Here is a 115,343-nt window from a genome sequence, read left to right on the forward strand (position 1 = left end):
CAGCTTCTTTATTTTTCATCTTATTCACAGTTAGCATGATTACAATTAAAATCACGATACATAAGATATTCTTAGAAAACAGCGGTAGTGCTGACATGTTTACAAGTATTCCGACACCAAGTGCAAGTACACCGTATACCGGAAACTTACCTGCAAATTGTGCGAGTACTGCGCCAAAGATTGCCGGCAGAACGAACGGAAATACTTCCTGAACACTTTCCGGAATAATTGTTAACAGCCACAGTCCGGCAAGGATAACCGGTATCAGTATAATTTTGTTGACCAGTGATGCTGCACTGATGCCAAGTGTTCCAATGATTTCACCTTCGTCAGTTCCCGCCTTGACTCCGACTGCTTCCTGGCATGATGCGACTGCAGGCAGGCACATGTTTGAGATGTTGCCGGTAAAAAATGCAACATATGTACCGGATACTCCGAGTACAGGGAAGTACATAATCGGTTCTAAAAACCAGACGATTGCAACAACTGCTGCATAAGCGAGAAAGCTGTTAAGAATTAATGAGAATCCGGGATGGAATCCCATAACAAACGAAATGTATAAAGGCATTGCAAATGATATTAATATTGCCAGTCCTAAAGTAATACGGCCCCATTTATGAGAGGCTGCTCTAAATTCCTGCATAAAAACCCCTCCGTTTTATATAAAGAAATAAACTGCAATCAGACTGATCAGTATTGAAAATCCTAGTGACCATTCTTTCAGCCAGTTAATTCCTTTTTTGTTTGCTATATAATTAAATGTAAGTGACGAAATTACAGCCACTATTGCCGTGAAAATATAAGGTGCGCCTTTTATCATTTCAGCGCCGGTTAACGATCCGAAAACTGCAATCATTGCACCGCTCGCAACTATGCCCATTAAGTATTCACCTTTTGGTTTAGCTGTTAATTTAGTCTGTATTTTACTTAAGTACGGTGTAGCGAAGAAGGTGAAAATCATCCAGCCGGCGCCGCCGATACACAAGGTCCAGACGACGAGGTTGAATATTTCAGGAGTAAAACCATCCCCCGCTAAAGCTGCTCCTGCAGATTGTGCCGACAGCTGTGCACCCATACTTTCAATCGGTGCAGATCCGATAACACCGATTCTCATCATAGTCAGCGGATTGCCGATTAAGGAAATCAGCGATACCGCTACGATGATAATACCGATTGATGGTCCAATCGCAGTAATACTGCCGGTTTTCACTGCACGTTTAATATCCGTTTCGCTGATGCCCACATCTCTTGCTGCTTTTTTTGATAATGATAAAAACTTTACTGCCTGAAAAATAACCAAGGCCACTATCGCGGAAGCAAATATCCAGACGACAGGGGAGTTGGCAAAATCCATACCTGACATGTAATCAAACCCCTTTATTTATCTTTCTGTTTTTAAATTACATTAACTTTCAAGGCGTCCTAAAACCACATCTCCTAAAGTTTTCGCACTGATTAAAAGCGAATCTTCATGAACTTCAAATTTAGGGTGATGGTTTGGATATGGATTTTCCACACCGTCAGGTTTCGATCCTACGTGGATGAAAGTTCCAGGTGTTTTTTGAGTGTAATATGCAAAGTCTTCAGATCCGCTGGAAGGTTTCGGATGTGTAATCTCAGTAATATAAGAACCGACACTTTCTGATAAAATATCTTCCACATATTGTGTCTCCTCAGGGTGGTTGTAGGCTACCGGATAGTCGTAAACATAATCCAGGTCGCATTCAACATCAAATGAGCTTTCAATACCGGCAGCAATTTTCTTCATCGCTTCGTATGCAGGCACCTTATTTTCTTCATTAAGATAACGAACAGTCCCGCGGAGGGTCACTTTGTCCTGGATAACGTTATAGCCGCCCGGTGCATCGAATGCAGTAACGGATACTACTACTGAGTCCATCGGATCCATGCGGCGGGAAACGATAGTCTGCGCTTCAGCAACAAAGTAAGCTCCCGCAACTAGAGCATCGTGTGTCGTATGCGGCATTGCACCGTGTCCGCCGGAACCTTGGATAGTTAAATCAAAATTAGAACGGCCTGCCATTGAATTGCCGGATATCAGACCGATCTCTCCAACATTGAGCATAGGGAAAATATGAATGCCGTATACTTCGTCAAGATCATCGAGTATGCCTGATTCGACAATGCTTTTCGCACCGCCTGGCGGCACTTCTTCAGCATGCTGATGAATGAGTTTTATCGTGCCGTTCCATTCATCTTTTAATTCAATCAGCGCTTCTCCGAGGTGGAGCAGGTAAGCGGTATGTACGTCGTGTCCGCAGGCGTGCATAACTCCGTCATTTTTAGACTTGAACGGAACATCTGCTTCTTCCTGAATCGGCAGTGCATCAAAGTCGGCGCGGAGACCGATGGTTTTGCCAGGTGACTTGCCGCTGATTTCAACGATAATGCCGTAACCGTTTCCAACATTTGCAGTAACTTTAACATCCTTATCTTTATAAAAGTCCTCGATAAACTTCGCTGTGTTTTCTTCTTTAAATGAAAGTTCCGGGTTGGCATGAAGATGCCTTCTCGTTTCAATCATCTGCTGTTCTTTCGACTCCAGTTTACTGAAAAGCTTTTCTTTTAAACTCATTGTGAATCCCCCTTTTTATATATGAACATAGTTTATCACTGGGGAAATATAATGACAAATTATTTTATGTATTCAGAAATTTAAAGAAAATATAAGTTGTGACGATTTTATGTCTTTATTTTTCCGTTTTCCGTTTATTCAGAAATTTTGAGGGAAAGTAAAAATTATAATGAACTATATACTTACTTTTAAGGAGTGGATATTTATCAGATATTTAATGCTGTTATTTGCAGGCTTCTTATTTTTAGCAGGCTGCGGAACCAGTGACACGGAAGAGCCCGCGGAAGAAAACACTGCACCAAGTGAGGGCACAGAAGAGGATGCCGAGGATAATTCTGTAGAAGACAAGGAAGGTACAGGCTCCGGTGAAGAAGCTGAAACTGATACAGAAGGCACCGATTCCGGCGAAGATACATCAGATGATGAATCAACGGATGAGACAGAAGATACAACTGGTGAAGACAGAGCAAGAGAAGACACTGACAGAGATGATGAAGCGGAAGATGAAGAGTCGAGTACTGAAACTGATGATTCAGAGAGCGACAGTGAAGATGGCATGGAGGAAGATGATTCATCTGAAAGCTCATCTTCGGTAGATAACGCTGCTAGTGACAGTGCTGAATCGGAATCAAGAGATATTAATTTTGATGTCTCTGAAGAATCTTTGACAGGACTTGATGGTACTGAAATGACTTCGATGTTTGAATTGAACTCAGGTATCGGCGAACAGCTGGCGAACGCATCCGAATCAGATGCAGCAATTGAAGAAGTGCTCATGCCAAAAGAAGATGTGGCGACTTACTATGCAGAAACATTTATGGTAATTAACGTTTTCGTCGGAAATTCTGACCTTCCTGCGGATAGTGATATGGTTGGTCTGACAGCGGAAATAGATGAAGGGGATGAATTTGAAGTATTCTCAGGCATGTTCGATCCTGCGACGAGTTCGATTGTTCCTTACGCTTATGCTGATCCTGACTCACTGTTTGTGTATGAAAACGGCATGTGGAATGATTACGGAGGACAGGCTGAAGCAGAAGAAATCTATTACGGTTCGTATTCCAACCTGCATGACGCCTTTATGGAAAGTGCTGATGTAATCAATATCTCAGAAGATGATGAGAATTATTATCTTCATAACATCGGATCTGAAAATGTCTTGCATGATACATTCGGCAGACTGTTCAGCGTAGAGTTTACCAATGCTGAATTATCGGAGCAGCAAAATGCTGTAGTCGGTATCGTGGATAAAGAAACGAATGAACTGTCACATGTTGCCTATGTTTCAACTGCACCAGGCTTAGTGGAAGGTGAGAAACTGCATATTGAAGTATCATCAGACCTCGAAGATTATGGTGAATATGATGATGAGGGTATCACAGTACCGGAAGGTATTTACGAGTAAAATATAAAAGCGTGTTAAGCGGAACTTCCGTAATCTATTCATTTAGATTACGGATTTTTTCTATTTCTGCGAAAATCATGCTTTTGTCAGTCAGTTTTCCATTAATAATCTGATTTCGGTGCAATCTTGAAAAAACTGTCCAGATATACATACAAATTTTAAATTTATGCGATTTTACAACAACTTAGCTGCAGCTTATATTGAGCTTATCACGAGCTGGAGGTTAAATATGTCTCTAATTATCATTGCGGGCGGCCTGGTCGCCTCTTTCCTTTACGCATTGACTCAGTCGGACAGTATTTCCTTTTTAACGAGAAGAAGCCGTTGTGATTCGTGTTTAAAAAATTTAAAAGTCACTGACTTGATTCCGGTTATCAGCTATTTAAAAAATCGCGGACGCTGCAGTCATTGCAGTAAACCTGTTGCCTTGAATTATTTAATAGTGGAAGTGCTGACGATTTTCCTGTTTGTAATGCCGCTTATCGTACCGCTCAGTTACGATAATATGCTGCTGTATTATCTGCTCGTCAGCATACTTATTCCTCTGTCAATTTACGATTTTGATACGCTCCTTATTCCCGTTCATATGCTGATGCTGCTTTTCGTTTCCGGCTTATATTTAACCGGTTTTGAATATATGGATGTACGGATTGATCTTTTAACCGTGGTGATCCTCCATATTTTCTATATGCTGTTTAAGGAAAAAATCGGCTACGGCGATATTCAGCTGCTTTCCGTACTGGCAGTAATAACACCCTTTGATTTTTTTATCTTCACCTTTTTATTCACATATATAATCGGCGGAATTTCGATTATCATTCTGGATTTGTTTCAGACTTCGCGTATTACTAAGGTGCCCTTAGTCCCCTTCATCGCTGCAAGCTTAATCACGACATTTTATCTGTACGCTGATTTTATCGATATATACTATGGAGGATTTTAATGACTGGAGAACTGCTTATAAGAGAAATGCATGATTCCGATAAACCCCGGGAACGTTTAATTAATTACGGCCCGGATAAATTAACGAATCAGGAACTGTTGGCCATATTAATCAACACAGGTAACCGGAATGAATCAAGCATCAGCTTAGCGAGTAAAATATTAAAGAATTTGCAGTCCATCAGAGAACTGAGAGATGTAACTTATGAAGAGCTGACTGCTATTAACGGCATCGGCAGGGCGAAAGCTGTTACTATACTTGCTTTTATAGAACTCGCTGTCAGAATGCATACCCATTCGAGGGAAGAAGATAAGTATATCCGGTCTCCGAAAGACGTGACGGATATATTGATGGAGAAAATCAGGTATTACAATCAGGAACATTTTATCGTGCTGTATTTAACGACCAAAAATATGGTCATAGAAGAAAAAACCTTGTTCATCGGTTCGCTGAACACAAGTATTGTGCATCCGCGGGAAATATTTCGGGAAGCTGTCAAACGCAGCGCTGCAGCTTTTGTCTGTGTCCATAATCATCCGAGCGGAGACCCGACACCGTCAGAAGAAGATATCGAAGTCACAAAAAGACTGCGTGAATGCGGTGATTTGATAGGAGTGGATTTTCTGGATCATATTATTATCGGTGACGGCAAGTATGTTTCTCTGAAAGAAATGAATTATATATAATGGGGGCTTAGTATGGGACTGGATATGTATTTACTGCTGGAAGATATTGAGACAGGAGAAATTATAGAGTACAGCTACTACAGAAAATTTAATGCGCTGCAGGGATACTTTGAACAAAATTATAATATTTCAAACCCGGGGAAAATTCTCTTAAAAGAAAATATTATTTCAGATTTATATCTCAGGCTGAATGAAATCCGCTATTCTCCTGAAAAAGCCAACTTGCTGCTGCCGTCATATCCGGGGCCATTTTTCGGCAGTTATGAGTATGACAGACTGTACCATTCTTATATCAATCAGGCAGCTATGGATTTCTATCATGCGAAGTTTATCGATTATAAAAAGTACAGCTTATATTATGCCTCGGACTGGTGAAAATATAATTTTATAAATAAGCATAAGGGAACTGGCAGTCAGTCTCCCTTATGCTTATTAGTAATTTCGCTGATAAATATGACAGTAGGCATAACGATGCCGAGAAAGCCTTCAAAGAGCGAGATGTAACGAATCGGGCCGATGGGATTCAAGTCTCCGTACCCAATAGACAGGAGAGTTACTCCGCTGTAGTAAATCATTTCAGCAAAGTTATGATCCTTCATCACAGACCCCTGATTGCTGTCAATTAGTATCGGCGAAGAAAATGACATAATATAGTAAATGACAGCAAAGATTAAAGTCAAGGAAATCATAACGGTAAAGATATAAAGGTAAAGCGGCCATTGCAGCGCAAAGTTATGAGTATCTTTCATCTCGCCTTTCTTCTTTGCGAAAACCCCGATTTGAAAAAGGAAAAACAAGATGAAAATGGTTAAAATCGCATGAGACATGAAAACCCTCCTGATAGATTTTATCAGTGTAAATATTCTTTATTTCCCTGTAGAGCAGATGATAAAACCTGTCAGCAATGTTCGGACTCATGATCAGAAGAAAATGAATAATTAATCGTATATAATATTTTTGCCCTGCTTAGCCAGTTCTTCCAGTGAAGACAGCATATGATTAATCTGTTCTTCTGTATGCCTCTCCCATGAACCCAGCTCTGCAACTATCTTAAGCGGAAAACGTGACCGGTAAGAACGGGTCGGGTTGCCGGGAAATCTTTTATCTGTCAAATTCGGATCATTTTCAAATTCACCTGTCGGTTCTACGATGTAAATTCTTTCTTTATGGTCAGATAACGCCAATTCAGCTCCCCATTTAGCAGCTTCTAATGTTGCAGTGAAATAAATATAATTAGATTTTTTGTTCTGGAAATTAGACCTGTAATCAGGTTCCAGAAACTCCCCAATATTTAATGCTGCTTTTGTACCGTGAAAAAATGGACCTTGATCTAAGATATCTTTATTATCCTTCATTGCTGCATGCACCTCTCATTATTTAATTGATAACTAACAGTATAACTGGCAGAACAGTGGAAATGCAGTCTGTTAAGTTCAAAAATATATATGTATAATAAAAACGAAGAGGATTTAAATTATATTTTAAAGCGGAGGAATTTATATGCAGTACGCAGAACTTAACAATGGTTTAAAAATGCCGATTGAAGGCTACGGTGTTTTCCAAGTTGACCCGAAAGAAACAGAACGCTGTGTGCTCGATGCACTTGAGACCGGTTACCGCAGCCTAGATACTGCAGCGACCTACGGTAATGAAGAAGGCGTTGGTAAGGCAATTAAAAAGAGCGGAGTAGTCCGTGAAGAAATTTTCCTGACTAGCAAGCTGTGGGTTGCCGACCAGGGATACGACAAAGCTAAAAAAGCATTTGAAAAAACTTTGGACAAGTTAGGAACAGACTACCTTGATTTGTATTTAATACATCAGCCGCTCGGAGATTATTACGGCTCATGGCGTGCTATGGAAGAACTTTATAAAGAAGGTAAAATTAAAGCAATCGGTGTGTCGAACTTTGATTCAACACGTCTCGTAGATTTAATAATTAATAATGAAGTCGTTCCGGCAGTAAATCAGATTGAGCTTCATCCTTTCCTGCAACAAAAAGAAGCTCAAAAAGTAATGCAAGAGTACGGAGTGAAAGTTGAATCATGGGGACCGCTCGCTGAAGCGAAACATGATATTCTAAAAGATGAAATGTTGAAGAAAATCGCGGATAAATATAATAAGACTGTTGCTCAGGTTATTTTAAGATGGCATCTTGAGCAGGGGATTATCATTATTCCAAAATCGGTTCGCAAAGAACGCATGGAAGAAAATCTTGATGTTCATGATTTTTCACTTGATAAAGCTGATATGGAAGAAATTGCAGCTCTTGACGGCAAATATCCGCGGATTGTCGATTATAATATTATGGACATTGTGACAGGCATGAATTCCTCGAAAACACCGGAATAATATCTGCCATTGAGCTTCTGTGTATTAAGTTACGATTGTTATAAATCAATTTACAGATAGGGGCGGTAGAATGATTAATTTAAAAACTGAAATCTGTGATGTTTTAAATATTAAATATCCAATTATCCAGGCGGGAATGGCTGGGGGAGCAACAACGCCGGAACTGATTGCGGAAGTGAGCAAGGCTGGCGGTCTCGGCACACTGGGAGCTGCATATATGAAGCCGGAAGATATCAGGCAGGCAATTAACGATATTAGAAAATTAACAGATAAACCGTTTGCTGTGAATTTATTTTGTGTGGACAATTCTGCAGACCTGGATGCTGAAAAGAAAGAAGCAGTGATGACTGAACTGCTTAAAATTGGCAAGGATCTTGATGTGAGCGAAGCGGATATTCAGTTTAATACAACTGATTATTTTAATGAGCAGTTTAGAATATTAATAGAAGAAAAAGTACCGGTAATCAGTACAGCTTTCGGTCTCCTCTCGGAAGATAAAGTAAAAGAAGCTAAAGACGCAGGCATGAAAATTACGGCGATGATAACGACAGTTGAAGAAGCTGTACTTGCCGAAAAGAGCGGTGCAGATATTATTGTTGCTCAGGGCTCAGATGCAGGCGGTCACAGAGGAACTTTTGATTTAACCCGTCATGAAAATGGAGCAGATATCGGGACATTTTCTTTAGTCCCTCAGGTCAGAGATAAAGTGAATATCCCCGTAGCTGCAGCAGGTGGAGTTAATGACAGCAGAAGCCTCGCAGCTGCACTTGTTCTCGGGGCTGCAGGTGTTCAGATAGGCACACGATTTTTATCGAGTGAAGAAGCGGGTATTCACAGAGCTTATAAAGAAAAAATATTCGAGAGCCGGGAAGAAGACACAGTGATTACAAGAGCATTTTCAGGGCGGCCTGCCCGCGGTATAATTAACAAATTTATAAAAAACTTTACTGCAGAGCCGCTGCCATATCCGTATCAGAACTCTGCAACGAAAAGTGTCAGAAGCGCCGCAGCTGTATATAGTGACAGCGAGTATATGTCACTCTGGGCAGGACAGAACCTGCGTCCCGTTGTAAAGGAGCAGCCGGCAGCTGAAATAGTAGAAGAAATTGTGGATGGTGCGGAGAAGATAATAGGGTAAGTACGTTGTTGAATTGACAAAGTACATGAAGCGACTTGTAAGTACGTTGTTAAATTGACAACGTCCGTAGGCTGCTCCAATCCTACTTTCTTTCAATCAACCAGCATATATAAAAAGCAGCCGCATAATATGCAGCTGCTTTGATTAATGTTTACAGTAATCCGATCAGCATTCCGCCGATAGCGCCGGTTACTACAATAACCCACGGCGGAAGTTTGAAGTAGACCAGCATCACGAAGAGGATTGCTGCCAATGCGAAGTGAACCGGCTCGAGTATAGAACTTGTCCAGATTGGTGTGTAAAGTGCCGAAATTAAAATTCCAATTACTGCAGCGTTAACGCCCATAACTGCGCCTTTAACTTTTTCGTTATTACGGAGCATATCCCAGAAGGGCAAGGCTCCTAATATTAAGAGGAAAGCGGGAAGGAAGATTGCCGCAGTTGCAACAAGTCCGCCAATCCAGCCGTTCATTACTGTTCCGAGATAAGCGGCGAAAGTGAATAATGGGCCAGGTACAGCCTGCGTTGCACCATAGCCTGCAAGAAATTCTTCTGCAGAAATCCATCCCATTGGAACGAGTTCCTGCTCTAAAAGCGGAAGTACAACATGTCCACCACCGAATACAAGCGAGCCTGACCGGTAGAAACTGTCTACTACTGCGATCCAGTAAGAGCCTGTCAGCTCACGGAAGGCCGGCAGCGCAAATAGCAGTACGAAAAATAGTGCTAAACAGACAGCGGAAAAACTTTTCCTGATAGGGAAAGTCGCCGCTTTTTTATTATCATCTGCTTCATGATTTTTAAAAAGAATAAAACCGATGACCCCTGCAATCAGAATGACACCGACTTGTGTAAACACCGATTGAAAGAGCAGAGTCGCGACCAGTGCAAAGAGTGCGATTACTTTTCTTTCTATATCCGGTGTGAGATTTTTACTCATTCCCAGAATGGCGTGGAGTACGATAACAACGGCAACAATTTTCAAACCGTGTATCCAGCCTGCTTCGCTGATATCGAAAGTTGTCATCAGGGAAGCAAAAATCATCAATACTATAACAGAGGGCAGGGTAAAACCGATAAATGATGTCAGCCCGCCGAGTACACCGCCTCGCATTACGCCGACACCGATACCGACCTGGCTCGATGCAGGTCCCGGCAGGAATTGTGAAAGTGCCACTAAATCCGCATAGCTTTTTTCACTCATCCACTTTTTTCTTTCAACATATTCAGCATGAAAATAACCGAGATGAGCTGTCGGACCGCCAAAGGATGTCAATCCGAGTCTAGTCGATACCAAAAATATTTCTAACAATATTCTGAGTTTGTTCATTAATTTCTCCTAGGTATGTAGTCTTATGTAAAAGATAACATGTATTTTAAACAGCTGCATTTATTTTTACAATCCTTAACATTATCCTGTGATATAATTATTCCTTGAAACTATAATGGAAATTCAACAGGAGTGTCGTTATGTCAGACCAGCAGATTTTAACTGTGATTTTCGGGTCCGTAGGACTTTTTATGATTTTAATATCACTGATAATTTATGTTTTCGGAGTCGCAGTAAAAAAACGAAAATGTACAGCAGAAACGACAGGGAAGGTTGTCGATAAAGTGCAGGGCAGCGATAATAACCTTTATCCGGTTATTGAATATGAAGCAGGCGGCGTCATTTACAGAAGAAAGAAAAATGTGACCGCTCACGGGTCGATTAACAATGGTTACCCGATAGGATATGAACTGATTGTCTTGTACGACCCGGAAAAACCAAAGCGCTGTTTAATCGGCGGCACAAAGATACAGACAGTAGCGGCGTCTATTCCCGCGATTATCGGTCTGGTCTTCTTCACAGTCGGCGTAGTAATATTTTTATTTTAATATAAGTTCAGGCAGGGATTTTAAATGAAAAAAAGAGAAAAGAGTGCAATGACTGCACAAAATATAAGCAGAAAATTAAGATGTCCGCTTTGTCATGAACCTGTGGAAGTGAGAGAGCTGAAAAGTCTGGTCTGCGTCAATAATCACACTTTTGATTTCGCCAAGCAGGGTTATGTAAATATTCTTAAAAAACCTGTGGATACTCAGTATGATGATGCATTATTTGAGGCACGTCAAAAAATAATCTGTGATGAAAAATTATATGAACCGGTACACGATAAAATTGCAGATATAATAATAAACCATTCAGCAGAAGATTCGCTGCTGTTTGATGCGGGTTCCGGCGAAGGGTCTCATTTGCAGACGATACTTGATAAAGTAAATACAGAAACATTGACGGGTATCGGCCTGGACATTTCAAAAGAGGGTATCTTAATGGCGGCGAAAAATTACGGAAATCCATTGTGGATTGTTGGAGATCTTGCGAACCCGCCGCTTAGTGACAAGTCCTGCAAATTTATACTGAATTTTTTATCGCCTGCAAATTACTCTGAATTTAAAAGAATTTTAGCTGCAGACGGTATAATTATAAAAGTAATCCCGGGCAGCGCTTATTTAAAAGAACTCCGCAGGGAATTGTTCAGCGGTACAGACGGGAAAGAATATGAAAACAATGATACACTTGAATTAATGAAGAAGAATGTTAAGCTTGTGAAAGAAGAACGGATAACTTATACGAAATTTCTTGACGCTGCTGCACTGAAAGATTTAATCTCCATGACACCGCTCGGCTGGCATGCAGATACAGCGCAGATAGAAAGATTTGCGGATAAGGGAAATAAAGAAATTACGGTGGATATGCATATTATCCTTGCAGCTGCCGAAAATTAAATTGAAACATTTCCGCATATATTTCAGTTAATAGTTTGCTATTTTAAAGATAATAGTCGATAATTACACTAAAGAGAGAAAATTATATGGAAATATTACTGTGTTTATTACAAACACGTTACAAAGTAAAAGAAATTCGCTCATGGGCTTGAAAAGTTCTGAACATTAAAATATAATGAGAATATATTAAGAAATACATAACAGAACGCACAAACAAAAGTTAAAGCTATACTCTTCATATCATTAACTAAGTCGTTCTTCGATAGTGCCTTTGGCCTAGATATCATATTATATTATTTATCTGTTAGGGAGACTTTTGATCTCCCTTTTTTTGTTGCCTTTTTTAAGGCTATTTAAACACTAAGAAGGTGAACATATTATGAACAGTGATGAATTGCACAGCTATGCCCGTAAATTTCTCGCTGAAAATTTCGGACTCACACTCGAAATTCCAATTAGAATATCAAAAAGAATGAAATCTAAGCTCGGCGCGTTTCAAATAAAATATCAGAAGCAGCAGGTTGTTTCGAAAGAAATTGTTATGTCCCACACTTTTCTCGTTAATAACTCCAGGGAAATCATTCTCGATGTGCTGTATCATGAATGCGTTCATTATGCACTCTACACATTAAAAAAACCTTACAGAGATTCGGATCGCGAATTTACGGAGACGCTGGAACACCTCGGCATTGCTAAAACCCGGAGCTATAAATACAAGGGACAGGCCTATTTATATGAGTGCAGAAAATGCAGCTACCAGTTTACGAAAAGGGTCAAAGGCTACAATAAAAGGTATATATGCAGACACTGCCGCGGCAGGTTTACATATAAAGGTACTGTTTCAGCAGGCTGATTAGAAATTATTAAAAATTGTTTGACAATTAATTCTGGTTAGACTAGTATGAAATACAATTAAATAAGAAATTATCCAGAGAGACGGAGGGATCAGGCCCTGTGAAGTCTCAGCAGCAGGCTTTTAAGTACTGTGCTAATTCCTGCAGGCAGAGGCTTGGAAGATAATCACACATCGCCATTTGTCTATTTAGATAAATGGCTTTTTTATTACATAGAGGAGGGAATACATGAGCATACAGCTGAATAACGTTTCAAAAACGTATCATTTAAAGGGTAGAAGTGTTGAGGCATTAAAACCGACATCCCTGAAGGTCGAAACCGGTGAAATTTACGGCTTAATCGGCTATTCCGGGGCCGGGAAAAGTACTCTTTTAAGACTGATTAATCTGCTTGAGAAACCTTCGGCAGGTTCTGTCATCGTTGGAGAAGACAATCTTACCGAACTGACACCAAAGGCTCTCAGGATTCGCCGGCAGAAAATCGGCATGATTTTCCAGCAGTTTAACTTAATCGAGTCAAAGACAGTGTATGAAAATATAGAATTTGTACTGAAAGCAAGCAAATACAGTAAAAAAGATGTGCCAGCAAGAATTGAAGAGTTACTGAAACTCGTTGGTTTAAACGATAAATCATCTATCAATGCATCAAATTTAAGCGGCGGGCAAAAACAGCGTGTCGGTATCGCTAGAGCACTTGCCAATAACCCGGATATTCTCTTATGTGACGAAGCGACGAGTGCGCTTGATCCGGATACGACGAAAAGTATTTTAAACCTGCTGAAAAATATTAACAAAACTCTCGGTATTACCATTGTGATTATTACTCACGAAATGGAAGTTATTAAAGAAATTGCAGACCGTGTAGGCGTAATGTCCGGCGGTGAAATTATTGAAAGCGGCGAAACATACAGCGTGTTCAGTCATCCTAAAGAAAAAATTACGAAAGATTTCGTTCAGGAGATATATAACTTTGAAACCCCGCCGCAAATTAAAGAAACGCCGGATAATCAAGTTATTACCATTCAATTTTTAAGTGAAAACGCCGAGGAGAATTATTTAAATCAGCTGTACAGGAATTTTGATTTGAATATAAGCATTCTCAACGGAAGAATTGAATATATTAAAGAAAAACCGCTCGGTTTTTTAATGTTCCAAGTATCCGGAAATGCTCAGGAAATAGAACGTCTTAAAACACATATCGATAAAACACCGGGAATCGAAAGGGTGGGTTACATTGGATAATTTCAGCCAGCTTTGGCCATTGCTGTACCGTGCTTTGCTCGAGACAGCGCTGATGGTTTCTATTTCAATATTTTTTGCAGTGTTAATCGGACTGCCGCTCGGTATTCTGCTTTACATTACGCAGCATCCGCTGCTGTTTAAAATTAAACCTTTAAACAGCGTGCTCGGATGGTTTGTGAATATTATCAGGTCGTTTCCTTTTATTATTCTGATTGTGGCGATTATGCCGTTTGCGACCTGGCTCGTTAATGCTTCACACGGTCCGGTTTTTGCAAGTGTTGCTCTGTCAATTGCAGCAGTGCCGCTGTTTGCACGTCTCGTTGAATCCAGTTTTAACAGTGTAAAAGACGGTGTGATCGAAGCGAGTATTGCAGGCGGTGCCCCGCTTTATTTAATCGTTACGGATGTGCTGCTGCCGGAAGCCAAGAAAAGCATCGCGCAGGCTATCACACTGACGATAATTTCAATTATCGCCTTCAGTGCAACTGCGGGTGTCGTAGGCGGAGGCGGGGTCGGTGACCTTGCAATCCGTTACGGCTATTACCGCTACGACACGCTGACGATGATTGTGACAGTAGTCGTCCTCGTTGTTATCGTGCAGATTGTCCAGTGGGCTGGAGACTTTATCTCTAACAGAACGGAGGAGAAATAATGCGCGGAATTATAATATTTTTAATTGGCACTTTAGCCGTTATTATAGGCACTAGCATTCTTCTGTATGAAGACGAGGGTGAAGTGATTACCATTGGTGCATCGAGCGGACCATTTGCAGATATGGCATCTTTTGCCTTAAAACCCGTCTTGGAAGAGAACAGTTATACGGTCGAAATCGTTGAATACAGCGATTATATTCAGCCGAATAACGCGCTTTCAAATGGCGACCTCGATGCCAATCTCTTTCAGAACGTCCTGTTCATGGACAGTTATAATGAAGAAAATGATGCTGATTTAAAAAATATCATTCAGGTGCCGACGGCACCTATGGGGCTTTACAGCAGTGAATTCAGTTCGCTGGAAGATATTGCTTCCGGCAGTGAAGTAGCATTGCCTTTAGATCCGGTCAACTCCAGCCGCGGTTTTTTAACACTGCAGGACGCGGGGCTGATTACCATCAGTGACGACGCAGATATGTTTGCTATCGATGAAGCAGACATTATAAATAATAAAAAAAATCTCGAGTTTATTTATCAGGACGCCGGCCAGCTGCCGAGAAGCGTTGACCAAATCGGCCTGTCGCTTGTCCCGGGCAACTTTGCGCTCGCAAGTGATATGAAGCTTTCCGATGCCCTTGCCCTTGAAAACATGAATGAATACTTTAGAAATCAAATTGTAATTAACGGCGATGATGCCGGAACGAAACTGGAAGAAGATTTAATCAAGGCTGTAGGGTCGGAGGAATTTAACGAAGTGATTGATGCTGACTTTAAAGGATTCGACAAACCGGAGGAGGATGAATAAATGGCAAGCGAACTTTTAAAATCATTAAGTCCCAGCTATTTCAGCAGTATGATGAATGCAGAGCTCGAAGTCGGCGATAAGCCGCTCTTAAATCTTGCAGTCGGTATTCCCGATGGACAGACGCCTGAAGTCATTACCGATGCAGTTAAAGAAGCTGTTGATAAAGTAGAAAATCAAAAATACGGCGCATTTCGCGGCAAGCCGGAACTAAAAGACAGCATAAAGCGATTTTATAAAAGAACTTACGATGTAGACCTTGAAGATGAAAATATAGCCATCTTGTTCGGCACGAAAAATGCACTGGTTAACTTTCCGCTCGCTCATATCAATCCCGGTGCAGGCGTGATGCTGCCGAATCCCGGTTACGCAGATTATATTACTGCTGTGGAACTCTCGCAGGCAAGGCTGATCGATATGCCGCTCCTTAGAGAAAACAATTATCTTCCTGACTTTGATTCGCTCGAAGCAGAACTTAAAGAAACGGACCTTATTTACTTAAACTATCCATCCAATCCGCTCGGGGCAGCCGCAGATAAATCATTTTTTGATGATGTGATTAAACGGTTCAAAGGCACAAAAACACAGATTGTTCATGATTTTGCATATGCTGCTTTCGGCTATGACGGTCTTCACCCGAGCATTTTACAAAGTGATCCGGACTTTGAAGTATCGATGGAAATTTATTCGCTGTCGAAAGGATTTAATATGTCCGGCTACAGAATCGGTTTTGCAGCCGGGAATAAAGAGATGATAGAAAGTATTAATAAGTTTCAGGATCATACGAATGCAGGGGTTTTCGGTGTTACTCAGGACGCGGCAACAGCGGCGCTCGACAATGCAGATACTTTGATTCCTGAACAGAATGAAATATTCAAAAAGCGTAAAAATTTTATTAATAAAGCGTTGCTGGATTTAAATATCCCAATAGAGCCGATTCAGGGCGGCATTTTCGGGTGGATAAAAGTCCCCTCAGGTTTTAACGGCGAAAGTTTTGTTCAGTACCTGCTGAAAGAACAGTCTATTCTTGCAACGCCGGGGAAACCTTTCGGGTCCCGAGCCGAAGATTATATCCGCATATCTTTGGCCGTTGCAGATGAAGACTTAAAAACATTTACAGAAAGACTCCGTGAGATTAAAGAACTCTATCAAGATTAGTTTATTGTCTGTCATCAAATGTGGTATTATTTACCCAGATATTAAATTTTGGGGGCGGCATGAGAGTGACTAAGTTTTTTAATCGAAACCGCATGTTAATCGTGCTGTTTGGCATAGTAGTATTAATTGCATTAATCGGTTTTTCTTTGTCGGACAGAGATTCCACAACGAAAGCGGAGCAGTTCACCGGTGATACGGCAGCCGCGACTCAAAAGGTTGTCGATGCGCCGTTCAGCTTTATAGGAAATATATTTTCAAACATTGCAGGAAGTTTCAGTGCACTTGAAGAAAACGAGGAACTGAAACAGCAGCTCGATATGCTGCCGCAGCTGCAGGCGGACAATGAACGTCTCAAGGCTGAAAACGAAGAGCTGCGAGAGTCTCTGGAAGTAAGTTCCAGTATGGCTTACGAGACTGTCAATGCCCGGGTTATTTCACGTGCACCTGACCAGTGGCTTGAATCCTTTACGATTGATAAGGGAGAAAAAGACGGCATTAAAGAAGGCATGGCAGTGTCGACATCGGAAGGACTGGTCGGGATTGTTAAACGCGTTAACGGTAAATCGAGTTTTATCGAGATGATTTCGACGAATGCATCACAAAATAACCTGTCGGTTGAAGTCAGACACAATGATGAAGCTGTTTACGGCAACATCCGCAACTTCGATACGGAAAATGATGTGCTGGTCGTGGAAAATATTAAAAGCCAGGTAAAACTTGAAAAAGGCGACGAAGTATTTACATCGGGGCTGACAGGTGCTTTCCCTGAAGGTATTGTTATCGGTAAAGTAGTGGAAGTTGAAAACGATGAGTACGGACTGAGCCAGAACGCTTACGTACAGATGAACAGTGACTTAAATGATGTGGATAATGTGTTTGTCTTAAAACGCGATCCTGAGTCACTGGAGGATTGACAAATATGCAGACGATAGTAATTTTTATTATAGGAATATTACTCATGTATACTGATATGGCTTTTACCGGCTTCAGTCCGATGATGGTTTTTGGAGTTGAAGTTTACTTTGTGCCGAAGCTTCTGTTTATGTATATTCTGCTTTTAACGATATACGCGGGGCCGGGAATCAGTATGTTTTTTGCTGCTGTGTTCGGTATTATGCTCGATGTGTACATCGGTTCGCTGTACGGTGTTCACATCTTTGGTTTTATCGCCTTCGTAGTCTTTATGCAGGCAGCTTTCAGAGTGTTCTACAGGGATTTTGTAGCCATGGCCTTTGTCGTGCTGCTGAACACCTTTCTTTTCGATTTATACCAGTACGCGATTTACCGGGTGCTCGATTTCATAGCGATGCCGTTTTTCGACTATATCGCGCTCCGGGCAATTCCGAGCGTACTGGTCAGTGCGCTGTTTTTCGTTATCCTTTATGTCCTTGCCATTCAGACGGCGAAGGTCAGAAAAGAATTGCGGAGAATCAATTGACACAGCCATTTATATTTTATATAATACAGTAGTTGATGAAACGTAAACGTCAACCGCACATGTATAGGTTTAAGCGGCAGAGCCCACCTATAGTGGCGTGTCTTAAATAATAGGAGGTGTAAGTATGTTTGCAATCATCGAAACAGGTGGTAAACAGGTAAAAGTTGAAGAAGGTCAATCAATCTTCGTTGAAAAATTAGAAGTTGAAGAAGGCGCTGAATTCACGTTTGACAAAGTACTTTTTGTTGGAGGCGACAACGCTAAAGTTGGAGTTCCTACAGTTGAAGGTGCTACTGTTACAGCTACAGTTGAAAAGCATGGACGCGGTAAAAAGATTAACGTTATCAAGTTCAAACGCAGAAAAAACTACAGCCGTAAACAAGGTCATCGTCAGCCTTATACTAAATTAACAATCGGCAAAATCAACGCGTAATGATTAATGTTATCGTTGCCCGTAACAGTGAGAAACATATTACCGGATTTACGATGGACGGACACGCGGACTTTGATGTTCACGGAAAAGATCTCGTATGTGCAGGTGCTTCGGCAGTTGTATTCGGCAGTGTGAACGCAGTATTTGCGCTGACTGATTACGAGCCGGCCATAGATATGGCCGACGAAGGTGGATATTTAAGTGTTAAGCTTGAAGATACATCTGATGACAGAGTTCAATTGATTTTGGAAACAATGATTGTGTCATTAAAAACTATTGAATCAGAATATAGCGAATTTATAAAAATTGAACATGAGTGAGGTGTATTGAATGTTAAAATTAAACTTACAGTTCTTCGCATCGAAAAAAGGGGTTGGGTCGACTAGAAACGGTCGTGACTCTGAATCAAAACGCCTTGGTGCCAAAAGACAAGATGGACAATTCGTAACAGGCGGATCTATTTTATTCCGTCAGCGCGGTACTAAAATTCACCCGGGTGAAAACGTAGGACGCGGCGGAGATGACACTCTATTCGCGAAAATCGACGGTGTTGTTAAATTCGAACGTGTCGGACGCGACAAAAAACGTGTTTCTGTATATCAGGAAGCAAAATAATAATTTTGTGGCATCAGCTTCTGCTGATGTCTTTTTTTATGAATGTTATAATTAAAAATAAAGAATCTTACATGGAGGTGAGTGTTATGTTTATAGATTACGTATCCGTCTACTTGAAAGCAGGTAACGGCGGTAACGGTCTGGTAGCATACCGCAGAGAGAAATATATTCCGATGGGCGGGCCATCCGGCGGAGACGGCGGTAACGGTGCAGATATTATTATGGAAGTAGATGAAGGATTAAGAACTTTAATGGACTTCAGATTCCAGCGTCACTTTAAAGCATCCCACGGAGAAAATGGAATGAATTCTAATATGCACGGTAAAAACAGTGCGCCATTAGTATTAAAAGTGCCGCCGGGCACCATAGTGAAAAACTCGGAGAATGGCGAAACGCTTGCCGATCTGATTGAACACGGCCAGCAGGCGGTAATCGCTAAAGGCGGACGCGGCGGACGCGGCAACTCCCGCTTTGCTACAAGCCGCAACCCCGCACCTGACTTTGCGGAAAACGGAGAGCCCGGTCATGAGCTCGAAGTCACAATGGAACTTAAAATGATGGCGGATGTCGGTATTGTCGGTTTTCCAAGTGTCGGTAAATCAACCCTGCTCGGCACTGTATCAAAGGCGAAACCGAAAGTCGGAGATTATCACTTCACTACGCTGCAGCCGAACCTCGGCGTAGCACAAACAAAAGACGGAAGAACCTTCGTCATGGCTGATATGCCGGGACTTATTGAAGGCGCATCAGGCGGTACAGGGCTCGGGCACCAGTTTCTCCGTCATATCGAAAGAACAAAAGTGCTCGTGCACGTAGTGGATATTTCTGAAACTGACGGCAGAGATGCGGTTGAAGATTATAAGACTATCCGCAGAGAAATGGCGATGTTTAACGAAGAACTCCTCGAGCGTCCGGAAGTTATCGCTTTAAATAAAGTGGAGTTAATCGATCACGATGAAGAAATAATTAATAACTTTATAGACGGCATTGACTCCGAGAGTGAAATTGTACAAATTTCAGCAGCAACGGGTGAAAATATCGATGCGCTTCTATATAAAGTGGCAGATCTGCTTGAAGAACAGCCGGTTGTTAAAGAAGAGATTGAGACGGAAAGCCGCGTTGTATACCGTCATGAAAAAGATCCTGATAAATTTGAAATTACACGTGATGATGACGGTGCCTATGTTGTATCGGGTGCAGCAATTGAACGTCTGTTCATGATGACAGACTTTAACCGCGAAGCCGCAGTACGCAGATTCGCGAGACAAATGCGCACGATGGGCATCGATGATGCACTTCGCGACCGGGGTATACAGGCTGGAAATATTGTGCGTATTTTAGGCGGAGAGTTTGAATTTGTAGAATAGGTGATTATAAATGTATCAGTATATAAAAGGTAAGCTGACGGAAGTCAAACCAGCCGGAGCGACTGTAGAGACAGGCGGTATCGGGTATTTGCTGCTCGTACCGAATCCGTTCCGGCTTGAAGGCTATATCAATACGGATGTAACGATTTTTACGGAGCTCATTGTAAGGGACGATGCACATACGCTGTACGGCTTTACCAGTGAGAGTGAAAAATCAATGTTTAAATCTCTCCTGAAAGTGACCGGAATTGGTCCTAAAAGTGCCTTGGCTATACTTGCTGCAGCAACGCCGAATGAAATAATCAATGCAATAGAACGGGAAGATAATGCTTTTATGCAGAAATTCCCGGGCATTGGGAAAAAGAGTGCCAGCCAGATTATTCTCGACTTAAAAGGCAAGCTGAAGCCGGATGAAACAGCGGATCCTGCTGAAACAGCGGCTGCTGCTGCGGATTCTGTTTACGTCGATGAGGCGCTGCTTGCGCTTGAAGTGCTCGGCTACTCGAAACGTGAGCTGACACGCATCGAGAAGAAACTTGCAAAAGAAAATATCAGTTCTGTTGATGAAGCAGTGAAGCTTGGACTTAAACTATTACTAAATTAAACGGGGTGAAGTAATGGATGAACGTATTTTGGATGAGCATGAGCACGATGATGAAGCGTCGCTCGAATTATCGCTCCGGCCGGCAAAATTGCAGCAGTACATCGGACAGGATGCGCTTAAAAATAATTTAAGCGTGTTTATCGAGGCGGCAAGAATGCGCGAAGAAGCGCTGGATCATGTAATTCTGCATGGCCCGCCGGGGCTCGGTAAAACGACGCTTGCCAATATTATCGCTGCTGAAATGAACGTTAATATTAAGACGACATCCGGGCCGGCGGTTGAACGAGCCGGTGACCTCGCTGCGATTTTATCCAGTTTAGAACCGGGTGATGTGCTCTTTATCGATGAAATTCACAGACTGCCGCGTTTCGTTGAAGAAATTTTATATTCCGCCATGGAAGATTTCTTTATCGATGTGGTCATCGGTCAGGGCGATGAAGCGAGAAGTATCAGAATTGATTTGCCGCCGTTTACTTTAGTCGGCGCAACGACCCGTTTCGGAAGTCTTTCAGCACCGCTCAGAGACCGTTTCGGGGTACAGCTCAGACTGCAGTATTACGACCTTGACAGTCTGAAGCTGATTATCGAGCGGACAGCGGATATTTTTGAAGTGGCGATTCCGGAAAACAGTTTGGAAGAGCTCGCGAGAAGATCACGCGGCACGCCGAGAATAGCAAACAGACTGCTCCGGCGCGTCAGAGACTTTTCAATGGTTAAAGGTGAAGAAGCAATTACACTAGATACTACGAATTATGCACTTAAAGTGCTGGAAGTCGATCCGGAAGGCCTTGAGCCGGTTGACCATAAAATTATGCGGACGATTATCGGTACATACGGAGGCGGTCCCGTCGGCCTCGAAACCGTTGCGGTATCCATCGGCGAAGAAGTCGTGACACTGAATGATGTATATGAACCGTATTTAATCCAGCGCGGATTTTTGGAACGGACACCAAGAGGGCGTAAAGCCACAGCGAAATCATTTGAATATTTTAAAAATATTGATTTGACTTAAGCTGGTTTAGGAGGAAACACATGAAGTTAGAAGAATTTGATTTTCATCTGCCTGAAAACTTAATTGCGCAGACACCGTTAAAAGAGCGTACGAATTCAAGGCTGCTTGCTGTTAATAAGACGACAGGCGACTTGACCGACAAACATTTTTACGATGTCGCGGATTATTTTACTCCGGGGGATGTACTCGTATTAAATGATACGAAAGTACTGCCTGCAAGACTGTTTGGCATCAAAGAAGAAACAGGCGCAAAAATTGAAATGCTGCTCTTAAAACCGCTTGACGGCGGATACGAAGTACTCATCCGTCCGGCGAAAAAAATCAGTATAGGTACAAGGATTACTTTCGGAGAAGGCAAGCTCGTTGCGGAATGCACAGCGAAATTCGAAGAAGGTATTCATCATATGAAGCTGATTTACGACGGCATTCTGGAACAGGTTCTGGATGAACTCGGTGAAATGCCGCTGCCGCCGTATATTAAAGAAAAACTCGATGATAAAGACCGCTACCAGACTGTCTTTGCACGGGAATCCGGTTCAGCTGCAGCACCGACAGCAGGGTTGCACTTTACCGAGACACTGCTGAAAGAGATTCAGGATAAAGGTGTTGAAATTGTTTATATTACGCTGCATGTCGGCCTCGGAACTTTCCGTCCAGTCGCAGCAGAAACGATTGAAGACCATAAAATGCACAGCGAATTCTATATGATGACAGCTGATGCGGCAGAAAAACTGAACCGGGCTAAAGATGCTGGCGGTAAAATTATCAGTGTCGGTACGACGAGTACCCGTACGCTCGAAACTATTATGCATGAACATGGCGAATTTAAAGAAGCCTCCGGATTTACAGATATTTTTATTTACCCGGGCTTTATTTACAAGGCGGTGGACGTCTTGATAACGAACTTCCATCTGCCTAAATCTTCGCTGGTCATGCTGGTCAGCGCGTTCAGTTCGAGAGAACATATTTTAAATGCATACGCCCATGCAGTCGACTCGGAATACCGTTTCTTCTCGTTCGGCGATGCGATGATTTTATATTAAAGAGGTGACTACTTTGGCAATTCGCTATGAACATATTAAAACGTGCAAACAGACGGGTGCGCGACTCGGCAAGCTCCATACACCGCATGGTGTTATCGATACGCCGATTTTCATGCCGGTCGGCACGCTCGCAACAGTCAAGACGATGTCTCCGGAAGAGCTTGCTGATATCGGTTCACAGATTATTTTATCGAACACATATCACTTATGGCTGCGGCCGGGAAATGACATTGTTAAAGAAGCCGGCGGCCTCCATAAGTTCATGAACTGGGACAAGCCGATTCTGACAGACTCGGGCGGTTTTCAGGTATTCAGCCTGAGCCATCGCCGTAAAATTACCGAAGAAGGCGTCCATTTCCGGAGCCATCTCGACGGCTCTAAATTATTTTTAGGTCCGGAAGGCGCGATGGATATTCAGCATGACCTCGGCTCAGATATTATGATGAGCTTTGACGAATGTGCAGCGATTCCTTCGACCCACGATTACGTTAAGCAGTCAGTTGAACGCACGACACGCTGGGCTGACCGCGGTCTCAATCACCATATTAAAAAAGGACACGATAAACACCAGGCGCTCTTTGGCATCGTCCAGGGCGGGGAGTATAAAGACCTCCGCGAACAGAGTGCGAAGGATTTAGTAGCAATGGACTTCCCGGGCTATTCCATCGGCGGCTTATCTGTCGGAGAACCGAAACCTGTAATGTACAGAGTGCTCGAAGAAACCGTGCACCTGCTGCCGGAAGATAAACCGAGATACTTAATGGGCATCGGTTCGCCGGATGCTCTGATCGAAGGTGTTATCCGCGGGGTCGACATGTTTGACTGTGTACTGCCGACGCGTATTGCACGAAACGGAACAACGATGACTTCCGAAGGACGTGTTGTCGTTAAAAATAAAAAATTCGAACGCGATTTTACACCGCTGGATCCGAATTGCGACTGCTACACTTGTAAGAACTACACACGTGCCTACCTCAGACATTTATTTAAAGCAAATGAGATACTCGGATTGAGACTTACTACTTATCATAATCTTTATTTTCTGTTAAACTTGATGGAAGATGTTCGAACTGCAATTTTAAATGATAATTTATTGGATTTTAAAGAAGCATTTTTCGAATCTTATGGATTGAATACTGAAAATCCGAAAAATTTCTAAGCAGGAGGAAATTGCGCAATGGAATTACTCGTAACTTTCGCACCGATAATCGTTTTAGTTTTAGTTATGTATTTCTTAATGATCCGCCCGGCTCAAAAAAGGCAAAAAGCGGTTCAGGAAATGCAGGCTGGACTGAAAAAAGGCGATGAAGTTATTACAATCGGCGGTTTGCACGGCACTGTAGAATCATTTGACCAGAAACATATGTACTTACGTACTGACGAGTCAGCTGTTCTTAAGTTTGACCGTGTTGCATTAAAAGAAGTTGTAAAATAAATACAAGAAACCTAAGTCGGCATTTGTCGGCTTTTTTTATTTATCTTTGTAATTTTTAACGTTATAATTAACTCATTGTAAAAACTAGAGGTGTCAACGTGAAAAAGAAATCCAGTAAATTAATTATTGCACTGATGATTGTTGTTGTACTGTTTACAACAATCGCCTTAACGCTTAAAGATGTATTAAATAACGTCAATCTCGGCCTGGATCTCCAGGGCGGTTTTGAAGTTCTTTATCAGGTCGAACCTCTTGAAGAAGGGGATACGATTGATGACAGCGCAGTCCGGAGTACAGCTTCAACTCTCGATTCAAGAGTTAACGTTCTCGGTGTGTCGGAACCGAATATACAAATTGAAGACAATAACAGAATCAGAGTGCAGCTTGCCGGTGTCGATGACCAGCAGGAAGCAAGGGAGCTTTTAAGCACCCAGGCTGAACTGACAATTCGCGACGTCGACGATAATGTACTGCTGTCCGGCAAAGACTTAGTCCAGGGCGGTGCGTCTCAGGATTATGATGAGATGAACAATGCAATGGTGTCTTTAGAACTGCGTGACAGCAATAAGTTTAAAGAAGTGACTGAAGAAATTTCACAGCGTCCTCCGGGTGAAAACCTGATGGTCATCTGGATGGATTTCACAGAAGGTGAAGATTCATTTCTAGAGGAAGTGCAGAAGGAAGATCCTAAATTTATTTCAGCTCCGACGGTGTCACAGCCGATTAACTCTACGGATGTAATGATCTCAGGCGGTTTTGAAGGGCAGGAAGGTGTCGAACGTGCACAGAATATTTCCTCCCTCCTTAATTCCGGATCACTGCCGGTTAAACTCGATGAAGTGTATTCGACTTCAGTCGGTGCGCAGTTCGGTGAACAGGCACTTGATGAAACAGTCACAGCCGGTCTGATTGGTGTCGGTCTCGTCTTCCTGTTCATGCTCGTGTTTTACAGACTGCCGGGGCTTGTGGCGGTTATTACACTGACTGTGTATATTTACCTGACGCTCGTCGGTTTTAACGCAATCAGCGGTATGCTGACACTGCCCGGGATTGCAGCTTTAATTTTAGGTGTCGGCATGGCTGTCGATGCAAACATTATCCTGTATGAACGGCTGAAAGACGAGCTCCGAATCGGCCGCAGCTTAAAACAGGCTTACAAGAGAGCAGCAGCGTCATCCTTATGGACTATTGTTGATGCTAACCTGACGACGCTCATTGCAGCAATCGTGCTGTTTATATTCGGTACGAGCAGTGTTAAAGGCTTCGCAACGATGCTTCTCTTATCCATTTTAATGAGTTTCGTTACTGCGGTATTCCTGACACGTGTCATCATGTCACTGATTGTCCAGTCGAATTACGCAAATGGTAAAACAGGCTGGTTTGGTGTCAGCAGAAAACATGTTCACAATATTTCAGAAGGAAAAGATATTGAAGATCTGACTTCTCCGTGGGACCGCTTTGATTTCGTTAAACATGCAAATAAATTCTTTGCTTTAAGCGGAATTATTGTGGCTCTGGGAATTGTCATTCTGTTTATTTTCAGGCTGAATCTCGGCATCGACTTTACAAGCGGTACGCGGGCTGATATTACGACGGATGGAAATGCTACGGTTGAACAAGTTGAAGACGAATTGACTTCACTCGGCATACCGCCTGAGAACCTGACGATGTCCGGAGAAGATACAATCGTCGCACGCTACGGTGTCGACTTGACTCAGGAAGAAGTCACCGCAATGCAGAATGAATTTAATGATATGTATGGACATGAGCCGATGATCAGTACAGTCAGTCCTGTTATCGGACAGGAGCTGGTGCAGAATGCAGTTATTGCGCTGATTATTGCATCGCTCGGTATAATTATCTATGCGTCCCTGCGTTTTGAGTGGCGTATGGCAGTGCCGGCAGTACTTGCCCTCCTGCACGATGTCTTTATTATTATTGCAGTATTTTCAATTCTGCGGATCGAAGTTGATATTACAATTATTGCAGCAGTACTGACGGTTGTCGGCTACTCTATTAACGATACAATTGTTACCATGGACAGAATACGTGAAAACAACCGCAAGATTAAGGTCATCAGAAGCGAAGAAGAAATCAATACGATTATTAACCGCTCCTTGAGACAGACAGCAACGCGTTCAATCAATACGATTCTGACTGTATTAATCGTCGTTGTCTTCCTCGTGCTGTTCGGTGCATCATCAATCTTTAACTTCTCGCTTGCGCTGTTAATCGGTCTGGTGAGCGGTGTATACTCATCGTTCTTCATTGCAATACAGCTGTGGGGTGTCTTAAAACGCAGACAGCTTAGAAAATCAGGCGGAGAAATTGTTGTCTATACTGAGAAAGCTAAAAATGATGATAAAGTGGTAGTATAATAATAGTAAATTCAAAACGTCCGGGTGCGCCTGGACGTTTTTTAAAAAGGTGATAATTATGTTTACATCAAAATATACATGGCAGGTGCGGGAACGCACTGAACAGTTAAGCGAGGATATTAAAAAAGAATATAAATTGAATCATCTGGAAGTAACCTTGCTTGAAAACCGGGGTTATAATACACAGGAGCAGGTGGATGAAATTCTCGCACCTTCTGAGTATAACTGGCAGTATATGCCGAATATTAATGAAGCGACAGCAATGATAAAAAAACATCTGGACGCGGAGTCCCGAATTTTAATTTACGGCGACTATGATGCGGACGGGATAACCAGCACCGCGATTTTATACGACGCGCTGAGAGCTGAAAATGAAAATGTTTTTTATTTTATCCCGAACAGAATGGAACACGGCTACGGTCCGAACTACGATTTCTTTGAATTCGAAGTCGTCGGGAATGCAGATCTTGTGATTACGGTTGACAACGGTGTCGCAGCAGCAAAGGAAATCGCACTGCTCCGTGAAAATAATATCGATACAGTGATTATAGATCACCACGCTTTTGCAGATGAAATTCCGGATGCAGTGATCGTTCATGCCGGTTATCCGGAAAGTAAATATCCTTTCCAGGAACTTGCGGGTGTCGGTGCTGCTTACAAGGTTATCCAGGCTCTTGGTCTCGCTAAAGATGAGTATCTCGGACTTGTCGCTATAGGCACAGTCGCAGATATCGTCTCGATGACGGATGAGAATAAATTTCTCGTAACAAGAGGACTCGCTGAACTGAATCAGAAGATGCCGCTCGGTTTATCAACATTATTAAAAATGAGCAATCATACAGGAACAATTGACGAAGAGACAATCGGTTTTACTATTGCACCGAGGTTAAATGCGACAGGGAGAATGGACGAAGCGTCAATTGGTGTGGAACTGTTACTGGCGGATGATGAGAACCGTGCATATGAAATTGCCTCCGGCATTGAAGAACTGAATACCGAGAGAAAAGCACTGGTTGAAACGATTTATAAAGAAGCGGCTGAACAGGTCGATGAAAGTAATGAAATTAATATTGTCGCGGGCGAAGACTGGCATCAGGGTGTACTCGGCATTGTGGCATCGAGACTCGTCGACAGGTTCGGCAAGCCTGCGATTGTTATGAGCAGTGATTTTGATGTGTATAAAGGTTCGGCACGTTCAATTGAAGGTATTGATCTCCTCGGTGTTCTGAAAAAATATCCCGATTATTTCAATACGCTTGGCGGTCATTCCCAGGCGCTCGGCTTATCGGTCTACGAAGACTCTCTTGATGAATTTAAAAAAACAATAACCGGATATTTTAATGAGCTGAATCTTAACTTAAAACCTGTTCAGTATATTGATTATAAGGTGACGGGTGACAATTTAACTCTGAAAGATTTTGAACGCATCAGAAGATTAAAACCTTTTGGCAAAGATTTTAATACACCGGTATTTATGATTGCGAATCAGACAGTTAAGAGTATCCGTCAGGTCGGCAAAGACTTATCGCATATTAAAATTACGCTGCAGGAGCTGGATATCGATATTATCGGCTTTAAATTCGGTTTTCTTCACAGCGAAGTGCAGAGCGGCGACAAAATCAGTTTAATAGGCAGGCTGAATATTAACGACTTTAATCATAAGCGCACACTGCAGATGGTCCTGATGGATGCGCGCATTGACGATTTGCAGATTATTGATATGCGTGCTAAAAACGAGCAGAATTTTTCACTTATTAAAAGCGATGATCTGTTCGTCACGAGCGAAGGTAATGACGGCAAAGAAAATTACTTTACGTACGGGGACCCGCTGCCGATTGCAGTGGATACTGTAGTGCTGCGGGATATTCCTTATGATCTTGAGGAGCTGAAGACAACACTGAAAGGGCTGCAGGCTTCTAAAATCATTGTAATCTTCAACGATAAAAATGAACTGTTTTTTGAAGGGCTGCCGTCGAAACAGCTGATTGAACAGACAGATGAAATTATTATGAATGCGAAGAACGGGGCAATAGATTTAACTGTCCATGCGCCACATCTTGCAAAAAGAATAGGCACTTCGATGAGAAATTTAAAAATTATTACCGATATTTTAGCAGATTTGTCACGAATCCGCCTCGAAAATGGTATAGTATATAAGGATGAAGTACAGAGCGGGATCAATATAGAAAACAGTCAATATTTAAAACGCTTAACTACTAAAATTGAAGCCGAGGCAAAACTGAAAATGTCTTCCGGCCAAAGTATGAAAGATTATTTACGTACATTAATTACAGCGTAAATTGGAGGAAATTATGGATTTAAAACAGTATGTATCAGAAGTTGAAAACTGGCCGAAAGAAGGTGTCAGTTTTAAAGACATCACTACGATAATGGATAACGGCCCCGCATATAAATATGCAACGGATCAGATTGTAGAGTACGCTGCAGCGAAGGATGTTGATATTGTTGTCGGACCTGAAGCACGCGGATTTATTATCGGCTGCCCAGTTGCTTACAGTATGGGTATCGGTTTTGCCCCGGTCCGTAAAAAAGGTAAATTGCCGCGCGAGGTACTGGAGTACGAATACGATCTCGAATATGGTACAAATGTGCTGACGATGCATAAGGATGCTATCAAGCCGGGACAGCGTGTCCTCATTACGGATGACCTGCTCGCTACCGGCGGTACGATTATGGCGACGATTAAACTGATTGAAGAGATGGGCGGCATTGTAGCCGGAATTGCTTTCCTGATCGAGCTTAAATATTTAAATGGAATGGAATTGCTCGATGGTTATGATACAATTTCATTAATCACTTATGAAAGTTAAGAAAAGCCTGTAAATACAGGCTTTTTTCTATAGGTCTTGTTTCTTTAGACATTTATTTGTAGTATTATTATTTTATATCTAAATTTTCGGAAGGGTGGCGTGACCATGAATAAGGAATACCCGTATGAAGCACAAGATGTTTTTAATATGTGTGGTGAATATCTTGATGACAGCGATTTGCAGATGATAAAAAAAGCATACGAGCTGGCACGTGAAGCACATGAGGGACAGTTCCGTAAAAATGGTCTGCCGTATATCGCACACCCTGTACAGGTTGCAGGAATTTTAGCAGAGCTGAAACTCGATGCACCGACTATTGTCGCAGGATTTCTGCATGATGTCGTTGAAGATACTCAGTATACATATGATGATTTAATCAGTATGTTTAATGAAGAAGTAGCAATTATTGTAGACGGTGTGACGAAACTTGAAAAAGTAAAATACCGTTCCCATCAGGAGCAGCAGGCTGAAAATCACCGCAAGCTGTTTATCGCTATAGCGAAAGATATCCGCGTAATATTAGTAAAACTGGCCGACCGCCTGCATAACATGCGGACACTGAAAGCAATGCCTGAAGAAAAACAGGTGCGTATCTCGCGGGAGACGCTGGAAATATATGCGCCGCTTGCCCATCGCCTCGGTATTTCAAGCATTAAGTGGGAACTTGAGGACACGGCACTAAGATACATAGAACCGGGACAGTATTTCCGTATTGTCAGTCTGATGAAAAAGAAACGCAGTGAACGGGAAAATGTTATTGATGAAGCAATCGAAAAAATAGATTCGGAACTTGACTCGAGTTCGGTGGAGCATAATTTATCCGGCCGCCCGAAACATATCTACAGTATTTATAAGAAAATGCAGAAGCAGTCGAAACAGTTTGAGCAGATATTTGATCTGCTTGCCATCCGCGTACTGGTCAATGATGTGCGGGATTGTTATGCGGCGCTCGGAATTATTCACACAATCTGGCGGCCGATGCCTGGCAGATTTAAAGATTATATCGCTATGCCGAAGCCGAATATGTACCAGTCGCTGCACACGACTGTTGTCGGACCGAACGGCGATCCGCTGGAAATTCAAATCCGCACCCATGAAATGCATGAGATTGCAGAACATGGTGTAGCTGCGCACTGGGCCTATAAAGAAGGTGTCGATGCGAACAAAGCATCGCTTGATGCAAGGCTTGACTGGTTTAAAGATATCGTCGGCAATGAAACCGATAATCCTGATGCAGAAGAATTTATGGCGGCGCTGAAAACAGACCTTCTCAGCGACAAGGTATATGTCTTTACACCGGATGGCGATGTTATTGAACTCCCTCAGGGAGCGATTCCGATTGATTTTGCCTACCAGGTTCACTCCGAAGTAGGGAATAAGATGGTCGGTGCCAAAGTGAATGGTAAAATCGTACCGATTGACCATGAGCTTGAAACTGGCGATATTCTCGAAATCAGAACGAGCAAGCAGTCATACGGACCGAGCATCGACTGGCTGAAAATGGTCAAAACATCCAGTGCCCGCAATAAAATCCGGTCCTTCTTCAAGAAGCAGGATCGCAAAGTAAACATTGAAAAAGGCCGGCAGGCTGTTGAGCTTGAAATAAAAGCGCGCGGTTATAATCCGGACAATGTAATCCAGGATGATAATGTATCAGGTGTGCTCGCACGCTATAATCTGCACGATGAAGATGATCTGTTTGCGATGATCGGTTTTGGCGGAGTTACAGCAAACCAGGTGACAAACCGTCTTCTTGAGAAAATTAAAGAAGCTGAACAAAAATCGAATCAGATTGAGGAAATCGACCGCACACATCATTATAAAGAAATAACAACTGAATCCGGCGTATATGTCGAAGGCATGGACAATATGCTGATTAACCTGTCTAAATGCTGCAATCCGATTCCAGGGGACGATATTATCGGTTATATAACGAAAGGACACGGTGTCAAAGTCCACGTCGTTACCTGTCCGAATATTATCCATGAAACCGAGCGTCTGATCGATGTCGAATGGGTCGGCAATAAAAATGTAGATAAGAGATATCAGGTGGATCTCGAAATTACAGGCTACGACCGCAACGGCCTTGTAAATGAAATTTTAAACTTAATTTCCAGCCTGAAAGTCCCGATTACACGTGTGAATGGCCTTGCTGATGAAACAAAACAGGCGAGAGTGAGTTTATCGATTATGGTTCCGAATAAGCACGAACTGTACCGTGCAGTCGACAGAATTAAACAACTAAAAGATATATACAGCGTTGAACGCGTATTTAAGTGAGGTATAAGAGATGAAAATCATTTTACAGAAAGTTTCCCACGCGCTGGTTGCCAACAACGAAATGTATAATGAGATTAACGACGGCTACTGCTTACTGGTCGGTGTCAGTAAAACATCTACAGAAGAAGATGCACGTGTCCTTGCAAGAAAGATTGCGAATGCCCGCATTTTTGAAGATCAGGAAGGCAAGATTAATTTATCGATTAAAGAAGTCGGCGGCGAAATTTTAAGTGTGTCCCAGTTTACTCTGTACGCATCCACCCTGAAAGGCAATCGTCCAAGTTTCACAGAAGCAGCTTCCGGTGAAGATGCAAGAGCACTCTACAAAGTCTTCAATGAAGCACTGCGCGAACACGACCTTGTTGTAAAAGAAGGATTTTTCGGGGAACATATGGACGTAAGGCTGATTAACGATGGACCGATTACTATTATTTACGAAGCCGAGGACGGTAAAATCATCTGATGGATTCAATTAAAGCAATCTTCAAAAAATCGGCTGATGCAATCGGCTATTTCCTGAAGTATAAAAAGCATCTGTATATTAAACCGCTCTTCTTTATCATTATTGCGCTCGGTATTGTCCTGCTGTCGGTTTATGTATATAAAAATGTTATACATGAACCGGAAGAATTAATTACGATGGACTTTTCAGAAGCTGATGATGAAGTGAGCTACGACTTCAGCGGCACGACAGTTGCCCTCGATCCCGGGCACGGCGGCGAAGACCCCGGTGCGCCGAGTAAATACGGCGAAAATGAAGACACAATTGTCTACTCAATTGCCTCCATGCTTGAGCAATCGCTCACAGAAGCAGGGGCGGAAGTAATTATGACCCGCGGAGCAGATGAAACCGTGAGTCTTGATGACCGTAAAGTCGAGGCGGATTTATTTATCAGCCTGCACAGCGACGCTTTTGATGACCCTGCGATTTCAGGCTTTACAACCTTTTATACCTACCCGAACCAGGAAGCCTTCGGTGAACATTTAAATGCAGCGCTCGATGAGCATTCACTGCTGTTTAACCGCGGCAACCAGGTCATGCAGTACCAGGTCGTCTGGCAGCTTGATTATCCCGGAGTTTTAATTGAACTCGGCTACCTGAGTAATGAGTTTGATGATTATATATTAAATCAGGAAGATTATCAGGACGAAATGGTCACAGCTATTATGGAAGGGATCGACAGTTATTTAAAGCGTTAGCTTGACAAAGATAAAAAATCTGACTATTATAAAGAGAATAATTCAACTTAATACTTTTAATTCATGGCGAAGAGAATATCTATAATGAGGCACAGAGAAATTCACCCAGGCTGAAAGTGAATGCTCCAAATGGTATTTGCCGACACTTTGCTAAAGAAGCTGTATATACAGCGGTCACAGCCGTTATCTGTTGAAAGAGCACTTTTGTGCTGAACCTAGGGTGGCACCACGACCATTTCGTCCCTTATACCGTTTCCCCGGTATAAGGGATTTTATTTTTTTATAAAAAATTCAGGAGTGATGATAATGATACAGGTACCGAGAGGAACACAGGATATATTACCGGAAGAATCTTATAAATGGCAGTATATTGAGAAAAAACTGCACGAGATTGCAAAGAATTATAATTATGAAGAAATCCGTACACCGATGTTTGAATCAACAGATCTTTTTGTCCGAGCAGTCGGCGGCTCTACAGACATTGTAAATAAGGAAATGTATACATTTAAAGATAAGGGCGACCGCAGTCTGACGCTGCGTCCGGAAGGGACGGCGCCTGTTGTGCGCAGTTATATTGAAAATAAAATGCAGCACAACGTTGAACAGCCGGTGAAGCTTTTTTATCTGGCGCCGATGTTCCGCTATGAACGCAAACAGAAAGGGCGCTACCGCCAGTTCGTTCAGTTCGGTGTTGAAGCCATCGGGGTTGAAGACCCGCTGATCGATGTGGAAGTCTTAAGTATGCTTATGAATATTTACCAGTCCTTTGGTCTTAAAAATCTGAAGCTTGTAATTAATTCAATCGGTGATATCGAGAGCCGCAACGAATACAATAAAGCGCTGGTTGAACACTTTTCACCGCGCATCGATGAATTCTGCAATGATTGCCAGACACGTATTAATACGAACCCGATGCGCATTCTCGACTGTAAGGTAGACCGAGATCACGAGCTCGTTAAAACAGCACCGCGCATGTATGATTATTTAAACGATGAGTCAAAAGCTTACTTTGAAACTGTTAAAGCGAAACTGGATGAACTTAATATTAATTATGAAGTGGATTATAATCTGGTGCGCGGCCTAGATTACTATACGCACACAGCTTTTGAACTGATGAGCGACGCCGAAGGTTTCGGTGCTATTACGACTCTATGCGGCGGCGGACGCTACAACGGACTGCTCGAGATGATGGACGGGCCGGATAAAACCGGAATCGGTTTTGCACTCAGCATCGAGCGCCTGCTGCTTGCCCTTGAAGCTGAAGGAATTGAAATTCCGAAAGATAAAGGCATCGATCTTTATATCTGCACTATGACTGATGAAGCACGGAATGCTGCAGGAACGCTGCTTCACAAACTGCGCAGCCGCAACATCAGTGCGGATATGGATTATGAAAACCGTAAACTGAAAGCACAGATGAAAGATGCTGACAGAAAGAACGCCCAGTATACTATTGTACTCGGTGAAAATGAGCTTGACAGCCGTCAGGCCGACTTGAAAAATATGGAGACGGGTGAAACCGTAAAATTATCGTTCGACGATATAATTAATACACTGGAGGAATTGTAGATGACAAGAATATATTCTAATGAAGTTACACTCGATACAGCAGGCGAAACAGTTCATCTGCAAGGCTGGGTGCAGAAGCGTCGCGACCTTGGCGGGCTGATTTTTATCGATTTAAGAGATAAAAACGGTCTGATTCAGGTCGTCTTTAACCCGGACGTTTCCAAGGAAGCACTGACGATTGCCGATAAAATCCGTACCGAGTATGTTGTGGATATTAAAGGTACAGTTAAAAAACGCGATGAAAAACAAGTAAATAAAAATATTGAATCCGGTGAAATTGAAGTTTATGCAGAAGAAATTGAAATTCTGGCTAAAGCAAAAACACCGCCTTTCCAAGTAAGCGATGACAATATCAATGAAGATACACGTCTGAAATACCGTTATATTGATTTGCGCCGTCCGAAACTGCAAAACATATTAAAAACGCGGTCTATAATTAATAAAGCGGTCAGAGACTTTTTAGCGGAAGAAGACTTTATGGATATTGAAACACCTGTCCTGTCAAAATCGACACCGGAAGGCGCGCGTGATTATTTAGTGCCGTCACGTGTCCACCCGGGCGAGTTTTACGCGCTGCCGCAGTCGCCGCAAATCTACAAGCAGCTGTTAATGCTTTCCGGCATGGAGCGCTACTATCAGATCGTTAAATGCTTCCGCGATGAAGACCTCCGTGCTGACAGACAGCCGGAATTCACACAGATAGATATTGAGAAATCATTTACCGACCAGGAAGATATTATCGATATGAACGAACGCCTGATTCAGTATGTAATGAAGACGGTAAAAGGGCTTGATATTCCAGCACCTTTCCCGCGTATTACCTATGAGGATGCAATGGCACGCTACGGTGTGGATAAGCCGGACACGCGCTTTGGTCTTGAACTGCAGAATTTAAACGAGTTCAGCAGCACTGCTGATTTTAAAGTATTTAAAGCAGCTGTTGAGGCCGGCGGTTCTGTGAAAGCCATCGTTGTGCCTGGCGCAGCACCGGATTATTCACGTAAGGATATCGATAAGCTGGAAGCATTCGTTAAGAACTACGGAGCTAAAGGGCTCGCCTGGATGAAAGTCAACGAAGAAGGCATGCAGGGGCCGATTGCGAAGTTCTTTGATGACAGCAAGAAGCAGGAATTAACGGAGACTTTATCGTTAAATACTGATGACCTCATCTTATTTGTTGCAGATAAAGATTCAGTTGTACATGCCGCTCTCGGCAATCTGCGCAACAAGCTCGGCAAGGACTTAGGTTTAGTCGACAAAGATCAGTTTAACTTTATCTGGGTGACCGATTGGCCGTTATTCGAATACGATGAAGACCTCGGCCGCTATTTTGCAGCGCACCATCCGTTTACTTCACCGAAGCGTGAAGATATTGATAAACTTGAAACTGCACCTCATGAAGTGAAAGCCAATGCTTACGATATCGTCTTGAATGGTTATGAACTCGGCGGCGGTTCAATCCGCATCAGCGATGCCGAGCTACAGGAGAGAATGTTCAGAGCGCTCGGCTTTACGGATGAAGAACGCGACAGCCAATTCGGCTTCTTGATTGAAGCCTTCCAGTACGGTGCGCCGCCCCATGGCGGGATTGCATACGGTCTTGACCGTTTTGTAATGCTTCTGACAGGTTCTGATAATATCCGCGACGTTATCGCGTTCCCTAAAACACAAAATGCGAGTGATTTAATGATGGATGCACCTTCGGTTGTATCAAGAGAACAGTTAAAAGAACTGCATATAGACGTAGAAGTTGAAAAAGACTAGAAGAATTGGTTAAACTGAGATTGTACAATCTCAGTTTATTTTTTTTATACAAGGAGGTTCATATGCAGTCATTTCTTGATCCTGAAGCACCATTGGTGCAAATCGGTGATCTTAATCATGTAATTTATCTGGCCGGCATCTTTATTATTTTGTTTATGCTGTTTAAGTTTCGTTATCAGATTAAAGAAAATCCGAAAACGGCAATGCTCGGTATACTGATTTTTGCTATTGTTCAGCGAATCATCAGCGGCAGCTATTACATTTTAGCTGATGAATTTACAGTGACAGATTCACTGCCGCTCCACATCTGCAGATTAGTGTGCTATTTAATCATTATTCAATATTTTGCTGAACGGAAGTGGCTGGATCAGATAATTTTCTATTTTGGCTTGTTTGCATATGCCTCTTTCATATACCCCGTCGGTATTTCACCGGCACTTCATATGCTGGGACTGTCATTTTTTATGCTGCACAGCCTGATAATTGTTTATCCTATTATCAGGTATTTCACATCTGGATTCGCACCTTCATTAAGAGGAGCATTTCAGTCAGCTATTTTATTCGCAGTATATTTAACCGGCATGCAGCTGTTGAATAATGCAATCGGCAGCAATTATTTTTATACTGAAGAACGGCCGTTTCTGCACGACTTAAGCGAGCCTGTTTACTTTTTATTGAATATGTTCGGTATTGGAATCGGTTTTGTTATCGTTGCCTTACTTATTCATCTGGTAATTAATTATGTTAAACATAAGACAGAAAAACCTAAAAATGAAAAAGAAAAAACACTGGTGTAGTCCAGTGTTTTTTCTTATATTTACCAGAGTTTAAAACCTTTGGCTCCCGGTATGTTTTCAGTAAACATTTGCGTAACAGGAACTGTATAAGCAATGAGAATCAGGAAGATTGTAATAATGATCAGCAATCTCCAGTTTTCTACCCATTTAACAACCGGCTCCTCCTGGTCCATGAACATTGCGACAGGAAATTCCTCCGGATCGTTTACTTTTGGCCCGGTAGTCAGTTTTAAGAACAGGAGTATTGCAATAATGATAGCGATAAACAGGAAGGAGCCGCCGACGGCCTGCATCACCTGGTAAGTTATCCATTCAGAAGCAATGTCAGCTCCGCCGTATTCTGAAAATGTAGAACGTCTCGGTGCGCCGCGAAGGCCTGCCCAGTGCATGGCAAGAGACATAATACCCATGCCGAGTGCCCATGTATAAGCAAGGAACAGTCCAAGTCTATTGGCGATTTTATCAATTTTTCTGCCTGTTATATGAGGCAGCAGGAACAGCATGGCAGCAAAGTAAGTCAGTATTACAGGAGCGCCGACAGTAATATGGAAGTGTCCGACAATCCATATTGTGTTATGCACCAGCTGATTCATTTGACCGGAAGCATTAATAATACCGCCGAGTCCGCCCGGAATGAAAAACAGCATGCCGATAAAAACCAGTACAAAACGTGCGTCGGTCCACGGCAGCTTTTTAAACCAGTCCAGCAGGCCGCGGGCGCCCTGTTTGCGTCCGTAGGTTTCAAAGACTGCAAACATGCTGAACGCTGTCATCAGTGACGGCACGATAACCATAAAGGTCAGAACAACCTGCAGACCTTTCCAGAATGCATCGATGCCGGGGTCCACAAGCTGGTGGTGAATACCGACCGGGATACTGAAGAATAAAAACAGTACGAAAGCTAAACGTGCCAGGTTATCAGAGAAACCTTTCGTTCCGAGCACTTTCGGTATCACGGCATACCAGACCATATAAGCAGGCAGGAGCCAGAAGTAAACGAGCGGATGACCGAAATACCAGAAAAGCGTACGGCTCAGCGAAATGTTAATCGTTTCAACCCAGCCGAGTGACCACGGAATAAACTGAAACAGCACCGTTGCAGCGACACCGATAGTACAAACAATCCACATGACATTGTTAATTGCTGTCATATAACTTAAGAGCGGTGTTTTCTGTCCTTTATTTTCTTTTCGCCATCTGAAGTATCTCATCAGCTGGCCGGCAACTGAAATCCATGTGCCGACGATGACGAGGGCAAGACCGATATAGTGGACAGCATGCGCCTGAAGCGGTGCATAGAATGTATACAGCACACTCGCTTCATTTAAAGCAATCATTGCCGCGGACATTAATGTTCCGGCTGTCATGACCCAGAAGCCCGTCCAGCCGAGTCTCAGTTCAGAAGTGCTGAATGAGCCGGCAGTTCTTGACAACGCTGCAATCTGGAAACCCATTATAAAGAAAAATGTCATAACAAGAGCAAGAATTACACCGTGCAGCGTGAGGAGCTGGTAATAGCCGATGCCAAAAGGCAATTCAAACTGCCCGGAACGGACGAGAGTCTGCAGAAGTCCGGCAGTCCCTCCGATTAATAGGGCAAATGAAACCCAAATCATGTTCGCGAGCACGAGTTTACTGTCTTTTTTATCTACTTTTGTTTTACTTGAAAAAATCTCCGAACCGGTATAGTTACTCATTAGCAATACCTCCATTTACAACTTTCAGTGTTGATGTCATATCGGTATGACCGATACCGCAATACTCATTGCAGACAATGAGATGTTCACCGGGCTCATCAAAGGTCATTTCATATGTAGAAATGAGCCCCGGTTCAGCGATCATATTAACGTTCGTTCCGACGACCTGGAAACCGTGAACGACATCTGGACTCGTCACGTGAATTTTTACAGTAGAACCTGCAGGGATTTCAACTTCTCCCGGTTCGTACATAAAAGCGCTGGCAAGAAAATATAAATCATAATCGTGATCGCCGTCTGTGGCCTCCTTAAGCCCCGGTTCACTGAAGCGGGCATCTTCCCGGACATGTTCGGGATTAATCGTCTCGATGCCGCTCGCAGCAGGTGTGTGTCCGCCGTGAACAGCTGAAATACCTAAAATAATTAAAAATACTGCAAGTGAAGCTGTTCCAAGTGAAATCCATATTTTTTCGTATTTATGCATTTAATAGCTTACATCCTTTCCATAAATAATATAAATGCGCCGAACCAGCTTAAAAGCATCAATCCGCCAATCGCCATTACCATCATAAAAGTGCCGCGCAAATCAAGCTTATGATGATTATCTTCATTGCGTTTTTCTTCTTTTTTAATTTTATCCCTTTCTTCAGACATGATTTCACCTTCTTTTCTCTCAGTTTTATATACATAAATTGTAGAATATATTTGTTTATAAAAAAGTGATAAATATCACACTTTGTGATAATATTTAATAAAATGAGGGAGGCGGAAAATGATTGATCAAGCCATTTTTTATCCGGAACATCTCATCAGTCTGATCGAAGAAAGCGGGAGCAGGATCACCTTTAAAAAAGGTGAGTTCATATATCATCCGGGCGACCCGACCGCTTACATTTATTTGGTTCAAAAAGGACAGGTTTTTATCAGCAGAATGCAGGAAGAAGGGGCGGAGCTTGCGACAAACCTACTGAGTGAAAAAGGAATATTTGGTGCGGTGACCTTATTTTGCGGTCCGAAGGCACATAATACATCAGCCAGAGCAAAGACAGATATTGCACTTTTCCGGCTGTCTCAAAAAGAGTTTGAAAAAATCATTATGGACAATGAAGATGTGAAGAGGGAGTGGATGCGCTGGATGGAAATAGACAGGCAGCGCGCGGTAACGAAAATTCGTGATAATTTAATGTACGGTAAACTCGGCGCGCTGTGTTCGAATTTAATCCGGCTGTCGAATTCGTTTGGCGAAACTGTGCCGGGCGGCATAAGGATTATGGTGAAAGTAACCAATCAGGAACTCGGTATCGTGTCCGGCACATCGAGAGAAGTTGTTAACCGTCTTCTCGGCGACTTGAAAAAACAGGAGATTATATCTGTGGAAAACAAAATTATTACAATTCACGACATCGATAAACTGCGGCATATGATTAACTGTGAAAATTGTCATATAGACGTCTGCCAAATATTTTAAAGCGCTTTCAAGCTTTTTGGTTTACATCTCAAAAATATGTGGTATTATTATATTAATAGAAATTCCTGAAGAGTTCGTGATGTGTTGACTTATATTTTGACCTAACACTTTTTTTATCGGGAGCCTAATTGGTTTTCCTTCAAAAAACAAGCCTATGTACTAAGTAGGACGTTTGGAGTTGGAAACAGGGCACCCACCTGCAAATAGCAGGCCAAAATAATCAACTATAACACACGGCTTACGTTGGGTATTTCGGTAGTCACCAAGTTTACTTGGTGGCTATTTTTTTTGTCTTTTTTAGACTTGGGAAGTCCTGCGCGCCACCGTGAGATTTCGGTGGCACAAGTCAGGTGTTTGCGCGCCGCCGTGGATTGTCGGTGGCACGAGTCAGGCGTTTGCGCGCCGCCGTGAATTGTCGGTGGCACAAGTCAGGTGTTTGCGCGCCGCCGAATCGGAGAGAATGCCGTTCTTTGACTGACTAAATCATTTACTCGATCAAAGAACCCCTTTTTTCCGCGTCCCTCACAGCCTGTTTATATAAAATCACCACAAGACAGCAAAAAGCCACCCGCACATTGCAAGTGGGGTGGCTGATTCAAGCTATTTTTTCCTGCCGTAATCGGTGTCTTTGTTCATTTTCTTCAAATTATGATAAGTCTCGTTGAGCGACGCTTCGTATTTGCTGATGCCGTCATCTTTATAGTAGCGCTGATTAACCAGCGTGTCAGGTAGGTACTGCTGGGCGACGACGTGATTTGGATAATTGTGCGGGTATTTGTAACCGACAGCATTTCCGAGTTCTTTCGCGCCCTTGTAGTGGCCGTCGCGCAGATGTCTCGGTATGGCACCGCCGCGGCCTTTACGTACGTCGGATAAGGCGCTGTCTATACTCGATATTGCTGTATTTGACTTCGGTGACAAAGCGAGTTCTATGACTGCCTGAGATAAAGGGATGCGCGCTTCCGGGAATCCTAATCGTTCTGCACTGATAATGGCATCGAGTGTACGCGAAGCGATGTTCGGATTCGCAAGCGAGACATCTTCATAGCTGATGACGAGCAGCCGGCGCGCAATTGTAACGAGATCTCCTGCTTCAATCAAACGTGCTAAGTAGTGGAGGGAAGCGTCAACATCGCTGCCGCGGATGGATTTCTGCAGTCCGCTCATCACGTCGTAATGCATATCGCCGTCCTTATCGTGCAGAAAGGCGGATTTCTGCATGCAGTCGAGCGCATCCTGCAGCGTAATTTTAATGACGCCGTCCTCATCGGCATCAGTGCTTAAGGCTGCGAGTTCCAGAGCATTTAAAGCGCTTCGGACATCGCCGTGTGCTGATGTGACAAAATGTTCAACAGCGTCGTCGTCGATTTCGATATTGTATTCGCCGAGTCCGCGGTCTTTATCTTCTAAAGCACGGTGCAAGGCTGTTTTAATGTCGTCGGTACTAAGCGGTTCCAGTTCAAAAATCTGGGTTCTCGAGCGGATGGCGGGGTTAATCGCGTGATATGGATTGGATGTCGTTGCCCCGATTAAAATAATCGTTCCTTTTTCAAGGTGAGGAAGGAGGAAGTCCTGCTTCGCCTTGTCGAGACGGTGGATTTCATCCAGGAGGAGGATGACACTGCCGCTCATTTTACCTTCTTCTGCGACAATCTGCATATCTTTCTTCGTATCCGTCACGGCATTCAAGGTACGGAACTTGTATTTAGTAGAACCTGCGATGGCACTGGCGATACTGGTCTTGCCGATGCCCGGGGGACCGTAAAGTATCATTGAAGACAGTCTTTTGGCATCGACCATGCGTCTGATAATACCGCCTTTAGCAACGAGATGCTCCTGACCGAGCACTTCGTCGATTGATTCCGGTCTCATGCGGTAGCTTAATGGTTGTTTATTCATAGTATTTCACCTTATTTTAAAAGATATGTTATATTTAATTATAATATAAAAACTAGATGAACTAAAATTATTGAGGTGTAAGAATGAAAATATCCACTCGCGGAAGATATGGTTTATATTTTATGCTGACGCTTGCGAAAGACTACGGCGTTAAAAAGCGCAGTGTAAAATCGGTCGCTACAGAACGCGATATCAGCGATTTGTATTTAGAGCAGATTGTTGCGAATTTAAAAAAAGATGGTCTCGTTAAAAGTACAAGAGGTGCCTACGGCGGCTATGAGCTGAACTATGCTCCTGATGAAATCACAGTCGGGCAGGTATTCAGCGCTGTTGAAGAAAATATTATGATTGTCGATGCCGACAGCCACGAAACTAAAAATGAAAGTTTCTTATGGAAACGTATCAGAGATGCGGTAAATGATGTGCTGGACCACACAACACTGCACGATATCGTTGACAATGATACCGATGAATTTGACGGCTATATGTTTTATATTTAACTTTAATTCCTTACTGAATTAAAAGATAAAAAATGCACCTGAATCTGATTGATTCAGGTGCATTTTTTTTGTTTAAAACCGCCCGGATTTAACAATTGACCAGAGCAGCCAGATAAACATGCCCATCGCAAATATCGCAGCGATTTCTATAATCGGAATTCTGAATATAATACTGCCTTCACCAAGTATCGCCGAACCGACGATTAAGCCGACCATGACAATACTGAAGGCGAGCAGGACGATACTGAACGACAGACGGTTAATCACTCTGTCGAGATGTTTTGAAAACTGCGAACGGCCCTTAACATCTATTTCAATCGGCAGGTTCTGATTCTTCAGCCCCTTCGAGAACTGATGTACATTTTCTGTGACTTCTCTTAACTCACTGCCGAGCTGCTGAATTTCATCTATTTGGAAATTCAGCAGATTTTTCGGATTGTAACGTTCGAGAAGCAAAGCTTTGCCGAATGGTTCCGCGACATCCATAATGCTGAAATCAGGATCCAGCTGACTGACGACACTTTCCAGTGTCAAAAGCGTTTTCGCAAGGATAGTAAAGTCCTGCGGCAGTTTGATTTTATACTTATTGGCAATACCGAACAGATCATTTACTGCATCGCTGAAATTAAGTTTTGAGAGCGGTACATCGTAATACTTATCGCGCATAATTTCAGCTTCGCGGTTTAAATCCCGCATGGATACATCGCTCGGCACGACACCCATTTTAACAATTGCTTTAACGACGCCGTCTGAATCTTTCCGCATCAGAGAAATGAGCAGGGAACCGAAATTATTTTTCAGGTCGCTGGTCAGCCGGCCGATCATACCGAAATCCAAAAAGACAAGCGTGCCGTCTCTGAGGACGCTCACGTTACCGGGATGCGGGTCGCCATGGAAGTATCCTTCTTCAAAAATCTGCTGGAAAATCGCTCTCGCGAGTGTCTCGGCAAGATCGCTTCTGTTGATATTCAGCTTATCCAGTTCGTCAAAATGATTCACGGGAATGCCTTTAATAAAGTCCATTACCATGACATTTTTTGTCGAATATTCCCAGTAGATTTCAGGAATTTTTATTTTATCGTCATTTTTGTGAGTCTTGCCGATGCGTTCGACATTGCGCGCTTCAATCGTATAATCGAGCTCATTAATCAGTGCATCGGAGAATTCTTCAATCATATCCGTAACCTGGTAGTTTCTCGCCCATTCAAGATTGGACTCCGCGAGCACCGCAAGATGACGGAGGATTTCAAGATCGGTACGGACCGTCTTTTCTATATTTGCGCGCTGAACCTTAACGGCGACATCTTCACCGGTATGCAGCATGGCTCGGTGAACCTGGCCGATTGAAGCAGAGCCGACAGGCGTATCATCAAAAATCATAAAGAGTTCATCAATCGGAGCCTCTAATGATTCTTCAATTAATTTCCGGGCTTCAGTTGCCGGGAACGGCGCCACGTGACTTTGGAGTTTCTCGAGTTCCTTGATCAGGTCAGGCGGAAGCAGATCCCCTCTCGTTGAGGCAATCTGGCCAAGTTTAATAAACGTCGTTCCCATCTCTTCGATAAAAATACGGATTCTTTCCGCATAAGTCTTTTCGAGAACTTCATCGTTCTGCTGGCGCAGCAAAATACGCTTAGGCAGGGATATCACACGGTCGATACCGATTTCTTCTATGAGAAAGCCAAGCCCGCTTTTGGAAAACTGCATAGCAATTTCCCGGTAGCGGTTAATATAATTTACCCGTGTCTGAAGACTCATAAGCCGGTCACTCCTAAAATTTAAATACTATGTCCATTATAGATGTGCGCGTATTTTAGTTAAAGGATAATCCCTCAGAAAAACTCTTTGAATAATGCTCTGATTGACGGTTCGTGATCTTTCGTTTGAATTGCGAACATCATACTGTACTCTGTAGACCCCTGATTCATCATCCGGATATTCACTTTTTCTTCAGCAAGAGCAGCGGTGACGCGGCTGACGATACCGATTTGACGGGCCATACCGAGTCCGACGATAAAGAGCAGGCTTAAATCTTCTTCGACTTCAATCCATTCAGGTTCAAGCTGGAGGTCGATTTCCTCGATGATTTTATCCAGTGAATTATTATTTTCGAACTGGTTTGAGCGCATAATAATAGAAATATCATCGATACCGGATGGCATATGTTCATAAGAAATCTGATAGTCTTCAAGTATTTGCAAAATACGGCGTGTAAAACCGATCTCTTTATTCAGTAAGTATTTGTGCAGTGAAATAGAAGTGAATCCTTCGTCACAGCTGAAGCCGATAACTGGAATGTCTGGATTAAGTTTACGTTCCGGCACAATTTTAGTGCCTTCAATATGCGGCTCATTAGTATTTCTGATCATCACAGGGATTTTTTCCTGATACAGCGGTTCGAGCGCCTCATCATGAAAAATACCGAAACCGGCATAAGCCAGTTCACGCATTTCGCGGTAGGTAATTTCTTCGATTTTGTAAGGCTCTTCGATAATACCCGGGTGGGCTGCGTAGATGTGTGATTCATCTGTGTAATTTTCATAAATATCCGCCCCTATGCCGCGTGCAATAATTGCTCCGGTTATATCGGAACCTCCGCGTGCAAATGTTACGATATTGCCGTTGTCTGCAATTCCGTAAAAGCCCGGAATAACGAGGACATCTTCAGGATAATCTTTTAACTTGTTAATTTCATCGTACGATGAAGGAAGAAGACGGGCATTGGCAGGCGTGTTTGTAACTCTAATGCCGGCTTCTTCAGGAGAAACGTATTTGGCACTGATGCCGAGTGAATTAAAATAGGCACTGATCAGCTGGGCATTAAAATCTTCGCCGCGTGACTTTAAGGCATCGAGCAAGTAATCGTTATCTTCAATCGTATTCAAATAATCTCTTAAAATACTTTCGAAATTATCGAGCAGAGATGAATCGATAGATAATTCCTCGACAATCGATTTGTAGCGCATCAGAATTTCAGTCAAAGCCTCTTCAGTATCGAGACCTGCAATTTTGTTTGTGCAGAGTGCAATCAGCATGTCGGTAACTTTAACATCGTCATCGCGGCGTTTGCCGGGTGCACTGACCACAATGGTTTTAATATCTTTATCACTCTGTACAATGGATGCGACTTTCTTGATTTGTGTTGCATTAGATAGGGAACTTCCACCAAATTTAGCTACTTTCATATTTAACACCTTTTTTTATATTAGTTTTAGGGTCTTATAATACATGAAAAGTTTAGAAAAGTGTAGAGTTTTCAGAATAATACCTTGAAATTTTTTCAGAAGCACTCTAATATGAGTATTCATACTATTTAATATTGGAGGTCACTATGGATAAAAAGATTGCTTTACTCGGCATGGGCACCGTCGGCAGCGGTGTCGTTAATTTATTGCGAGAAAACGAAGATTTGATACATTCATCGTCAGGGGTGCGCTTTACAATTACCCATATTCTGGTTTCAGATACGGTGAAAACGAGAACGGCTGATGTGTCAGGTATTCGGGTGACCGATGATATTACTGAAATTGAAAATGCAGATATCGATCTTGCTGTCGAAGTAATGGGCGGAATTGACAGTACGAAAGATATTATCAATAAATTTTTAAAGCGCGGTATTCCGGTAGTGACGGCGAACAAGGATATGCTCGCTGTTCATATCGATGAACTGGAGGAAACGGCATCAGAGAACTCTGCAGCCTTATATTACGAGGCGGCTGTCGCCGGCGGCATTCCGATTATTCATACGCTGCAGCACAGTTTAAATTCCAACAGGATTTCAAAAGTTATGGGTATATTAAACGGCACGACAAATTATATTTTATCGAAAATGACATTTGACGGCTGGGACTATAACGATGCCTTAAAAGACGCACAGGCCATCGGCTACGCCGAAGCAGATCCGACAGCGGACGTCGAAGGAATTGATGCAGCACGTAAAACACTGCTGCTCGCAAGGCTCGCTTTTAATAAAAAGTTCACGCTCGACCAGGTGAATTTAAACGGTATTACAAAGGTGGATATTAAAGATATAAAACTGGCTGAAAGTGCAGGATTAACATTAAAACTGCTCGGTGTTGCAGAAGATCTCGAAGATAAATACAATCTTTCGGTTGAACCGATTTTTGTCGATACAAAGCATCAGCTGGCGAATGTGCACTATGAGAAAAATGCAGTATTCGTCAATGGCAATATGATTGGTGAAGCGATGTTTTACGGACCGGGTGCAGGCGGCTATGAGACTGCATCAGCTGTAGTCAGCGATATGATTAACAGTGCGGTAATTACAGCGAAAGCGAAAAACATACCTGAAGAAAAGGGCGAACCGGCAACAGAGCTGCCGGACAGTGCTTATTATTTAAGATTTAATGGATCACTGCCTGAAGCGGAATCGTATTTAGCATCTCAGGATATCCAGTTTGAAATTCTCAGTACTGAAGATGCAGCGTTAAGAACTTTAAAAATGAGCGCACAAACATTGCAAAAAATTCAAGATACATTCGCCCCGGCTGCGGTGTATAAAATAAATGGAGCTGAATAATTATGACTTGGCAAGGTGTCTTAAAAGAATATAAAGAATATTTACCAGTAAATGAAAACACACCCGAATTGACTTTGTATGAAGGTAACACTCCATTAATTAAGTTAGAGAAACTGTCTAAAGAGCTCGGCATAGAACTGCATGCCAAGTTTGAAGGCTTAAATCCGACAGGGTCATTTAAAGACCGCGGCATGGTGCTGGCTGTTGCAAAAGCGAAGGAAGAAGGAGCGCATACGGTAATTTGTGCGTCTACAGGAAATACTTCCGCTGCGGCTTCTGCCTACGCTGCTCGCGCCGGTTTAAATTCAATCGTTGTGCTGCCTGAAGGGAAAGTGGCAGTAGGCAAAGTAACACAGGCTATGATGTCCGGCGCTAAAACAGTGACAATTGAAGGGAACTTTGATGATGCACTGAAAATTGTACGTAAGATATCCGAAGACAACGACGGTATTGAGCTCGTAAACTCATTGAATCCTTACCGCATCGAATGCCAGAAAACAGCATCCTTTGAAGTGATTGATGCCTTAGGCAAAGCGCCGGATTACTTATGTATTCCTGTCGGCAATGCAGCAAATATCGCAGCCTACTGGAAGGGTTTTAAAGAATATAATGAGAAAAAAGGGACGTCGCTTCCGAAAATGTACGGCTTCGAAGCTGAAGGCGCAGCGGCCATCGTTAAAAATAAAGTGATTGAAAATCCGGAAACGGTCGGCACTGCCATCCGTATCGGAAATCCTGCCAGCTGGGATAAGGCTGCGGCTGCCCGCGATGAATCCGACGGTAAAATTGATTCCGTCAGTGATGAAGAAATACTGTCTGCTTATAAACGTGTCGCGTCAACTGAAGGTGTCTTCTGTGAACCGGGATCTGCTGCATCACTTGCAGGTGTGCTTAAATCGGTTGAAAACGGCAGCATACAAAAAGGTTCCACAGTCGTAACTGTCTTAACAGGAAACGGTCTGAAAGACCCTGACACGGCGATGGAAGTCGCACTCGACCAGCCGAAAAAACTGCCGCTCGATGAAGAAAAAATAGTCGAATACATTGAAAGTTTAGAGCAGTAAGATGGCTGATTTATCGTTAAAAATACCAGCTTCCAGTGCCAATCTCGGCCTGGGATTTGACTCAATCGGCGTTGCAATTAACAAGTTTTTATATATAGAAGCGACACTTTCGGATTCCTTCAAAGTGTCGTTTAAAGACTTTGCACTGTCTGTACTGCCGTCAGATGAAACGAATTTAGTATTCACCACAGCGCGATCCATTGCAGAAAAATACAATAAAGAACTGCCGGCCCTGCATATTGAAATGCAAAGTGAAATTCCGCTGTCCCACGGACTCGGCTCGTCATCGAGTGCTATTGTCGCAGGAATTGAACTTGCTGATTATTTTCTGGAACTTAATTTAACCGACTATGATAAAGTACTGCTCGGCTGTGAAATAGAAGGGCACCCGGATAATGTCGGGCCGTGCATAACAGGCGGAGCATTCGTTGGTTTTTATCAGCAGGGAGAACTTTTTTACTATCATTTAAATCTGGATAATATCGGTTTGATTGTGAGTGTGCCTGAATATGAAATCAATACTGAAGAGGCGCGTGACGTCCTGCCGAATGCCTACACAAGAAGCGAAGCGGTCGCACAGAACGCGCTTGCCAATGTAATGATTCTCGCTTTGCATAATAAAGATTACAGATTGATGGGGGAGCTGATGATGAAAGACAGTTTCCACGAACCCTACCGTCAGCCGCTGATAAAAGAGTTTGATGATATTAAAACTGCAGCACTTGATGCGGGTGCACTTGCAACTGTTATCAGCGGTGCAGGTCCGACAGTGCTGACGCTGGCGGAGGAAGACGTGCTTGAAGCAGTGCTCAAAAAGCTGCAGGAAGTACAGGATGTGCACCACGAGATTGTGAGTGTGTATACTAAAGCGGGAGTTTAAGAACTGTTTAACAGGGAAAAGTGATATTAGTTAAATTTCTATGGAAAAGGACTGATATCATGGCTTGGAATATGCAGGATTATCCCGATTCACTGAAGAACTTCGATAAACTTGAACGAAAGAAAATTATCGATATAGCGAATGCGCTCTTAGACAGCGGTTACAGTGAAGAACGCGCGGTGCCGATTGCAACATCCGAAGGTAAACAATGGTATAAAAATGCATCTGAAAAAGAACTGAAAGAGTTTGAAAAAGAAGGTAATCCGTCGAAAAATGATTCACACGATACCGACAGCGCGAATCCCGATCTGCTTGATGAAGATGTTATCGTGAAATACGATGACGACGCTGAAGAATGGACGGTTAAATCTGTTAAAGCAAAACGTGCGGCTGGCACTTACAAATATAAAAATGAAGCAGTTGAGCGCGCAGAAGAAATCGCAGATAACAAAGGTTCGAAAGTCGTGAAGTATACAAAAGACGGAAAAAAAGAATAGGATTAATTTGATGAAGGGCTGATAATCAGCCCTTTTTTTGCGCCTCTGGAGGGGGGGGAGGAGGTCCGAGTACGACGGTGAATCTGTGTCGTACTTGAAGAGTTCCCCGAATACAACGGTGAATCCGTGTCGTACTTGAAGAGCTGCCCGAGTACGACGGTGAATCCGTGTCGTACTTGAAGAGCTGCCCGAATACGACGGTGAATCCGTGTTGTACTTAAGAGACTGCCCGAGTACGACGGTGAATCCGTGTCGTACTTAAGAGACTGCCCGAGTACGACGGTGAATCCGCGACGTACTTGAAGAGCTGCCCGGGTACGACAGCAAATCCGTGTCGTACTTAAAACTATTCCCATACTTCCGCACACACCTCTCAAAATACTAAATTAAAAAAGCAGAATGCCCTCAATAGGCAGTTCTGCTGGTAAATACAATCTTTATTCTATTTCTGCGTTATATTCCTTAACCGCTTCTTCAAATAAATCATAAGATTTCAGCAAAGCGTCCATATCGTAAATATAAGCCGCGGCGATAATTTCATCGACATCGAATTCCTGCTGGAAGTCTTTCAGCTGCTGAACTGCGTCTTCTTTAGTTCCGAAGAACTGCAGCGGAAACTGGGTATTAATTGCGTGTTCTTCACGCGGCGACCAGATGCCGTCCATAGAATCTACAGGCGGCTGCAGCAGCATGCGTGAACTCCTGAACATACCGAGGATATTCATATAGTGTGTTGTTGCTAAATATTCTGCCTGCGCTTTTGTATCAGCTAAAATCACATTGTTTGAAACCATTTTATAAGGTTCAGACAGCTGCTTGCTCGGTTTAAAGTTATTTTCATAAATAGAAAATGCTTCTTTCATCTGCGCTGGCGCAAAGTGTGCAGCAAATGCGTACGGCAGTCCGAGACTCGCCGCGATATGTGCTGAGTCCGTCGAGGAACCGAGTACATAAATCGGAATATACGTATTGTTCCCCGGATAAGCAACGAGGGAAGTGCCGGAATTCGATAAATATCTCTGCAGCTCTTCAATTTCATCTTTAAATGAAAACACACCATCGTGATTGTTGCGGCGGATAGCATTTGCCGTCAGCATATCAGTACCTGGTGCTCGCCCAAGTCCGAGATCCAGACGGTCTCCGAAAATTGCATGCAGTGTACCGAATTCTTCAGCGACAATATACGGTGAATGGTTTGGCAGCATTACTCCACCGCTGCCGACACGCAGGTGTTCCGTATTCTGAAGAATGTGCTGAATCAGCTGGCGTGTCGCACTGGAAGCGATGGATACCATATTATGATGCTCCGATATCCAGTAGCGCTGATAACTTGAACCGTCCACGTGCTTGGCTAGGGTGATCATATCTTCAAATGCACCGGTTGCATTTGAGCCTTCACGGACAGGTACTAAATTCAGTACTGAAATATTTATTTTTTTAGTCATCTTGAAACCTCCAGATAATTTATCTAACATCTAATATTCTCTTATAATCAAACAGAAAAGTATAAATATCTGCCTGAACATGGTAAAATCTATAAGAATTAAAAGTAGATGATGGGTAGGGATAACATGTCAATTTATGTGGATTATGCAGCCACGACTCCTATAGATGAAGAAATTTTAAAAAGTATGCTCAATTCGGCGGATAAATTCGGCAATCCGTCAAGTATTCACCGTATCGGCAAGGAAGCCAAAGCATTTTACGAAGCATCCCGTAAAAATATAGCGAAACGCCTCAATGCACATCCGGACGAAATAGTGTTTACCGGCAGTGCCACCGAAGCCAATAATATGGTAATTCGCGGGACAGCGGATTATTATGAGAGACCGCATATTATCACAACAGCTGTAGAACATGCTTCTGTTAAAGAAACATATCAGGATCTCGAGGATACGTGTGATGTTACTTATTTAAGCGTCGACAAAGATGGCCTGATCGATATCGATGAACTGAAAGATGCACTGACTGAAGAAACGAAACTCGTCTCAATTATTATGGTCAACAACGAAACAGGTACTGTTCAGCCGATGGCAGACATTGCGGAGGCTCTAAAAGATAGCAGAGCGCTGCTGCATATCGATGCAGTGCAGGCCTTTAAACAGCTGCCGGTCGATGTAGAAACATTAAACTGCGACTTCCTGACGCTGAGCGGTCATAAACTGCATGCGCCAAAAGGAATTGGAGTACTGTATGTGAGACGCAACACCCATCTGAAAAGATTGATTACGGGCGGTTCGCAGGAACGGGAACGCCGTGCGGGAACAGAAAATACTTTATATGCTTATGCGATGATGAAAGCAGTCGAAAAAGCAGATGAAAACCGCGAGGGAAATACAAAAGTGCTGTGTTCATTAAAAGAAACACTGCTTAAGGAACTGCAGCAGCAGGAAGTGCCGTTTGAAGTGAATGGTGATGTTACTACACAGACAAATCATATTGTTAATTTGTACTTTCCGTGGACCACTTCCGAATATCTGTTAACTGCGCTGGATATGGCGGGTATATACGCTTCCGGCGGATCGGCATGCAATGCAGGAACTGTTCAGCCGTCGCATGTCATTGAAGCAATGTACGATGAAGACCGTGCGAGAAGTTCTATCCGTTTCAGCTTCGGTGGAGAGCTGACTGAAGAAGATATGAAATATATCGCAGAAAAACTTAAAACTATATACACAAAACTCGGCAAGAACGGGTTTATATAATTATTTAGAGAAAAGAAAGGAAGTATTTTAATGTCGAATAAAGACACGACAGTTGTTGTTGGAATGAGCGGAGGCGTCGATTCTTCGGTAACGGCAAAACTGCTCCTCGAGGAAGGCTACAACGTCGTCGGAATTTTTATGAAAAACTGGGATGATACGGATGAGTTTGGAGTATGTACGGCGACGGATGATTATGAAGATGTAAGGCTCGTTGCAGAGGAAATCGGCATTCCGTATTACTCAGTTAACTTTGAGAAGGAGTATCATGACCGCGTATTCCAGTATTTTCTTGATGAATACAAAAAAGGCCGCACACCGAACCCGGATGTTATGTGCAACAAAGAAATTAAATTTAAAGCATTTTTAGACCATGCGATGAAGCTCGGGGCGGATTATGTTGCAACAGGCCACTATGCGCGTGTGATTCACGATGATAACGGGGTAACAATGCTCCGCGGTGTCGATAACAACAAGGATCAGACCTACTTTTTAAATCAGCTGACAACAGAGCAGCTGTCGAAAGTACTGTTCCCGCTCGGTCATCTGGAAAAACCGGAAGTACGTGAGCTCGCCCATAAATACGATCTTGCAACAAAAGATAAAAAGGATTCGACTGGAATCTGCTTTATCGGCGAAAGAGACTTTAAAGAGTTTTTAAGTAATTACCTGCCGGCGAACCCGGGACGCATGATTAACATGGATACCGGTGAGGACAAAGGCAAGCACGACGGCCTTATGTATTACACAATCGGTCAGCGTCAGGGACTCGGTATCGGCGGAGACGGCGGACCGTATTTCGTAGCAGGAAAAAATCTTGAAACTAACGAATTATATGTAGTGCAGGGAGATAATCATGAAGCTTTGATTTCCACAAGTCTTCTGGCAAGCGATGTGAACTTTATCAACCCTGCAGCAGATACTTTCGAATGTACTGCGAAATTCAGATACCGTCAAAAAGATGTGCCGGTCACTGTTAAAGTAATGGGCGATGATCAGATTGAAGTGTCATACGAGAGCGCAAGTGCAGTAACTCCGGGTCAGGCTGTTGTTTTATACGACGGAGACACAGTTATTGGCGGTGCGACAATCGATAAAGTATTCCGCAATGATGAAGCACTGGAGTACCTTGCGTAATGTTTGATTATCAAAAACATATTGAAGCAGGAGAATACGAGAAGGCACTGGAATTGATTTTTAAAACGATTGATGAAAACCCGCAAGACGAAACCCATTATATTAATGGAGCTGTAGTTCTCGGCGGTATTGGGAAAATAGAGGAAGCGGAACGCTTCCTGCAGCAGGCGTTGGTGCTGAAGCCGGACAGTTTCAGCGCGGGCTACACGCTTGGCAATCTGTACTTTAATGCCGAACGCTATAAAGAAGCACTCACCTTGTATTTAAGCGTCTATGATAAACATTATGAAGACGGCGACTTAAATTTTATGATTGCACGTTCCTATATGAATACAGATAATTTTGCAATGAGTATCCCGTTTTTTGAGGCTGCGTATAACAAAAAACCTGAAGATACAGATATCAATTTTGAATACGGCTTAACATTGTGCCAGCTGGAACAGTACGAACCGGCTGTAAAATTGCTGACCTCCGTGACAGAGGTACAGAATCACGCAGATGCGGAGTACAACCTCGGTCTCGCCGTTTATATGAAAGATGAAGATTCAAAAACGGCGCAAAAACACTTTAGACGTGCTGTTGAAATACAGCCTGACCATCATCTCGCGCAGCATGCTCTGCAAAAATTTAAAGAATTGGAGTAGATCATTATGACATCTGATGCACAGACATCTATCTATGATGAACTTTATATTGTCGGTGATGTGGACCGTGTAATCTTTATGAGTGCAGATACGCGGTTTCATGTTCTGCGTGTCAATGTCTCGAAGACGAACACCCAATTTAAAGATGATGCAATTGTTACCGGCCATTTTCATGATATCCAGGAAACAGAGAGTTATAAATTTACAGGCAAGGTGACGCAGCATGCCCGTTTCGGCGAGCAGTTCAGCGCTACTGAATTTAAAAAAGAAATCCCGAATACGAGCCACGGCCTGGTGCAGTATTTCTCGAGCGATAAATTTCCGGGTATCGGCGAGAAGACGGCTGAAAAAATTGTCGATGCACTGGGCCTCGATGCGCTCAGCAAAATTGTAAAAGATGATAATGCATTAAATGAAGTCAGAGGGCTGACAAAAGCTAAAAAACTGCAGATTACTGAAACTGTCCGCAGTTCAAATGTGGCAGATGAAGCTTATCTCCTGATGATTAAATTAAATATCGAACCGTCAAAACGTTCAAAAATTATCGATACATACAAGGAAGATACCTTAAATGTTCTCGAGAACCATCCGTATCAGCTCGTCAGTGATATATTCGGTATCGGCTTTAAAAAAGCTGACCAGATAGCGCTTAATGCAGGTATAGAACCGGATGACCCGGAACGTCTTGTTGCCGGTGTGATGCACACGCTGAATGATGAAATTACGAGCATCGGCCACACTTATATCATGCATGAAGAACTAAAGGAAAAAACGCTCGAGCGGCTGAATACATCCGGTATATATTTCAGGGGCGATGATGTAGCCGTTGCAGCAGAGCAGCTGGCACTGAATAAAAAGCTTGTTATTACAGAAGACAGAGTCACGCTGCCGAATATTTATTATTCAGAACATAAAGCTGCCGAGAAAGTAAGCAGTATTCTCGCGCATAATCCTGATGAGCTTGATTTAGAACATGCTAAAGATGTCATCAGCGGTATTGAGAAAACGCTGTCGATTGATTATAACGACAAGCAGCGCCATGCAATCTTAAATGCGCTGACAGAAAAAGTGTCGATTATTACCGGTGGGCCGGGAACCGGTAAAACTACGATAGTTAAAGGGATAATTACCTTGTATCAGGAGATCTTTGAATATGAGGATTACGATTCATATGAACCGAAAAACTATCCGGTCAAACTCGTCGCACCCACCGGCCGGGCATCTAAGCGGATGGCCGACACTTCCGGTATTGAGGCGAGTACGATTCACAGGCTGATCGGCTGGGGTCAGGATACGGCAGTCGACGATATTATCGACAACGAAATTGAAGCGGAATTGATTATCGTGGATGAAATGTCGATGGTGGATACCTGGCTGTTTTATCAGTTCATCCAGAACGTTATGCCTCATACAAAACTCGTCTTTGTCGGTGACAGTGCACAGTTGCCCTCGGTCGGTCCGGGAACTGTCTTTAAAGATTTAATCGGTTCCGGTACAATTAAAACGACTATACTCGATACTGTCTACCGCCAGGGTGAAGGATCATCAATTGTCAAACTGGCCTATGATATCGACAAAGGCGTACCGATGAATATAAACGATAAATTTAAAGACCGCCTTTTTATTCCAGCAGGAACAAATCAAATTGCCGATGTAGTCGATACAGTAGTATCCAAAGCGGTAAAAAAAGGATATGACATGCGGGATATTCAGGTGCTGGCACCGATCTACAGAGGGCCGGCAGGAATAAATATTTTAAATCAGCTTCTGCAGAAAATTTTAAACCCTGAGTCTGAGGACAAAACAGAACTCGAGTTCGGCGACAAAATTTTCCGGACGGGCGATAAAGTCATTCAGCTGATTAACCGGACAGAAGATAATATCTTTAACGGCGACTCCGGTATTATCGACGGCATCTACTTTAAAGATACGGATGATGTAGATAAAGATACGCTCGTCGTGGATTATGACAATACGAAAATTGCCTATGAACGCAGTGACTTGACGGAACTGTCGCACGCCTACTGTACGAGTATTCACAAAGCGCAGGGCAGTGAGTACCCGATTGTCATTATGCCGATCGTCTCGAGTTATTACCATATGCTGATGAAAAATATTATTTATACGGGAATTACGAGAGCGAAAGAATCATTAATACTGTGCGGCGACGCCAATGCTTTTTACAGCGCGATTAAACGCGAAGGTATTCCGAGAAATACGATGCTGCAGCAGTTCCTGCAGAAATACTGTAAAGTATATAAAGAAGACCCAGGGGAGCTGCCCGAATATTTAACAGAAGAAATGATTGAAAACATGACGGTTGATCCGATGATCGGCATGGAAAGTGTCACACCGTACGAATTTGTTTGACACTAAATGATTATAAAATTATAATTGGTATTAATAAAAGCTGAATTTCCGAATATGCGGGTATTACTTTTAGAGACATTGTGGCTGGTGAAAACAATGATAATCCGTATGTGTGCTGCCTTTCAGTCAGTTTAAGAAAAACTAAAGTGATGACTATGTCATAATTTGGGTGGTACCGCGGTAACAATCGTCCCTTTATTAAGGGACGGTTTTTTTGTATTCTTTTATAAAATTACAGGAGTGATAACTATGAAAAAATTAACAGGCAATGAAGTACGCCAAATGTTTTTAGATTACTTTAAAGCACACGATCATATGGTGGAACCAAGTGCACCGCTCGTGCCGATCGATGATGATTCTCTTTTATGGATTAACTCGGGCGTTGCAACTTTAAAGAAGTATTTTGACGGCCGTGTCGTGCCTGAAAATCCGCGCATCGTTAACGCGCAGAAAGCAATACGCACTAACGATATTGAAAATGTCGGCTTCACTGCGCGTCACCATACATTTTTTGAAATGCTCGGAAACTTTTCCATCGGCGACTATTTTAAAGAAGAAGCGATTGTCCGTGCCTGGGAGTTTTTAACGCACAGCGACTGGATCGGCTTTGATCCGGACCTCTTGTACGTTACAGTGCATCCGGAAGATACTGATGCTTTAAATATATGGAAAGATGTTATCGGTCTCGACGAATCGCGGATTATCCGTATTGAAGGAAATTTCTGGGATATCGGCGAAGGCCCGTGCGGACCAAACAGTGAAATCTTTTACGATCGGGGAGAACACTATGATACGTTAACACCGCCTGAAGAAATGTACCCCGGCGGAGAAAATGAACGTTATCTTGAAATTTGGAATCTTGTCTTCAGTGAATTCAATCATAATAAAGACGGCAGCTATACGCCGCTGCCTAAGCAGAATATTGATACAGGGATGGGTCTTGAACGTATCGCAAGTGTTATTCAGGATGCAAAAACAAACTTCGATACAGACCTGTTCACACCAATTATTCAAGAAATTGAAAAAGTCAGCGGACAGAAATATGGTGAATCGGAAGAACTGGATACAGCTTTTAAGGTGATTTCAGACCATATCAGAACAGTTACATTCGCTATTGCCGATGGTGCACTGCCTTCAAACGAAGGGCGCGGATACGTGCTCCGCAGATTGATCCGCCGGGCAGTACGTTTCAGTAAAGACCTGAAAATCGATAAAGCATTTATGTACAATCTGGTCGATGTCGTCGGAGATGTTATGGGCGAATTCTACCCGAATGTAAAAGAGAAAGCGTCATTCATTAAAGATGTTGTGAAGGGCGAGGAAGAACGCTTCCTTACAACGCTTGACGAGGGCATGCAGATTTACCAGGGTCTCCGTGACCGTGCACTCGCCGAAGATAAAGTCATTGCAGGTAAAGATGCATTTAAACTTTACGATACCTACGGTTTCCCGTATGAGCTGACAGTGGAATATGCAGCACTCGACGGTCTCGAAGTTGATGAAGCAGGCTTTACCGAAGAGATGACTGCTCAGAAACAGCGCGCAAGAGAGGCGCGTAAAAGCGGGGACTCAATGCAGGTTCAGTCGGAGACCTTCCACAGTATTACAGAACCGAGTGTGTTTACAGGCTACGAGACTACAAGCTCAGAAAGCAGCCTGCTTTATATAGTGGCAGAGGACAAAATCGTTAATGATTACAGCGGAGAAGACCAGGTTGAAGTCATTTTCGCTGAAACACCATTCTATGCTGAGAGCGGCGGCCAGATTGCTGACACAGGGATTATTTCAAATGAAGGCGGTACAGCTGAAGTGGATTACGTGTACAAAGCGCCTAACGGACAAAATGTTCATGTTATACGTGTCACTGAAGGCGCGTTAACAACAGGCGAAACGTATAAACTTGACGTAAACAGAGAAAAGCGCAGCTTTGTTATGAAAAACCATACGGCGACTCACTTAATGCACCAGGCCTTAAAAGATGTCATCGGAGAACATGCAAATCAGGCAGGTTCACTCGTCCAGGCCGAACGTCTCCGTTTCGATTTCTCTCACCTGGAATCCTTAAACAAAGAACAGCTGGCAGAAATTGAAAATATTGTAAACAAAAAAATCTATGCCGGCTTAAGTGTTTCAATCGAAGAGATGTCGATTTCAGAAGCGAAAGAAAAAGGCGCGATGGCACTATTTGGAGAGAAATACGGCGATGTAGTGCGTGTTGTAGATATTGACGAATACTCAGTCGAGCTGTGCGGCGGTATTCATGTCAGAAATACTGCAGATATTGGAGTATTTAAAATTGTCTCAGAAAGCGGAATCGGTGCAGGCATCAGACGCATTGAAGCAGTGACCAGCAAATACGCTGTCGAGCTTTACAAAGAATACGAGCAAACAGTCGAAAATGTAGCCGGCACGCTTAAAACAAAAGCAGGCAATGTTGAACACAGGCTTGAACAGCTGCTTGAAGAGAAAAAAGAGCAGCAGGATGCATATGACAAACTGAAAGCGGAACTTCAGCAGTCTAAATTAAATGATTTAGGTGATGCAACATCGGAAGTAAACGGCGTTTCAGTTATCAGAAAAGAAGTAGAAGCAGCCGATGCCAAAGATCTCCGCGCTCAAATGGACCTGATTAAATCGCAGAATCAGGATGCGATTATAGCACTGGCTGCAGTGACGGACGGTAAAGTATCACTCGTTGTTACTGTTCCAAAAGATTTAACATCGAAAGTCCGCGCCGGTGATATTATGAAGGGCATGGCCGGTATTGTCGACGGCAAAGGCGGCGGCAGACCGGATATGGCTCAGGGCGGCGGTACAGATGTTGCAAGTATAACAGCAGCATTACAGTTTGTTGACGAGTATATTAAAGATTTTATTTAGCACCTCTAAGATGATATAATCAACATTAAATACAGAAGTAAGAATAGGAGTGCTTTTTTGTGGACCAGTTCGATAAAACAATGAAATTCAGTGTTGATGAACGTAAAGAAGAAAACGTAAAAGCGGTACTCACTAACGTTTATAACACATTGGAAGAACGCGGCTATAATCCTATTAACCAAATTGTCGGTTACCTTCAAAGCGGAGATCCAGCCTATATTCCGCGCCATAATGAAGCCCGTAATCAGATTCGCCACGTTGAACGCGATGAAATAATGGAAGTTTTAGTTAAGAACTATGTTTCCAAAGAGATAAATGGTTAGAATTCTTGGGCTTGATGTAGGCACAAAAACAATCGGTGTAGCTTTAAGCGATGCACTGGGTTGGACAGCTCAAGGACTTACCACGCTTAAAATTAATACACCGGCCGGCGATTACGGCATAGCTCAGGTCGTTGAAATTGCAAAGACCAACGAAGTGGATACCATCGTTGTCGGCCTGCCGAAAAATATGAACAATACAATCGGTGAAAGTGGTGAAAGATCGCAGCACTTCGCCAAATTACTTGCGCTTGAACTCACAGATGTTAAAATAACTCTGTGGGACGAGCGGCTGAGTACAGTAGCGGCTGAAAGATCCCTGCTTGAAGCAGATTTATCACGCAAGAAAAGAAAAGCGGTTATCGATAAGATGGCGGCAGTATTTATATTACAGGGGTACTTGGATAACCCGCACAAAGGAGCATAATTATGAGCGAAGAAAACACTGAATTTAACAAAGAAGAAGAACTGCTTACACTTTATGATGAGGACGGTTCGGAAGTACTTTACCGCAAGATGCTGGAATTTTATCACCCAGATTTCGATAAAAACTACGTAATCTTAGCTGAAGAAGGTAATTTCAGCGATGAAGAGGAAGACATAGAACTTATTCCGATGATTAATGTACCGGACGAAGACGGTGACGGCGGTAAATTCCTGCCGGTTGAAACTGACGACGAATGGGATATGATCGAAGAAGTAGTTAACACGCAGATGGACGACTATGACGAGTAAAATGCTTTCAGCTTCCAATAATTTATTGGAAGCTATTTTTTCAGATAGGAGATACAGATGAGCAAATACGATGATGTTAAATTTTCTAAAAATGTTTCATCGTACCTGACTCTGTTCATCGTGCTGGCACTGCTTATTGTAATTATTATCGGTATCATATCCGCATTTTTATACATACGCGGAGGCCTGCAGCCAGTAGACGAGAATTCCACGGAAACGGTAGAACTCTCAATTGACGAAGGATATTCCGCCGGTGACATCGGAGATATTCTGGAAGAACAGGGCATCGTTAAAAATGGTACGATGTTTGAATTATATTTACGTTTAAACAGTATTTCGAGCTACCAGGCAGGAACTTATCAGATGTCTCCGGCCATGGATTTTGAGCAGATAGCAAGAACGCTTGAATCCGGCACGGTATATCAGGAAGTGCTATACCGTGTAACAGTGCCTGAAGGATACACTCTGGAGGAAATCAGCACGCAGCTGGAAAATAATCTGCCGGTGTCGGGCGACGATTTTATGGCACTGATGGAAGATGAAGAATTCATTCAGGAACTGATAGCAGAATACCCTGACATGTTGACTGATGAAATTCTAGCTGAAGATATTAAGTATCCTCTTGAAGGCTACTTATATCCTGCAACCTACGATATTACAACTGAAGAACCTGATTTAAAACAGCTTGTGAGAAATATGCTCGATGCTACTGAGCAGAACAGCTACAGTCTGTTTACGTCCGTACCGGATTATACTATAGAATATGAAGGCGAGCCTATGGAACTCACTTTCCATCAGTTCCTGACATTCTCTTCTCTTATCGAAGAAGAGGCGACGTCTCTTGCTGACCGTTCACGCATTGCGAGCGTCTTTTTAAACCGTATGTCTGTCAATCCGGCTATGCCGCTGCAGACTGATCCGACAGTGCTCTATGCTCTCGGAGAGCATCAGGAAGTTGTCTTGTACGAAGATCTCGAAGTGGATGATCCATATAATACTTATATAAATACAGGATTAACACCGGGGCCGATTGCGTCACCGGGCCAGGAGTCTCTGCAGAGCACGATGAATCCGTCCGATACTGATTATTTCTATTTCCTTGCTGACAGTGAAGGTAATAATCACTTTGCGGAAACTTATGATGAGCATCTGGCTAACAGAGAACAATATATAGATAACCAGTAATCAGCTCTTTTCAAAAAGAGTGAATTATGGTACTATCTTTTGTAATGGATTAACAACTGATAACTTATGTTATCAGTTGTATTTTTTGTATATGGTGATCAGATGGAACTTATAAATTATGTAAAAGATTTAAATACGAATGAAGAACTGTTCCCTGCTGTTCACCGGTACGCAGTGGAAAACCGCGTGCCGATTATAGACAGCGATGCACTGAATGTTGTAAAACAGTACATCGCAATTAAAGGTGCTAAAAATATTCTGGAAATCGGTACGGCGATCGGCTACAGCGCTCTGCATTTTGCAAGCGCGGGGCAAGGTGTTCATGTTACTACGATTGAAAAAGATGAAGCGAGCCATGAAACAGCCAGAGAGAATATCAGTGAAAGTGACTACAGCAGTAATATTAAAACGATTTTAGCTGATGCTAAAGAAGCTGATCTCGGCAATGCTCAATTTGACTTTCTTTTTATCGATGCGTCTAAAGGGAATAATCAGCTGTTCTTTGATAAATATAAAAAATATTTAACTGAGGATGCTTTAATTATCGTCGATAATATTTTTGTCCGCGGTCTTATTGCAGATGATGATGTAGAAAATAAAAATAAGCGCAAACTGAGGGACAAAGTCAGAGCGTTTAATCAGTCAATGAAAGACAGCGAGTATACGACTTCATTTTTAAATGTCGGCGACGGCTTGCTTGTAATTTACTAAGGGTGTGTAACAGAATGGACAAACCGACAATAATCGGTATAGCCGGAGGTTCCGGTTCAGGGAAAACATCAGTAACAAGAAAAATTATGGAATCCCTGCAGGGGCACAGTATTGTTTTAATCGAACAGGACTACTATTATAAGGATCAGAGTGACAAGACGATGGAAGAACGTCTGCAGACGAATTACGACCATCCCTTTGCCTTTGATAATGATCTGCTGATTGAACATATCAAGCAGCTGATCAACCGCGAAACAGTAGATATTCCGACTTACGATTATACCAATCATACGAGAAGCAGTGAAACGATAAGAGTGGAGCCGAAAGAAGTCATTATCATCGAAGGTATTTTCGCTCTTGAAAATGAAGAACTGCGCAATCTTATGGATGTAAAATTATACGTAGATACTGATTCTGATATTCGTATTTTACGCCGCTTGAGCAGGGATATTAAAGAACGCGGACGTTCGATGGATTCAGTCATTGAACAGTATTTATCAGTTGTGCGGCCGATGCACCTGCAGTTTATCGAACCGACAAAACGCTTCAGTGATATAATAATTCCGGAAGGCGGCGAGAACATGGTTGCGATAGATATTATTACAACTAAGATTCGCACGCTGGTAAACGAATAAAATATTAGAAGTAATTTAAATAACGGAGGATTTACGATGGAAAACAAAAAAGAATACCCAATGACACAGGCTGGATATGACCAGCTTCATGTAGATTTAGAAGAATTGAAAACGGTTAAAAGACCGGAAGTTGTAGAGAAAATCAAAGTTGCCCGCAGTTTCGGAGACTTGTCAGAGAACTCCGAGTACGATGCGGCGAAAGATGAGCAGGGGTTTGTCGAAAAAGAAATTACTAAAATTGAAGAAATGATCAGACATGCTGTAATTATTGAAGATACAGGAGATAATAATACTGTATCTCTCGGCAAAACAGTAACATTTAAAGAAGTTCCAGACGGTGATGAAGAGTCTTATCAGATTGTCGGAAGCGCGGAAGCTGATCCGTTTGAAGGTAAAATCTCCAACGAATCTCCGATGGCGCAGTCACTTCTTGGAGCAAAACTGAAAGAAGAAGTTAACGTTGCTTTACCGAACGGCAATGAAATGAAAGTCAAGATTGTTAAAATTGACTAATTATACAATTGGAATTATCGGTGCTATGGAGCCGGAAGTTGAACTGTTAAAAAATGCGATGCTCATAGAAAAAGAAGACAAGCTTGCACATACAACAGCTTATACAGGCACATTAAACGGTAAAAGTATAGTGCTCGTCCAGTCCGGTATCGGCAAGGTCAACGCGAGTATTATTACGGCGCTTATGCTTGAGTGTTACGATATAGATTATGTAATTAACACCGGAGTCGCAGGCGCCATGGGAGAAAATCTTAAAGTGACTGATATGGTGGTATCAACTTCGGTTGCCCACCATGACGTCGATGCAACTAATTTCGGCTACAGCTACGGCCAGGTTCCCGGCATGCCGGAAGTATATACAAGCGATGAAAATCTGATCAGACGAGCTCTCGATGCTCTATCTTTAAATGATGAGATTAATGGTGCGAGCGGTCTCGTTGTGAGCGGGGATTCCTTTATCGACAGCAATGCTGAAAAAGAACATATTTTTAAGCATTTTCCAGAGGCAATGTGTGTAGACATGGAGTCTTCAAGTATTGCGCAGACCTGCTGGCAGTTTAACACGCCGTTTGTCATTATCCGCTCCATGAGCGACTCTGCAAATGATGCAGCGGATATGAATTATGAAGAATTTCTCGCGAAAGCTTGTGTTCACTCGTCCGAAGTTGTAAAATCATTATTAAGAGAACTGTGATGTGGAGGTTACTATGTTATTTTTAATGATTCTTGCAATTGTAATAACGGTTATTATCGGTTTCGTTGTATTTACTGAAACTGACACAGAAGATCCTGAAATAATCGAGTAAGCGAAGCGCACCTTAATTTTAAGGTGCTTTTTTTGTGTTAATATGAATTTAATTTCCGGGGAGATATTATGAAAATTATAGAAGATAAGTTTCTGCCAAGTCATTTTGTCAGCCGGTATGAAGATATTACGCCGGAATTTTTAAAAGCGCATAATATTAAAGCTGTAATGACAGACCTTGATAATACACTGGTCGCTTTTGACGCGGCTGATGCTGATGATAATGTTTTAAAATGGATAAAAACACTTGAAGAGTCGAACATTAAACTGCTCATTTTGTCGAACGGTAATCATAAAAGAGTGGCGGGATTTGCAGAACCGCACGGTATTGAATATATTTCTGCAGCAAAAAAACCGATGCTTACCAATTTCCACAGGGGATTAAAAATACTCGGCACTAAAAAAGCGAATACCGTAATGGTCGGCGACCAGCTGATGACGGATATACTTGGGGCAAACCGGGTAAATATCAATAGTATTCTCGTCGTGCCCGTCAAAGAAAAAGATGGCTGGGCGACCTACTTAAACCGCAGAATAGAACGTGTTATAATGAAATACTTTAAAAGAAAAAACATGATTACATGGGAGGAATAATGTGACTGATATAAAATGTGTCGGATGCGGAAGCATTTTGCAGACAGAAGATAAGAATAAAGAGGGGTATATTCCGGCAAGCGGACTTCATAAAGAAGAACCGATCTGCCAGCGCTGCTACCGTTTAAGACATTATAATGAAGTACAGGAATTAAATGTGGATTCAGGCGACTTTTTAACAATGCTGAATTCGCTGTATGAAACGGACAGCCTGATTGTCAAAGTAATTGATGTGTTCGATTTTGAAGGCAGTATTATCCCGTCATTCAACCGTATTGTCGGAGACAAAAAAGTACTTGCTGTAGTGAATAAAATAGATTTGTTCCCTAAATCCACAAATACAAGCCGCCTTGTTGAGCGGGCTAAGAAAATGCTGAAAGACGCAGGTATAACTGCAAATGATACAGTTGCAATCAGCGCCTTAAAAGGACAGAACCTGGATGGACTGATGAAAAAAATCAGTGATATGGCAGATGGAAAAGATGTATACATTGTCGGCACGACAAATGTCGGCAAGTCGACATTAATTAATAAACTGCTTGAAGACAATACCGGCTTAAAGAATGTTATTACGACGAGCAACATTCCGGGTACGACACTCGGGATGATCGATATTCCGCTCGGTGATACCCAGACCCTGTACGATACTCCGGGAATTGTCGTCGATTCACAAATTTCACATTATGTGAAAGTAAACGATTTAAAATACGTTTCACCAGCTAAAGAAATCAAAGCAAAAACTTTTCAGTTAAACAGTGGTCAGACGCTCTTTATCGGCAACCTTGCCAGAGTGGATTACACATCAGGAGATGCCAACAGCTTTTCTGTCTACTGTAATCATCACTTAAATGTGCACCGTACGAAAACTGTCAATGCAGGAGAGTTTTACGATAAGCATTATAATGGTCTTCTGGCGCCCCCTGAACTTGAAGAAGCTTACTTAAGCACAAACTTCGACATTCATGAGCTCGAGCTAGATCAGGCCAGCGACATTTTAATCAGCGGACTGACTTTTGTATCGGTGGCAAAATCAGCGGCCGTCACAGTGACTGTACCGAAAGGCGTTAATGTGTCCATACGTTCGACTATTTTTAAAGGAGTGCAGTAAAGATGAATTATGCTGTAATCGGCTATCCTGTTAAACATACTTTGTCACCTGTTATTCACGATGCAAACTTTAAAGCACTGAATGTTGAAGCGGATTACATGGCGCTGGAAGTCACCCCTGAAGAACTGGCGGACATAAAAGCGCTCGTTAATGAATATAACTTGTCAGGCTTCAACGTTACCGTGCCTCATAAAGAGAAGATTATGCAGCATTTAGACTGGATTGCGCCTGCAGCAGAAAAAATTGGCGCGGTAAATACAGTCCATGTAAAAGATGGGCGATACTACGGTTATAATACCGATATTACAGGCTATATGAAGGCATTTAACGATGCCTTTGGAACAAAGTGCCGCCGTGTGCTTATTCTCGGTGCAGGCGGTGCGGCGAAGGCTGTCCATCGTGCACATGCCGATAACGGTGATGAAGTAACAGTGATCGCGCGGAGAAGAGAAAGTTTTGAATCGTTTAAAACTGCGGACTTTAACGGCGTGCTGAATACCGAATTCACAGGGGGAGCCTATGATGCGGTAATCAATGCAACCCCGCTCGGACTGAAGGGTGAAGATGTATTTGAAGCCTTCCAGCTGGACACTTCATTTATCACAGATGATACCGCAGGAATGGATTTAATTTACAATCCGGCGGTGACACCTTTTATGAATTACTTTAATAACAACGCGAATGGTCTCGGCATGCTGGTTAACCAGGCACTCGATGCCTTTGAAATATGGACTGGGAAACAGGGAAGCAATAAAGCGGTGCAGGCTGCACTGCAACAATACATGGAGGAAAGAAAATGACATTAACAGGTAAACAAAAACGCTATTTGCGTTCACTGGCACACCATGAGAAGCCGCTGTTTCAAGTAGGTAAAAATGGTGTTACAGAAAGTTTTGTTGAACAGTTCGAAGATGTTCTGGAAAAAAGAGAACTGGTTAAGGTATCAGTACTGCAAAATTGTATGGAAGATAAAGACAGCATCGTTGAATCACTCGTCCATGGCACAGGTGCGGAACTGGTACAGGTAATGGGCAATACGATTGTACTGTACAGAGAATCAAAGGAAAACAAAGAAATTAAACTGCCATGAAAATAGGTGTATTCGGCGGGACATTTGATCCGGTGCATAACGGACATATTAATGCTTTCGCGGAAACTTATATCGGCTTGGAACTGGATCAGGTGATTATCGTGCCGACCTTTATCTCTCCCTTAAAAAAACAGGCAGGTTCCAGTGACAGTCATCGTTTAAATATGCTGAAACTTGCAGTTGAAAATTATGATTTTGCAGAAATAGATACTTTTGAAATCGATCAGCAAGAGGTAACGTATACTTTTGACACATTGAAGTATTTGCGGAACAAATATCCTGACGATGACTTGTATTTTATAATCGGAACAGATCATTTTATTTCTTTTGATAAATGGAAGAATGCTGACAAGTTGCACAAACTTGCGAAATTTACTGTGCTCGATCGAAATGACGAGCTGTATAATATTAAACCTCCGTTTATAAAATTAAATACGAACATCGTTGAAGTTTCATCGACCCTTATCAGAGAGAGATTAAAAACAAATACTGAAGTCAGGCATTTAATGCCTGAAGAGGTCTACAGATATATTAAGGAGCAGCGATTATATGAAACGTAAAAAAGCATTGAAAGTTGCAGCAGAGAAATTGCCGAAGAAAAGATTTAAACACTCCGAACGGGTGGCGGAAACAGCAGTAAAAATGGCGGAAATATTTAACGCAGATAAGGAAAAATGTTTTCTCGCCGGTATACTGCATGATTATTCGAAATACGATGAATTAAGTAAAATGTACCAGACAGTGACGACTGAAAAACTTGATCCGGAACTGCTTCAGTATAAAACTGAAGTGCTGCACGGACCAATCGCAGCAGTTAAGATGAAAAATAAGTTTGATATTACTGACGAAGAAATATTAAACGCGATTGCGCATCACACGTCAGGAAGAAAGCAGATGGGGATTATCGAAAAGATTATTTTTGTCGCAGACTACATCGAACCTAAGCGCAGCCAGCCAGGCGTCGATGATATACGCGATATTGTCTTCGGGAAGAATAATCTGGATCTCGCGGTATATTCGATTACGAAAGCGAATATCAGACATCTGCTGAATAAAGATTCTACGATTTACCACAAGACATTAGAATGTCTTAATTATTATAATATGGCCAGGGAGTGACAGGATGCAAAGTAAAGAAGTATTGGAATTAATGGTGCAGGCATGTGACGATAAACGTGCTGCAGATATAAAAGTATATGATGTAAAAGAAACGAGCCCGGTGACAGACTACTTTGTTATATGTCACGGGAATTCAGAACGCCAAGCGCAGGCAATCAGCGACGAAGTGCGGGAAGTCGCTCATAAAAACGGCCTCGATATTAGTATTGAAGGACAGAAAGCCGGCAAATGGATTCTCTGTGACGTCGGTGATGTTATCGTTCATATATTCTTAAAAACAGAACGCGAATATTATAATTTAGAGCGTTTATTTAAAGATTCCGGTGATACTATTGGAGGCTAGCGAATACAAAACATTCGCCGAAGTATACGATATCCTGAATTATGATATGCCGTATAATTTGTGGCTTGACATAATTAATGAAGTTAAAGGTGATGCCGCCTCCATACTTGATATCGGCGCAGGCACCGGAGAGATTTTAAAAATGCTGCGGGCAAAAAGAAAGCTCGGCATTGATAACTCGGAGGAAATGATTAAAATTGCGAGAGAAAATGATCCGGTGAGCGAATACAGGGTGCAGGATATGGTTACGATGGAGCTGGATGAAACATTTGAGCTCATTACAGCTACAGCCGATGTGCTGAATTATGCACCTTCCAGAGAAGCTTTTGCTGCAGTTTTAAAAAATGTATATAATCATTTATCAGCAGGCGGCGTCTTTATTTTTGATGTCCATACTGAACATAAAATGCAGAATGATTTTAATTATGAATTATATTCCGACAGTACGGATGATATTTTTTACACGTGGCAGACAGTACCCGGTGAAGAAGAACTCAGTGTTTGGCATGAATTGACATTTTTCATTCGGAATTCCGGAGACTTATATAAAAAGTACGAAGAAACTCATTATCAGCAGACTTATAAACACAGTGAAATTTTAAAAATGATTAATGAAGCAGGCTTTATAATCGATAAATCATTCAGCGACTTTGATATTACTAATGTTATTACTGAAGTGGCTGAAAGAAATTTTTATATACTGAAGAAATAACTTTTAAAGTTTTACAGGTTTATAAATTAACTTGTACGAAAAAAAAATAAAGCGCCGTTTTTCCCTATATATAGTATGAGAGGTTATTTATATGGAGGGGAAAATGATGGATATCAAATCCTTTTTTGAACAGTACAAGTTTTACGCAGCGGGTATACTTATAGGACTCGCAATTATTGTTTACTTTGCAGTCACGAGCTTTGCAGCACCCGAGGAAACTTTTAGTTTTGAGCACTCAGCTGACGAAGAACCGACGGCAGAAGAGTCTAAAGAAGAAACAGCAGTACTTTCATCGACGCTGTTTGTTGAAGTAAAAGGTGCAGTTAAACTTCCAGGCGTGTACGAACTGCCTATCGATGCGAGGGTTAAAAATGTTCTTGATATTACCGGTCTTGCTGATAATGCAGATCTTGCGACGGTAAATCAGTCTGCCAAACTTGCCGATGAAATGGTAATCTACGTTCCCTTTGAAGGGGAAATAGAGGAGGCGACAGCAGATTTATTTACAGGAAGCGGAGTATCAGACACCGGGACTGAACTCGTTAATATTAATACTGCGGGCATTGCAGAACTTACAACCTTGAACGGCATCGGCGAGAAAAAAGCCCAGGCGATTATTACTTACCGGGAAGAACAGGGGCTGTTCAGTACTCTTGAGGACTTAAAAAATATACCCGGCATCGGCGACAAAACGTTCGAAAATCTAAAACCGTATATTACTATAAACTGAGGTGGCACTATGCGAATCAACTGGCATGAATATTTTATGGCGCAGGCAATGCTGCTGTCGCTCCGGTCGACATGTGAACGTCTCAGCGTCGGCGCGACCATCGTTAAAGATAACCGGATTATCGCAGGAGGCTACAACGGCTCTGTATCCGGCGAGGTGCATTGTGTGGATGAAGGATGCTACGTAGAGGACGGTCACTGCATCAGAACTATCCACGCAGAGATTAACGGACTGCTCCAATGTTCGAAGTTCGGTGTGTCGACAGAAGGCGCTTCGGTCTATGTCACTCACTTTCCGTGTGTGCATTGTACAAAATCACTGATTCAGGCAGGTATTAAAAATATATATTATCGGGCCGATTATAAAAATCATCCGTATGCGCTTGAATTGCTGGATAAAAATAATGTACACTATGAACTGGTCGAACTCGACAGTAAAAAAGTGAATATGTATTTCGAGTCAATATCATGACTTTATTTTATTTTTTGATATCGATTATTACTGGATGCACGATAATTATAAGCCCCTTGACGGGCTTATTTTTTTATGCGATTTTACTGTACAGCTGTTATTTAAAAGGGCGGAGTCTGTGGTTTAAAATCAGTTTATCTCTTAGCGCGGCAGCTGCTGCGTTTATTTATTCAGGAGAAGCTCCGGATTTCTCTACGAGTACGCTGTCCCATATTGTGATAGAAGATTATAAATATTACACTGACAGTCTGCATTACATCGTAACCAGTGATGACAGGACTTACGAGATGTATGACGAAGCGGGAAGTGCTGCGCTTCGAATAGGGGACATCTGCACAGGCAATCTGCCCGTATCACTGCCCGCGGAACAGCGTAACTTTATTAAAAATGACGGACAGCAGACATTGAGAATTAATGAACTCTCCGGCAGGATATATTTGAATGATGCAGCTACTTTAAAATGCGAATCCGGCAGTCTGACTTTCTCGCAAAAATTTTCTTTAATCCGCTACAAGTATATGTCAAAAGTGCTGGATTCTTCTTTACACGATTATAAATTCGACATACTGACACTTTCTGTCGGCAATAAAAACTATATCAGCCCGGAATTTTTTGATGCACTGCAGAAGCTCGGGATTTATCATCTGTATGTCATTTCCGGAACGCATGTCGCTTTTTTAAGTGCTGTAATCTTCGGGATTCTAAAGTTTTTCCGGCTGCCTGTAAATATGATTAAAGTCATTATTATAATTTCTCTGATCTTCTTTCTATTTTTGAATTTCTTCTCGCCGAGCGTGCTCCGTGCTGTATTTATGGGAGTCCTGCTTCTTGTCTGTTCATTTTTCAAACAAAAACCTTATCTTGCCATCATTTCATTAAGTGCTCTGATTCAGCTTATAATTAATCCCTATGTCATTTACCATGCCGGTTTTCAGCTGTCGTATGTCACCACTTATTTTATTCTGCTGGCCCGCCCCTTATTTATGAACTATGCCAATATAGTTCAGCTGATTCTTATTACAGTAATCAGCGAGCTGTCGACTTTGGTTATCGTTCTTATAAATTTTAATGAAATAAGCATCAGCGGCCTTATATTGAACTTATTTTTCGTGCCCTTGTTTTCATTTATAATTTTTCCGAGTGTGATAATTTATAACATTCTTTTGTTTTTTCATGTACCTCCTGCAATCGATACGCTGTACCACTTTCTTTACACCTTGATGAAAGACAGTATATATTATCTTGCCGGGGCGTTTAAACACCGGTTTCCGGTAAAAAATCTCCCGGATGTGAGTATTATTATAATGCTGTTTCTGACATATCGTCTGTCTGTGCATGTTCTTACATTCAAACTCAAAAAAATTATCAGCTGTATTTTGGTATTTCTGTTCGTTCTCTTTTTGAGCCAGCAGCATTTAAACAGGGATTTTACGCTGACCATGGTCGATGTCGGCCAGGGAGATGCTTTTGTGATCCGAGATCACAAAAATAAGAAAACGGTGCTGCTCGATACGGGCGGGACATATCAGCATGATGAGAACCGGATTAATTTAAGCGATAAAACACTCCTGCCTTATTTAAAAGAACAGGGTGTGGATTTTATCGATGTAATTATCATCAGCCATCTGGATCTCGATCACAGCGGGGAAGTTCTGAATATACTCAGCAAAAAGAATGTGGGGAATATAATAATGAATACAGAAGATGTTAAATTCGATGACTGGCTGAAAACTGTAAGTTATGAACACCGGGGGCTAATTAGAAACAGCGGGGATATGGAAAGCTTTTCTGTCGGAAATATTCATTTTAATCACCTGATTGTGCCGGGTGCTGCCCCTGATTCCAATGAACAGTCCGTCGTCTTAAAAGCACACTTGAACAGCTTCAGCATTTTGTTTACAGGTGATATCGGTCTTGTGACCGAAGCAGAACTCACAGCTCTCTATAATCTGGAAAGTGATATTTTAAAAGTAGGTCACCACGGCAGCGATACATCGAGCGGGAAGGAATTTATCAATGCTGTAGAACCGGAAATTGCTTTGATTTCAGCGGGGGTAAATAACCGTTACGGACATCCGCATGCGAGTGTCCTAGAAAATTTAGCCGCGAGCAGAATTATCAGTACGAAAGATAAGGGAATGGTGGAGTTTAGTATAAATCATGATATAATATGTATCCGTGCAAAATTTGGGGACAGTGAACAGTGCCTGAAAAAAGACACAAAAAAAGAGCCGGAAGGCCGGCCCGAATGAAAAAATCGATTATCCTGCAACGATAGCGAATACTTGTGGAATAACATAAATTACAGTAAGTGCCACAAATCCAACTATAAAAGCAAGACCAGCATCGATAACGTCATTGTTTTTTGACTGAACATTTTTCTCAAACTTATTCATGTAATTACCCCCTAAACACTTACTTACAGTATAGGCTAAATTTAATTAAAAAGCTATAATAGATTTATAAACTTTAAGGAGCATCATTTATGGAATTGCTGCAACTTCTGTATGGCACTAATATTATCCGCATAGAAGATAAAATCAAAAGTATTGCTAAAGAGTATGTCGGAGCTCTCGACGATTTTAACTATACAAAACTTAATTTTAAAGAAACACCGGTTGAACAAATTATAGAGGAGGCCCAGACACTTCCTTTTCTCGCTGACAGAAAAGTGATTGTCGTCGAAGAGGCGATTCTTTTTACCGCTCAGAAATCAGGCACCTCAGTGAGCCACAATATTGATCTTTTGATTGATTACCTTAAAAATAAAAGTGATGACACGCTCATTATATTTACAGTGCTTTCAGAAAAGCTGGATAAAAGAAAAAAGGTGACGAAATTAATCACTGAGCGCGGCAAACTGATTGAAATTAACGAAATGAATGAGAGTGAGCTTACGAACTATGTCCGCTCGGTTTTCGACCAGAACGGTCTCGAGATATCCACGGAAGCCTTGAATATGCTGCTTGAAAAAACAAGTTATAAATATGAAGCTGTACATAATGAAGTGACGAAACTGGTGCTGTATGCAGAAGGGAATATTACGACTGAGGATGTTGAAGAAGTTGTCAGTGTTTCACTGGAACAGAACGTTTTTCTGCTCACGGATTTTATTTTAAAAAATGAAAAACAGAAAGCTGTCAGACTCGCTAGAGAATTGATTCTGCAAAAGGAAGAACCTATGAAACTGCTCCATCTTGTTATCGGACAGTTCAGGCTGCTGTATCAGGTGAAAATTTTAAACGGGGAAGGGTATCAGGAAGATAATATAGCAAGAGCGCTGAAAGTCCATCCGTACCGTGTTAAACTTGCACTCAGACATACTAGAAAATATCCGCTAGATGCACTCTTAAAAAAAATGATTGTCTGCCGCGATATAGACTATAAGTTTAAATCGAGTTATTTGGACAGGAATGCACTGTTTGAGTTATTTATACTGGAAATATAAAGCTAAAAAGACAAAAATAAAAAAACCTTCATAAAGAAGGTTTTTTTATTAGTTAGCCATTAATTTTGATTTAAGACGGCTTGCTTTGTTAGCATGAATTTGATTGCGTTTAGAAGCTTTGTCAACAAGTTTGACAGCTTTAGAAACTAACTCAGCTTGATTCTCAGCATTTTCACTCTTAGCAGCTTCAGCTTGTTTAACTGCTGTACGCATAGCGTTTTTCTGAGCAATATTAAGATTCTGAGCAGATTCGTTAGTTCTAACACGTTTAATCGATGATTTAATATTAGGCATAATGTCACCTCCGACATAAAGTTGTACAACTTTTATTGCAACAACAGATATTTTATCAAATATAAGCTTATTATGCAATAATCAATCCGAAATGAATTGAAGTTAGTGCTCTGCATTGATATAATTATAACATTGTAAACATGAAGAGAGTTGGATTTTAAATGAACAATATGGAACGTTTGAAAAGGCAGGAAAATATAAGGAACTTCTCTATCATTGCTCATATAGATCACGGCAAGTCATCTTTGGCTGATAGGTTACTGGAAAACACGCGCTCGGTAGAAGGCCGCGATATGAAAGCGCAGCTTTTAGATTCGATGGATCTTGAAAGAGAACGCGGTATTACGATAAAGCTGAATGCTGTCCGTTTAAAGTACACAGCTGAAGACGGGGAAGAGTATACCTTCCACCTGATTGATACACCGGGGCACGTCGACTTCACTTATGAAGTATCGCGCTCGCTTGCAGCCTGTGAAGGGGCAATTCTAGTTGTCGATGCAGCCCAGGGTATTGAAGCTCAGACGCTGGCAAACGTTTACCTTGCCCTAGACAATGATTTGGAATTGATTCCGGTCGTTAATAAAATTGATTTGCCTGCTGCAGATCCGGACAGAGTCGCAGCAGAAATAGAAGATGTAGTAGGACTTCCCGCGGAAGATTCAATTTATGCTTCTGCAAAAGCAAATATCGGTATCGAAGAAATTCTCGAACGTATAGTAAAAGACGTTCCTGCACCGGATGGTGATCCGGAAGCACCCCTGAAAGCTCTGATTTTTGACTCTGTCTTTGATCCGTACCGCGGTGTTATTTCGTCGATTAGAATTGTTGACGGCACTGTTAAGGCGGGCGACAAAATCCGCATGATGTCTTCCGGCAAGGATTTTGAAGTGAACGAAGTCGGCATCAACACGCCGAAACAGCTCGCTGTAGATGAACTGACAGTAGGAGATGTAGGTTATATATCAGCATCGATTAAGAAAGTCGGCGATTCTATGGTCGGAGATACGATTACCGGAGCGGAAAATCCGGCGTCAGAACCGCTGCAGGGTTATAAGAAAATGAATCCGATGGTTTTCTGCGGAATGTATCCGATCGACTCTTCAAAATATAACGATTTGCGCGAAGCACTTGAAAAGCTTGAACTGAATGACTCTTCGCTGCAGTATGAACCGGAGACATCCCAGGCATTAGGTTTCGGTTTCCGTACAGGTTTCCTCGGACTGCTTCATATGGAAATTGTCCAGGAGCGTATCGAAAGAGAATTCGGGATTGATCTGATTGCGACAGCACCTTCTGTTATATACAGCGTCGAGTTAACCGACGGCACAACGGTCAGTGTTGACAACCCGGCGCAGATGCCGGATCCGCAAAAGACTGAACGCATCCAGGAACCTTACGTTAAAGCGCAGATTATGGTGCCGAACGATTACGTCGGTGCTGTTATGGAATTGTGCCAGAAAAAACGCGGCAACTTTTTAACGATGGATTACCTCGATGATGTGCGTGTGAATATCATCTATGAAATTCCTTTATCGGAAATTGTCTTCGATTTCTTCGATCAGCTTAAATCTCACACAAAAGGTTACGCATCCTTAGATTACGACTTTATCGGCTACAAGGAATCGAAACTGGTGAAGATGGATATTCTCTTGAACGCAGAAAAAGTGGATGCACTGAGTTTTATCGTGCACAGGGATTTTGCTTATGAGCGCGGCAAAGCAATCGTTGAAAAACTGAAAAATATCATCCCGAGACAGCAGTTCGAAGTACCTATTCAGGCAGCAATCGGACAAAAAATTGTGTCGAGAACAAACATTAAATCGATGGGTAAAAACGTACTGTCGAAATGTTACGGCGGAGATATATCGCGTAAGAAGAAATTATTAGAGAAACAAAAAGAAGGTAAGAAGAAGATGAAAGCGGTAGGGAACGTTGAAATACCGCAGGAAGCTTTCCTCGCCGTCTTAAAAATGGATGAAGATTAACAACACCAAGAGGAGAAATCATTTGATTTCTCCTCTAATTTTAGGAGGAATTTAATGGATAGCATGTATGTCCATATCCCATTCTGCAACCGAATCTGCACTTATTGCGACTTCAATAAGGTGCTGATTAAAAACCAGCCGGTAGATGAATATATTACGGCACTCATCAGCGAGCTCGGTTCTTACGAGAAACAGACGCTTAAAACGATATACGTCGGCGGCGGGACACCGACTGCGCTGACTGTCAGCCAGCTTGACCGTCTCTTAAAATTTATGACTGATCATTTTACTGTAACGGATGAATTTACTTTTGAGGCGAATCCCGACGAACTGACATCAGAAAAACTCGATGTCCTGCATAACTACGGAGTGAACCGGGTAAGCTTAGGCGTGCAGACATTTAATAACGATCTCTTAAAAGTTCTCGGCAGGACTCATAATTTCGATGATATCTTTAACAGTATTAATCACTTGGAGAAAATCGGTCTGACAAATTACTCGCTCGATCTGATGTATAATCTCCCGGGAGAAACGTTTGATGATATAGATATGAGCCTGAAATATATCAGCGAGCTGAAGCCGAAACATATTTCATGGTACTCGCTGATTATCGAGCCCCATACTGTTTTCTACAACAAGATTAACCAGGGAAAGATGAGTATTGCAGGAAGTCTTGAAGAAGGTGAGAAGTACGATAAAGTCATCGGAGGTCTTGATGCACTCGGCTATCCTCAGTATGAAATATCGAACTTTTCAAAGAGTGAATTCGAGTCGATGCATAATAAAACTTACTGGCTGAACGAGCCCTATATCGGTGCCGGCGCCGGCAGTCACGGCTACACAGGGGAATCCAGATACTACAATATAAAACCGGTGAATCATTATATTAATAATATGAACGAGCACGGTTCTGTCATTAAAGAACAGTTAAAACTGACTCAAAATGATAAGTTTGAAGAGGAAATGTTTTTGGGACTGCGTTTGAACAAGGGTGTCTCGGAAGCCCGCTTTAAAGAAAAATACGGCCTCCCAGTCGATGCGGTATACGGCAAAGTACTTGAGAATCTATTAGAACGCAAACTGCTGGACAGACGAAGCGGTTATATATCCTTAACCGAAGCGGGACGTATGATTGGCAACGATGTTTTCGCAGAATTTTTACTGTAAAAAAGAAAGCGGGTTTAATTGTTGACATTCTTTGACCTATTTGATAAATTAGAATTAGCACTTGGGACGAAAGAGTGCTAAAGAGGTGATTCTTTGCTGACAGAAAGGCAGGAAATCATTCTTACATTTATCGTAGATGATTTCTTAAATGTAATGACACCTATCAGTTCTAAATATTTACTGGACAAATATAATTTCGATGTTTCAAGCGCGACGATCAGAAATGAAATGGTTGCACTTGAAAAAGAAGGCTTTTTAATTAAGACGCATACGTCATCCGGACGTGTGCCGTCGAGAAAAGCACTGAAATTCTACATCGAAGAACTTAAACTGAATATTGAACAATCACCGGCAAAGTCCTTTGAGCTTTTTTCTGACACGGACAATCTGGAGAATTTAACCGATGAACTTGCACTGACAATCAGCGACAGGACGAAGTATTTAACTCAGGTGTCGCTCACAGCGGATAATGAAACTGTTAAAGGTCTTTATATAACTCCGCTCACCGATACTGCAAGCATTGCTATTATCGTATTAAACAGCGGAACAGTCAGGCAGATGCCTGTTAAAACGAGCCGTGATGTAACGATTGATGATTTCCAGAAACTGAGCAATATTTTTAACGAGCTGCTGCTCGATAAAAACCTTGGCGACACCCGTGTCATCTTAAAGAACAATCCTTACGTCCCGCCGGGTATAAAAGATCTGTACGACCAGGTGACTGCACAGATTATGGCATCAGTTGAAGTGCAGAAACGAACGATTGGTCATGCGGGTTTTAATTATTTACTGCAGGACATGAGAAACGAAGTAGAAACGCTCGAGCATTTATACGGCGATATCGAATCGGAAGCGCTGTATAAATCTGTTGAGCAGCTTGCATCAAACGATGTGAATATTTACTTCGGTGATGAACTGGATGAAAGTTATAAATCACTTTCAGTCATTACAACTAATTTTGACCACGCTGGACTGAGTGGTAATTTAATTGTTGTCGGCCCGGAACTGATGGGCTACAAACATGTTATTAAATTACTCCACTCATTTAAAAAAGGAGTGTAGGCATTGACTAACGAAGAAGAAAAAGAAAAAGTTGACGAAACTGCTGAAACTGCTGCTGAAGAAACAAAGAAGCAGGAAGAAACTGAAACAGAGAACACAAAAACAGAGGATACTGCAAAAGAAATATCAGCAGAGGAAACTTCTGAAGAAAACTCTGAACCATCAGCAGAAGACGAACTTCTTTCTATGAAAGAGCAGCTTGAGGAAAGCGAGAACAAGTATTTGAAACTCTATGCTGAGTTTGAAAACTTTAAACGCCGCAACCGCCAGGAAACTGAACTGAACAATAAGTACAAAGATCAGAAGTTTGCAGAAGACTTGCTGCCGGTAATCGATAACCTGGAACGTGCGCTCGCTATTAAAGGAACAGATGAAAGTTTCAACGCTCTCCACAAAGGGGTTGAAATGGTGTACAACAATCTTGTTGAAACACTTGAAAAACATGAGATTAAAGCAATTGAGGCTCTAAACCAGCCATTCGATCCGAACTTCCATCAGGCAGTGATGACCGAAGAGTCTGATACAGAGAGTGATATTGTGATTGAAGAATTCCAAAAAGGTTATATATTAAAAGACCGTGTCATCAGACCGACAATGGTCAAAGTAAGCGAATAATATTAAATTAATTGGAGGAATATATAAATGAGTAAAGTAATCGGTATAGACTTAGGAACAACTAACTCAGTAGTATCAATTTTAGAAGGCGGAGAACCTAAAGTAATTCAAAATGCTGAAGGTAACCGTACAACGCCTTCTGTAGTATCTTTTAAAAACGGTGAGCGCCAGGTCGGCGAAGTAGCTAAACGCCAGGCAATTACAAACCCGAACACGATTATGTCAGTTAAAAGACATATGGGTACAGACCATGTTGAAAAAGTAGAAGATAAAGAATATACACCGCAGGAAATTTCAGCGATGATTTTACAAAACTTAAAAGAAACTGCTGAAAGCTATTTAGGCGAAAAAGTAACGAAAGCTGTCGTTACAGTTCCGGCATACTTCAATGACTCAGAACGCCAGGCGACAAAAGACGCTGGCCGCATTGCAGGACTTGAAGTGGAACGTATTATTAACGAGCCGACTGCAGCAGCTCTTGCATACGGTCTCGATAAACAGGATAAAGAAGAAAACATTTTAGTATTTGACCTTGGCGGCGGTACGTTTGACGTTTCTATTTTGGAACTTGGCGACGGCGTATTCGATGTACTTGCAACTGCAGGTGACAACCGTCTCGGCGGTGACGACTTTGATGATTTAGTTATCGATTTCCTGGTCGACACTTTCAAAGCTGAAAACGGCATTGACTTATCCAAAGACAAAATGGCAATGCAGCGTCTGAAAGATGCAGCTGAAAAAGCTAAAAAAGATTTATCAGGTGTATCATCTACACAAATCTCATTACCATTCATCTCAGCGGGTGAAGCAGGACCATTGCATCTTGAAACTACTCTGTCACGTGCGAAGTTCGAAGAACTGACTCACGGACTTGTTGAAAGAACTATGGGACCTGTACGCCAGGCGCTTAAAGATGCTGGTGTCAGCAAATCTGACATTGATGAAATTATTTTAGTCGGCGGTTCAACTCGTATTCCTGCAGTTCAGGATGCAATTACGAAAGAACTAGGCAAAGAACCTAACCGCAGTGTGAACCCTGACGAAGTAGTAGCGATGGGTGCAGCAGTTCAGGGCGGTGTGCTCACAGGTGATGTTCAGGACGTAGTTCTTCTAGACGTTACACCATTATCACTAGGTATTGAAACGATGGGGAATGTATCTACAGTTCTTATCGAAAGAAATACGACAATTCCTACAAGCAAGTCACAAGTGTTCTCTACGGCAGCTGATAACCAGCCGGCAGTAGACATTCACGTTGTACAAGGTGAAAGACCGATGGCAAGCGACAACAAAACTTTAGGACGCTTCCAGTTAACGGATCTGCCGCCAGCACCAAAAGGTGTACCGCAAATCGAAGTTACTTTTGACATCGACAAAAACGGTATTGTAAACGTTACTGCTACTGATAAAGGTACAGGCAAAGAACAGAAGATTACTATCGAATCAAGCTCTAACCTGACTGATGATGATATCGACAGAATGGTTAAGGAAGCTGAAGAAAATGCCGATGCTGACAAAGCGAAAAAAGAAGAAGCTGAGCTCCGTAACGAAGCTGACCAGTTAATCTTCTCTGCTGACAAAGCTGTCGAAGATCTCGGCGACAAAGTTGAAGCATCAGAAAAAGAACAAATCGACAGTGCTAAAGAAGAACTGAAAACAGCTCTTGAAGGTACTGACTTAGATGAAATCAAAGCGAAAAAAGAAGCGCTTGAGCAGGCAGTTCAAGGAGTTACAACTAAACTTTATGAACAAATGGCCGAAGAGCAGCAAGGCGCAGCGGATGCAGGTGCAGAAGCAGATAATGCTGATGACGATGTAATCGATGCGGATTATAAAGAAGTAGATGACGAAGAAGATAAAAAATAAAATCTTCAACACTTAAGTCAAAGCCAAACGCATTGGCTTTGACTTTTTTAAATGGTATTATATTGACTGTTGGAGGGAAAAATTGTGGCTAAAAGAGACTTTTATGAAATACTCGGTTTAGATAAAAACGCAACACAAGATGAAATAAAGAAAGCATATCGTAAATTATCAAAGAAATATCACCCGGACATGAAAGACGGGTCTGATGAAAAATTTAAAGAAGTAGCTGAAGCGTATGAAGTGCTGTCTGACGACAATAAGCGTGCGCAGTACGACCGTTTCGGACATGAGGGTATGAATTCCCAGGGCGGCTTCGGCGGCGGTGGAGGATTCGGCGGTGCCGGCGGCTTTGGCGGTTTTGAAGATATCTTCAGTTCGTTTTTCGGCGGTGGCGGCCAGAGAGATCCGAATGCTCCTAGAAAAGGTGACGATCTCCAGTATACGATGACGGTTACTTTTGATGAGGCTGTCTTCGGCGCGACTAAAACAGTCACGATTAAAAAAGATGTAGTCTGCGACGTCTGTGACGGTGAAGGTACTAACCCCGGCACGTCAAAATCTACATGTAAAACATGTTCAGGTGCAGGTAACGTCTCAGTAGAACAAAATACACCATTCGGCCGTGTACAGACACAGCGCACATGTCCTACATGCGGAGGGACAGGCCAGGAAATCGAACACCCGTGTGATAAGTGTAAAGGTCACGGCACAGTTCAGAAAAATGTTGATATCGAAGTGAAAGTGCCTGAAGGTATTGACAACGGGCAGCAGATACGTCTGTCGGGTCAAGGTGAACCTGGTATTAACGGCGGACCTGCAGGAGATCTGTATATCGTATTCAGAGTTAAGCAGGATGCTAAATTTACTCGTGACGGCGATGATATCCATTATGAGCTTAAAATTTCATTCGCCCAGGCCGCTCTCGGTGATGAATTGAAAGTTCCGACAATCAATTCGTCAGTCATGCTGACCATACCTGCCGGCACGCAGTCCGGAAGACGCTTCAGACTGAAAGAAAAAGGTGTGAAAAACGTCCAGGGCTTCGGCTACGGCGACCAGTATGTAACAGTGACTGTTGTTACGCCTACACGACTGTCTGAACAGGAACGGGAAGTATTTAAGAAACTTGCAGATATAAACGGTGAGACTATCAGCGAGCAGCAGGAAAATATTTTTGATAAAACAAAACGATTCTTTAAAGGTGAGTAAACTATGAAATGGCATGAAGTCAGTATCAGCACTAAAGAAGAGAACGAAGAACAGTTTTCAATATTCTTAAATACAATCGCAAAAGGTGTTTCAATCGAACATTCCGTTGATATATTAAAAGCTAAAACTGAGGATTTTGATGAGAAATTCCGGCTGAATCCGAAAGACTATCCGGACAGCGACATACGTATACTCGTTTATTTTGATGAAACATATAATATCGATGAGCAGCTGGATAAAATCAAAAAATTTATCGAAGAAACTCCTTTAGCAGAAAAAGAAGAAATTGAAATTAATACCGGCATTATAGATGAGATGGACTGGGAAAATGAGTGGAAGAAATATTTTCATAATTTTAAAGTCGGCAGAAACTTCTTAATCGTTCCTTCGTGGGAGTATGCTGACGTCGACATTGCCGATAGTGACAAGGTGATCAAAATTGACCCCGGCATGGCATTCGGTACTGGCGATCATGCCACGACGAGTCTGTGCCTGACTTTTCTGGAAGATATAATTAAACCCGACGATAAAGTAATCGATGTCGGCACGGGTTCCGGGATTTTATCAATTGGTGCTTATTTACTCGGCGCGAGAGATATTAAAGCAACTGATATTGATGAATTGTCACTGCAGGTTTCAAAAGAGAACTTTGCTTTAAATGACTGCGGTAAAGACATTGCGGTCATGCCTGCCGATCTGTTAAAAGATGAAACCGAAAATTATGATGTTATCGTAGCAAATATTCTTGCTCATATTATAGATGATATGATTGATGATGCTTACAAACTGCTGAATAATAACGGACGTTTTATTGCGTCTGGCATTATCGTTGAAAAACGAGATGATATTATCGCGCATATGAAACAGGCAGGTTTCTCAATTACTGATGTTCTTGAAGAAGAAGGCTGGGTCGCAATATCGGCTCTGAAGGTGGCATAATGCAGCGGTATTTTATCAAAGGAACAGTCTCGCTTAATGAAACGTGTGTTATGGACGATGAGCATGTGCATCATATTAGAAATGTAATGCGCGCCAAAGCCGGAGATAAGTTTAATGTAGTCGACGGGGAGGGCAATGCTTATCTCGTCCGACTGACTGATCTTGAACCGGTATCATATGAAGCGATAGAAAAAATAGAGAATGAAGTTGAGCTTCCGGTAGATATTACACTGTATTCACCCTTCTTAAAGGGAGACAAGATGGATCTTGTGATTCAGAAGTCGACCGAGCTCGGGGTTCATGACTTTATCTTGTATAAAGCTGAACGCAGCGTCGTTAAACTGGATGCTAAAAAAGAAAAGAGCAGGCTTTTGCGCTATGAAAAGATTGCGAGAGAAGCTTCTGAACAAAGCAGACGCACTAAAATACCGAGCATTTCATTTGCTGGAGCACTGAAAACTATTGATTTCACGCAATATGATCTTGTTTTATTTGCTTATGAGGATAACAATCTTACCGGCAGTTCAATAAAAGATATTCTCACGCGCACCAGTGTAAAGACGATTGCTGTTGTTTTTGGGCCCGAAGGCGGTTTTACCGAAACAGAAGCTGATATTTTTAAAACTTATGAGAATATCGCACTCGGGCGCAGAATTTTAAGAGCGGAAACAGCGCCGCTCTATGCACTTTCTGTAATTGGAAGCTACTATGAATAACTCGTTTGTGGTATCATTACGAGGAATATAAATTATTGGGAGTGTCATTAAAATGAACGCAGCAAAGTATATCGACCATACATTATTAAAACCGGAAGTTACTGATAAAGAGATTTCAGTACTGTGTGACGAGGCGCATGAACATGGTTTCTTCAGCGTCTGCATCCAGCCGTCTTGGGTTAAAACTGCCGCAGAAAAGCTTGCTGAGAGCGAAGTTAAAGTATGCACAGTAATCGGTTTTCCTCACGGTGCAACTACATCAGAAGTTAAAGCATTTGAAACTAAAGATGCTATTTCAAACGGTGCAGATGAAGTGGATATGGTAATTAATATCGGCCAGCTTAAAGCAGGCAATCTCGATTACGTAAAAGAAGACATTAAAAGCGTCGTAGATGCTGCTAATAAAGAAGCGCTTGTTAAAGTTATTATTGAATCGTCACTGCTTACAGAAGATGAGGTTGTGACTGCTTCAAGATTAGCACAAGAAGCAGGTGCGGATTTCGTTAAAACATCTACCGGCTTTAATGGCGGCGGAGCCAGTGTGGAAGCTGTTGCGCTTATGCGCCTGACAGTAGGCGAAGACATGGGCGTTAAAGCAAGCGGCGGCGTACGCTCTTATGAGGATGCCAAAAAGATGATTGAAGTCGGAGCTACAAGAATCGGCGCTTCAAGCGGAATCGCAATTGTTAATGGAGAAGTTTCAGAGAGCGATTATTAAATTACAGTTGACTGAAACAAATGTAGTATATTATAATATTAAAGTACATAGTATAGTCTATGTGAATTAGCCTTTTGCATTATCGGAGGGAGGGAAAACAAATGTCAAAAACAGTTGTTAAGCAAAACGAACCAATTGAAGATGCTCTTCGTCGTTTCAAACGTACAGTATCTAAAAACGGTACGATTCAAGAAGCACGTAAAAGAGAGTTTTACGAAAAACCAAGCGTAAAACGCAAGAAGAAATCTGAAGCTGCGCGTAAGCGTAAGTTCAAGTAATATCACTCTTCCCTCTGATAAGTGATATATTATAAAAACAGCGTACATTTTGTACGCTGTTTTTTTGTATCTCCATTTCTCATTTACCCGCAGTTAATGTATAATCGGAATCAGGAGGGATGTACATGGGCGGTTCGTATTTATATATGATTAAAGACTCAATTCAATTTTATATAGATGTTGTAACTTCACCCGTTGTTGCATTTCTATTATTATCAATATTCTTCCTTGGTGTGGTGTATCAGCTCTTCTCGCAGAGAGTGAATATTATCGGCATTCTTGCTGTTCTGTCGATATTTATCTTTTTCTCGGGTCACCTTCTTACTGGCGGCGGCAATATGCTGACATTAATCCTGATTCTGCTCAGCGGTTTTCTTATTCTAATTGAATTTTTTGTTATTGGAACACTGCTCGGGCTTATCGGAATTATCGTATTTGGAGTAAGTATATTAACAGTCAGCGGCAATGCAGTTCTATACAGTATTTTCTTAGCCGTAATTTTAGTTATGGTGATAATAGAGTGGGTGATATTTGTGAAACATAAGAAACGTAAAATTCCTTTCCTGAATCGTTTGATTTTAAATGATGCAACGGACAAGGAATCGGGATATACATCATTTGATGACCGCTCGCATTTAGTCGGTGAAATCGCGGTGACACATACGGTTTTAAGACCCTCCGGGACAATCCGCCTCGGTGATGAAAGAATCGATGCTGTTGCCGAAGGATCGTATATTCCGAGTGATGTAAAGGTTAAAATTATTTTTGTGGAAGGTACGAGAATTGTTGTCAGACCAACGGAAGATTAAAAACAAGGAGAGTGGAGAATGAATTTAGCATTTATTACAGGCGGTGCACTCGTAACTTTACTGATTTTCGTAGTAATTATTATCGTTGCTGCATTTATCCTGTCATTTGTTCCAATCGGTTTATGGATTTCAGCAGTTGCTGCAGGTGTTAAAGTAGGAATCTTTACATTGGTGGGTATGCGTTTAAGACGTGTTAAGCCTAAACGTGTTATCGAGCCGATGATTAAAGCGCACAAAGCGGGTATTCAGCTGTCGACGAATCAGCTTGAATCTCACTTTTTAGCCGGCGGTAACGTCGACCGCGTTGTCGACGCCTTAATCGCTGCTCAGCGTGCGGATATTAACTTAACATTTGAACGCTGTGCTGCAATCGACCTTGCAGGCCGTGACGTGCTTGAAGCAGTACAGATGAGTGTAAACCCGAAAGTTATCGAAACACCATTCATCGCAGGTGTTGCTGTTGATGGTATCGAAGTTAAAGCTAAGGCAAGAATTACAGTGAGAGCAAACATCGAACGCCTTGTCGGTGGTGCCGGTGAAGAAACAATCATCGCCCGTGTCGGTGAAGGGGTAATCTCAACTATCGGTTCTTCCAACAAGCACGCGGAAGTGCTGGAAAATCCGGAACGTATTTCACAAACTGTTTTATCGAAAGGTTTAGATGCAGGTACTGCATTTGAAATTCTTTCAATCGATATTGCGGATGTGGATATCGGTAAAAACATTGGTGCGGATCTTCAGACTGAACAGGCTGTTGCAGATAAAAATATTGCACAAGCTAAAGCGGAAGAACGCCGTGCAATGGCTGTAGCGCAGGAACAGGAAATGAAAGCCCGCGTACAGGAAATGAGAGCGAAAGTAGTAGAAGCAGAATCCAGAGTACCTCTTGCATTTGCTAAAGCATTAGAAGACGGAAATATTTCAGCAACTGATTATTACGATCTGAAGAATGTTGAAGCAGATACCAGCATGAGAGATTCAATAAATAAAATGACAAACCCTACACAATTTAACGAAGAAGAATAGGGTGTGATATAGTATGGAACTTATTCCACTACTAATTATCGTCCTCGGTATAGTCTCTTCAATCATCGGCAGTAAAAACAACAAAGACAAAGAAGGCGACCGCAATATTGATACTTCTAAACTGGATAGAAGACAAAACACTGCGCCGCGCAGCAGGCAGCCTGACCGTGAGACGACAACAAATGAACAAAAAGGATTCTTCCAGACGCTGCAAGAGGCATTTGATGAAGAATTCAACAACTCGGAACAACAGACACGCACAGAATCTAAACCCTCGCCGAGAGAACCGTCCAGAAGCCGCGAAACGGCTCCAAACAGTCGTCCGGAAAGACAGGCTTCAGAACGGCCGGTGCGAGAAACAATTCAGACCGCGCGCGAACGCGCGAATTCATCGCAGAATATTTCTGACATTGAAAAACGTATTACAGACCGTTCGAAGCATGCAAAACGTGCTTCGGAAGCAAAAGAAAGTGTGTATACTAAAGGTTACGACAAGCGTGCTGAAAAAACAGCAGGCCTCGGACGTGATATTGCAGATGAAGTACGCTATTCATATGATGATGACGCCACTCAGATGCATAAACGCGGCAGGCAGAGTGCCTCCGATACTTCAATAACATCTGATGATCTATCCTTTGATTCAAAATCATTTGTTAACGGTATTATTATGTCGGAGATTCTCGGAAAACCGAAATCTAAACAGAAAACGAACAAGAAGCTTGGCTGATGATTATAAACACAGCGCTGACCGGATGGGGATTCCCCGTCCGGTTTTTAATTTTTACAGCTGATTTTCTTGGCGGCAGGAACTGTTTTGTATTTTGAGACTGCGGGTTGGCATGATTGGGTGTCATGCGTATCCGGGCGCTCTGGGATTGGTATGACAGGTTTTCATGTGTATCCGGGATCTTTGGGGTTGGCATGATAGAGTTTCATATGTATCCAAGCGCTCTGGGGTTGGCATGACAGAGTTTCATGTGTATCCCAGCGCTCTGGGGTTGATATGACAGGATTTCATATGTACCCGGGCTCTTTTGGGTTAGTATGACAGGATTTCATGTGTGTCCAAGCGCTCTAGGATTGGCATGACAGAGTTTCATATGTATCCCAGCTCCCGTCACTCATATGTGTCTGAAATAATTGCAGTCCGCTATTGATAGTGGTAAATTTAAATAGACAAGTTTATTATAAAGGGGTTTGTAAATGCCTAATATTATTAATATAGACAGCCTTGACGAAGCTCAGGCTTTAATAGGTGCAAATGATGCACACATCACCTACCTGGAGGAGGAATTCGATGTTAAAATTCATACGCTCGGCAATGAAATTACTGTCAGCGGCGATGATGAAGAGAATGTCGAACTCGCTGAAGATGTGCTGCTTCATTTATTAAAAATAATCCAGCGGGGTATGTCGATTTCTTTAAGAGATGTACAGTCTGCTGCGATGATGGCGAAGAATGATACCATCGAATATTTACAAGATCTTTATAACGAGGAAATTGCTAAAGATGTTAAAGGTAAAAGCATTAAAGCTAAAACAACAGGACAGCGCCAGTATGTCGACAGTATAAGAAAGCATGACTTAACTTTCGGTATCGGGCCCGCAGGTACAGGGAAAACTTTTTTAGCTGTTGTAATTGCCTGCCAGATGCTTCGTGAAAACCAGGTTAAGCGCATCGTGCTGACGCGTCCTGCAGTAGAAGCAGGCGAGAATCTCGGGTTTCTGCCGGGTGATTTAAAAGAAAAAGTGGATCCTTATCTGAGACCGCTGTACGATGGTCTTCACGCAGTTCTCGGTGTCGAAACGACTGACCGCTTAATTGAGCGCGGCGTAATAGAAGTTGCTCCGCTCGCCTATATGCGTGGACGTACGCTGAATGAAGCTTTTGTTATTCTCGATGAAGCGCAGAACACGACTGAAATGCAGATGAAAATGTTTTTAACCCGTCTCGGTTTCGGCTCGAAGATGATTGTTACCGGCGATGAAACACAGATTGATCTGCCGGGCTCCACGAAAAGCGGGCTGGTTGAATCTGTAAAACGGCTTGAGAATATTAAAGGAATCGCTATTAAACGCATGGATGAAACAGATGTTGTCAGACATCCGCTTGTTTCTAAAATAATTCTTGCGTATGAAAAGGATACACAGCTATGATTAATATAGATTTTATTAACGATGATAATTTTGTCAATGATGCTGAGCTTAAAGAAGTATCGGAATTGTTAACCTTCGCCTACGGCCATCTTGAAGAAGAAGGCGATGCAGAAGTATCTGTTTCTTTCGTTTCAAATGAAGAAATTCAAAATATCAACAGGGATTACCGGGATAAAGACAGCGTAACAGATGTAATTTCTTTTGCTCTTGAGGAAGATGACATGAATATTATTCATGCCGAGGCGCCTCGTACTCTCGGAGATATTGTAATCAGTACAGACCGTGCAAAAGAACAAGCGGAAGATTACGGTCACAGCTATCGCCGTGAACTTCTTTTCCTCGCACTACACGGGTTCCTGCACCTTTTAGGCTACGATCATATGGAGAGCGATGACGAAGCTGTAATGAACGGTAAACAAGAAGAAATACTAAATGCATTCGGTGTGACACGCGATTAATCCGGACCGGTTTAAGCATCCTCTCCAGGGACTTTTTCAGCTGTTTAAAAAGGATAGAAAGTTTTTACTGCATCTGATTTTTGCAGCTGCGGCCATTTGTATTTGTGCTGCAGTCAATATCACTGCAGTGGAATGGCTGTTTATAATAACTGCTGTTTTTTTAGTATTGATTACAGAAACAATAAACAGTGCAATTGAATACACGGTGGATTTAGTTACCGGCGATTACCATATACTTGCCCGCTATGCGAAAGATATTGCAGCAGCGGCAGTGCTGCTTGCCAGTGTATATGCTGTAATCGTCGGTATGGTTATCCTCATACCGTATTTTTATTAATAAGGAGGACGTCAGATGAATGACGGATTATTTAAAGAAGAATGGCTGGCTGAAGTGCAAAAAGCGCAATCGCGGGCATACACACCTTATTCTGAGTTTAACGTAGGTGCTCTTTTGATTACTGAAGATGATGAGTACATTTATGGAGCGAATATTGAAAATGCTGCGTATCCTGCCTCGATCTGTGCAGAACGCACTGCGCTTGTCAGCGCATATGCTAATAATAAGAGAAAGTTCAAAGCGATTGTAATCGTTACAGACGCACCTGAACCTGCGAGCCCTTGCGGTGTCTGCAGGCAGGTAATGAAAGAATTATGCCATGATGAGATGCCGGTTTACTTAACGAGCAAATCCGGTGAAGTAATAAAACGGACGGTAGATGATCTGCTGCCGCTCGGTTTTAGCGGGAAGGATATGGATTAATGGATTTTAACGGTTTTAAATCAGGTTTCGTCAGCATCATTGGACGGCCGAATGTAGGTAAATCTACATTTATGAACAAGGTTCTTGGTCAGAAGGTCGCAATTATGTCGGATAAACCGCAGACAACAAGAAATAAAATACAAGGGGTATATACGAAAGACAATGCCCAGATGATTTTTATCGATACACCGGGGATACACAAGCCGAAACACCAGCTCGGGGAGCATATGATGAAAGTCGCGCGGAATACACTTCGTGAAACAGAAGTTATCCTGTTTATAATTAACGCTGCTGAAGAAATCGGACGCGGCGATGAATTTATTATCGATATGCTTAAAAACACGAAGACACCGATTATCTTAGTGCTAAATAAAATCGATTTAATTCATCCGGATGATTTAATCAAACAGATTGAGGTCTACAAAGACAAGCTGGACTTCAGTGATGTTGTGCCGATTTCAGCGCTGCAGGGCAATAATATTGACCGTCTCTTGTCGGTTATCGAATCGCATCTTCCTGAAGGACCGATGTATTATCCGGAAGACCGGATCACTGACCATCCCGAGCATTTTATCGTGAGCGAACTGATTCGTGAAAAGGCTCTGCATAAGCTGAGCCAGGAACTGCCTCACGCAATTGGGGTTGAAGTGTTGAAAATGAAAGGCGACGATGAAGGCGGCAAAGTAAAAGTCGAAGCGCTCATTTACGTTGAACGCGAGTCGCAAAAAGGAATGGTTATCGGTAAAGGCGGCAAGATGCTGAAAGAAATCGGACGCGAAGCGCGTATGGATATCGAAAATCTGCTCGGCAGCAAAGTGTATCTCGAGCTTTGGGTAAAAGTACAGAAAGATTGGCGCAATAAACCGACCTTTATAAGATCTCTCGGGTATAAAGACGAAGAATATTAAAACTGGGTGAGATAATGATCTATCAACAGACTGGTATGATGATCCGGCAGACAAGCTACAGCGAGTCCAGCCGGATTATTACTATACTGACTGAAAGCGGAGAACAGGTTCCGCTGATGGCACGGGGCTTTAACAAACCTAAGAATCAGTTTATTACGCTGCGGCAGGGCTACCTTGAAGCGCTCTTTACCTATAACCGCTTTAAGGGCATGGGCACACTGAACGATGTCGATGTGACCGAGCGGTATAAGAATGTGAACGGTAATTTTGATCTATATACACACGCAAGTTATATACTGGAAGTAATTACGAGAGCGCTGGAAGACGACAGAGCAGAACCCGGTTTTTACAGGCTGCTGAAAAAAGGGTTCAAACTGCTGGATGACGACAATGAAAGCTTTGGAGTAACGTCTCTTGTGCTGATAAAAATGCTGCCTGCCTACGGCGGCCAGCTGAATTTAGACAGCTGTGCAGTATGCGGCAGAAGTGATTATAAAAAATACAGCCACTATTCTTTTAAATATCACAATGTTATCTGTCATGACTGTCTGACCGAAGAAACGCTGGAACGCGCCATACCTGTCAGCAATAGAGTGTTGTATTTTGCCCTGTATTTGAAATCGGTGAAACTCGATGATGTTAAAAGCATTCAAATATCTAAAGACATCGGCAGACAGCTGCTTAAGTTTATAGAAATGCTGTACGATGAATACAGCGGTGTATATTTCAGAAGCAGGAAATTAATAGATCCGCAGTAAAGATAAATACGTATACATGAGATTGACTCATGTATACGTATTTCTTTTTCAGTAGTTATGAAAGAGACTCATGTATATGAATAACAACTTGCGTAGTCATGACGAGGTCTCATGTATATGAATAGCAATTTGCGTAGTCATGACGAGGTCTCATGTATACGAATAGCAATTTGCGTAGTCATGACGAGGTCTCATGTATATGAATAGCAATTTGCGTAGTCATGACGAGGTCTCATGTATATGAATAGCAATTTGCGTAGTCATGACGAGGTCTCATGTATACGAATAGCAACTTGCATAGTCATGACGAGGTCTCATGTATACGCAAAATAAAAAGCACTTGAAAATCAAGTGCTTTTTTAAAATAAACTATTAATCTAAATTACCAGTCAACGTTTTAACATCTTCGACAATTTCTTCTGTCTCAAATGTATTATCTCCTGCATCAACGCCCGTGTAGTCTTTAATCAGCTTGCCGGTTTCATCGACTAAATATATTGCTGTCCCGTGTAATACCTGATTGGAGCCGTCCTGAGGCAGTTTTACAATCGATTTGAAATTGTTAAGGGCATAATCCCGCAGGTATTCAAAGTCATATCCTGTAAGCAGCTGCCACTCGATATTGTCAGCAGGATTATACCAGCTCATATATTCGCTCAGCACTTCCGGTGTATCCGTGTCAGGGTCTACGGAAAAACTGATGATGCCGACATCTTCAATATTTTCTTCAGCAAGTTCCTGTGTCAGTTCGGTCATATTTTGTGTCATCGGCGGGCACACTGTGACGCACTCGGTAAAAATAAGGTTGGCGAGCCAGATTTTCCCGTCCATATCTTCAGAAGTAAATGTTTCATTATTCTGGTTCACAGCTTCAAAATCCTCGAGCGTATTGCCATAGTAGGACATCGGCTCAACTTCATCGCTGCCGCATGCAGCAAGTATCAGCACCAGTGAAAGCAGCAGAGTAGTTCTGAACATAAGGATTCTCCTTTAAAATTTAATATATGTATAAAAGGGTGCCCCAATAAATTGAGGCACCGCATCAGTTAAAACTTGATTCTTGATGACAGGAAATCGTGAAGTTCGTCAATTGCAATACGCGACTGCTCCATCGTATCGCGGTCTCTTACAGTTACTTTTTTATCTTCAGCTGAGTCAAAGTCGAATGTAATACAGTACGGCGTACCGATTTCATCCTGACGGCGGTAGCGTTTACCGATTGACTGCGACTCGTCAAATTCAATATTAAAGTCTGCTGCCAGAAGACTGTAGACTTCCATAGCATCAGCGCTTAATTTTTTCGATAAAGGCAGGACTGCCGCTTTAAACGGTGCAAGAGCAGGGTGCAGACGCAATACTGTGCGTGAGTCGCCTGATTCAAGTTCTTCTTCATCATAAGCATCTGTAAGGAAGGCAAGCGTCATACGGTCAAGACCGAGTGACGGCTCAATGCAGTATGGAATATATTTCTCGTTAGTTTCAGGGTCGTGATATCTGAAATCTTCGTTCGAATGTTCCATGTGCTGGCGGAGATCATAATCTGTACGGCTCGCAATACCCCAGAGTTCACCCCAGCCGAATGGGAATTTATACTCAATATCAGTTGTTGCGTTGGAGTAGTGTGATAATTCATCTTCATCATGCTCTCTAAGACGCGTTCTTTCTTCGCTTAAGTTTAAATCTTTCAGCCAGTTAACAGCGAAATCTTTCCAGTAGCTCTGCCATTCCATTTCAGTTCCCGGTTTACAGAAGAACTCGAGTTCCATCTGGTCGAATTCACGTGTTCTGAACGTAAAGTTACCCGGTGTAATTTCGTTGCGGAATGATTTACCGATCTGGCCGATACCAAATGGCAGTTTTTTACGCATTGTGCGCTGAACATTTTTGTAGTTAACAAAAATACCCTGTGCAGTTTCAGGACGAAGGAATAATTCGTTAGTCGAACCTTCTGTTACACCCTGGAATGTTTTAAACATTAAGTTGAACTGACGGATATCAGTATAGTCGTGAGCGCCGCAAGTCGGGCAGTCGATGTTTTTATCATCGATGATTTCTTTCATTGCTTCAAATGATAAACCGTCCGCAACGAAAGTGTCATCTTCTTTCTGCATAACATCTTCAATCAGTTTGTCGGCACGGTGACGCGACTTACACTGTTTGCAGTCGATCATCGGGTCGTTAAAGTTATTTAAGTGACCTGAAGCTTCCCAGGTTTTCGGGTTCATTAAGATTGCAGCATCAAGTCCCACGTTGTAAGGTGACTCCTGGATGAATTTTTTCCACCATGCCGCTTTAACGTTGTTCTTCAGCTCAATACCAAGCGGACCGTAATCCCAAGTGTTGGCAAGACCGCCGTAAATTTCACTGCCCGGAAAAACAAAACCTCTTGTTTTTGCCAGGTTTACAATTGTGTCCATGTTCATTATTAATGCAGCTCCTTTTTTATTATTAATTTATATATAAAAAGTCCCTGGACAGCAGAAATATGCTATCCAGGGACGAGCGTTGCCCGCGGTTCCACCCAATTTAGTAAGAAAACTCGCTTTTATATATAAAATTAATTGTTTTTGTCAGTTAATGATTGCGCCATTTAAATTGTTAAGCTCACACCGTCCTTAACTCGCTTACGGCTATTATATAATCAGAACAGAATGAATGCAAGTACGATGATATTTCTTTATCCCGGCAAATATTATATAATATTATATGTTGGGAGTGAGAACGTGGAACTGAATGAACGCCAAGAAAAAATATTAAGCATAGTTAAACAGCACGGGCCGATTACGGGCAGTAAAATTGCAGCACAGCTCTCCCTGACCCGTGCAACTTTACGTCCGGATCTGGCTATATTGACGATGTCCGGATTTCTCGATGCAAGACCCCGTGTCGGATATTTTTATACCGGCAAAGAAACGAATGATGTTATCGCGCTTAAAGTAAATAATATATTAGTCCGCGATGTTCAGAGTCTGCCGATTTTAATTACGACCGGAACCAGTATTTATGATGCCATCGTCAAAATGTTCCTGGAAGATGTGGGCACGCTGTACGTGATCGATGATGAACAATCGCTTGCCGGTGTTATTTCAAGAAAAGATCTGTTAAAAGGGACGATGAGTTTCAAAGATACAGAAAACACGCCGGTCAGTGCAGTGATGACCCGGAGACCCAACATTACGATGTGTTATCCGGATGATCTTCTTTTATATGTGGCCAAACAAATTATCGACAGACAGATTGATTCTCTGCCCGTTGTTAAAGAAGTTAACGGCAGAATTGAAGTGATAGGCAGAATTACAAAAACCAATATTACAAAAGTATTTGTAAATTTAATGGAGTGAATAATCAATGTCGAATTTTAAAATAATTGTTGCATCAGACTCGGTCGGAGAAACAGGCGAACTCGTTACGAAAGCATCCCTGTCACAATTTAAAATCGACGCGCCCGATAATGTTATCGACCGTTATCCGTACGTAGACAGCCCGGACGACGTCGACGATGTAATAGATTTAGCAAAAAGCAAAAATGCTTTAGTCGTCTATACTTTAATTACACCTGACTTAAGAAAATATATGGCCGCGGAACTCGATAAAGAAAATATTTCCTATATCGATGTGATGGGCCCGCTGATGGATGAAATAGCGAAGGCTACAGGACTCGAGCCGTACAATGAGCCCGGCAGAGTGCACCGCCTCGACGAAGATTATTTCAAAAAAATCGAAGCGATAGAATTTGCTGTAAAATACGATGACGGCAAAGACACAAGCGGTCTTGACAAGGCGGATATCGTTCTGCTTGGTGTTTCGAGAACATCAAAAACACCGCTGTCGCAATTTTTAGCATTGAAAAAATACAAAGTAATGAATGTGCCGCTGGTACCGGAAGTAAAGCCGCCGGCTGAATTGTTCGATGTCGATCCAAAGAAATGTGTGGCACTCAGAATTAATCCGGAAACTTTATATAAAATCCGCAAAGAGCGCTTAAGCCAGCTCGGCTTAAAAGATACTGCGATGTATGCAAACAGCACACGCATTGAAGATGAACTGGTTTATTTCGATGAAATTATTGGCAAAATAGGCTGTCCGGTTATAGATGTTTCGGATAAGGCAATCGAGGAAACTGCGAATGCCATTATGAAATATGTGGACAGCGAGAGTAATATTAGAGGGTGATAATTTGAGAATACCCGAGGAAACCATAGCGAAAATAAAAGATGAGACCGACATTACCGAGTTAGTTGCAAGTTATATTAAACTTGAACGGCGAGGGCGCAACTATGTTGGTCTCTGTCCGTTCCACGATGAAAAAACACCGTCCTTTTCCGTCAGTCCGGACAAGCAGATTGCACATTGTTTCGGCTGTAAAAAAGGAGGGAACGTATTCCAGTTTCTGATGGAAATTGAGAATATGTCATTCGCTGAAGCGGCTGCAAAACTCGGAGAACCGCTGAATATAAAAATAGATACGGAAACGAGCAGCGTAAAAGAAAGCGACATGACGCTGATCCGTATGCATGACTATATGACAGATCTTTACCATCACCTGCTTATGAACACGAGCGAAGGTGAAAAACCGCTGCAGTATTTGCTCGACCGCGGCTTCAGCACGGAACTTATCCGCTCTGAAAAAATAGGGTTTGCGCCGAATATGTCATACTTTGCAAAAAATGCCCTGCTTGAACAGGGCTATAACGAAGAAACGGCATATCAGGCAGGCCTGCTGTCGAGAAACGAGGAAAGCTTTTCGTATTACGACCGTTTTGTCGGCCGGATTATGATTCCGATAAAGAACCATCAGGGTCACCGTGTCGGCTACACAGCGAGAAGCATCGACGGCAGTGAGCCAAAATATTTAAATACGCCTGAAACTGAAATATTTAAAAAAAGGGAACTGTTCTTTAACTTAAATGATGCAAGAAAACATATCAGGAAGCTCGATAATATCATTTTAATGGAAGGCCATCTCGATGTTCTGAAAGTTAAAATGACTAAAGTGCAGCACATTGTTGCGACTATGGGAACGGAGCTCAGCCAGGAAAATTTAAATCTGCTGGAACGGCTCTCCTCGAATGTCACAATTATGTTTGACGGCGATTCTGCGGGACAGAACGCCACTCTGAAAGTCGGCGACACGCTTCTCAAGCGGGGGATGAATGTTTACGTACAGAAAATTCCTAAGAAAATGGACCCTGATGAATATATAGAAACGTACGGAAAAGAAAAGTTTGAGCAGTTTATCGCAGATGAGCAGCAGCATTATCTGCATTTTAAAGCAGAAGTTCTGCGCCATGAAGCGAAAGAAAACGATATGAAATTTACGCAGAATTTAACTCTTCTGGCAAATGATATGAAATATATCACAGATTCTTTAACAGCAGAACGGCTGGTTGCAGCAATCAGCTCTATTTTCGGAGTGGATAAGCATGCGCTGTCCGGACAAATTCCGGCACCAGTCCGGCAAAAGTCCGATTACGCCGTACCCGGACCTGTAGAACAGCAATTATCGCTGCGCCAGAAAAAAGAGCGTTACGTCACGAGAATTATGATGACAAACCGCGAATTCCTGCTGGAATACAGGGAAACACTCGATGAGAATGTCTTAACTTACGGGCCTTATTATGATATAATAAGAGGACTTTGTGCTTATTTTGAGGTGCATACAGTTTTCGATCTTTCTCTTGCCCTTAATTATCTTGATCCTGCACTGACGGACACACTGATAGAACTCGACGGCATGTCGATTCATGAAGATGTCTCACATAGTGAAATAAATGATTATCTGGAAGATTTAAGTGGTATAAGAAATAGTGAAAACGAAAAGCAGGAATTAAACCGCAGGCTTGAAATTGCGGAACGGGAAAACGATATAGAACTGCAAATTAAGCTGACTCAGGAACTGATTGAGCTTAACCGGATTTACAAAATGTAGTTTTTTGATAACTAGGAGGCACAGTATGGCGAAGAAAAAAGCAATTACAGCTGACACTAAAGAAATTGATTTCACAACTGTCGAACAGGCAAAGGCATACCTGCTTGAAAAAGGTAAAAAAGATGGCCAGCTGTCCCATGAGGAAGTTGCCGATAAATTAGCGAACTTTGAATTGGATTCTGATACGATGGACGAATTTTTCGAAGAATTGAACGAAAATGAAATTCAGATGATTAATGAAAAAGATTCGGCTGATACAGATGAAAAACTCGACCTCTCAGATATGAGTGCACCGCCGGGTGTTAAAATTAACGACCCTGTCCGTATGTATCTTAAAGAGATTGGGCGCGTTGATTTACTGACAGCTGCTGAAGAGGTCGAACTGGCTAAACGCATCGAACAGGGCGATGACATCGCAAGAAGCCGTCTGGCAGAAGCGAACCTCCGTCTTGTTGTAAGTATTGCAAAACGTTATGTCGGGCGCGGTATGCTCTTCCTCGATTTAATTCAGGAAGGTAATATGGGTCTGATTAAAGCGGTAGAAAAATTCGACTTTACTAAAGGTTTTAAATTCTCGACTTACGCAACATGGTGGATTCGTCAGGCGATTACACGCGCTATTGCCGACCAGGCGAGAACAATCCGTATTCCTGTGCACATGGTCGAAACGATTAACAAACTGATTCGCATACAGCGTCAGCTGCTGCAGGACTTAGGCCGCGAACCGATTCCGGAAGAAATCGGCGAGGAAATGGATCTGCCTGCTGAAAAAGTACGTGAAATTCTTAAAATTGCCCAGGAGCCTGTATCACTTGAAACACCTATCGGTGAAGAAGATGACAGCCACCTCGGGGACTTTATCGAAGACCAGGAAGCACAGAGTCCGTCGGATCACGCAGCTTATGAGCTGTTAAAAGAACAGCTTGAAGATGTGCTCGATACTTTAACGGATCGTGAAGAAAATGTTCTCCGTCTCCGTTTTGGTCTCGACGACGGCCGTACACGCACACTGGAAGAAGTAGGGAAAGTATTCGGTGTTACCCGCGAACGCATCAGACAGATTGAAGCGAAAGCCCTTCGTAAACTGAGACATCCATCGAGAAGCAAGAAATTAAAAGACTTTATGGATTAACAGTGTAAAATTTTCTCAAAATTGTTTTGACTTTGACACAATTTGAGATACAATTATATATGAGATAACATGAATAACAGATGAGGGGGTAACATTATGAATAAAAATCCTATAGTTCCATTCTTACTGATTATTTTCTTAGGAATCGGACTTGTATTCTTACTTTCTGGATTAGGTTCAACTGATGATGGCGAGGAAGACGTTGCAACAGAAGAAGGATCTGAAGGTTCTGAGGAATCAGGCGGAGATGAAGCTTCAAGCGGTGACGTGGATGCAGAAGGTATCGCTCGTGATAACTGTGCTTCATGTCACGGTCAGGACTTCAGCGGCGGAATGGGACCTGCATTAGCTGGAACTAGTCTTGCTGAGGAAGACTTCACGACAACTGTACGTGAAGGTCAAGGTTCTATGCCTGCATTCTCAGCTGATCAGATTGCAGATGAAGAACTTACAGCTTTATACCAGTTTTTCTCTGAACAATAATTTTTTATAAAAAAGACTCTCAATGCTGGGGGTCTTTTTTTTAATACAGGAGTGAGTATATGTTAAATCGAAGACTTAAGACAGTATCGGATTATATCGTTGGAGATTCACTTGTTGATATCGGATCGGATCATGCATACTTACCGATATATGCTGTAAACGAAAAGATTATTAAGACAGCCATATGCGGAGAAATCGCGAGAGGACCTTATGATTCTTCTGTTAAAAATGTCCAGCAGAATCAATTATCCGATGTAATAAAAATACGCCTTGGAGATGGTTTATCTGTACTCCGCAGCATGGATGATGCAGATACCATTACAATTTGCGGCATGGGCGGGCCGTTAATAGCGAGTATAATTGAAACAGGGATGAAGTTCGTCCAGGGTACACCCCGCTTTATTGTGCAGGCAAATACTTATCCATACCCGATTCGAAAAATAATGGCTGAACATAATTATAAAATTACAGACGAGCTGCAATTAAAAGACGGTCCTCATTTTTACGATATTATTGTCTTTGATTATGCCGAAGAAACTGTTGAATACGGTGAAGCGGAATTGCGTTTTGGTCCTGTAAATATTGAAAAACGGGAACCGGTGTTTATCGCACAGCTGGAACGTGAAAAGAGTCATATAGAAAAAATATTAAATGGTATCAACGATAGGGAAAAGAATATAGATAAAGTTGTGAGACTTGAATCTAATCTTAAATATGTCGATGAGGTGCTGGAGAATGTTAAAGATAAGTGATCTTTTAAAAAAGCTGGATGAAATTGCCCCATTTTCAGATAGTGAAGACTGGGATAATACTGGGTTGCTGGTAGGTAACGAGGACGATACCGTTACAGGTATTATTACTGCGCTCGACTGCAGCGCCGGTACTGTGGATGAAGCTGTTATGCAGAATGCCAATGTTATTATCAGCCACCATCCTTTAATTTTCCCAGAGATTTCAAAAGTGGTGAACGAAGGACCGGGTGCTGTTATCCGTAAATTAATTAAAAATGATATTAATCTGATTGCGATGCACACAAACCTCGACCATCAGAAAAATGGCGTCAGTCATATGATAGCGTCGGAACTCGGTTATCCTGAAACAGAAATTCTTCTGCCTCAAAAAGGTAACTTTAAAAAACTCAGGGTGAATATCAACACGGAAAATAAAGAAGAATTCAAAGAAAATCTCTTAAAAAATGCACCGGTGGGTGATATGGGCGATTATACGGAAGTCAGTTATGAATATAGGGTTCACGGCCAGTTCAGACCTGAAGACCGAGCCAATCCAACCATCGGGGAAGCAGGGAAACTGGAACATGTGGATGAGTATGTTATAGAATGCATTTTTGACGGCAGGGAACAGGGAGCTGTTATTGATGCAGTCAAAAAATATCATCCGTATGAAGAACCTGCGTATGATATATACAGTCTCGACAGAAAGGCCGATACCGGACTCGGCGTTAAATTTAAGTACGGAGATACGCTTGAAGCTCTCGTCAAGCTGATAGAAAACAAAACCGGTCTTAAGCCGGTTAATATCGTGAAAGCAGACGACGGGATTATCAATACCGTCGCTGTCATCGGCGGAGCAGGGATGAGTTACAGCGAGGCTGTATTTCACAGCGGGGCAGATGTGCTGATCACCGGCGACGTTAAGTATCATGAAGCTTATGATGCAAAAGACCGCGGACAGAATATTATCGATGCCGGCCATTATATTGAAGTTTTAATGACTAAATATCTTGCTGCGCTGATCGATGAGCAGATTGATGTGCCGGTACAGGCTTCAAAAGTATCAACAAACCCATTTGAATAAATGATGAAAAAAGCTGCGGAATCTGGATATTCAGATTCCGCAGCTTTTTATCTTTTATTCCATCACTTTAACAGGTGTTGGTTTTTTGATTTTTGGTAAAATCTTAGTCATCGGCACTGCTGATTGCGGTGCAGCCTGAGCTTCAATATTATAATTTTTAATATAGTCGATGACTTCTTTTACAATCGGTGTCGGAGTAGAGGCGCCTGCTGTAATTGCAACTTTCTCCACACCTTCCAGCCATTCGTTTTTAAGTTCATTTAATGAACTGATGCGGTAGGCGTTAGTGTGCGCAATTTCTTTAGAAACCTGAGCAAGACGGTTGGAGTTATTACTCTTCGGATCTCCAACTACGATGAGTAAATCAGCTTCTCCGGCCTGCTCGGCAACAGCTTCCTGTCTGACCTGTGTTGCAAGACAGATTTCCTTGTGCACCTCAATGTGCGGATATCTGACTTTAAGATCGTCCATAAGATGGCTGACATCCCACTGGCTCATCGTCGTCTGATTCGTCACGATTAATTTCTTGTCTGAAAGATAGTCCGGCAGGGCCGCAACATCTTCTGGAGTTTCGATTAAGTGAACGTGATCCGGTGCGACACCGACAGCGCCTTCCGGTTCAGGATGATCTTTTTTACCGATATATATAACATCGTAATCATCCGCAGTTTTCTCTCGAATCAAATCGTGTGTAAACTCTACATCAGGACAAGTCGCATCGATGCATACGAGTCCTTTCTCTTTAGCACGTGCTTTCACCTGCGGCGAAACGCCGTGTGCTGTAAAGATAACAGTACCGCTTTCGATCTGTTCGAGGATTTCAAGACGGTTCGGTCCGTCTAGTGTGATAATGCCTTCTTCTTCAAATGCATCCGTCACATGCTTATTGTGTACAATCATACCTAAAATATATATAGGACGCGGCAGCGACTGGTCAAGCGAAGCATTGCGCGCAATCACCATTGCGTCAACAACGCCGTAACAGTAACCGCGCGGTGAGATTTTAATAATATCCATAAGTTGAACTCCTCCTTACATCTGATTATACTTACTTTTTGCTGATATTCAAATCATCCAAATGACTGAACGATTATTATAGCGTAAATATGCATTTTTAGTTATAATTGATAAGGAGTTTGAAAGGGACAGGTGACATATATGTCAAATGCATTTAAAAGATTTGAATTTAACAAACAAATGCTCAGTGCAATAGAGCGAGTAGGATTTACACATCCGACGATGGTGCAGGAACGCGTAATCCCCCGTATATTAAAAGGCAGCAATGTCGTTGCACAGTCAGCCACAGGCAGCGGGAAAAGCCATGCTTTTTTACTGCCGCTAATTTACAATATCGACGCGGAAGAGAAAACACCGCAGGTTATAATCCTGGCGCCGACGAGAGAACTTGCCAAGCAGCTTGAGAATATGGCTAAAAAAGTTCTCGAATCATATGAAGATATAAGTGCACGGGCATTTATCGGCGGCACGGAAATGAAACGCGATGAAGAGCGTGCACGTCAAAATCCGCAGCTTGTAATCGGTACGCCGACAAGAATCAAGGATTTAATCGATAATCAGGCGCTTGATATTCATGCAGCGAAATCTGTCGTTATCGATGAAGCCGATTTAATGGTCGATCTCGGTTTTATGGGAGATGTCGACTATATTTCTAACCGTATTTCGACTTCAAGCCAGTTCCTGGTATTTTCTGCCACTATCCCTGACCCGTTAAAACATTTTATGGAAAAATATATTGGCGAAACGGAAATTATCGTAATTGATACGCCGCTTAATAAAGCATCTATCCATTACAGTCTCGTGCCTGTCAAAGGATCGAGCAGATTAGAGAAAACACTTGAACTGACTAAAAATATTACGCCGTATATCGGTTTAATTTTTGCCAATTCAAGGGAACGTGCCGATGAATTATTTGCTTACTTAAAAGAAGCCGGCATTAATGTGGGATTATTCCATGGCGGTTTAAAACCGCGTGAACGGACGCAGGAAATTAAAAAAATCGAGAATCTTGATTATCACTGGGTTGTTGCAAGCGACCTTGCAGCAAGAGGACTTGATTTTGACGGTGCGTCCCATGTCATTAATTACGATATTCCAAAGCAGATAGAATTCTTTACACACAGAGTAGGCCGTGTCGGCAGAGGACAGTACAGCGGTGTTGCAATTACACTTTACGAACCGAGTGAACAAAACGAAATTGATGCACTTGAAGGTAAAGGATATGTTTTCAATCATGAAGATATCCGCGGTGGTGAATTGAAAGAAATTAAAGACCGCACGCAGCGCGCAGCGAGAAATACACGCAGTAAGACGAATAAAACACAAAATTACAAAGTACGCAGCCCTAAAAAAGTAAAACCGGGCTATAAAAAGAAAATTAAGTTCCAGAAAGAAGAACTTGAGCGCCAGGAAAGAAGACGCTATGCAAAAGCAAAATCACGCAACGAGAAGAAGAGAAATAAAAAAGATAATAAGTAGGTTGATGTAAATGCTATTGGGATCACATGTTTCGATGAGCGGTAAGAAAATGCTGGAAGAGTCGGTAACTACTGCAGCAGGTTATGGTGCATCTACATTTATGATTTATACCGGTGCACCGCAAAATACACGCCGTAAAAAAATTGAAGATCTGAATATCGAAAACGGGCAGAAAGCCATGGCGGAACTCGGCATTGAAAATTTCGTCGTGCACGCTCCTTACATTATTAATATCGCAAATACTGAAAAAGATCATGTCTTTAATTTAGGCGTTGAATTTTTACAGGAAGAAATCGTCCGTACTGAAGCACTCGGTGCAAAACAGATTGTACTTCATCCAGGTGCCCATGTCGGTGCCGGGAGTGAAGCGGGAATCAGGCAAATTGTTAAAGGACTTAACGAAGTTCTGTCGAATGACAACGATGTGCAGATTGCCCTTGAAACAATGGCTGGCAAAGGTTCCGAAATCGGCCGTACATTTGAAGAAATCGCACATATTATGGACGGCGTGATAAATAATGAACGCTTAAGTGTAACATTTGATACTTGTCACGTTCACGATGCAGGCTATGATATTAAAAACGATTTTGACGGTGTTTTAAATGAGTTTGATAAAATTGTCGGCATTGACCGCATTAAAATTCTTCATATGAATGACTCTAAAAATCCTGCCGGTGCTCATAAAGACAGACATGAAAACTTCGGTTTCGGTCATATCGGATTTGATGCACTGACTTATATTATTAATCATCCGGAGTTCACTGACGTGCCAAAAATATTAGAAACTCCATTTGTCGGTCCGGATAAGAAAAATCGTGTCGCACCGTATAAACACGAAATAGATATGATCAAATCAGGGGAATTCGATCCGGGTTTATTAGTAAAAATTAATCCGGCAGTATCGGAATTAGAATAGTATAATTCAAGGAGCACCTCTTGCAGGTGCTCCTTTTCGTAATCATTCCTATTTACAAATCGTAACGATTACTGTAAAATAAATCAGGAGATAAATAAAAGGAGTCTTGTTAATGACTGTGCCTGTATTTGAAATTAAAGACGTAACATATGAATATAAAGATAAATTGGAGGCGACACCGGCTCTCCAGCATATATCCTTTTCGATTAACCAGGGAGAATTTTTGGCTATTGTTGGCCCGAACGGTTCTGGAAAATCCACGCTGCTGAAATTAATCCTCGGTGTTTATAAGCTTCAGCAGGGCAATATACTGATTAACGGCAAGAGCCGCAAATCTTTTAATGCCTGGCAGGAAATCGGCTACGTTTCCCAAAAAGCGGCAGCTCATGCGAAGGGATTTCCCGCTACTGTAGAAGAAGTGGTGCTGAGCGGACTGACAAAGGAAAAGGGATTGTTTAAAAGATTCAATAAAAAAGATAATAAACAGCTGGATAAAACTTTAAAGCTGCTTGATATTGAACATATTAAACATCAGAACGTATCAAACCTGTCCGGAGGGCAGGCTCAGCGGGTGTTTATCGCACGGGCTTTAATTAACGAACCTTCAATTTTAGTTCTCGATGAACCGACGGAAGGAATCGACAGCAAGCATGTTAAAGATTTTTATAATGTTCTTCTGAAATTAAAAGAACAAGAGGTAACAATCCTGCTCGTAACTCATGACATTGGTGTTGTCGTCGACAATGCCGATAAAGTCGCATGCTTGAACGAGCATCTGCACTTTCATGGTACGAATAAGGAATTTCAAAATCTCGGTGAAGCAGAACTGTCCAAAATTTACGGTTTCCCGCTGCAGCTCGTGTCGCACAATCACCAGAGGGAGTGCTGTAAATGATAGAGGCAATATTAAATTATGATTTTATGAAATATTCATTTATAAGCGGTCTGATTGTCGGCCTGATTGCACCGCTCCTCGGAACTTTTATCGTTGTAAGAAGGCTGTCGCTGATTGCAGATGCACTCAGTCATGTGGCACTCGGCGGCATCGCTTTTGGCGTTTATTTAACATCGGTCTTTAACTTTATCATTAATCCGGTAATTTCCGGTATCGTGTTTTCCGTTATAGGTGCGCTCGGCATCGAGAAGCTGCGCGGACTGTATAAACACTATTCGGAAATTGCAATTCCGATAATAATGAGTCTCGGTATTGCACTAAGCGTTTTATTCCTGTCATTAGCCAACGGCTTTAACCAGGATTTATTTGGCTACCTGTTCGGAAGTATAAGCGCCGTCAGCTTTAATGATCTTATTTTAATTATAATTATCGGTGCTATCGTTGTTTTGTTTGTCTTCTTTCTTTACAAGGAAATGTTTTTCATTTCGTTTGATGAAGAATACGCTGGTGTTATGAAGCTGAGCAAATACATTCACATTATATTTATCGTACTTGTTGCCCTGGTAATCAGTGCTTCGATGCGGATTGTCGGCATACTGCTGGTCAGTGCCATGATGACACTGCCGGTGGCAAGTGCGATGAGAATCACATCGAGTTTCAAGCAGCTTATGATAGTCAGCATAATTTTTGGGGAAATCTCGGTAATAGCCGGGCTGTTCCTTGGATTTCATTTGAATATCTCGCCCGGCGGGACGATAGTACTTGTCTCTATCGCTATCTTATTATGTACGCTGATATTAAATCGTGTAGGAGTTGTTAGGAATGCACAAAGAACTAGTTGATTACAAAGAAATGCTTAAAGAAGCTAAGTTTAAAGTAACTAAAAAACGTCTGCGCATGATAGAACTGTTCATGGAAGACGAACGGTACTTATCTGCCAAGGAAATTCAGGAAATGATGAATAAGGAATATCCCGGAATCAGTTACGATACGATATACCGGAATCTTCATACGTTGAAAGATATCAACGTACTTGAGCAGACGACTTTTGGCGGAGAAATGCAGTATAAAATTTCCTGTACTGATCACCACCATCATCATTTTATATGCGAACGCTGCGGTGAAACGAAAGTCGTTCACTACTGTCCGGTAGAAACTTGGGAAAAAGAATTGAACGGCGTGAAAATCAACAGCCACAAAGTAGAACTATACGGTCTGTGTGAAGCATGCCGGTAAGATAGATAAAAAAACCAGTCCGCAGCTCTTTTTGAGGAGTTGCGGACTGGTTTTTTGTTTTTTAAGTGACTATCGTGCCATTGTGATTGTCACAGTGGCGCGCTGGATCTTCTACTGTGCCATTGTCACTTTCACAGTGGCCCGATGAGCATGCTAAACTGGACCCACTCATTTTTCAGTTTCCCGGTTCAGTCTATTCTTAACAAGTACTGAAACCGCAAGTATAACAACCAAAAGTACGATAATCGATGGACGTATGCTTGTATCTGTAAACCAGAAACCGAGAACCGTCATTAGTATCAGACCGATAACGGTCAAAAATATTATGTTCAAAACTTTTTTCATAAAACTGCACCTGACTTTTATTGTAATAAATTAAATTCGATATTTACTATATATTCATATCTCAAAAATAGCAAAGACAAAAAATCCCGCTGCATATCGCAGCGGGTTTAAAATATTATTTAACTTCAGCTTCGGCTTCTTCTTTTTCAAGACGTTTTTTCTCGTGGTAAGCTTCAGCCATAATGTCGATTTCTTTCTTCAGTTCGTCGACCATAGTTTCCTCCGGTACTTTACGTACCGTTTTACCGTGCATGAAGAGCAATCCTTCACCGCGGGCACCGGCTATACCGATATCAGCTTCGCGCGCTTCACCCGGACCGTTTACCGCACAGCCGAGTACAGCAACTTTAAGCGGTGCTTTTACATGTGAAATATATTCTTCCATTTCATTTGCGATTGAAATCAAATCAATTTCAATACGTCCGCAAGTCGGGCAGGCAATCAATGTTGCTGCGTTACTTGCGAGACCGAAAGTTTTCAGCAGCTCTTTACATACTTTAATCTCTTCAACTGGATCTGCCGATAAGGAAATACGCATTGTGTTTCCGATACCTTTAGAAATAATAGTACCGAGACCTGCAGCACTCTTAACAGTTCCCGCAAACAGCGTTCCGCTTTCGGTAATACCGATGTGGAGCGGATAATCGAATGCTTCAGCTGCTTTTTCGTAAGCTTCTACAGCAAGATTAACGTCTGATGCTTTCATGGAAACGATAATATCATGAAAATCGAGGTCTTCTAATATTTTAATATGGTGCAAGGCACTTTCAACCATGCCGTCCGCAGTAGGGTAGCCGTATTTTTTTATAATATGGCGTTCAAGACTTCCTGCGTTAACACCGATACGGATTGGAATGCCTTTAGCCTTACAGGCTTTTACGACTTCTTCCACTTTTTCACGGCGTCCGATGTTACCCGGGTTGATACGGATTTTATCCGCGCCGCCTTCTACTGCAATTAATGCCAGTTTATAGTCGAAATGAATATCGACAACAAGCGGTATATTAATACGCTTTTTAATCTCTGCGATAGCGAGCGCATCTTCTTCTTTTGGACATGCAACGCGAACGATCTGACAACCTGCTTCTTCAAGCTCGTTAATTTGAGCAACAGTAGCTTCAACATCATGTGTTTTCGTTGTTGTCATACTTTGAATGATAATTTCATCGGCTCCGCCGATAGTAAGATCGCCAACTTTAACTTTTCTAGTTTGTGTACGATGTGTAATTCCAGACATATACAAGCCCCTAATCTAAAATTCTTTCTATTTTATAATCTTATTATAATAAAAAACCGAGACAAATGTAACCATCTTGCATTACGAATGCGTTTTCTTTTGCTTCGGCAGCTTTTTAAAGTAATAAATATACGGTATCAGAGCGATTATCAGTATAATCCAGTAGAAGTTTTCCGTAAAGACAGCAAAAAGACCGATTGGCAGAGCAAGAATCATCATTATATAGGAACCGATTTTAAACCAGTTCATATAATCTGTTTTTCTGCCAGCGAAGTTTGCGATAAAACTTAACAGCAGCGACAGAAACAGCATCAGCGTAAAGATAAAGAAATAAATGACCACAATATATAGAGTAATGTAGATAAATATATAGAAGTATAAACTCGACATCTGACTGGATACAAACTGTTCCAGCGATTCATTATCTGTAATATCACCTATAAAACTGTAACTGAAAGTGCCGTTTTGAATTTCGCTTATGTATATACCATCCCGGAGAAAGGCAAACAGTACAGCTTCATCGAGTGTATCACTTTCATCACGTGTAATATCCGGTGTAAACAGAATTTGATGTTCATTTAAGCTGAGCTGCTTTTCTTCTCCCTGATATTCACCGCCTTCAATTTGAAATTCGGGAATTTCATCGCCTATTTCCGACAGATGCCCGAAAGTATTTACCGTAGCAAGCAGCGACGTAATAAACGGCAGAGAGATAAAAATCGACACGAGCAGCATGTTTAACAGCAGGTACCTGAAGGGTACAGTACGAAATAGAGGATACTTTTTAAATGTAACCAGGCGTTTAATAAAGTTAAAATATTTCATTCTCTCATCCTTAATGCGTGTAATAATAAGACCTTAGTCTTATTTAAAAAAACCTTAAGCAATCTAATTGTTATTTTAACATCAAATTGCTATATTTAGGATGTAAACAATTTTGAAGGGAGATTTTTAATTATGGCTTTTGAATTACCAAAATTACCATATGCTTATGATGCTTTAGAACCTCATATCGACAAAGAAACGATGGAGATTCACCACACTAAGCACCATAACACTTATGTAACAAAATTAAACGACGCAGTTAAAGGTACTGATCTCGAGTCTAAATCGATCGAAGAAATTGTTAAAAACCTAGACGCTGTACCAGAAAACATCAAGACTGCGGTACGTAACAACGGTGGGGGACACCTTAACCACTCAATCTTCTGGGAACTGCTTTCTCCAGAGAAAAAAGAATTATCAGGTGAATTAAAAGAAGCAATTGAATCTGCTTTCGGATCAGTTGACAAATTTAAAGAAGAATTTGAAGCAGCAGCAGCTGGCCGTTTCGGTTCAGGCTGGGCATGGCTTGTAGTTAACAATGGTAAATTAGAAATTACAAGTACTCCAAACCAGGACAACCCTGTGTCTGAAGGTAAAACTCCAGTATTCGGTGTCGACGTTTGGGAGCATGCTTACTACCTTAAATACCAAAACAAACGCCCTGAATATTTAAGTGCGATTTGGAATGTAGTAAACTGGGACAAAGTTAACGAATTATATCAGGCTGCTAAATAATACAGCATTGAAAGACGGGGATGTATCCCCGTCTTTTTTTATTTTAGTATACCGGCACTAAAATATGTTAAAATGATGTGGACTTTATAAAAGGGTTTGATGCAGGTTGAAACGGGCAAAAATTAAAAGCTTGGATGCTATAAATAAACAGGTGCTGAAGTCGCGTATAAATATTATTATGCTGATAATTTTTATATTATTTTTAATTCTTATTATACGTCTTGGCTACCTGCAGATTGTTCTCGGTGATACGTATCAGGAACAGGTTGAAAATGCGCAGTATGTAGAAATTAATCAGAGTGTGCCGCGCGGGGAGATTTACGATCGAAACGGCAATCTTCTTGTCGGCAATACTGCCGAGAAGGCTGTTTATTTTACCAGACACAGAAATATGTCAAATTTCGAAATAATGGACGTTGCAGAAACACTCAGTACATATATAGATATGGATACTGAAAGTTTATCGCTGCGCGATAAACAGGATTACATTATTAACAATTATCCGAAAGAGCTGTCGGCAATAATGCCTGAGCAGGTTACACTGCTTGAAAACGGCGGGATTTCCCAGAATGATTTTAATGAAGATGCTTATAACATTATCGATGAAGAATTTGCAGATTCGGTGTTAAGTGACGAAGATTTAAATATTATTGCTGTATATGTAGAAATGGTATCAGCAAGTGAACTTAATCCTGTAATTATTAAGAGTGAAGATGTTACTGAAGAAGAGTTCGCCAAAGTTAATGAAGACTTGGATCAGCTGACAGGGATTTCGACCGGCCTCGACTGGCAGCGCGACTATCCTTACGATTCGGCACTTCGTACAGTGCTCGGTGAAGTATCGACGAACGATGAAGGACTGCCGAGAGAACTCGTTGAATATTACCAGGCGCTCGGTTACTCGCGCAACGACAGAGTAGGAAAATCCTATCTTGAGTTCCAGTACGAAGACGTTCTCCGCGGTAAAAAACCGCAGGTGAAATATACGACGGATAAGTCCGGCAGAGTGACCGGTGAGGAAACGATTAAAGAAGGGAAAGCCGGAGACGACTTGTATCTGACTATAGATATTGAGCTGCAGCTCGAACTTGAAAAAATCGCAGAACATCATTTAACAGGAATCAGGGAACTGGCTGAAGAAATTGTTGCGAGGGACGAAAACAGCGGTGATATCGACTATACTATTATTCCAGAATATATCGATACCGTACAGCTGGTCGTCCAGGATCCGAATAATGGAGATATTCTCGCCATGGTCGGAAAACATATTAATGAAGACGGCGATATCGTTGATTACGATTACGGTACGCTGACTGCAACATACGTGCCCGGTTCATCCGTCAAGGGGGCCACTGTTGCTACAGGCTACCAGGAGGATGTTCTCGAAGTCGGAGAAACACTGATTGACGAGCCGATGACATTTTCCGGCACAGATACTGTAAGTTCCTTCTTTAACCGGAATGATCAGGTGCCGGTCGATGACCAGCGGGCGCTTATGGTTTCATCGAACACTTACATGTTTAAAATCGCTCTCGCGATTATGGGCGAGGAGTACAGTGCGAACATGCCGCTGCCGACCGATGTAACCGCAGCCGGTTACGCGCTCAGGAACGGACTGAACCAGTTCGGTCTCGGTGTGTCGACAGGCATTGACCTGCCGAACGAAGCTCGGGGTCTGGCACCGCAGCTGACGAACCCGATGAACTATCTGTACTTAAGTATCGGCCAGTATGACACGTATTCAGCTCTGCAGCTGTCACAGTATATGTCGACATTTGCAGCAGACGGCAAACGCGTGCAGCAGCATCTCGCAAAAGAGATTCGCGGAAGTGATGCCAATGACAAAGGACCCGTATTAAATTCATACGGCACTAACGTTCTGAATACCATTCCGATTTCAGACAGTGAACTGTCTCAAATCCAGGCGGGCTTCTACGATGTGTTTAACACCCACGATCAGGCGAGAGATATGTACGGAACGGGGTGGGACGCCTACCATGAACTTGAACCGAAAGCTGCTGGGAAAACAGGTACAGCCGAGAGCTTCAGAGACGGAGATCCTGTTTTAAATCAGACTTATCTCGGATATGCGCCTTACGATAATCCGGATATGGCATTCTCCATCATCTTCCCGACTATGCCGAGTACAGTGCCGTTTTTCCCGGCTCAGTTCATGGGCCAGGATGTTATACAGAAATATTATGAAATTTATTACGGACAAGCGGAAGAATCGCTGTATAATTATGATGCTTCTGACTTTTATTCGCAGCTGGAATATGGACAATATTGATTATTTTTAAGACCTTAATCCCCGGATTAAGGTCTTTTTTTCATATTTACATAAACTTAACAATTCATTAATTTTACATTTACAATGGTCCGCTAGAATAAGTATGTAAGATAAATTACTAGACAATTAACTGGAGGAATTTTAGCTATGAAGAAGAATTTATTTCTTGCTGCGCTGTTAATGAGCTTAATGTTCATTCTGGCGGCTTGTTCTGATTCAGGATCAGAAGAAGATACTGGCAGCGAAGATGCTTCAACCGAAGAGGGTACTGAAGAAGGTACTGAAGAAAGCACAGACGAAGAAAATACTGAAGATGCAAGTTCAGAATCGGGGTCATCTGCAGACGTTACAGGTAATGTAAACGAAGATGACGACCAGATTGCCGGTGAAGGTTCATCTACGGTATTCCCTATACTTAATCTTTTAGTTGAAGACTTTAACGCTGACCACGGTGTTGCTGTTGAACTCGGCGGTAACGGTACCGGTTCAGGTTTCAGTGCACTGATCGAAGGCACTGCACAATTTGCTAACGCATCACGCGGTATCCAGCAAGAAGAAATCGATGCTCTTGAAGACGGCGGCATTGAATGGACAGAATTCCTAGTAGCTACTGACGGTTTGACTGTTGCAGTTAACCCGGCTAACGACTTTGTAGAAGATTTAACATTCGACGAACTCAAAATGATTTACTCAGGAGAAGCTGAGAATTGGTCTGACGTTCGCGAAGACTTCCCTGAAGAGCCGATTACTGCATATGGACCGGACCAGTCACACGGTACACACGACTTCTTTAACGAAGAAGTAATGGATGAAGAAGGTGTTCAGGGTCAGCTGATCCAGGATACCAACCAGGTTGTTTCATCTGTCGTAGGAGATCAGAATGCAATCGGATTCTTCGGTTACAGCTTCTACCAGGAAAACCAGGATTCATTAAAACCGGTTTCGATTACAGGTCCTGACAGCGAAGAAGCTGTTGAGCCTTCATTCGAAAACGTAATGGATTTCTCTTACCCATTATCCCGTCCGCTTTACGTTTATGCTGACAATGCTGCAATGGAAGACAACGAGACATTCCACACATTCCTGGAATACACACTTAAGAACTCGCAGTCTGCTGCAGAAGAAGTTGGATATGTACCACTTGAAGACGAAGCGCTTGAAGAGGAACTTTCTAAACTTCCAAACCTGGAACAATAAGAAGATAAAATCTTATAACAGATGGACGGGGAGGCTTTTATCCCGTCCATTTTTAAAGTAAAGAGAGGCTTATGATGAGCAGTAAAAATATTAGAGAACAAATCATTAAAAATACAAGAAATAAATCCAGTGTGTTTGAGAGAATGATTCCAGTCATTTTACTATTAATAACTTCAATCTCCATTCTCGCTACTATTGGTATTCTGTACACGTTACTTTCAGAGTCATTTGAGTTTTTCTCCCGGGTGCCTATTACTGAATTCCTGACTTCAGCTACATGGCAGCCTTACGTCGGTGACGGGGAGTGGGGAATATGGGCACTCATTATGGGTACGCTTAAAATTGTAGTCATTGCAGTTATTTTCGCTGTGCCGATCGGCCTTGGCGCTGCTGTCTACTTGAGTGAATACGCAACTGAAAGAGTCAGACGTATTATTAAACCTATTTTAGAAGTGCTTGCAGGTATTCCGACAGTAGTTTACGGTTTCTTTGCAATTAATTTTGTCAACCCTATCCTCCAGGGTATATATAGCGGTTTTGGTTTATACAATGCAGTTTCTGCCGGGATCGTAGTCGGTATTATGATTATCCCGATGATCGCAAGTTTAAGTGAAGATGCTATGAGTTCAGTGCCAAGAGCGATGAGAGAAGGTTCGCTCGGCATGGGAGCAACGCGCTTCGAAACAGCAGTCCGGGTAGTTATTCCGGCAGCCTTTTCCGGAATTGTCGCTTCATTTGTACTGGCAATTTCACGCGCGATTGGTGAAACAATGATCGTTTCCATTGCGGCCGGTTCAACACCGAATGCAAGTTTTGATGTCACAGAGCCCCTGCAGACGATGACAGGGTTTATCGTTCAGATCACTTCCGGAGATTCCGCTTTCGGCACTGACTTATATTACAGCCTGTTTGCGGTCGGTATGACGCTGTTCGTTATGACTCTCTTAATGAACGTGATTGCATCGTGGTTTAAGAAGAGATTTAAGGAGGAGTACTAATAATGACGTTGATAGATAAAGATATTATTGCAGGAAAACGTTCCGGCAGACAATCTAAAAACCAAATTTTTAAATGGCTATTCTTCCTCTGCACGATGTTCGGTCTCGCAGTTCTGATTATGCTGATTACAGACACGCTGATGGATGGCTGGGACCAGCTGAATATGGATTTCTTAACGAGCTTTAACTCCAGCAGAGCTGAGAATGCAGGTTTCTTCGGCGCTATAATCGGTTCGCTCTGGCTGATGCTCGTGACCACACCGGTTGCTATCATTTTGTCAGTCGGCACAGCTTTATATTTAGAAGAATATGCACCAAAAAATAAATTTACAGATTTCATAAAAATAAATATATCAAATCTCGCAGGAGTCCCTTCAGTCGTCTTCGGTCTTCTCGGCCTTGCAATGTTCGTGAGAGCACTTGCCCTAGGCAACTCTGTCCTTGCTGCAGGTCTGACGCTCGCTTTAATGATACTTCCAGTGATTGTTGTTGCATCACAGGAAGCAATACGCGCAGTGCCTGCCTCAGTCCGGGAAGCTTCAATCGGCATGGGAGCCACTAAATGGCAGACAGTCTCAAGAATCATCTTGCCGGCGGCAATCCCCGGTATTATCACGGGTATTATTTTAGCTATTTCACGTGCTATCGGGGAAACAGCACCCCTCGTAGTTATTGGAGTTCCGACGACGCTGCTCGTGACGCCTAACAGCATATTTGACTCATTTCAGGCAATGCCGATGCAGATTTACAGCTGGGTTAAAATGCCGAATGAAGAATTCCAATACATCGCAGCAGCAGGAATTATCGTTCTTCTAGTCATCTTGCTTCTGATGAACTCAGTCGCAATCTTTATCCGCAATAAGTTTTCGAAAAGATATTAATTTTTAAGAGGAGTTTTATAAATGGCAGAACTAAACAGTGTTAAAACTAA

Annotated in this window: 122 protein-coding genes, 1 other RNA gene, 1 riboswitch and 1 other annotated feature (2 of these 125 cut by a window edge); of the genes, 102 read left to right on the forward strand and 21 right to left on the reverse strand. The window is 42.2% G+C overall.

Annotated features, from left to right (window positions below):
• The 3 genes in view from IR135_RS02745 to IR135_RS02755 are tightly spaced (at most 42 nt apart) and all read right to left on the reverse strand, a layout consistent with a single transcriptional unit that may run on beyond the window.
• Positions 1–643, reverse strand: the 5' portion of a protein-coding gene (locus tag IR135_RS02745; protein WP_135096511.1) for a small-conductance mechanosensitive channel. The gene continues 8 nt to the left of window position 1, outside the view; 643 of the gene's 651 nt are visible here — the first part of the coding sequence; it begins with the start codon at positions 641–643; the stop codon falls past the left edge of the window.
• Positions 644–658: 15 nt separating this feature from the next.
• Entirely contained in the window at positions 659–1,363 is a 705-nt protein-coding gene (locus tag IR135_RS02750; RefSeq protein ID WP_135096513.1) for a DUF5058 family protein, read from the reverse strand.
• A gap of 42 nt (positions 1,364–1,405) precedes the next feature.
• Positions 1,406–2,596, reverse strand: a complete 1,191-nt coding sequence (locus IR135_RS02755; RefSeq protein WP_135096515.1) for an amidohydrolase — start codon at positions 2,594–2,596, stop codon at positions 1,406–1,408.
• Positions 2,597–2,765: 169 nt separating this feature from the next.
• On the opposite strand from IR135_RS02755, the gene IR135_RS02760 reads away from it, so the two are divergent.
• The 4 genes from IR135_RS02760 (at position 2,766) to IR135_RS02775 (ending at position 6,005) form a co-directional block, all read left to right on the forward strand.
• Positions 2,766–4,001: a hypothetical protein gene (locus IR135_RS02760; RefSeq protein ID WP_135096517.1), complete on the forward strand. Its 1,236-nt coding sequence runs from the start codon at positions 2,766–2,768 to the stop codon at positions 3,999–4,001.
• A 229-nt stretch (positions 4,002–4,230) separates the two neighbouring features.
• Positions 4,231–4,944, forward strand: a complete 714-nt coding sequence (locus IR135_RS02765; RefSeq protein WP_167753350.1) for a prepilin peptidase — start codon at positions 4,231–4,233, stop codon at positions 4,942–4,944.
• Positions 4,944–5,630 (forward strand): RadC family protein, encoded by a 687-nt coding sequence (gene radC, locus IR135_RS02770; RefSeq protein ID WP_135096521.1) that lies wholly within the window; start codon positions 4,944–4,946, stop codon positions 5,628–5,630. Before IR135_RS02765 ends, radC begins: the two co-directional genes overlap by 1 nt.
• Positions 5,631–5,642: 12 nt before the next feature.
• Positions 5,643–6,005: a hypothetical protein gene (locus IR135_RS02775; protein ID WP_135096523.1), complete on the forward strand. Its 363-nt coding sequence runs from the start codon at positions 5,643–5,645 to the stop codon at positions 6,003–6,005.
• Positions 6,006–6,043: 38 nt separating this feature from the next.
• Here the strand turns inward: IR135_RS02775 and IR135_RS02780 are convergent, their stop codons facing one another.
• Positions 6,044–6,457, reverse strand: a complete 414-nt coding sequence (locus IR135_RS02780) for an ion channel (protein WP_135096525.1) — start codon at positions 6,455–6,457, stop codon at positions 6,044–6,046.
• Between the two features lie 111 nt (positions 6,458–6,568).
• The gene (gene arr, locus IR135_RS02785) at positions 6,569–6,985 is read right to left on the reverse strand and encodes an NAD(+)--rifampin ADP-ribosyltransferase (RefSeq protein ID WP_135096527.1); all 417 of its coding nucleotides are present in this window, start codon (positions 6,983–6,985) and stop codon (positions 6,569–6,571) included.
• 145 nt (positions 6,986–7,130) lie between these two features.
• Here arr and IR135_RS02790 point away from each other — a divergent pair, with 145 nt between their 5' ends.
• The gene (locus IR135_RS02790; protein ID WP_135096529.1) at positions 7,131–7,979 is read left to right on the forward strand and encodes an aldo/keto reductase; all 849 of its coding nucleotides are present in this window, start codon (positions 7,131–7,133) and stop codon (positions 7,977–7,979) included.
• Positions 7,980–8,019: 40 nt separating this feature from the next.
• On the forward strand, positions 8,020–9,117 hold the full coding sequence (locus IR135_RS02795; protein WP_318272273.1) for a nitronate monooxygenase: 1,098 nt from the start codon (positions 8,020–8,022) through the stop codon (positions 9,115–9,117).
• Between the two features lie 151 nt (positions 9,118–9,268).
• On the opposite strand, the gene IR135_RS02800 is transcribed toward IR135_RS02795, so the two are convergent.
• On the reverse strand, positions 9,269–10,447 hold the full coding sequence (locus IR135_RS02800) for a chromate transporter (RefSeq protein WP_135096533.1): 1,179 nt from the start codon (positions 10,445–10,447) through the stop codon (positions 9,269–9,271).
• 140 nt (positions 10,448–10,587) lie between these two features.
• Between IR135_RS02800 and IR135_RS02805 the strand changes: the two genes are divergently transcribed.
• The 27 genes from IR135_RS02805 (at position 10,588) to IR135_RS02935 (ending at position 37,361) form a co-directional block, all read left to right on the forward strand.
• Positions 10,588–10,995, forward strand: coding sequence for a DUF3592 domain-containing protein (locus IR135_RS02805; protein ID WP_135096535.1), 408 nt, complete (start codon positions 10,588–10,590; stop codon positions 10,993–10,995).
• Positions 10,996–11,019: 24 nt separating this feature from the next.
• Complete coding sequence (locus IR135_RS02810; protein ID WP_135096537.1) at positions 11,020–11,886, forward strand: putative RNA methyltransferase; 867 nt, start codon at positions 11,020–11,022, stop codon at positions 11,884–11,886.
• Positions 11,887–12,265: 379 nt separating this feature from the next.
• A complete protein-coding gene (locus IR135_RS02815; protein WP_135096539.1) occupies positions 12,266–12,739 on the forward strand; it encodes a SprT-like domain-containing protein in 474 nt (157 codons plus the stop codon).
• Between the two features lie 68 nt (positions 12,740–12,807).
• Positions 12,808–12,909: riboswitch (SAM riboswitch) on the forward strand.
• A 59-nt stretch (positions 12,910–12,968) separates the two neighbouring features.
• Positions 12,969–13,982 carry a methionine ABC transporter ATP-binding protein gene (locus IR135_RS02820; RefSeq protein WP_135096541.1) on the forward strand — a complete coding sequence of 338 codons (1,014 nt, stop codon included), beginning with the start codon at positions 12,969–12,971 and terminating at the stop codon, positions 13,980–13,982.
• A 52-nt stretch (positions 13,983–14,034) separates the two neighbouring features.
• Positions 14,035–14,634, forward strand: coding sequence for a methionine ABC transporter permease (locus tag IR135_RS02825; RefSeq protein WP_135097090.1), 600 nt, complete (start codon positions 14,035–14,037; stop codon positions 14,632–14,634).
• Positions 14,634–15,440, forward strand: a complete 807-nt coding sequence (locus IR135_RS02830; RefSeq protein WP_135096543.1) for a MetQ/NlpA family ABC transporter substrate-binding protein — start codon at positions 14,634–14,636, stop codon at positions 15,438–15,440. Before IR135_RS02825 ends, IR135_RS02830 begins: the two co-directional genes overlap by 1 nt.
• Positions 15,441–16,595, forward strand: a complete 1,155-nt coding sequence (locus tag IR135_RS02835) for an aminotransferase class I/II-fold pyridoxal phosphate-dependent enzyme (RefSeq protein WP_135096545.1) — start codon at positions 15,441–15,443, stop codon at positions 16,593–16,595. It begins immediately after the preceding gene.
• 59 nt (positions 16,596–16,654) lie between these two features.
• Complete coding sequence (mreC, locus tag IR135_RS02840) at positions 16,655–17,509, forward strand: rod shape-determining protein MreC (RefSeq protein ID WP_228063398.1); 855 nt, start codon at positions 16,655–16,657, stop codon at positions 17,507–17,509.
• A gap of 5 nt (positions 17,510–17,514) precedes the next feature.
• Positions 17,515–18,033, forward strand: a complete 519-nt coding sequence (gene mreD, locus IR135_RS02845) for a rod shape-determining protein MreD (protein ID WP_115884474.1) — start codon at positions 17,515–17,517, stop codon at positions 18,031–18,033.
• 41 nt (positions 18,034–18,074) lie between these two features.
• Positions 18,075–18,146, forward strand: a sequence feature (ribosomal protein L21 leader region).
• 11 nt (positions 18,147–18,157) lie between these two features.
• Positions 18,158–18,466, forward strand: coding sequence for a 50S ribosomal protein L21 (gene rplU / locus IR135_RS02850; RefSeq protein WP_135096549.1), 309 nt, complete (start codon positions 18,158–18,160; stop codon positions 18,464–18,466).
• Complete coding sequence (locus IR135_RS02855) at positions 18,466–18,786, forward strand: ribosomal-processing cysteine protease Prp (RefSeq protein WP_135096551.1); 321 nt, start codon at positions 18,466–18,468, stop codon at positions 18,784–18,786. Before rplU ends, IR135_RS02855 begins: the two co-directional genes overlap by 1 nt.
• Positions 18,787–18,796: 10 nt before the next feature.
• Positions 18,797–19,081 carry a 50S ribosomal protein L27 gene (gene rpmA, locus IR135_RS02860; protein WP_115884471.1) on the forward strand — a complete coding sequence of 95 codons (285 nt, stop codon included), beginning with the start codon at positions 18,797–18,799 and terminating at the stop codon, positions 19,079–19,081.
• Between the two features lie 86 nt (positions 19,082–19,167).
• Positions 19,168–20,448 carry a GTPase ObgE gene (gene obgE, locus IR135_RS02865; protein ID WP_135096553.1) on the forward strand — a complete coding sequence of 427 codons (1,281 nt, stop codon included), beginning with the start codon at positions 19,168–19,170 and terminating at the stop codon, positions 20,446–20,448.
• A 10-nt stretch (positions 20,449–20,458) separates the two neighbouring features.
• Positions 20,459–21,052: a Holliday junction branch migration protein RuvA gene (gene ruvA, locus IR135_RS02870; protein WP_135096555.1), complete on the forward strand. Its 594-nt coding sequence runs from the start codon at positions 20,459–20,461 to the stop codon at positions 21,050–21,052.
• Between the two features lie 13 nt (positions 21,053–21,065).
• Complete coding sequence (gene ruvB / locus IR135_RS02875; RefSeq protein ID WP_135096557.1) at positions 21,066–22,064, forward strand: Holliday junction branch migration DNA helicase RuvB; 999 nt, start codon at positions 21,066–21,068, stop codon at positions 22,062–22,064.
• A gap of 20 nt (positions 22,065–22,084) precedes the next feature.
• Positions 22,085–23,107, forward strand: a complete 1,023-nt coding sequence (queA, locus tag IR135_RS02880) for a tRNA preQ1(34) S-adenosylmethionine ribosyltransferase-isomerase QueA (RefSeq protein WP_135096559.1) — start codon at positions 22,085–22,087, stop codon at positions 23,105–23,107.
• A gap of 13 nt (positions 23,108–23,120) precedes the next feature.
• Positions 23,121–24,266, forward strand: coding sequence for a tRNA guanosine(34) transglycosylase Tgt (gene tgt, locus IR135_RS02885; RefSeq protein ID WP_135096561.1), 1,146 nt, complete (start codon positions 23,121–23,123; stop codon positions 24,264–24,266).
• A gap of 18 nt (positions 24,267–24,284) precedes the next feature.
• Positions 24,285–24,542 (forward strand): preprotein translocase subunit YajC, encoded by a 258-nt coding sequence (yajC, locus tag IR135_RS02890; RefSeq protein ID WP_135096563.1) that lies wholly within the window; start codon positions 24,285–24,287, stop codon positions 24,540–24,542.
• Between the two features lie 98 nt (positions 24,543–24,640).
• The gene (gene secDF / locus IR135_RS02895) at positions 24,641–26,920 is read left to right on the forward strand and encodes a protein translocase subunit SecDF (protein WP_135096565.1); all 2,280 of its coding nucleotides are present in this window, start codon (positions 24,641–24,643) and stop codon (positions 26,918–26,920) included.
• A gap of 58 nt (positions 26,921–26,978) precedes the next feature.
• Positions 26,979–29,219 (forward strand): single-stranded-DNA-specific exonuclease RecJ, encoded by a 2,241-nt coding sequence (gene recJ, locus IR135_RS02900; protein ID WP_135096567.1) that lies wholly within the window; start codon positions 26,979–26,981, stop codon positions 29,217–29,219.
• Positions 29,220–29,232: 13 nt separating this feature from the next.
• Positions 29,233–29,751 carry an adenine phosphoribosyltransferase gene (locus IR135_RS02905; RefSeq protein ID WP_135096569.1) on the forward strand — a complete coding sequence of 173 codons (519 nt, stop codon included), beginning with the start codon at positions 29,233–29,235 and terminating at the stop codon, positions 29,749–29,751.
• A 105-nt stretch (positions 29,752–29,856) separates the two neighbouring features.
• Complete coding sequence (locus tag IR135_RS02910) at positions 29,857–32,031, forward strand: RelA/SpoT family protein (protein WP_135096571.1); 2,175 nt, start codon at positions 29,857–29,859, stop codon at positions 32,029–32,031.
• A 10-nt stretch (positions 32,032–32,041) separates the two neighbouring features.
• Complete coding sequence (dtd, locus tag IR135_RS02915; RefSeq protein ID WP_135096573.1) at positions 32,042–32,494, forward strand: D-aminoacyl-tRNA deacylase; 453 nt, start codon at positions 32,042–32,044, stop codon at positions 32,492–32,494.
• Entirely contained in the window at positions 32,494–33,231 is a 738-nt protein-coding gene (locus IR135_RS02920; protein WP_135096575.1) for an N-acetylmuramoyl-L-alanine amidase family protein, read from the forward strand. Before dtd ends, IR135_RS02920 begins: the two co-directional genes overlap by 1 nt.
• A gap of 306 nt (positions 33,232–33,537) precedes the next feature.
• Positions 33,538–34,800 carry a histidine--tRNA ligase gene (gene hisS / locus IR135_RS02925; RefSeq protein WP_135096577.1) on the forward strand — a complete coding sequence of 421 codons (1,263 nt, stop codon included), beginning with the start codon at positions 33,538–33,540 and terminating at the stop codon, positions 34,798–34,800.
• Positions 34,801–36,564 carry an aspartate--tRNA ligase gene (gene aspS / locus IR135_RS02930; RefSeq protein ID WP_135096578.1) on the forward strand — a complete coding sequence of 588 codons (1,764 nt, stop codon included), beginning with the start codon at positions 34,801–34,803 and terminating at the stop codon, positions 36,562–36,564. It begins immediately after the preceding gene.
• A 62-nt stretch (positions 36,565–36,626) separates the two neighbouring features.
• On the forward strand, positions 36,627–37,361 hold the full coding sequence (locus IR135_RS02935; RefSeq protein WP_135096580.1) for a TIGR02206 family membrane protein: 735 nt from the start codon (positions 36,627–36,629) through the stop codon (positions 37,359–37,361).
• Between the two features lie 20 nt (positions 37,362–37,381).
• Here IR135_RS02935 and IR135_RS02940 read toward each other — a convergent pair whose 3' ends face one another.
• Genes IR135_RS02940 through IR135_RS02950 form a run of 3 tightly spaced genes read right to left on the reverse strand, consistent with a single transcriptional unit; the run spans position 37,382 to position 39,712 of the window.
• Entirely contained in the window at positions 37,382–39,058 is a 1,677-nt protein-coding gene (locus IR135_RS02940; protein WP_135096582.1) for a b(o/a)3-type cytochrome-c oxidase subunit 1, read from the reverse strand.
• Positions 39,051–39,542: a cytochrome c oxidase subunit II gene (locus IR135_RS02945; protein WP_135096584.1), complete on the reverse strand. Its 492-nt coding sequence runs from the start codon at positions 39,540–39,542 to the stop codon at positions 39,051–39,053. Before IR135_RS02945 ends, IR135_RS02940 begins: the two co-directional genes overlap by 8 nt.
• Before the next feature lie 8 nt (positions 39,543–39,550).
• Entirely contained in the window at positions 39,551–39,712 is a 162-nt protein-coding gene (locus tag IR135_RS02950; protein WP_135096586.1) for a cytochrome c oxidase subunit 2A, read from the reverse strand.
• Positions 39,713–39,830: 118 nt separating this feature from the next.
• On the opposite strand from IR135_RS02950, the gene IR135_RS02955 reads away from it, so the two are divergent.
• Positions 39,831–40,526, forward strand: a complete 696-nt coding sequence (locus IR135_RS02955) for a Crp/Fnr family transcriptional regulator (RefSeq protein WP_135096588.1) — start codon at positions 39,831–39,833, stop codon at positions 40,524–40,526.
• A gap of 59 nt (positions 40,527–40,585) precedes the next feature.
• Positions 40,586–40,780: non-coding RNA, 6S RNA (gene ssrS / locus IR135_RS02960), on the forward strand.
• Positions 40,781–41,126: 346 nt separating this feature from the next.
• Here the strand turns inward: ssrS and IR135_RS02965 are convergent.
• Positions 41,127–42,425, reverse strand: coding sequence for a replication-associated recombination protein A (locus tag IR135_RS02965; protein ID WP_135096590.1), 1,299 nt, complete (start codon positions 42,423–42,425; stop codon positions 41,127–41,129).
• A gap of 83 nt (positions 42,426–42,508) precedes the next feature.
• Between IR135_RS02965 and IR135_RS02970 the strand changes: the two genes are divergently transcribed.
• Positions 42,509–42,925: an RrF2 family transcriptional regulator gene (locus IR135_RS02970; protein ID WP_115884451.1), complete on the forward strand. Its 417-nt coding sequence runs from the start codon at positions 42,509–42,511 to the stop codon at positions 42,923–42,925.
• Positions 42,926–42,997: 72 nt separating this feature from the next.
• On the opposite strand, the gene IR135_RS02975 is transcribed toward IR135_RS02970, so the two are convergent.
• Both IR135_RS02975 and IR135_RS02980 read right to left on the reverse strand, forming a co-directional pair.
• Complete coding sequence (locus IR135_RS02975) at positions 42,998–44,683, reverse strand: ABC1 kinase family protein (RefSeq protein ID WP_135096592.1); 1,686 nt, start codon at positions 44,681–44,683, stop codon at positions 42,998–43,000.
• A gap of 74 nt (positions 44,684–44,757) precedes the next feature.
• Complete coding sequence (locus tag IR135_RS02980) at positions 44,758–46,110, reverse strand: aspartate kinase (protein ID WP_135096594.1); 1,353 nt, start codon at positions 46,108–46,110, stop codon at positions 44,758–44,760.
• Positions 46,111–46,256: 146 nt separating this feature from the next.
• On the opposite strand from IR135_RS02980, the gene IR135_RS02985 reads away from it, so the two are divergent.
• From IR135_RS02985 to IR135_RS03000, 4 genes are read left to right on the forward strand one after another with little or no spacing between them, the layout of a single operon-like run.
• Complete coding sequence (locus tag IR135_RS02985) at positions 46,257–47,465, forward strand: homoserine dehydrogenase (RefSeq protein ID WP_135096596.1); 1,209 nt, start codon at positions 46,257–46,259, stop codon at positions 47,463–47,465.
• A 2-nt stretch (positions 47,466–47,467) separates the two neighbouring features.
• On the forward strand, positions 47,468–48,529 hold the full coding sequence (gene thrC, locus IR135_RS02990) for a threonine synthase (protein ID WP_135096598.1): 1,062 nt from the start codon (positions 47,468–47,470) through the stop codon (positions 48,527–48,529).
• Between the two features lies 1 nt (position 48,530).
• Positions 48,531–49,409: a homoserine kinase gene (gene thrB, locus IR135_RS02995; RefSeq protein ID WP_135096600.1), complete on the forward strand. Its 879-nt coding sequence runs from the start codon at positions 48,531–48,533 to the stop codon at positions 49,407–49,409.
• 59 nt (positions 49,410–49,468) lie between these two features.
• Positions 49,469–49,906, forward strand: a complete 438-nt coding sequence (locus tag IR135_RS03000) for a DUF2188 domain-containing protein (RefSeq protein ID WP_135096602.1) — start codon at positions 49,469–49,471, stop codon at positions 49,904–49,906.
• Positions 49,907–50,343: 437 nt separating this feature from the next.
• Here the strand turns inward: IR135_RS03000 and IR135_RS03005 are convergent, their stop codons facing one another.
• Entirely contained in the window at positions 50,344–51,351 is a 1,008-nt protein-coding gene (locus IR135_RS03005) for an LLM class flavin-dependent oxidoreductase (protein ID WP_135096604.1), read from the reverse strand.
• Positions 51,352–51,477: 126 nt separating this feature from the next.
• Between IR135_RS03005 and IR135_RS03010 the strand changes: the two genes are divergently transcribed.
• The 24 genes from IR135_RS03010 (at position 51,478) to IR135_RS03125 (ending at position 72,962) form a co-directional block, all read left to right on the forward strand.
• On the forward strand, positions 51,478–52,611 hold the full coding sequence (locus IR135_RS03010; protein WP_135096606.1) for a cysteine desulfurase family protein: 1,134 nt from the start codon (positions 51,478–51,480) through the stop codon (positions 52,609–52,611).
• 30 nt (positions 52,612–52,641) lie between these two features.
• Positions 52,642–53,745: a tRNA 2-thiouridine(34) synthase MnmA gene (mnmA, locus tag IR135_RS03015; RefSeq protein ID WP_135096608.1), complete on the forward strand. Its 1,104-nt coding sequence runs from the start codon at positions 52,642–52,644 to the stop codon at positions 53,743–53,745.
• A complete protein-coding gene (locus IR135_RS03020) occupies positions 53,745–54,389 on the forward strand; it encodes a tetratricopeptide repeat protein (protein ID WP_135096610.1) in 645 nt (214 codons plus the stop codon). Before mnmA ends, IR135_RS03020 begins: the two co-directional genes overlap by 1 nt.
• Before the next feature lie 6 nt (positions 54,390–54,395).
• A complete protein-coding gene (locus IR135_RS03025; protein ID WP_135096612.1) occupies positions 54,396–56,759 on the forward strand; it encodes an ATP-dependent RecD-like DNA helicase in 2,364 nt (787 codons plus the stop codon).
• Between the two features lie 249 nt (positions 56,760–57,008).
• Entirely contained in the window at positions 57,009–59,639 is a 2,631-nt protein-coding gene (alaS, locus tag IR135_RS03030) for an alanine--tRNA ligase (protein ID WP_135096614.1), read from the forward strand.
• A gap of 59 nt (positions 59,640–59,698) precedes the next feature.
• Positions 59,699–59,962, forward strand: coding sequence for an IreB family regulatory phosphoprotein (locus IR135_RS03035; RefSeq protein ID WP_035808527.1), 264 nt, complete (start codon positions 59,699–59,701; stop codon positions 59,960–59,962).
• Complete coding sequence (gene ruvX / locus IR135_RS03040; RefSeq protein WP_115884437.1) at positions 59,955–60,386, forward strand: Holliday junction resolvase RuvX; 432 nt, start codon at positions 59,955–59,957, stop codon at positions 60,384–60,386. Before IR135_RS03035 ends, ruvX begins: the two co-directional genes overlap by 8 nt.
• A gap of 2 nt (positions 60,387–60,388) precedes the next feature.
• Positions 60,389–60,694, forward strand: a complete 306-nt coding sequence (locus IR135_RS03045; RefSeq protein WP_115884436.1) for a DUF1292 domain-containing protein — start codon at positions 60,389–60,391, stop codon at positions 60,692–60,694.
• Between the two features lie 57 nt (positions 60,695–60,751).
• Entirely contained in the window at positions 60,752–61,879 is a 1,128-nt protein-coding gene (mltG, locus tag IR135_RS03050; RefSeq protein WP_135096616.1) for an endolytic transglycosylase MltG, read from the forward strand.
• Positions 61,880–61,981: 102 nt separating this feature from the next.
• Positions 61,982–62,590 carry an O-methyltransferase gene (locus IR135_RS03055; RefSeq protein ID WP_135096618.1) on the forward strand — a complete coding sequence of 203 codons (609 nt, stop codon included), beginning with the start codon at positions 61,982–61,984 and terminating at the stop codon, positions 62,588–62,590.
• 14 nt (positions 62,591–62,604) lie between these two features.
• Complete coding sequence (gene udk, locus IR135_RS03060; protein ID WP_135096620.1) at positions 62,605–63,225, forward strand: uridine kinase; 621 nt, start codon at positions 62,605–62,607, stop codon at positions 63,223–63,225.
• Between the two features lie 36 nt (positions 63,226–63,261).
• Positions 63,262–63,738: a transcription elongation factor GreA gene (gene greA, locus IR135_RS03065; RefSeq protein ID WP_115884433.1), complete on the forward strand. Its 477-nt coding sequence runs from the start codon at positions 63,262–63,264 to the stop codon at positions 63,736–63,738.
• Positions 63,731–64,432, forward strand: coding sequence for a 5'-methylthioadenosine/adenosylhomocysteine nucleosidase (locus IR135_RS03070; protein WP_135096622.1), 702 nt, complete (start codon positions 63,731–63,733; stop codon positions 64,430–64,432). The genes greA and IR135_RS03070 overlap by 8 nt, the downstream gene beginning before the upstream one ends.
• 180 nt (positions 64,433–64,612) lie before the next feature.
• Positions 64,613–65,137: a YqeG family HAD IIIA-type phosphatase gene (locus tag IR135_RS03075; RefSeq protein WP_135096624.1), complete on the forward strand. Its 525-nt coding sequence runs from the start codon at positions 64,613–64,615 to the stop codon at positions 65,135–65,137.
• A gap of 1 nt (position 65,138) precedes the next feature.
• Positions 65,139–66,245 (forward strand): ribosome biogenesis GTPase YqeH, encoded by a 1,107-nt coding sequence (gene yqeH, locus IR135_RS03080; RefSeq protein WP_135096626.1) that lies wholly within the window; start codon positions 65,139–65,141, stop codon positions 66,243–66,245.
• 2 nt (positions 66,246–66,247) lie between these two features.
• On the forward strand, positions 66,248–67,045 hold the full coding sequence (gene aroE / locus IR135_RS03085; protein ID WP_135096628.1) for a shikimate dehydrogenase: 798 nt from the start codon (positions 66,248–66,250) through the stop codon (positions 67,043–67,045).
• The gene (gene yhbY, locus IR135_RS03090) at positions 67,042–67,335 is read left to right on the forward strand and encodes a ribosome assembly RNA-binding protein YhbY (RefSeq protein ID WP_115884428.1); all 294 of its coding nucleotides are present in this window, start codon (positions 67,042–67,044) and stop codon (positions 67,333–67,335) included. Before aroE ends, yhbY begins: the two co-directional genes overlap by 4 nt.
• Positions 67,332–67,895, forward strand: a complete 564-nt coding sequence (gene nadD, locus IR135_RS03095) for a nicotinate (nicotinamide) nucleotide adenylyltransferase (protein ID WP_135096630.1) — start codon at positions 67,332–67,334, stop codon at positions 67,893–67,895. The genes yhbY and nadD overlap by 4 nt, the downstream gene beginning before the upstream one ends.
• Positions 67,885–68,454 (forward strand): bis(5'-nucleosyl)-tetraphosphatase (symmetrical) YqeK, encoded by a 570-nt coding sequence (yqeK, locus tag IR135_RS03100; RefSeq protein ID WP_135096632.1) that lies wholly within the window; start codon positions 67,885–67,887, stop codon positions 68,452–68,454. The genes nadD and yqeK overlap by 11 nt, the downstream gene beginning before the upstream one ends.
• 4 nt (positions 68,455–68,458) lie before the next feature.
• Positions 68,459–68,797: a ribosome silencing factor gene (gene rsfS / locus IR135_RS03105; RefSeq protein ID WP_135096634.1), complete on the forward strand. Its 339-nt coding sequence runs from the start codon at positions 68,459–68,461 to the stop codon at positions 68,795–68,797.
• Positions 68,787–69,509: a class I SAM-dependent DNA methyltransferase gene (locus IR135_RS03110; RefSeq protein ID WP_135096636.1), complete on the forward strand. Its 723-nt coding sequence runs from the start codon at positions 68,787–68,789 to the stop codon at positions 69,507–69,509. The genes rsfS and IR135_RS03110 overlap by 11 nt, the downstream gene beginning before the upstream one ends.
• 103 nt (positions 69,510–69,612) lie before the next feature.
• The gene (locus IR135_RS03115; protein WP_228063399.1) at positions 69,613–70,239 is read left to right on the forward strand and encodes a ComEA family DNA-binding protein; all 627 of its coding nucleotides are present in this window, start codon (positions 69,613–69,615) and stop codon (positions 70,237–70,239) included.
• Positions 70,240–70,248: 9 nt separating this feature from the next.
• Positions 70,249–70,710, forward strand: coding sequence for a ComE operon protein 2 (locus IR135_RS03120; protein ID WP_135096640.1), 462 nt, complete (start codon positions 70,249–70,251; stop codon positions 70,708–70,710).
• Positions 70,707–72,962 carry a DNA internalization-related competence protein ComEC/Rec2 gene (locus tag IR135_RS03125; RefSeq protein ID WP_135096642.1) on the forward strand — a complete coding sequence of 752 codons (2,256 nt, stop codon included), beginning with the start codon at positions 70,707–70,709 and terminating at the stop codon, positions 72,960–72,962. Before IR135_RS03120 ends, IR135_RS03125 begins: the two co-directional genes overlap by 4 nt.
• A 9-nt stretch (positions 72,963–72,971) precedes the next feature.
• On the opposite strand, the gene IR135_RS03130 is transcribed toward IR135_RS03125, so the two are convergent.
• On the reverse strand, positions 72,972–73,106 hold the full coding sequence (locus tag IR135_RS03130) for a YqzM family protein (RefSeq protein ID WP_135096644.1): 135 nt from the start codon (positions 73,104–73,106) through the stop codon (positions 72,972–72,974).
• Positions 73,107–73,195: 89 nt separating this feature from the next.
• On the opposite strand from IR135_RS03130, the gene holA reads away from it, so the two are divergent.
• Complete coding sequence (gene holA, locus IR135_RS03135; RefSeq protein WP_135096646.1) at positions 73,196–74,158, forward strand: DNA polymerase III subunit delta; 963 nt, start codon at positions 73,196–73,198, stop codon at positions 74,156–74,158.
• Between the two features lie 48 nt (positions 74,159–74,206).
• Here holA and rpsT read toward each other — a convergent pair whose 3' ends face one another.
• Positions 74,207–74,452 (reverse strand): 30S ribosomal protein S20, encoded by a 246-nt coding sequence (rpsT, locus tag IR135_RS03140; RefSeq protein WP_115884418.1) that lies wholly within the window; start codon positions 74,450–74,452, stop codon positions 74,207–74,209.
• 161 nt (positions 74,453–74,613) lie between these two features.
• On the opposite strand from rpsT, the gene lepA reads away from it, so the two are divergent.
• The 19 genes from lepA to recO all read left to right on the forward strand — a co-directional run bounded on the left by lepA (position 74,614) and on the right by recO (position 91,883).
• Positions 74,614–76,437 carry a translation elongation factor 4 gene (lepA, locus tag IR135_RS03145; RefSeq protein ID WP_135096647.1) on the forward strand — a complete coding sequence of 608 codons (1,824 nt, stop codon included), beginning with the start codon at positions 74,614–74,616 and terminating at the stop codon, positions 76,435–76,437.
• Between the two features lie 54 nt (positions 76,438–76,491).
• Positions 76,492–77,604, forward strand: a complete 1,113-nt coding sequence (hemW, locus tag IR135_RS03150; protein WP_135096649.1) for a radical SAM family heme chaperone HemW — start codon at positions 76,492–76,494, stop codon at positions 77,602–77,604.
• A gap of 93 nt (positions 77,605–77,697) precedes the next feature.
• Positions 77,698–78,666, forward strand: a complete 969-nt coding sequence (gene hrcA / locus IR135_RS03155) for a heat-inducible transcriptional repressor HrcA (protein WP_135096651.1) — start codon at positions 77,698–77,700, stop codon at positions 78,664–78,666.
• 3 nt (positions 78,667–78,669) lie between these two features.
• Entirely contained in the window at positions 78,670–79,281 is a 612-nt protein-coding gene (gene grpE / locus IR135_RS03160) for a nucleotide exchange factor GrpE (RefSeq protein ID WP_135096653.1), read from the forward strand.
• Between the two features lie 27 nt (positions 79,282–79,308).
• Positions 79,309–81,147: a molecular chaperone DnaK gene (dnaK, locus tag IR135_RS03165; RefSeq protein WP_135096655.1), complete on the forward strand. Its 1,839-nt coding sequence runs from the start codon at positions 79,309–79,311 to the stop codon at positions 81,145–81,147.
• An 84-nt stretch (positions 81,148–81,231) separates the two neighbouring features.
• Positions 81,232–82,356: a molecular chaperone DnaJ gene (gene dnaJ, locus IR135_RS03170; RefSeq protein WP_135096657.1), complete on the forward strand. Its 1,125-nt coding sequence runs from the start codon at positions 81,232–81,234 to the stop codon at positions 82,354–82,356.
• 3 nt (positions 82,357–82,359) lie between these two features.
• Entirely contained in the window at positions 82,360–83,295 is a 936-nt protein-coding gene (prmA, locus tag IR135_RS03175) for a 50S ribosomal protein L11 methyltransferase (protein ID WP_135096659.1), read from the forward strand.
• Positions 83,295–84,011 (forward strand): RsmE family RNA methyltransferase, encoded by a 717-nt coding sequence (locus IR135_RS03180; protein ID WP_135096661.1) that lies wholly within the window; start codon positions 83,295–83,297, stop codon positions 84,009–84,011. Before prmA ends, IR135_RS03180 begins: the two co-directional genes overlap by 1 nt.
• Before the next feature lie 46 nt (positions 84,012–84,057).
• Positions 84,058–84,729, forward strand: a complete 672-nt coding sequence (deoC, locus tag IR135_RS03185) for a deoxyribose-phosphate aldolase (protein ID WP_209307405.1) — start codon at positions 84,058–84,060, stop codon at positions 84,727–84,729.
• Between the two features lie 101 nt (positions 84,730–84,830).
• Positions 84,831–85,007: a 30S ribosomal protein S21 gene (rpsU, locus tag IR135_RS03190; protein WP_026858185.1), complete on the forward strand. Its 177-nt coding sequence runs from the start codon at positions 84,831–84,833 to the stop codon at positions 85,005–85,007.
• Between the two features lie 125 nt (positions 85,008–85,132).
• On the forward strand, positions 85,133–85,816 hold the full coding sequence (locus IR135_RS03195) for an NfeD family protein (protein ID WP_135096665.1): 684 nt from the start codon (positions 85,133–85,135) through the stop codon (positions 85,814–85,816).
• A gap of 18 nt (positions 85,817–85,834) precedes the next feature.
• Complete coding sequence (gene floA / locus IR135_RS03200) at positions 85,835–86,842, forward strand: flotillin-like protein FloA (RefSeq protein ID WP_115884407.1); 1,008 nt, start codon at positions 85,835–85,837, stop codon at positions 86,840–86,842.
• Positions 86,843–86,855: 13 nt separating this feature from the next.
• Positions 86,856–87,569: a hypothetical protein gene (locus IR135_RS03205; protein ID WP_135096667.1), complete on the forward strand. Its 714-nt coding sequence runs from the start codon at positions 86,856–86,858 to the stop codon at positions 87,567–87,569.
• Between the two features lie 476 nt (positions 87,570–88,045).
• Complete coding sequence (locus IR135_RS03210) at positions 88,046–88,999, forward strand: PhoH family protein (RefSeq protein ID WP_135096669.1); 954 nt, start codon at positions 88,046–88,048, stop codon at positions 88,997–88,999.
• A complete protein-coding gene (gene ybeY / locus IR135_RS03215) occupies positions 88,996–89,457 on the forward strand; it encodes an rRNA maturation RNase YbeY (RefSeq protein ID WP_115884404.1) in 462 nt (153 codons plus the stop codon). Before IR135_RS03210 ends, ybeY begins: the two co-directional genes overlap by 4 nt.
• Positions 89,453–89,794, forward strand: coding sequence for a diacylglycerol kinase family protein (locus IR135_RS03220; protein ID WP_135096671.1), 342 nt, complete (start codon positions 89,453–89,455; stop codon positions 89,792–89,794). Before ybeY ends, IR135_RS03220 begins: the two co-directional genes overlap by 5 nt.
• A gap of 15 nt (positions 89,795–89,809) precedes the next feature.
• The gene (gene cdd / locus IR135_RS03225; protein WP_135096673.1) at positions 89,810–90,217 is read left to right on the forward strand and encodes a cytidine deaminase; all 408 of its coding nucleotides are present in this window, start codon (positions 89,810–89,812) and stop codon (positions 90,215–90,217) included.
• Positions 90,217–91,125, forward strand: coding sequence for a GTPase Era (gene era / locus IR135_RS03230; protein WP_135096675.1), 909 nt, complete (start codon positions 90,217–90,219; stop codon positions 91,123–91,125). Before cdd ends, era begins: the two co-directional genes overlap by 1 nt.
• 14 nt (positions 91,126–91,139) lie before the next feature.
• Positions 91,140–91,883: a DNA repair protein RecO gene (gene recO, locus IR135_RS03235; RefSeq protein ID WP_135096677.1), complete on the forward strand. Its 744-nt coding sequence runs from the start codon at positions 91,140–91,142 to the stop codon at positions 91,881–91,883.
• A 372-nt stretch (positions 91,884–92,255) separates the two neighbouring features.
• On the opposite strand, the gene IR135_RS03240 is transcribed toward recO, so the two are convergent.
• Positions 92,256–92,861, reverse strand: coding sequence for an SCO family protein (locus IR135_RS03240; RefSeq protein ID WP_135096679.1), 606 nt, complete (start codon positions 92,859–92,861; stop codon positions 92,256–92,258).
• A gap of 68 nt (positions 92,862–92,929) precedes the next feature.
• The gene (locus IR135_RS03245) at positions 92,930–94,306 is read right to left on the reverse strand and encodes a glycine--tRNA ligase (protein WP_135096681.1); all 1,377 of its coding nucleotides are present in this window, start codon (positions 94,304–94,306) and stop codon (positions 92,930–92,932) included.
• Positions 94,307–94,606: 300 nt separating this feature from the next.
• Between IR135_RS03245 and IR135_RS03250 the strand changes: the two genes are divergently transcribed.
• The 7 genes from IR135_RS03250 to IR135_RS03280 all read left to right on the forward strand — a co-directional run bounded on the left by IR135_RS03250 (position 94,607) and on the right by IR135_RS03280 (position 101,242).
• The gene (locus IR135_RS03250; protein ID WP_135096683.1) at positions 94,607–95,224 is read left to right on the forward strand and encodes a helix-turn-helix transcriptional regulator; all 618 of its coding nucleotides are present in this window, start codon (positions 94,607–94,609) and stop codon (positions 95,222–95,224) included.
• A gap of 7 nt (positions 95,225–95,231) precedes the next feature.
• On the forward strand, positions 95,232–96,056 hold the full coding sequence (locus IR135_RS03255; RefSeq protein ID WP_115884396.1) for a pyruvate, water dikinase regulatory protein: 825 nt from the start codon (positions 95,232–95,234) through the stop codon (positions 96,054–96,056).
• 4 nt (positions 96,057–96,060) lie between these two features.
• The gene (dnaG, locus tag IR135_RS03260; protein ID WP_135096685.1) at positions 96,061–97,812 is read left to right on the forward strand and encodes a DNA primase; all 1,752 of its coding nucleotides are present in this window, start codon (positions 96,061–96,063) and stop codon (positions 97,810–97,812) included.
• A gap of 25 nt (positions 97,813–97,837) precedes the next feature.
• On the forward strand, positions 97,838–98,944 hold the full coding sequence (gene rpoD / locus IR135_RS03265) for an RNA polymerase sigma factor RpoD (RefSeq protein ID WP_135096687.1): 1,107 nt from the start codon (positions 97,838–97,840) through the stop codon (positions 98,942–98,944).
• A gap of 96 nt (positions 98,945–99,040) precedes the next feature.
• Entirely contained in the window at positions 99,041–99,427 is a 387-nt protein-coding gene (locus tag IR135_RS03270) for a c-type cytochrome (RefSeq protein ID WP_135096689.1), read from the forward strand.
• A gap of 59 nt (positions 99,428–99,486) precedes the next feature.
• Positions 99,487–100,179, forward strand: coding sequence for a tRNA (adenine(22)-N(1))-methyltransferase (locus tag IR135_RS03275; RefSeq protein WP_135096692.1), 693 nt, complete (start codon positions 99,487–99,489; stop codon positions 100,177–100,179).
• The gene (locus IR135_RS03280) at positions 100,163–101,242 is read left to right on the forward strand and encodes a Nif3-like dinuclear metal center hexameric protein (protein ID WP_135096694.1); all 1,080 of its coding nucleotides are present in this window, start codon (positions 100,163–100,165) and stop codon (positions 101,240–101,242) included. The genes IR135_RS03275 and IR135_RS03280 overlap by 17 nt, the downstream gene beginning before the upstream one ends.
• Positions 101,243–101,296: 54 nt before the next feature.
• Here IR135_RS03280 and IR135_RS03285 read toward each other — a convergent pair whose 3' ends face one another.
• Positions 101,297–102,259 carry a 4-hydroxy-3-methylbut-2-enyl diphosphate reductase gene (locus IR135_RS03285; protein ID WP_115884390.1) on the reverse strand — a complete coding sequence of 321 codons (963 nt, stop codon included), beginning with the start codon at positions 102,257–102,259 and terminating at the stop codon, positions 101,297–101,299.
• A 141-nt stretch (positions 102,260–102,400) separates the two neighbouring features.
• Here IR135_RS03285 and IR135_RS03290 point away from each other — a divergent pair, with 141 nt between their 5' ends.
• The 5 genes from IR135_RS03290 to IR135_RS03310 all read left to right on the forward strand — a co-directional run bounded on the left by IR135_RS03290 (position 102,401) and on the right by IR135_RS03310 (position 106,785).
• Positions 102,401–103,738 (forward strand): DEAD/DEAH box helicase, encoded by a 1,338-nt coding sequence (locus IR135_RS03290; RefSeq protein WP_135096696.1) that lies wholly within the window; start codon positions 102,401–102,403, stop codon positions 103,736–103,738.
• 10 nt (positions 103,739–103,748) lie between these two features.
• A complete protein-coding gene (locus IR135_RS03295) occupies positions 103,749–104,654 on the forward strand; it encodes a deoxyribonuclease IV (RefSeq protein ID WP_135096698.1) in 906 nt (301 codons plus the stop codon).
• 112 nt (positions 104,655–104,766) lie between these two features.
• On the forward strand, positions 104,767–105,549 hold the full coding sequence (locus IR135_RS03300; RefSeq protein ID WP_135096700.1) for a metal ABC transporter ATP-binding protein: 783 nt from the start codon (positions 104,767–104,769) through the stop codon (positions 105,547–105,549).
• Positions 105,546–106,391 (forward strand): metal ABC transporter permease, encoded by an 846-nt coding sequence (locus IR135_RS03305; protein ID WP_135096702.1) that lies wholly within the window; start codon positions 105,546–105,548, stop codon positions 106,389–106,391. The genes IR135_RS03300 and IR135_RS03305 overlap by 4 nt, the downstream gene beginning before the upstream one ends.
• The gene (locus IR135_RS03310; RefSeq protein ID WP_115884385.1) at positions 106,372–106,785 is read left to right on the forward strand and encodes a Fur family transcriptional regulator; all 414 of its coding nucleotides are present in this window, start codon (positions 106,372–106,374) and stop codon (positions 106,783–106,785) included. The genes IR135_RS03305 and IR135_RS03310 overlap by 20 nt, the downstream gene beginning before the upstream one ends.
• 168 nt (positions 106,786–106,953) lie before the next feature.
• Here IR135_RS03310 and IR135_RS03315 read toward each other — a convergent pair whose 3' ends face one another.
• The 3 genes from IR135_RS03315 to IR135_RS03325 form a co-directional block, all read right to left on the reverse strand.
• On the reverse strand, positions 106,954–107,130 hold the full coding sequence (locus IR135_RS03315) for a hypothetical protein (protein WP_167753351.1): 177 nt from the start codon (positions 107,128–107,130) through the stop codon (positions 106,954–106,956).
• Positions 107,131–107,245: 115 nt separating this feature from the next.
• Complete coding sequence (gene ispG / locus IR135_RS03320) at positions 107,246–108,373, reverse strand: flavodoxin-dependent (E)-4-hydroxy-3-methylbut-2-enyl-diphosphate synthase (RefSeq protein ID WP_115884384.1); 1,128 nt, start codon at positions 108,371–108,373, stop codon at positions 107,246–107,248.
• A 75-nt stretch (positions 108,374–108,448) separates the two neighbouring features.
• Positions 108,449–109,192, reverse strand: a complete 744-nt coding sequence (locus IR135_RS03325) for a DUF1189 family protein (RefSeq protein WP_135096704.1) — start codon at positions 109,190–109,192, stop codon at positions 108,449–108,451.
• A 132-nt stretch (positions 109,193–109,324) separates the two neighbouring features.
• Here IR135_RS03325 and IR135_RS03330 point away from each other — a divergent pair, with 132 nt between their 5' ends.
• From IR135_RS03330 to pstB, 6 genes are all read left to right on the forward strand, one after another.
• Complete coding sequence (locus tag IR135_RS03330; RefSeq protein ID WP_115884382.1) at positions 109,325–109,927, forward strand: superoxide dismutase; 603 nt, start codon at positions 109,325–109,327, stop codon at positions 109,925–109,927.
• 106 nt (positions 109,928–110,033) lie between these two features.
• Positions 110,034–112,217, forward strand: a complete 2,184-nt coding sequence (locus tag IR135_RS03335; RefSeq protein ID WP_194194242.1) for a peptidoglycan D,D-transpeptidase FtsI family protein — start codon at positions 110,034–110,036, stop codon at positions 112,215–112,217.
• A 147-nt stretch (positions 112,218–112,364) separates the two neighbouring features.
• Positions 112,365–113,414 carry a phosphate ABC transporter substrate-binding protein PstS family protein gene (locus tag IR135_RS03340; RefSeq protein ID WP_135096706.1) on the forward strand — a complete coding sequence of 350 codons (1,050 nt, stop codon included), beginning with the start codon at positions 112,365–112,367 and terminating at the stop codon, positions 113,412–113,414.
• Between the two features lie 71 nt (positions 113,415–113,485).
• Entirely contained in the window at positions 113,486–114,412 is a 927-nt protein-coding gene (pstC, locus tag IR135_RS03345; protein WP_135096708.1) for a phosphate ABC transporter permease subunit PstC, read from the forward strand.
• Positions 114,413–114,414: 2 nt separating this feature from the next.
• Positions 114,415–115,293 (forward strand): phosphate ABC transporter permease PstA, encoded by an 879-nt coding sequence (gene pstA, locus IR135_RS03350; RefSeq protein WP_135096710.1) that lies wholly within the window; start codon positions 114,415–114,417, stop codon positions 115,291–115,293.
• Between the two features lie 21 nt (positions 115,294–115,314).
• Positions 115,315–115,343: the 5' portion of a phosphate ABC transporter ATP-binding protein PstB gene (gene pstB / locus IR135_RS03355; protein ID WP_135096712.1), read on the forward strand. The gene runs 814 nt beyond the window's last position; the window shows 29 of its 843 coding nt (coding positions 1–29); it begins with the start codon at positions 115,315–115,317; the stop codon falls past the right edge of the window.

This window comes from Jeotgalicoccus nanhaiensis (assembly GCF_015235105.1).
Lineage (GTDB): Bacteria > Bacillota > Bacilli > Staphylococcales > Salinicoccaceae > Jeotgalicoccus > Jeotgalicoccus nanhaiensis.

What these genes read in the sequence shown, in the direction of transcription:
- rpsT (WP_115884418.1), bottom strand. Translation starts at nt 74,452, where the DNA reads ATGCCTAATATTAAATCATCGATTAAACGTGTTAGAACTAACGAATCT.
- thrC (WP_135096598.1), top strand. Translation starts at nt 47,468, where the DNA reads ATGACTTGGCAAGGTGTCTTAAAAGAATATAAAGAATATTTACCAGTA.
- IR135_RS02760 (WP_135096517.1), top strand. Translation starts at nt 2,766, where the DNA reads ATGAACTATATACTTACTTTTAAGGAGTGGATATTTATCAGATATTTA.
- IR135_RS02955 (WP_135096588.1), top strand. Translation starts at nt 39,831, where the DNA reads ATGATTGATCAAGCCATTTTTTATCCGGAACATCTCATCAGTCTGATC.
- IR135_RS03130 (WP_135096644.1), bottom strand. Translation starts at nt 73,106, where the DNA reads ATGAATAAGTTTGAGAAAAATGTTCAGTCAAAAAACAATGACGTTATC.
- obgE (WP_135096553.1), top strand. Translation starts at nt 19,168, where the DNA reads ATGTTTATAGATTACGTATCCGTCTACTTGAAAGCAGGTAACGGCGGT.
- IR135_RS03325 (WP_135096704.1), bottom strand. Translation starts at nt 109,192, where the DNA reads ATGAAATATTTTAACTTTATTAAACGCCTGGTTACATTTAAAAAGTAT.
- IR135_RS02950 (WP_135096586.1), bottom strand. Translation starts at nt 39,712, where the DNA reads ATGTCTGAAGAAAGGGATAAAATTAAAAAAGAAGAAAAACGCAATGAA.
- IR135_RS02805 (WP_135096535.1), top strand. Translation starts at nt 10,588, where the DNA reads ATGTCAGACCAGCAGATTTTAACTGTGATTTTCGGGTCCGTAGGACTT.
- cdd (WP_135096673.1), top strand. Translation starts at nt 89,810, where the DNA reads ATGAATGACGGATTATTTAAAGAAGAATGGCTGGCTGAAGTGCAAAAA.
- yhbY (WP_115884428.1), top strand. Translation starts at nt 67,042, where the DNA reads ATGACATTAACAGGTAAACAAAAACGCTATTTGCGTTCACTGGCACAC.
- aspS (WP_135096578.1), top strand. Translation starts at nt 34,801, where the DNA reads ATGACAAGAATATATTCTAATGAAGTTACACTCGATACAGCAGGCGAA.
- IR135_RS03005 (WP_135096604.1), bottom strand. Translation starts at nt 51,351, where the DNA reads ATGACTAAAAAAATAAATATTTCAGTACTGAATTTAGTACCTGTCCGT.
- IR135_RS02965 (WP_135096590.1), bottom strand. Translation starts at nt 42,425, where the DNA reads ATGAATAAACAACCATTAAGCTACCGCATGAGACCGGAATCAATCGAC.
- queA (WP_135096559.1), top strand. Translation starts at nt 22,085, where the DNA reads ATGAAGTTAGAAGAATTTGATTTTCATCTGCCTGAAAACTTAATTGCG.
- IR135_RS02790 (WP_135096529.1), top strand. Translation starts at nt 7,131, where the DNA reads ATGCAGTACGCAGAACTTAACAATGGTTTAAAAATGCCGATTGAAGGC.
- IR135_RS02975 (WP_135096592.1), bottom strand. Translation starts at nt 44,683, where the DNA reads ATGAGTCTTCAGACACGGGTAAATTATATTAACCGCTACCGGGAAATT.
- dnaK (WP_135096655.1), top strand. Translation starts at nt 79,309, where the DNA reads ATGAGTAAAGTAATCGGTATAGACTTAGGAACAACTAACTCAGTAGTA.
- holA (WP_135096646.1), top strand. Translation starts at nt 73,196, where the DNA reads ATGGAATTGCTGCAACTTCTGTATGGCACTAATATTATCCGCATAGAA.
- IR135_RS02825 (WP_135097090.1), top strand. Translation starts at nt 14,035, where the DNA reads ATGGTTTCTATTTCAATATTTTTTGCAGTGTTAATCGGACTGCCGCTC.
- yqeK (WP_135096632.1), top strand. Translation starts at nt 67,885, where the DNA reads ATGAAACGTAAAAAAGCATTGAAAGTTGCAGCAGAGAAATTGCCGAAG.
- IR135_RS03195 (WP_135096665.1), top strand. Translation starts at nt 85,133, where the DNA reads ATGGGCGGTTCGTATTTATATATGATTAAAGACTCAATTCAATTTTAT.
- recJ (WP_135096567.1), top strand. Translation starts at nt 26,979, where the DNA reads ATGTTTACATCAAAATATACATGGCAGGTGCGGGAACGCACTGAACAG.
- thrB (WP_135096600.1), top strand. Translation starts at nt 48,531, where the DNA reads ATGGCTGATTTATCGTTAAAAATACCAGCTTCCAGTGCCAATCTCGGC.
- rpsU (WP_026858185.1), top strand. Translation starts at nt 84,831, where the DNA reads ATGTCAAAAACAGTTGTTAAGCAAAACGAACCAATTGAAGATGCTCTT.
- lepA (WP_135096647.1), top strand. Translation starts at nt 74,614, where the DNA reads ATGAACAATATGGAACGTTTGAAAAGGCAGGAAAATATAAGGAACTTC.
- aroE (WP_135096628.1), top strand. Translation starts at nt 66,248, where the DNA reads ATGAATTATGCTGTAATCGGCTATCCTGTTAAACATACTTTGTCACCT.
- nadD (WP_135096630.1), top strand. Translation starts at nt 67,332, where the DNA reads ATGAAAATAGGTGTATTCGGCGGGACATTTGATCCGGTGCATAACGGA.
- IR135_RS02920 (WP_135096575.1), top strand. Translation starts at nt 32,494, where the DNA reads ATGGATTCAATTAAAGCAATCTTCAAAAAATCGGCTGATGCAATCGGC.
- IR135_RS02755 (WP_135096515.1), bottom strand. Translation starts at nt 2,596, where the DNA reads ATGAGTTTAAAAGAAAAGCTTTTCAGTAAACTGGAGTCGAAAGAACAG.
- IR135_RS03285 (WP_115884390.1), bottom strand. Translation starts at nt 102,259, where the DNA reads ATGGATATTATTAAAATCTCACCGCGCGGTTACTGTTACGGCGTTGTT.
- IR135_RS03330 (WP_115884382.1), top strand. Translation starts at nt 109,325, where the DNA reads ATGGCTTTTGAATTACCAAAATTACCATATGCTTATGATGCTTTAGAA.
- IR135_RS03205 (WP_135096667.1), top strand. Translation starts at nt 86,856, where the DNA reads ATGGAACTTATTCCACTACTAATTATCGTCCTCGGTATAGTCTCTTCA.
- IR135_RS03280 (WP_135096694.1), top strand. Translation starts at nt 100,163, where the DNA reads ATGTTAAAGATAAGTGATCTTTTAAAAAAGCTGGATGAAATTGCCCCA.
- IR135_RS02775 (WP_135096523.1), top strand. Translation starts at nt 5,643, where the DNA reads ATGGGACTGGATATGTATTTACTGCTGGAAGATATTGAGACAGGAGAA.
- IR135_RS02940 (WP_135096582.1), bottom strand. Translation starts at nt 39,058, where the DNA reads ATGAGTAACTATACCGGTTCGGAGATTTTTTCAAGTAAAACAAAAGTA.
- IR135_RS03075 (WP_135096624.1), top strand. Translation starts at nt 64,613, where the DNA reads ATGAAAATTATAGAAGATAAGTTTCTGCCAAGTCATTTTGTCAGCCGG.
- IR135_RS03210 (WP_135096669.1), top strand. Translation starts at nt 88,046, where the DNA reads ATGCCTAATATTATTAATATAGACAGCCTTGACGAAGCTCAGGCTTTA.
- era (WP_135096675.1), top strand. Translation starts at nt 90,217, where the DNA reads ATGGATTTTAACGGTTTTAAATCAGGTTTCGTCAGCATCATTGGACGG.
- IR135_RS02905 (WP_135096569.1), top strand. Translation starts at nt 29,233, where the DNA reads ATGGATTTAAAACAGTATGTATCAGAAGTTGAAAACTGGCCGAAAGAA.
- IR135_RS03025 (WP_135096612.1), top strand. Translation starts at nt 54,396, where the DNA reads ATGACATCTGATGCACAGACATCTATCTATGATGAACTTTATATTGTC.
- IR135_RS03275 (WP_135096692.1), top strand. Translation starts at nt 99,487, where the DNA reads ATGTTAAATCGAAGACTTAAGACAGTATCGGATTATATCGTTGGAGAT.
- IR135_RS02750 (WP_135096513.1), bottom strand. Translation starts at nt 1,363, where the DNA reads ATGTCAGGTATGGATTTTGCCAACTCCCCTGTCGTCTGGATATTTGCT.
- IR135_RS03125 (WP_135096642.1), top strand. Translation starts at nt 70,707, where the DNA reads ATGACTTTATTTTATTTTTTGATATCGATTATTACTGGATGCACGATA.
- IR135_RS03315 (WP_167753351.1), bottom strand. Translation starts at nt 107,130, where the DNA reads ATGAAAAAAGTTTTGAACATAATATTTTTGACCGTTATCGGTCTGATA.
- ybeY (WP_115884404.1), top strand. Translation starts at nt 88,996, where the DNA reads ATGATTAATATAGATTTTATTAACGATGATAATTTTGTCAATGATGCT.
- ruvA (WP_135096555.1), top strand. Translation starts at nt 20,459, where the DNA reads ATGTATCAGTATATAAAAGGTAAGCTGACGGAAGTCAAACCAGCCGGA.
- IR135_RS02910 (WP_135096571.1), top strand. Translation starts at nt 29,857, where the DNA reads ATGAATAAGGAATACCCGTATGAAGCACAAGATGTTTTTAATATGTGT.
- ruvX (WP_115884437.1), top strand. Translation starts at nt 59,955, where the DNA reads ATGGTTAGAATTCTTGGGCTTGATGTAGGCACAAAAACAATCGGTGTA.
- dtd (WP_135096573.1), top strand. Translation starts at nt 32,042, where the DNA reads ATGAAAATCATTTTACAGAAAGTTTCCCACGCGCTGGTTGCCAACAAC.
- IR135_RS03310 (WP_115884385.1), top strand. Translation starts at nt 106,372, where the DNA reads ATGCACAAAGAACTAGTTGATTACAAAGAAATGCTTAAAGAAGCTAAG.
- IR135_RS03270 (WP_135096689.1), top strand. Translation starts at nt 99,041, where the DNA reads ATGAATAAAAATCCTATAGTTCCATTCTTACTGATTATTTTCTTAGGA.
- mreD (WP_115884474.1), top strand. Translation starts at nt 17,515, where the DNA reads ATGCAGACGATAGTAATTTTTATTATAGGAATATTACTCATGTATACT.
- pstA (WP_135096710.1), top strand. Translation starts at nt 114,415, where the DNA reads ATGACGTTGATAGATAAAGATATTATTGCAGGAAAACGTTCCGGCAGA.
- alaS (WP_135096614.1), top strand. Translation starts at nt 57,009, where the DNA reads ATGAAAAAATTAACAGGCAATGAAGTACGCCAAATGTTTTTAGATTAC.
- rplU (WP_135096549.1), top strand. Translation starts at nt 18,158, where the DNA reads ATGTTTGCAATCATCGAAACAGGTGGTAAACAGGTAAAAGTTGAAGAA.
- IR135_RS03055 (WP_135096618.1), top strand. Translation starts at nt 61,982, where the DNA reads ATGGAACTTATAAATTATGTAAAAGATTTAAATACGAATGAAGAACTG.
- IR135_RS02810 (WP_135096537.1), top strand. Translation starts at nt 11,020, where the DNA reads ATGAAAAAAAGAGAAAAGAGTGCAATGACTGCACAAAATATAAGCAGA.
- IR135_RS02835 (WP_135096545.1), top strand. Translation starts at nt 15,441, where the DNA reads ATGGCAAGCGAACTTTTAAAATCATTAAGTCCCAGCTATTTCAGCAGT.
- IR135_RS02765 (WP_167753350.1), top strand. Translation starts at nt 4,231, where the DNA reads ATGTCTCTAATTATCATTGCGGGCGGCCTGGTCGCCTCTTTCCTTTAC.
- IR135_RS02855 (WP_135096551.1), top strand. Translation starts at nt 18,466, where the DNA reads ATGATTAATGTTATCGTTGCCCGTAACAGTGAGAAACATATTACCGGA.
- IR135_RS03020 (WP_135096610.1), top strand. Translation starts at nt 53,745, where the DNA reads ATGTTTGATTATCAAAAACATATTGAAGCAGGAGAATACGAGAAGGCA.
- rpoD (WP_135096687.1), top strand. Translation starts at nt 97,838, where the DNA reads ATGGCGAAGAAAAAAGCAATTACAGCTGACACTAAAGAAATTGATTTC.
- mreC (WP_228063398.1), top strand. Translation starts at nt 16,655, where the DNA reads ATGAGAGTGACTAAGTTTTTTAATCGAAACCGCATGTTAATCGTGCTG.
- IR135_RS02815 (WP_135096539.1), top strand. Translation starts at nt 12,266, where the DNA reads ATGAACAGTGATGAATTGCACAGCTATGCCCGTAAATTTCTCGCTGAA.
- IR135_RS02980 (WP_135096594.1), bottom strand. Translation starts at nt 46,110, where the DNA reads ATGAAAGTAGCTAAATTTGGTGGAAGTTCCCTATCTAATGCAACACAA.
- IR135_RS03295 (WP_135096698.1), top strand. Translation starts at nt 103,749, where the DNA reads ATGCTATTGGGATCACATGTTTCGATGAGCGGTAAGAAAATGCTGGAA.
- rsfS (WP_135096634.1), top strand. Translation starts at nt 68,459, where the DNA reads ATGCAAAGTAAAGAAGTATTGGAATTAATGGTGCAGGCATGTGACGAT.
- prmA (WP_135096659.1), top strand. Translation starts at nt 82,360, where the DNA reads ATGAAATGGCATGAAGTCAGTATCAGCACTAAAGAAGAGAACGAAGAA.
- IR135_RS03300 (WP_135096700.1), top strand. Translation starts at nt 104,767, where the DNA reads ATGACTGTGCCTGTATTTGAAATTAAAGACGTAACATATGAATATAAA.
- IR135_RS03180 (WP_135096661.1), top strand. Translation starts at nt 83,295, where the DNA reads ATGCAGCGGTATTTTATCAAAGGAACAGTCTCGCTTAATGAAACGTGT.
- IR135_RS03290 (WP_135096696.1), top strand. Translation starts at nt 102,401, where the DNA reads ATGTCAAATGCATTTAAAAGATTTGAATTTAACAAACAAATGCTCAGT.
- IR135_RS02945 (WP_135096584.1), bottom strand. Translation starts at nt 39,542, where the DNA reads ATGCATAAATACGAAAAAATATGGATTTCACTTGGAACAGCTTCACTT.
- IR135_RS02780 (WP_135096525.1), bottom strand. Translation starts at nt 6,457, where the DNA reads ATGTCTCATGCGATTTTAACCATTTTCATCTTGTTTTTCCTTTTTCAA.
- IR135_RS03115 (WP_228063399.1), top strand. Translation starts at nt 69,613, where the DNA reads ATGATGGATATCAAATCCTTTTTTGAACAGTACAAGTTTTACGCAGCG.
- pstC (WP_135096708.1), top strand. Translation starts at nt 113,486, where the DNA reads ATGATGAGCAGTAAAAATATTAGAGAACAAATCATTAAAAATACAAGA.
- hemW (WP_135096649.1), top strand. Translation starts at nt 76,492, where the DNA reads ATGGATAGCATGTATGTCCATATCCCATTCTGCAACCGAATCTGCACT.
- IR135_RS03240 (WP_135096679.1), bottom strand. Translation starts at nt 92,861, where the DNA reads ATGTTCAGAACTACTCTGCTGCTTTCACTGGTGCTGATACTTGCTGCA.
- radC (WP_135096521.1), top strand. Translation starts at nt 4,944, where the DNA reads ATGACTGGAGAACTGCTTATAAGAGAAATGCATGATTCCGATAAACCC.
- IR135_RS03340 (WP_135096706.1), top strand. Translation starts at nt 112,365, where the DNA reads ATGAAGAAGAATTTATTTCTTGCTGCGCTGTTAATGAGCTTAATGTTC.
- yajC (WP_135096563.1), top strand. Translation starts at nt 24,285, where the DNA reads ATGGAATTACTCGTAACTTTCGCACCGATAATCGTTTTAGTTTTAGTT.
- IR135_RS03000 (WP_135096602.1), top strand. Translation starts at nt 49,469, where the DNA reads ATGGCTTGGAATATGCAGGATTATCCCGATTCACTGAAGAACTTCGAT.
- IR135_RS03245 (WP_135096681.1), bottom strand. Translation starts at nt 94,306, where the DNA reads ATGAACATGGACACAATTGTAAACCTGGCAAAAACAAGAGGTTTTGTT.
- ruvB (WP_135096557.1), top strand. Translation starts at nt 21,066, where the DNA reads ATGGATGAACGTATTTTGGATGAGCATGAGCACGATGATGAAGCGTCG.
- IR135_RS03010 (WP_135096606.1), top strand. Translation starts at nt 51,478, where the DNA reads ATGTCAATTTATGTGGATTATGCAGCCACGACTCCTATAGATGAAGAA.
- rpmA (WP_115884471.1), top strand. Translation starts at nt 18,797, where the DNA reads ATGTTAAAATTAAACTTACAGTTCTTCGCATCGAAAAAAGGGGTTGGG.
- IR135_RS03305 (WP_135096702.1), top strand. Translation starts at nt 105,546, where the DNA reads ATGATAGAGGCAATATTAAATTATGATTTTATGAAATATTCATTTATA.
- floA (WP_115884407.1), top strand. Translation starts at nt 85,835, where the DNA reads ATGAATTTAGCATTTATTACAGGCGGTGCACTCGTAACTTTACTGATT.
- IR135_RS02820 (WP_135096541.1), top strand. Translation starts at nt 12,969, where the DNA reads ATGAGCATACAGCTGAATAACGTTTCAAAAACGTATCATTTAAAGGGT.
- udk (WP_135096620.1), top strand. Translation starts at nt 62,605, where the DNA reads ATGGACAAACCGACAATAATCGGTATAGCCGGAGGTTCCGGTTCAGGG.
- greA (WP_115884433.1), top strand. Translation starts at nt 63,262, where the DNA reads ATGGAAAACAAAAAAGAATACCCAATGACACAGGCTGGATATGACCAG.
- recO (WP_135096677.1), top strand. Translation starts at nt 91,140, where the DNA reads ATGATCTATCAACAGACTGGTATGATGATCCGGCAGACAAGCTACAGC.
- IR135_RS02830 (WP_135096543.1), top strand. Translation starts at nt 14,634, where the DNA reads ATGCGCGGAATTATAATATTTTTAATTGGCACTTTAGCCGTTATTATA.
- IR135_RS03120 (WP_135096640.1), top strand. Translation starts at nt 70,249, where the DNA reads ATGCGAATCAACTGGCATGAATATTTTATGGCGCAGGCAATGCTGCTG.
- hisS (WP_135096577.1), top strand. Translation starts at nt 33,538, where the DNA reads ATGATACAGGTACCGAGAGGAACACAGGATATATTACCGGAAGAATCT.
- arr (WP_135096527.1), bottom strand. Translation starts at nt 6,985, where the DNA reads ATGAAGGATAATAAAGATATCTTAGATCAAGGTCCATTTTTTCACGGT.
- IR135_RS03255 (WP_115884396.1), top strand. Translation starts at nt 95,232, where the DNA reads ATGTCGAATTTTAAAATAATTGTTGCATCAGACTCGGTCGGAGAAACA.
- mnmA (WP_135096608.1), top strand. Translation starts at nt 52,642, where the DNA reads ATGTCGAATAAAGACACGACAGTTGTTGTTGGAATGAGCGGAGGCGTC.
- IR135_RS02800 (WP_135096533.1), bottom strand. Translation starts at nt 10,447, where the DNA reads ATGAACAAACTCAGAATATTGTTAGAAATATTTTTGGTATCGACTAGA.
- IR135_RS02935 (WP_135096580.1), top strand. Translation starts at nt 36,627, where the DNA reads ATGCAGTCATTTCTTGATCCTGAAGCACCATTGGTGCAAATCGGTGAT.
- mltG (WP_135096616.1), top strand. Translation starts at nt 60,752, where the DNA reads ATGAGCAAATACGATGATGTTAAATTTTCTAAAAATGTTTCATCGTAC.
- IR135_RS03045 (WP_115884436.1), top strand. Translation starts at nt 60,389, where the DNA reads ATGAGCGAAGAAAACACTGAATTTAACAAAGAAGAAGAACTGCTTACA.
- IR135_RS02985 (WP_135096596.1), top strand. Translation starts at nt 46,257, where the DNA reads ATGGATAAAAAGATTGCTTTACTCGGCATGGGCACCGTCGGCAGCGGT.
- IR135_RS02970 (WP_115884451.1), top strand. Translation starts at nt 42,509, where the DNA reads ATGAAAATATCCACTCGCGGAAGATATGGTTTATATTTTATGCTGACG.